The organism is Halomonas sp. YLGW01, assembly GCF_014840935.1.
In the GTDB taxonomy this organism is placed as follows: domain Bacteria; phylum Pseudomonadota; class Gammaproteobacteria; order Pseudomonadales; family Halomonadaceae; genus Onishia.
Window position 1 is genome coordinate 1580075 of the sequence record NZ_CP062005.1, and the last position, 112653, is coordinate 1692727.

Consider the following 112653-nt stretch of genomic DNA (forward strand, 5'->3'; position numbering starts at 1 on the left):
CGAGGCCGGCTACGACGATATCCGCGGCGAGCCGGCCGGGGAGGGTGCCTTCGAGGGGCCGAGCCTGGTGCTGCGCGGCGGGCGCTCGAACTACGTGACCGATGCGCTGGTACCGTCGGTGAAAGAGGTGCTGCCGTCGGCTCAGATCGCGACCCTCGATGCCGGTCACTGGCTGCATGCCGAGCAGCCCACGGCCTTTCAGCGGGCGGTGACCGAGTTCATCGAGACGCTGGATCAGTCCTCTCGGGGCTGAGGCGTCTCGTCGGTGTCCAGTAGCTGAATCGTGCGCGTCGCCGTGCCCTGGTCGTGAGCCTGATCCCGATCCAGGGCGCGGCGCAGGATCTTGTAGGTATCGATATCGAAGCTCACCGGCTGGCCGTCGAGCGTGGCCAGCGAGGCCTGGTCCAGGCGCTCGATGCTTCCCAGATAGCACCACTGATCGACCACATGCCAGGCGAGCACGCTGTCGCCCTCCATGCCCTCGCCGATGGCGACTCGCCCGGGCCAGGGCCACTGCTGCACGCGAAGGCGCGCCAGGGCTTCCCGGGCCCGTGCATCGTGGGCGTCCCTCGATTCCTGGCCGTGGCAGGCGCCGCGACAGCGACCCAGCTGGCTGGAGAAGCAGCGCCCGCGTCCCTTTTCCAGCCCCAATAGCCGGGGGCAGAGCCCGTGGTGCTCGGCAATCTGCTTGAGGGCCTGACGCGCCTCCTTGCCGGCATGAAAGAGGCCGTACAGCGGCTCATCCTTGCGACCCGCGATCTCCTCCGCACGCACCAGCCGGGGCGCCGTCTCACCCGCCGGCCATTGCCAACCCATCAGCCCGCCCTGGCGGCGCAGCCGGCGGTTCATGATCGGTAGCCGGCTCTTGATCAGTCGTGCCTCGAGCAGCTGGGCCCCCAGGTCTCCCGCCGTCTCATGCCACTCGAGATCCTGGATCTGCTGGGTCAGGCGCATCTTGCGATCTTGGCTCAGGTCGTCGTGAAAATGCGTCAGCACCCGGGCTCGCAGGTTGATGCTCTTGCCGATATAGAGCGGCAAGCGATTGTGGCCATAGAAGAGATAGACCCCGGGACGCTCGGGGATCTCCTGCATCAGGCCGGGGTCCAGCTGGCTGGGCAGGCTCGGCATGCGACGCTGCTCGGCCAGCAGGGTGGCGAAGTGATCCTCGTCCACCTGGGTCTGCCAGTGTTGCCAGAGGGCGAGCAGTGCCTCTGCATCGCCCTCGGCCCGGTGACGCGCCTGACGGGGCAGGTCATAGCGCTCGATGAGGGCGTCGAGATTGTGGTGAGGGTGTTCAGGGGCCAGGCGCCGGGACAGCTTCAAGGTGCAGAGGGTGCGGGCACGAAACTGGATATCGGCGCGGGCGAATTCGTTACGCAGGAAACCATAGTCGAAGCGCATGTTATGGGCGACAAGCTCGGCATCGCCGAGAAAGGCGTAGAAAGCGTCGGCCAGATCGGCGAAGCGCGGGGCATCTTCGACCATGGCCTCCGTGATGCCGGTGAGGCGCTGGATCTGGGCAGGAATGGGCTGCCCCGGATTGACCAGCTGCACGAACCGCTCGACGACTTCGCCATCGAACACCTTGAGGGCGGCGATTTCGGTGATACGGTCCCGGGTAGTGCGGGTGCCGGTCGTTTCCAGGTCGAGAAACACCTTGATCATGATCGCTGGCCCGATGCTGGACGCGAGTGCGGGTGCCTCTTTGGGTCAGGTTGAATTGGGGTTCATCGCCAGCTGGGCCACGGGGATATCCTCGTCGATGAAGGCCCGCTCCTGAAGGAAGGCATCGAAGGTGGCATAGCGGTCGGTATTGAGCATGCCGGGGCTCGGCGCCATCCGCCTCAAGGTGGCAGCCCAGGCTCGCCGGTTGGCCTCGCTGTCGATGCCGGGCTCTTCCTCGATCAGCAGCGACCAGGCCGCCTCCGGGTGATTGATCATCCAGTTGGTGGCCTCCTCTAGCGCGGCAAGCAGGTGTCGGATGTCGTCGCGCTTGCTCTCGAGACGCTCGCGGTTGGCGATCAGTACCAGGCCATCATGGCGCGGCAGGCCATGCTCCTCGGCGAGGAAGTGCCGGCTGGTAATGCCTTCCTGCGCGAGCAGCGCCGGCATGACGTTGCGGGGCGCACCTATCACCGCATCGACGCGTTTCTCGACCAGTGCACGCACCATGGCAAAGTCGATCTTTTCGAGTGTGACGTCATTCAGCGTCATGCCGTGATGATTCAGCATGGTGGCGAGGACAGGATTGATGCTGTCCTGGAAGGCGTAGCCGACGGTCTTTCCTGCCAGCTCCGTGAGCTTGGTGATATCACTGTCCTCGCGCACGATCAGTGACGAGAGCGGGGTGTCGATCAGGGTGGCGATGCGCACCAGTGGTAGCCCTTGGGCGATCAGCATGTGAAGCTGCGGTTCACGCCCCAGAGCCAGGTCGGCACGATCCGCCGCTACCAGTTTCGCCGGCACGCTGGGGTCTGCCGGCGTGGTAATGGTCAGAGTTACCCCTTGGCGCTCGAGCTCGCCATGGGCCTGAGCGACGAACAGCGCGGCATGCTGAGGAGAAGGGTACCAGTCGAGCACCAGGTGAAGTTCCCGTGTCGGTGGTGGCTCGATCGGCTCGGGTGACCCTTGGACAATCGAGGGAACCTCGACGGCAGGCTCGGCAGCGCGGCCGGAAGCCTCGTTCTCGGCTGCTGCCGCCTGGGGAGTGTCCTGCCCGGTTGCGTCCGTCCCACTCTCGACCGCCTCGGCAGGTGGCGTGTCTTTCTGGGCCTGCGATGCTGCCTCGGGGGCTTGCGCCCAGGCCGGCAGGCTCGCCACTGCTGCGGCCACCAACAGGCCCGCCATCAACAGTGGTGATCGCCAGACGTAGCGCCTCGACGGCCGCATCGAACGAATAGACATCAACAGAAGACTCCCGAGGCATAGGGGTGTGTGGATTCATCGGTCAATCCGGACCAGTTTATCCCTCCTGAGCATGAATGAGCCAGCCGCGGCCCGCCGGGTTCGTCGCCGCCTTGGAGTGGCTATGCCATAATGGCGCCCTGTTTGGCTCGATCACGGATGACCATGGACAGCATCAATACTCTCTTTCTGCTCAGTGGTTTCCTGATCACTTTGAGCATTCTGGCAAGCCGGCTTTCCACCCTGTTTGGCCTTCCTCTGTTGGTCATTTTTCTTGGCCTTGGCATGCTCGCCGGTGAGGAAGGGGTGCTGGGCATCCAGTTCGATGATTACTCCCTTGCCTTCCTGATCGGCCACCTGGCCCTGGCGATGATCCTGCTTGACGGTGGCCTGCGCACGCGCCTGAAAACCTTTCGGGTGGGCTTCAAGCCCGCGCTGTCGCTGGCGACCTTCGGTGTCTTCATCACCAGCGGGGTGGTGGGGCTGCTCGCCATGTGGGTCTTCGACCTGACCCTGATCCAGGGGTTGCTGGTCGGCGCCATCGTTGGCTCCACCGATGCCGCGGCGGTGTTCTCGATGCTCGGCGGTCAGGGCATCAACCTCAATGAGCGGGTCGGGGCGACCCTCGAGATCGAATCCGGCACCAACGACCCGATGGCGATCTTCCTGACACTGACGCTGGTCGAGCTGCTGGTCGGTGATCTGGGCGGGATGGCCGGCACCCTGATTTTCCTCTTCACCCAGTTTGGCCTGGGGCTGGCGATCGGCCTGGGCGCCGGTTGGTGCATCGCGCGGCTCTTGCGTTGGCTGGATCTGGCGCCGGGGCTCTATTCATTGCTGGCGCTGGCACTCGGCTTTTTCGTGTTCGGTGCCACCAGCTGGCTGGGCGGAAGCGGTTTCCTGGCCATCTATCTGACGGGCTTGATGATCGGCAACCAGCCGGGGCGACATCTCGACTTCATCCTGCCGGTGCACGATGGCCTCGCCTGGCTCAGCCAGATCGGACTCTTCCTGGTGCTCGGCCTGCTGGTTAACCCAAGCGAAGTGCTCGAGTTTGCGCTGCCGTCGCTGTTGGTGGCGCTGGCGCTGATCTTCGTGGCCCGCCCGTTGGCGGTGTTGATCGCGATCAAGCCTTTCTTCAAGTTTCGCTGGCGAGAGGTCGGCTTCATTGCCTGGGTGGGGCTGCGCGGAGCGGTGCCGATCGTGCTGGCGATTTTCCCGGTGATCGGCGGGGTGGAGAATGCCTCGCTGTACTTCAATGTCGCCTTCGCGGTGGTGCTGCTGTCGCTGCTGATCCAGGGCGGCAGCCTGCCGCTGATGGCGCGCTGGATGAAGGTCGAAGTGCCTGCCACGGTGACGCCCAACAAGCGCGGGCCGCTGGGCGTCTTGCCGGAGAACGACTACGAGATGTTCGTGTATCAGGTCGAGGATCAAGCCCTGGAAGGTGTGCCCATTCGCCTGCTGCGCTTTCCCTCGGGGGCCCTGATTTCTGCCATGTTCCGTCAGCATGTGATGCTGCATCCCAAGGGCAGTACCGAATTGCGGTTCGGTGATGTGGTCTGCGTGATCGGCCGCAGCGATGACCTGCCGGCGTTGAACCGTCTCTTCAATGGTGATGCCCGCCTGGAGCGGGCGCGCGCCTTCTTTGGCACCTTCACCCTGGAAGGCGATGCCCTTATGTCGGATGTGGCCGAGGCCTATGGTCTGACCCTCAGCCCCGGGGAGAAGGAGATGACGCTGGGGGAATATGTGTCGCTCAGGGTAGGAGGGCACCCGGTGGTAGGCGATGACGTGGATTGGCATGGCTTCCACTGGGTAGTCAGCGAAATGCGCGGCAATCAGATCACCAAGGTGGGCCTGCGCCTCTACTATTAATTAATGCCATGAAATACCGGAGCAGCGTCGTAACGCATTGATCGCAAACTGCCTCTTGACGAATCGAGCGAAGCTGGTAGTATATGCATCCGTAAGCCGGAGGGATGGCAGAGCGGTTTAATGCACCGGTCTTGAAAACCGGCGTAGGCTAATACCTACCCAGGGTTCGAATCCCTGTCCCTCCGCCATAATTTGAAAAGGGACCAGCAATTGCTGGTCCCTTTTTTTGTTTGGTCGGCGACGAATCCCCTCGTCAGCACGTGGGCCGTAACCTGGTGATGGCGCCATTCTCTCATCAGTGCACCTGCCCAACCCGCCAAAGACATTCGGTGTGCCTCTTTGTCCCAGCGCGGTGACCCGCATTAGGTTGTATCATCACTTGATGATTTACCTGTTGTGACGGGGGTGCTGTGCTCAAGCGATTCATTCCCTTGCTGATCCTGGCCGTGGGTGGGGCGGCGTTTGTCTATCTCAAGATGACGGCGCCGGCACCGGTCGAGGTCACGGCCCAGGAGCGAAGCTGGCGCGTGACGTCCATGCCCGTCGAGCTTTCGTCTCACCGCCCGGTTTTGCCGCTGTATGGCAGCGTGGTGGCGCCGGATCTGATCACCGTGACCGCGCCTCTGGCGGCGCGGGTGGCGATGCGGCCGGTACAGGACGGGCAGCGGGTGGCCGAGGGCGAGCTGCTGGTGGCGCTTGACGACGCCGACGTGCAGCCGCCGCTGACGCAGGCGCGTGCCGAGGTCGCCGATCTGGAGGCACAGGTCGAGAGCGAGCAGATTGGCTATGCCAATGATCAGCAGGCGCTGAAGCGGGAGCAGGCGATTCTCGATAATGCGCAGCGCCGTCTCGAGCGGGCCCGCTCACTGGCATCCCGTAATCTCCTGTCCCAATCCGAGCTGGATGATGCCCGTGACGGTGAAGGTCAGGCGCGCCTGACCGTGACCAACCGTCAGCGCCTTCTCGACGAGCATCCGACCCGTCTCAAGCGCCTCGAGGCCCAGCTCGCGCGTGCGCGTGCGAGTCTTGAGGCAGTCATGCGGGATGCCGCGCGCAGCCGCGTGATGGCGCCCTTCGATGGCGTGGTCACGCGCATCGAGGCGGCTCCCGGGGATCGAGTCGCCAGCGGTGCGGCGTTGTTGAGCATCTATCCCGTGACGGGGCTGGAGCTGCGCGCGCGAGTGCCGAACCGCTACCAGGACGAGATTCTCACGGCGTTGCGCGAGGGCCGACCCCTTCGAGCCAGGGAGCCCGAGCGAGACCTTGTCCTGCGCCTGGAGCGGCTGGCCGGGGAAAGCGATCCTGCCGGCACCGAGGCCATCTTGTCGATCGCAACGGAAAGCGGTCTGGTGCGCCCTGGCAGCATACTGGCCGTGTTGCTCGAGCTGCCTCCGGCGGCCGATACGCTGGCCGTGCCTTATAGCACCCTCTATGGCAACGATACCCTCTACTTGATCAATGACGACGACCGGCTCGAACGGCTGAGCGTGACCGTACTGGGCGAGACTGTGCCGGGTGAGACAGTGATGGGTGAGACAGTGATGGGCGGGACACTGATGCCTGCAGGAGAACGCTGGCTGCTGGTGAGAAGCCCAGCCCTGGCGACGGGGCAGCGAGTCGTGACGACCCATCTGCCCAATGCGGTGGATGGTCTCAGGGTCGATGACGGCTCGGTGGCCACGGTCAGCGGCGAGGAGCCGAGGTCTTGAGTCGGCGCCGCGGCATTATCGGCTTCTTCGTCCACCACAAGGTGGCGGCCAACCTGATCATGTTGATGATGCTGCTGGGCGGATCACTGGCATTGCTGCGCATGAACATCCAGTTCTTCCCGACCTTCGCACTGGATGTGGTCAGCGTGCGGGTGGCCTGGAGCGGGGCCTCGGCGGAGGACGTCGAAGAGGGCATCACCGTGCCGCTGGAGCAGCGCCTGAAGAGCGTGGATGGTCTCAAGCGCATGAGTTCCACCTCGGGCCAGGGCGTGTCGAGTCTGACACTTGAGTTTAACGAGGGTACCGACCCCGTCATTGCACTGGATGATGTCCGCCAGCAGGTCGATGAATTCACCAATCTGCCCGCCGAGGCCGAGGAGCCCCAGGTGATTCGGGTCGCCCGCTACGACCCGATCGCGAGGCTCTTGGTGCATGGCGACCTTGCCCCCGCGGAGCTGCGCCGGCTGGCGCATCGCTTCGAGAATGAACTCCTGCAGGCCGGTATCGACCGGGTCGAGGTCAGTGGCCTGCCGGCGCAGCAGATCAGCATCGAGGTGCCCGCCGAACGGCTGATGGCTCTCGAGCTAAGCCTCGATCAGATCGCCGAGCGGGTGCAGGGCATGTCCCGCGACCTGCCGGCGGGACTGATCGGGCAGCAGGACAGTACCCGGGAGCTGCGGGCGGTGGAGCAACGGCGCGATCCCCAAGCCTTCGCCGAGCTTCCCGTCATCGCCGATCAACGGGCCCAGCTGCGCCTCGGGGATATCGCTACCCTGCGCCAGGAACCCCAGGACGGTCAGGCCAGCCTGTCGCGGGACGGAGCGCCGGCGGTCGAGCTGTTGCTGCAGCGTGCCGAGAACGGCAACTCCCTCGAGGCCGCCCGGGTATTCGAGCAGTGGCTGGCCGAAACCCGCCCGACGCTGCCGCCGTCGGTGACGCTGGAGGCCTATGACGAGAGCTGGCAGCTGATCGACGATCGCATCTCCCTGCTGGTCGGCAACGGACTGGGCGGGCTGGTGCTGGTCATGCTGCTGCTGTATCTCTTCCTGCCCGGGAGAGTGGCCTTCTGGGTGGCGGTGGGCATTCCCACCGCCTTCCTGGCGGCGCTGGCGGTGCTGTGGGGCATCGGTGGGTCGATCAACATGATTTCGCTGTTCGCGCTGATCATGGCGCTGGGGGTCATCGTCGATGATGCCATCGTGGTCGGTGAGGATGCCGATGCCCACTATCGGCTGGGCGAGGCCTCGCATCTCGCCTCGGAGGGGGCGGCCCGGCGCATGGTCTGGCCGGTGCTGGCCTCGTCCCTGACCACCGTGGCCGCCTTCATGCCGCTGCTGGTCGTCGGCGGGGTGATCGGCAACATTCTCGTCGATATTCCCCTGGTGATGATCTGCGTGCTGGCGGCGTCATTGCTTGAGTGCTTCATCGTGCTGCCGGCGCATCTGCGCCATGCCTTCCAGCCGGCGTCGCCGGGCCGACGCTCGCATCCTGTCACGCGGCTGCGCGAGCGCTTCGATGGGGCCTTTGAGCGCTTCCGTGAGGGGCCTTTTCGTGCCTTCTCCGTTTTCACGTTGCGCCATCGTGCCGGCACCATCGCCTCGGGGCTGGCGGTGATGCTCGTCACCGTAGGGCTCTTGGCCGGCGGGCGAATCAGCTTCGAGTTCTTCCCGACGCCGGAATCCAGCATCCTCTATGCCAATGCCAGCTTCGTCTCCGGCACCGACCGTGAACGGGTGGATCGTTTTCTTGACCATCTGGAGGACACCCTGGCCGAGACCGAGCAGGCCTTCGGGACGCCGCTGGTCGAGCACGCCGTGACCCTTCACAGCAGCAGCCTCGAGGATGGCGGCGGCAGTCGCAGCGGCGATCAGGTCGGCGCCATTCGGCTGGAGCTGGTCTCCCCGGATGCCCGTGATGTGCGCAATGCCGACTTCATCGCCGCCTGGCGGGAGCGCATCCGCCTGCCTGCCGGGCTCGAGAACCTGAGCATCAGCGAGCGCCGCGCAGGTCCGCCGGGGGAGGACGTCAACATCCGCCTGACCGGCCCCGACGCGATGGACCTGAAGCAGGCGGCCACGTCGCTTGCCGCCTCGCTCTCCAACCTGCCCGGTGTGCTGGATACCAGCGACGACATGCCCTGGGGTCGCGAGCAGCTGGTATATTCGCTCAGCCCCCGAGGCGAGGCGCTCGGGTTGACTACCGCAACGCTCGGGGCCCAGCTGCGCTCGGCCTTCGACGGCCGCCTGGTGCAGATCTATCAGGACGGTGCCGATGAGATCGAGGTGAGGGTCTCGCTGCCCCGAGCGCAGCGGGAGCGGTTGAGTACCCTCGCGCGCCTGCCGGTGCGCCTGGATGACGGGCGCTTCGTGCCCCTCGATCAGGTGTTGGATATCTCCTACCGTCAGGGCTTCGAGGCGCTGCGGCACGCCGATGGTCAGCTCGCCGTCGAAGTCACCGCGGTGCTCAACCAGGCCGTCACCTCCAGCGACCAGGTGCTGGCCAGCCTGGAGGCCCGAGTGCTGCCACAGTTGGCGCAGGAACATCGCCTGCGTTACAGCTTCGAGGGTCGCTCGGCGGATCAGCGCGACACCCTCGGCGACATGCGTACCGGGTTGATCATGGGGCTCGCGCTGATGTTCGTGGTGTTGGCATGGGTATTCGCCTCCTGGAGCCTGCCGTTGATCGTGATGGCGATCATTCCCTTCGCCCTGGTGGGCGCGCTGCTGGGGCATTGGGCGCTTGGCATCAATCTCACGATTCTCTCGCTGTTCGGGCTGTTTGGCCTTTCCGGCATCGTGGTCAATAACGCCATCATTCTGGTGACCTTCTACCGCCAGCAGCGCGACAAGGGCCTCTCTATCGATGCCGCGCTGGTGGAGGCCGCGGTACAGCGAGTAAGGGCGGTGTTGCTCACCTCATTGACCACCATCGGCGGCCTGTTGCCGCTGCTCTTCGAGACCTCCCTGCAGGCGCAGTTCCTGATTCCCATGGCGGTGTCCATCGCCTTCGGTCTGGGCTTCTCGACGCTGCTGGTGCTGGCGGTGGTGCCGGCACTGCTGTCGTATCTGGAGCAGTGGCGGGCCGCAAGCGCGCCCGCCAGGACGCATGAGGCGCCTCTCGGGCCGTGAGGTGCGAAAGCCCATGGTCACGCTGCCTCCGACCTTGGTCGGGGGCTGCTTGAGATGACTAGACGACTGGTCTAAATTGTTTTCCATGACTGAATCCACGCCCCCCCGTCGTCGCGGCAGGCCACCCAAGGTGCCGCGAGAACACCCGGATACCCGGGAGGCCCTGATCCGCAGTGGATTGGAGGTGCTCACCGAGCAAGGCTTCATGGCAGCCGGCATCGACGGCATTCTCAAGCGGGTCGGGGTGCCCAAGGGCTCCTTCTACCATTACTTCGCGAGCAAGGAAGCGTTCGGGCGGGCCGTGCTGGAGCAGTATGCCGAGTACTTTGCGCGCAAGCTCGACCGTTACTTGTGCGATGACGCTCTGTCGCCACTCTCGCGCATCGAGGCATTTGCCGAGGATGCCAAGGCGGGCATGGCCAGACATGCCTTCCAGCGGGGTTGCCTGGTGGGCAACCTCGGCCAGGAAGTCGGCCTGCTGCCCGATAGCTATCGCGCCGCGCTCGAGAGGGTGCTTGGCGATTGGCAGCAGCGCCTGGCTAAGTGTCTCTTCGAGGCCCGTAAGAGCGGGGAACTGTCGGCTGATGCGGATTGCGACGCCCTGGCGGACTACTTCTGGATTGGTTGGGAAGGGGCCGTGATGCGCGCCAAGTTGAGCGAATCGCCCGGCCCGCTGGAGACCTTTGTGACCGCCTACCTGGCGGGATTACCTCGCCGGCGCGGCTGACGTCGGTGCTCGATCAACGGGTCGAGATTTTTTTATACCCAAAACTAGACGACCAGTCTAAAAGGAGGAGTGATGTTCAAGGCCATCCTGATCGAGAAGGACGAGGCCGGCTATCGCGCCGGATTGACGGAACTGGACGAGGCGCAGCTGCCCGAAGGCGAGGTCACCGTCCGGGTGGAGTACAGCACGCTCAACTACAAGGACGCCCTGGCGATTACCGGCAAGGGCCCGGTGGTGCGCCGCTTCCCCATGGTGCCGGGGATCGACCTGGCAGGGACCGTCGAGACAAGCGACTCCCCCCGCTTTGCGGCCGGTGACCGGGTGTTGCTCAATGGCTGGGGCGTTGGCGAGGGCCACTGGGGCGGCCTTGCGCAGAAGGCGCGTCTCAAGTCGGACTGGCTGATCCCGCTGCCCGAGGCGTTCTCGTCCAAGCAGGCCATGGCCATCGGCACGGCGGGCTATACCGCCATGCTCTCGGTGATGGCTCTAGAGCGCCACGGTCTGACGCCAGCCTCGGGGCCAGTGCTGGTCACCGGCGCTAACGGAGGGGTCGGCAGCTTCTCGATCGCCCTGCTGGCGGCGCTGGGGTATGAGGTCATGGCCTCGACCGGGCGGCCGGAAGAAGCCGACTACCTCAAGCGCCTGGGGGCCTCCGAGATCCTCGATCGGGCCGAGCTCACCGAGAAGGGCAAGCCACTGGCCAAGGAGCGTTGGGCCGGCGCCATCGATTCGGCGGGTAGCTACACCCTGGCCAATGTCTGCGCCGGCACCCGCTACGGTGGCGTAGTCGCCGCCTGTGGCCTGGCCCAGGGCATGGACTTTCCCTCGACCGTTGCGCCCTTCATCCTGCGTGGCGTGACCCTTGCCGGCATCGACAGCGTCATGCGCCCCCGGGAGGATCGCCTGGCGGCCTGGAAGCGACTGGCCGAGACCCTGGATACCGCCATGCTGGAGGAGATCGCCCACGAGATCGGCCTCGAGGAAGCCATCGACACCGCGGGCCAGCTGATCGAAGGCAAGGTGCGCGGGCGCACTGTGGTGGATGTGAATCGCTGAGAAATTTTTGCGAATCTATCTCGCGAATCATGTCTCATGAGCCCTTCGCATGAATGCTTTGCGTGGACTCTTAAACCAACTCTTGAAGCAATCTCGTCAAAAACACAGCGCGCGGCAGATGCCGCGCGTTTTGACGTGCCTTCCTAAAAGGAAAAGCTCACAGGCCTCGCTCAACGGGTAGGCATAAGAGGCGTGCTCGCTCACTCCGAATTGAGCCTGATTGCCTGGTGTTCGGCTTCTTTCTCGGTCTCGAAGCGATCCACCACCAGGCGAGCGGCACGCTGGCTAGGGGCGCGGTTGTCGACGACCCACCATTCAGCCGGCGTATCGGGAGGATCGGATACGCTGATGGCCTTGAAGACCTTGTAGTTCGGCATCTCGGTATCTCCTGCATGATCGATAGGATTTGCTGCCTAGCGTCTGACGTTTAGGGCTGAGTGGCCGGGTCGTGACCGGCGTCCGAGTGCTCTGGGTCAAGGTTTGTGCAGGTAGCGCAGCGGGTCCGGAGGGAAGCGATATATGCTCGGAGGGCTATCGCTTCAGCGTCACCGAGATCGTCTGACCGCGGCGCACGCTGACCTGGTGAATGATCGGCGGGCCGCCCAGGGCGCCGACACGCCCAGCCACGTAGTAATCACCCGCCGGCAGGCCGCTGGCCACGAAATAGCCGTTGGCATCGGTGCGGGCATAATGCGTGTATTCCCGGGCGCGCGGATCGGCCGGGGCGATGGAACGACCTGACAGCACGACCTCCGCGGCTTCCGCCGAGTAGGTGGTGACTGGAGCGATGGATATCGTCTCGCCGGCCCCGGACACCACCTGGCCGGCGGCATCGCGCTGGTAGAGTCTGCCGCGAATGCTGGCATTGCCGGTTTTCTCGAGCACTGCATATTCCCGCTCGGGGAAACTCACCTGGCGCGGCACTCGGCCATCCTGGCGAGGTTGATCGGGGCCCGGAAGATCCTCGACGGTGGGCCCGCCCGGGGGAGTGGTCGGCCATTGCGGGGCAATCTGGCAGCCCGTGAGTGCAAGGGCCAGCATTGCCACCATGCTCCATCGCATCATGTCCCTTCCTCCTGAGTGCCTGGACAGGCAGTATATCCGTCGCCGATGGATGTCACGAGGTGTCGTCGAATGGCGTCAGTGTCGAACTCCGAGGTGTGAGGGCGCCCCTGAACTGAGGTCACGTGAAGTCTAAAGGCGCTTGAAAAATAAACGCTTGGCTATCACAACCTAGCGTTGAAACAAGGTATGTTGCCTGACCATAGGTTCTTGCGTCCTGAACGCCGACGCGGCATCCTTGGTCGAAGGTATGATTATCAACAAAGGGAGCATCGACAGATGGCCTATCAAGACACGCAGGTAACACAACGCCAGGAGAGTGCCGTCAGCGCCAACAAGGTGCTGCGTAACACTTACGCGCTGTTGGCCATGACGCTGCTGTTCTCTGCACTGAGCGCCGGCGCCGCCGTGGCCATGGGCATCCAGCAGATGAATATCCTGGTCTTCTTCATCGGCGCCTATGGGCTGATGTTTCTGGTGCACAAGACCGCCAATTCCGCCATGGGTCTGCTTTCGACCTTCGCCTTTACTGGCTTCATGGGCTTCACGCTGGGGCCGATCCTCAGTGCTTACCTGACGCTGCCTAATGGCGCGGCGCTGATCATGAACGCCCTGGCCATGACCGGGGCGACCTTCATCGGCCTGTCCGCGGTGGCGTTGGTTACCAAGAAGGACTTCGGCTTCCTGGCCAACTTCCTGACGGCCGGTGCCATTGTGCTGATTCTGGCCATGGTGGCGGGGATCTTCTTCGAGATTCCGGCCCTGTCGCTGGCTGTTTCCGCCGGTTTCGTGCTGTTCTCCTCGGCGGCGATCCTCTTCCAGACCAGCGAGATCGTGCATCGTAGTGGCGAGACCAACTACATTCTCGCGACCATTACCCTGTACGTCTCGATCTACAATCTGTTCATCAGCCTGTTGTCGATCCTTGGGATCATGAGCAACGACTGAGCCCAGCAGGCGAGTTGTTCTTGGCCCCGCCTACCCGGTGGGGCCAAGTCGTTTCTGGTGTAGTGGTCACGTTTGTCGTCTGACTACCTGCCAACAACTTTCTACACCCGCCCCTTGCTGCGAGGAAACCATGCGCTATGCATTGCTGGTCCAGGGGGGACCCTACAGCTCACAGGCGGCCCATTCGGCGCTTCGCTTTGCCAGAGCAGTGATCGCCCGGGGGCATCGCCTGGACACGGTGTTCTTCTATCACGACGGTGTCTACAATGCGGCCCGCCTGTCGGCGCCACCTCAGGATGAACCCCATCTGGGCGATGCCTGGCGTTCCCTGCATGACGAGCATGGCACCGAACTGCTGGTGTGCATTGCGGCCGGGCTACGTCGTGGCCTGCTCGACGCGCGAGAGGCGGCTCGCCATGGCAAGGAGGGGCACAGCCTTGAAGCCCCCTTCGAGCTGACCGGGCTTGGCCAATTGGTCGAAGCCGGGCTTAGCCATGACCGCCTGGTGACCTTTTCCCCATGAATGAGGCCTTGTGATGAGCGAGCCCGAGACTGCCTTCGATAAGACCGTGGCCGAGGGTGACCTGCTAGTCATCCTGCGTCATGCGCCACACGGTTCCAGCTGGTTGCGTGAAGGCCTCGACACCGCCCTGGTCGCTGCCGCCTTCGGGCAACGGGTATCGCTGCTGTTTGCAGGCGACGGCGTGCTGGCACTGCTGACTGGCCAGCAGGCGGGGCCGCTGGGGCAGAAGGGCACCCATGGCGTGATCGACATGCTGGCCATGTATGATATCGAGACGCTGTTGGTCGATGAACGTGCCCTGAGCAGCCGAGGCCTAAGCGTGGAGGATCTGATGCTGCCGGTGTCATCGGTGGAGGGCGATTCCTTGGCGGCACTGCTCGACGGCCATCGACTGGTCTTGAATTTCTGAGGCTCTCGCCAGTTCTACAGGGTGATATCTTCCGGCTACAAGGAGAGCCTTACGCATGATTCTTCATCTTCTCAACCGCTCGCCCGCCACCAGCCGGGTCGTCGAGGACACCCTGGCGGCGATGGGGCCCGATGATCGGCTGCTGCTCATCGAGGACGGGGTGATGGGGGGGCTGCCCGTTCACGCGAAGGTCTTCACGGCCCTCGCTGGACGGGTCTTTGCCCTGCGGGAGGACCTGGACGCTCGCGGCCTGCTTGAGCGTTGCGGGGCGCACGTGAATATCGTGGATGTTGAGGGCTTCGTGACCCTGACCGAGGAAACCTACAAGACAGTGAGCTGGTACTGATGGCCTCTACCGAAATATACCGTTATCTCTCTGTGCAAGAGAAGCATGTCGGCCTGGACCCGGAGGGGTTTCTGGTCAACATGGCGGACTGGTCACCGGCGGTGGCCGAGGCGCTGGCAGCGGAAGAATCGCGCACGCTCACCGCGGAGCACTGGGAGGTCATCGAGGTGTTGCGGGACTTCTATGCCCGTTACGAGATGGCGCCGGCCATGCGTCCGCTGGTCAAGGCCGTCGGGCTGGCGCTGGGTGCCGAGAAGGGCAAGTCTCTGCACCTGATGCGCCTCTTCCCGGATAGCCCGGCCAAGGTCGGAGCAAGGCTTGCCGGGCTGCCCAAGCCCGCGAACTGCCTGTGAGCCCTCCCTTGCCATGCTCGTGGCGATCAGGCCTGAGAGCGCCCGCATGAAGGAGCCGGGGTCATGAATTTTCTCGCCCATGCCTGGCTGGCTCATCACGGTAGTGATGATTTCCTGTACGGAAACCTGATTGCCGATGGTGTCAAGGGCAGTGATCTGAGCGCCTGGCCGTTATCGGTGGCGGCAGGCATCCGCCATCATCGCCGCGTCGATGCCTTGGTCGATCATCATCCGCGCACGTTGGCCGCAAGGGGCAGGGCGCCCGAGGGCCTTGGCCGCTATGCGCCGATTGCCCTAGATCTTGTCTGGGATCACTTCCTGTCCCGCCTGCTGGCCGATGACACTGCCCAGCAGGCGTTGATCGTTCGCTGCTACCGATTGCTCGATGCACAGCCGGCACCGGCGCGCCTGGCCGCAATGGTGCCGGTGCTCGTCGAGCAGGACTGGCTGAATCGCTACGCGGACTTCGGTTTTACCTGCCGAGCCATCGCCGGCATTGGTCAACGCCTCAGCGGCCCCAATCGCCTGGCCGAACTGTTGCCCTGGCTTGATGCCGACTACTCATCGCTGGAGGCCGACTTCCGCCTGCTCTGGCCCGACATGGAGCAGTCGCTGGGCGCGCCCGGCGTCAGGCTTCCGTGAGCCATAGGCAATCGATGGCATCACCGGGGGCGATGCTGGTATTAGCCGGCACCACGGCCAGGGCGTTGGCCGTCACGCAGGAGGACAGCACCCCCGAATTCTGGTCGGCAAAGGCGCTGGCCACCGGTCCTTCCGGAAGAAAACGCAGCTCGACGCGCATATAGTGCCGACGTTCCCTGGTATGGGTGGTGAAGTCGGCACGGGCGCGCAGCCGAGGCAGTTCAGCAAGGGCAGGGCTGCCCAGCAGCGCGCCAAGCAGCGGACGCAGGTAGATCCAGGCCCCCACATAGCTTGATACAGGATTGCCGGGCAGGCCGACTAGCCGGGCCTCGCCATTGGTGGTCGGCAGGCGTCCCAGTGCCAGCGGCTTGCCCGGTCGCATGGCCAGTCGCCACAGGTCGAGCTGCCCCAGCTGTTCCAGAGCCGCTTTGACGTGATCCTCTTCGCCGACGCTGACACCACCGGTGGTGATAACCACGTCGGCCTGTGCGGCGGCCTCGCCAAGCAAGTGACAGGTGGTGGCGAAATCATCGGCGACGCGCCGGGCCATCACCACTTCGCCGCCGAAGCGCTCGATCAGGCGTCTCAGCATGGGGCGGTTGGAGTTATAGATCTGCCCGGGGCCCAAAGGCTCGCCGGGATCGACGATCTCGTCGCCGGTCGACAGCAGGGCAATCCGCGGTCGACGACGCACGGTGACCTCGGTGATGCCCTGACCCGCCAGCTGGCCCAGGGCCGCGGCCTCGAGCCGTGTACCGGTGGCCAACAGGCGAGTACCGACGCTGACGTCTCGCCCACGTCGGCGGACGTTATCACCGGCCGGGATATCGGCGGGTATCCATGCCTGGTTGCCGTCGCGCTCGACACGCTCCTGCATGACCACACAATCGGCGCCAGGCGGCAGTTCGCTGCCGGTGAACAGGCGTACGCAAGTGCCGGGCGCGAGTGGTTTGGCCGGCGCGCCAGCGGGAATCCGCTGGCTGACCGGTAGCCATTGGCCGGCGTCTTCGGCCCGCAGGGCATAGCCGTCCATTGCACTGTTATCGAAGGTCGGCACGTCCAGACGCGCCGCGACGTCCTCGGCCAGCACCCGTCCGGCTGCGGCCTCGCAGGTGATCGATTCGCTCGCGACTGGCCTGACGCCTTCGAGCAATGCCGCCAGGGCATCTTCGACGCTCTGTAGCTCGCTCGACGGGTCAGCCATGGGTGCCGCGCTCCGGAATCACGAGGCTGGCCTGGGGTGATAGAACGGTGCAGGGCTCGGGCAGGGCGTGCGTTTTATCCATGGGTGCCACGCTCCGGGATCACGAGATTCGCATAATTGCAGGGCTTGTGACCGCCATCCAGCTGCTCGCTGAGAATGCCATCCCAGGCGGTGCGACAGGCGCCGGTGGAGCCGGGCAGGCAGAACACCACGGTGGCGTTGGCGAGCCCGCCGAGGCAGCGGCTCTGGATGGTCGAGCTGCCGATTTCCTGCCACGACAGGTGGCGGAAGAGTTCGCCGAAGCCTTCGATGCGCTTATCGAGTAACACCTCGACCGCTTCCGGTGTGGAGTCACGGCCGGTAAAGCCGGTCCCACCGGTGGTCAGTATCACCTGGACATCGGGCGCGGCGATCCAGGTGGCGACCTGGGCGCGGATCACGTAGACATCGTCGGGCAGAATGCGCTTCTCGGCCAGCACGTGGCCGGCCGCCGTTAGTCGCTCGACCAGGGCTTGACCACTGCGGTCGGTATCTTCGCTGCGAGTATCGGAAACGGTGAGTACCGCGATACGCAGGGGCTCGAAGCCGGGACGCGTCTCGCTCATGCCTTATCCTTCTTGCCCTGGTTGCGGGCCTCCAGGGCTGCCAGCTGCTCGGGGGTGGCCGGTGTCTGATGGTGCTTCTTCCACTCGCTGTAAGGCATGCCGTAGACATACTCACGAGCTGCTTCGTAATCGAGCTCGGCGCCTCGCTCATCGGCGGCGGTCGCCAGCCATTTCGACAGGCAGTTGCGACAGAAGTCGGCAAGAATCATCAGGTCGATGTTCTGCACGTCCTTGTTGTCATCAAGATGCTTGAGCAGGCGGCGAAAGGCGGCCGCTTCGAGGTCGGTGCGGGTCGCGTCGTCGAGATGCTGCATGGTCGTGGCTCCTGCTGGTGGGGCCCCAGAGGAAGAGAGAGGGCCGCTGGTTCAGATATTCATCAAGCATAACAAAAGACACCGCCGGTGGGCGGTGTCTTGGCGGTTGACGAGTTCGGGTGAGTCTAGCCGGGGGTGCCGGGCGGCTGGCTGGCCTGATGGGGCTCGTCAGTTGATGCCGAAGGCTCCGGGGTGACGGCCTGATCCTTGACCTCCTCATACCACAGGCTGTGGTGTTCCTTGGCCCAGGTCTCATCGACGTAGCCGGTAGCCATGCCCTCCAGGGCGCCTTCGGTACCAATAGTGCCGATGTAGATATGGCCAAGGGCCACGGCGGTCAGTGCCAGGGCACCCAGTGAGTGGATGACGTTGGCCCACTGCATGGTATCTCGGCCTTGGCCATAGTTCGGGAAGTCCATCACCAGGCCGCTGGCGATCACCAGTAGGCCGGCGGTGGCCAGCAACCAGTACCAGGCCTTCTCGCCGCCGTTGGCGAAGTGGGCATCGACGTGCTCCTTGCCGACCAGCCCGCCGCCCTTCTTGAACCACTCCCAGTCCCGCTTGTTCGGTATGTTCAGCTTCAGGAACTTGGCCAGAATGACGATCAGCAGGATGCCGAACAGCGGTCCCAGGTAGTTATGCAGTACCTTGGTGCCCGACATCATGGCCGCCCAGACACCGTCGCCGAAAAGAGGGCGGAACACGAACTTGCCATAGAGCAGGTTGAGCCCAGTCAGCGCCAGGACGATGAACAGGCTCGCCACCGACCAGTGCAAGGCACGCGACAGTGTGGACCAGCGCAGCAACTTGCGCCCGGTGCGTGGCTCCTCAAGGTCTTTGCGGCCAACGATGAGGTAGAACACCAGGATCAGCGCTGCCATGCCGCCGACGGCGATCAGCCCGAAGGGCGAGACCCAACGGCTGCGGATCTGCCGCCAGGTCTCACCGCTCGGGTTGACCAGGTTGTAGGTGGACTCGAAACGGGTGTCGATGAAGTTCTCGCCGCTCTTCACCTGCCGCCAGATCTCGGCGTCGATCGGCGGCACAGCGGTGGCCAGTTCGCCCTTGGGGTCGGCGCCCTGCGCCAGCGCCTGACCGGCGAGAAGCAGGCTCGTCAGCAGCAACAGGAGCAGGGTCAGCCGTCGGCCAAGGGCCAGGCATGCGTTGTGGGTGTGCATAGGGCCTCCTTACTCCTGACGGGTCGCGTCGTAGGCGAGGTTATCCATCGAGGTCTGCGGGCCCGCTCGCTGGACCGATGACCAGGCGGCATCCTTGTGACCGCGCTGGACTACGCGCTGACGGAAGATGTCGGCCACGGTCTGAGCGTCACCTGCAATCAGCGCCTTGGTGGAGCACATCTCGGCGCACAGCGGCAGCTTGCCTTCATCGATGCGGTTGGCACCGTACTTCGCATATTCCTCCTCCTTGCTCTCGGCCGGTCCGCCGGCACAGTAGGTGCACTTGTCCATCTTGCCGCGCTCGCCAAAAGCCTCGGTGCCAGGAAACTGCGGTGCACCGAAGGGGCAGGCATAGAGGCAATAGCCGCAGCCGATGCACAGATCCTTGTCATGCAGCACGATGCCATCGTCGCGCTGGAAGAGGGTCTCGGTCGGGCACACCGCGATGCAGGGGGCATCATCGCAGTGCATGCAAGCCACCGAGATCGATACCTCGGTGGGCTCGCCGTCGTTCAGTGTCACCACGCGCCGGCGCTGGATGCCCCACTCCACTTCGTTGGCGTTCTTGCAGGCGGTCACGCAGCCGTTGCACTCGATGCAGCGCTCCGCGTCACACATGAATTTCATCGTCGCCATGGTCGTCTCCTCACCCCCGGGACCGGTCATGCCCGGGGGGATTGCTTAGGGGGTCGGGGCTCAGCTGGCCCGCTCGATCCGGCACAGGGTGCATTTGGTTTCCTGCATCTGTGTCACGGTGTCGTAGCCATAGGTGGTTGCGGTGTTGGCGGCCTCGCCCAGCACATAGGGCGCCGAGCCTTCCGGATAGCGGTCATGCAGGCTCTCGCCCTGGAACATGCCGCCAAAGTGGAAGGGCATGAAGACCACCTCCCGGGCGACGCGCGGGGTGACCATGGCCTTGACCCTGACGCGTCCTCCTTCGGCGCCTTCGACCCACACCATCTCGCCGTCCTTGATCGACAGGTCATTGGCCAGCGCCGGGTTGATCTCGACGAACATTTCCTGCTGCAGCTCGGCCAGCCAGGACATGGAGCGGGTCTCCTCGCCGCCCCCTTCGTATTCCACCAGGCGTCCCGAGGTGAGGATGATCGGGTAGCGGTCGGTGACATCCTTCTGCTGGATGCTCTTGTAGAGGGTCGGCAGGCGGTAGTGGGAGGCGACGTCATCCCAGGTCGGATAGTCGGCGACCAGGTCGCGACGGCTGGTATAGAGGGGTTCGCGATGCTTGGGGATGGGGTCCGGGAAGGTCCAGACGTTGCAGCGGGCCTTGGCGTTGCCGAATGGCGCGCATTCGTGGGCGATGGCGACGCGCTGGATGCCGCCGGACAGGTCGGTCTTCCAATTGTTGCCCTCGGCGGCTTGCTGTTCGGCGGGCGTCAGGTCATCCCACCATCCCAGGTCCTTGAGCATATCGGCGGTGAACTCCGGGTAGCCGTCATCGAGCTCGGAACCCTGACTGAAGGAGTTGTCGGCCAGCAGCGAGATCCCGTCGCGCTCGATGCCGAAGCGGGCGCGGAACGTAAGCCCGCCCTTTGAGACCGGCTTGGAGGTGTCGTAGAGGATCGGCGTACCGGGGTGGCGCATCTCGGCGGTTCCCCAACAGGGCCAGGGCAGGCCGTAATAGTCGCCGTCAGCGGGGCCGCCCTCGGCCTTCAGGTCGCTGAAACTGAAGGTGTGCCAGTTCTGCTGGTGCTGCTTGAGGCGTTCCGGGCTTTGGCCGGTGTAACCCACCGTCCACATGCCGCGGTTGAACTCGCGCGTGATGTCTTCGATCAGCGGTTCGGTGCCGTTGACGGTGATGTTCTTGAACAGTTCATCGGCAAAGCCCAGCTTGCGGGCCAGTAGGTACATGATCTCGTGGTCGGGCTTGGACTCGAAAGCGGGCTCAATGACCTTGTCCCGCCACTGGATGGAGCGGTTGGTGGCGGTCACGCTGCCGTAGGTCTCGAACTGCGTGCAGGCCGGCAGCAGGTAGACGCCGTCGCTGCGCCCGTGCATGACCGCCGCGACGGTCGGGTAGGGATCGACGATGACCATCATCTCGAGCTGCTGCATGGCCTTCTGCATTTCCGGCCCGCGAGTCTGCGAGTTGACCGCATGGCCCCAGTAGAACATCGCCTTCAGCTTGGAGCGTTGGGAGATCTGGTCCTCCTGCTCAAGCACCCCATCGATCCAGCGCGACACGGTGATGCCACTGGAGTACATCGGCTTGCCATCGGTGTAGTCGGATTGGTCGAAGCGACTCTTCAGCCACTCGTAGTCCAGATCCCATACCCCTGCCCAGTGCTTCCAGGCACCTTCGGCGAGGCCGTAGTAGCCGGGCAGGGAGTGCGACATCAGGCCCAGGTCGGTGGCGCCCTGAACGTTGTCGTGGCCTCGGAAGATATTGGCCCCGCCGCCGGACTTGCCGATGTTGCCGAGCGCCAGTTCGAGGATGCAGTAGGCGCGTGTGTTGTTGTTGCCGGTGGTGTGCTGGGTACCGCCCATGCACCAGACGACGCAGCCGGGACGGTTGTCGGCCAGCGTCTTGGCGGTGTCGTACATCACTGCCTCGGGAATGCCGGTGATGTTCTCCACCACGTCAGGCGAGTAGGACGCGACTTCGGCGCGCACCTCCTCCATGGCGTAGACCCGCTGCTCAATGTACTCGCTATCTTCCCAGCCGTTCTCGAAGATGTGCCACAGAAGGCCCCAGATGAAGGCAACGTCCGAGCCGGGGCGCAGGCGCACATACTTGTTTGCCTTGGCGGCGGTGCGGGTGAAACGAGGATCGACGACGATGATCTGCGCCTGGCTGCGTTCCTTGGCCAGCAGGATGTGCTGCATCGCGACCGGGTGGGCTTCGCTGGGGTTCGAGCCAATGAAGATGATCGACTTGCTGTTCTGAAGGTCATTGAGCGAGTTGGTCATCGCACCGTAACCCCAGGTGTTGGCCACCCCCGCGACGGTGGTCGAATGGCAGATGCGGGCCTGATGGTCGGTGTTGTTGGTGCCTGCCAGGGCCGCGAACTTGCGCATCAGGTAGGACTGTTCGTTGTTGAACTTGGCCGAGCCCAGCCAGTAGATACTGTCGGGGCTGTAGGTCTCGCTGAGCTCGAGCACCTTGTTGCCGATCTCTTCGATGGCGTCTTCCCAGGAGAGCCGCTGCCACTCACCGCCGACCAGCTTCATCGGGTACTTGAGACGCCGGCTGGAGTGGCCGTGCTCGCGCAGGGAGGCACCCTTGGCGCAGTGGGCGCCGCGGTTGATCGGATGGTCGAAGGCCGGTTCCTGGTGGGTCCAGATGCCTTCCTGAACCTCGGCATAGACGCCGCAGCCTACCGAGCAATGCGAGCAGATGGTCCGCTTGGTTTCCACCGGCGAATCGAGGACTGGTGTCTTGTCGGCGGCATCCGCCGATCGCACCATCGAGTGGCCCATGAAACCGGCGCTGGCGATGCCCCCCGTGGCGAGGGCGCCACGCTGCATGAATTGTCGGCGGGAAATGCCCAGGCCGTTACTCGCCTTGGCGGTGTCGGAAGTACGCGTCAATCGCATGGTGTCGATCCTCTTGGCCGAAAGGGCGATCCGGGTCAGTCACGCAGGGTGGCGTAGTAACGGCGGATGTGGTCGGTCTCGCGATAGCCGCGAGGCGTGTCAGGCGTCGCCGCCGGCGAGGTCTCTGCCTGCACCAGGGGCGCCTGGCCGATGGCCACGATGGCGCCCGCCGCCGCGGTGCCGGTGCCAAGAGTTTTCAGGAAGTGGCGTCGTTGTGGGTTGTGTTGTTGTGCCATGGTTCACTCCTCTGCGACCCGGATCCGGTTTCCCGGGATCGTTTTTATCGGTACTGGCTGCCTTGGTTATCGGTCATGTTCAGTTATCGGTCATGTCTGGCGTCGGTCTAATGGTGTCTGCGTCGGGGGAAAGAATGCGTACCGGTTGGTGCGCCGCCTCGGCCGCCTGATGGCGATGTTCTTCGGCCATGAAGGCGCTACCGAGTGCGCCCACATGAGCATAGAAGGGGGTGTCGACGGACGCGAGATCATCGAAGCAGCGCTTTGCCCAGGGCGAGAGATGTGCCATGAAGAAGGCGGCGGCCTCATCGCGATGATCGTCGTCCAGCAGCATCGCCATGACCTCGCAGATGGCAGCGAGATGATCTTCCGGGTCGCGGCAGTCTTCGGCGCGGGCAATGCCGAGACGACGCAAGTCGCGACGCAGGGCCAGCAGTGGCTCATCCATCAGGTTGCCTTGCCGATACCAGGAGGCATAAGGCGTGATCTCTCCCTCGATGACCCCTACCAGGTGACGGAAATGTGCCCGGGACAGCTGGGCTGCGTGCTCATCCGGAACGGTTTCCCCTGCCGACTGGATCAGCGAGGTCCAGCAGGTTGCCAGTACACTGCCATCCGTCTCTGCGTCGAGCTCTGCAAGCCAGGCCAGAAGATCTGGTGTGGGAGGTTCGCGCACCAGTCTGGCCAACAGCCGGTAGATGTCGGCGCGCAGGGCGTCGGTGTCATGCTGTGAGCCGGGCTGATTGGTCGGTGAGGCTTCGGTCATGGCGGTTACCTGGTCGTCAACATCGTCATTGAGGCCGTCATTCAGCGCTTGTTTTAGATCTTCAACTGGGACTCGGGGTCCTTTACCAGGTCCTGCCAGACATCCTTGACGCGGCAGACCTCACACATTTCCAGGCGAGCCAGGGCATCACCGGCAAAATATGGGTGATCCGCGAGCTTGGTCTTGATGCTGGCGATGGCACTCATACTGGCAAAGGGCTTGCCGCAGCGGATGCAGGGAAAAGCGGCTTCCTGCTTGCGTACCTGGCGTGTGTCGCGCTCCGGTGCTGCCAGGAAGCCAGGCACCAGGCGGATGGCATCCTCAGGGCAGGTCGCCACACAGAGGCCACACTGCACGCAGTCGGTCTCCCGGAAGCTGAGCTCGGGGGATGTTCGACCGCCGGCCAGTGCCGGTGTCGGGCACACCGCCACACAGCCCATGCAGAGCGTGCAGGCGGTGTTGTCGATGGCTACATCGCCGAAGGGCGCACCAGTCGGCATGTCATGACGCCGGTGGCTGGGGTGGCCAGTCGTGGCGAGATGGGCGAGGGTGGCATTGAGCCGTTCACGCTTGCCGGCATCCCTTGATAGGTCGGACGCATCCTGCACGGGAAGCGAGGCCAGTGTGGGCAAGGCATCCCGGCTCGCAGTGTCGCCAGGCGTGAGGATGGTCAGCCGGCGGCAGTCATGCCCGAGGGCCTCGAGCAGGCTGGAGGCCTGGCGATACTGGTCATCGATGAGTGTCTTGAGGCTGGGCGGGAGGGTCGCGGTCAGTTGAACGCGCACCTCGGCAGCACCGGCGGTCAGTGCTGACAGCCAGTGATCCATTCCCGCAGCGCCGAGCTCTTCCAGAGGAACGTCCAGGACATGGCCTGGCACACCAGGTGATTGTGTATCGAGTGATTCTGTCTCGAGGAGCTCAGTCTCGAGAAATTTAGCCTCGACGAACCGCACCACCGGGGCTTGCCCACCTGCAAGGCGGTAAGCTTTCAGCAGGCGCTCTACGTAGGTCTGCTGGTCGACGGGCGGCGGCAATCGGTACTGGATGGCTCCTGTCGGGCAGGCGCTGGTACAGCTGCCGGCGCCATGACAGCGCATGGGGTCGATCTCGATCCAGGATTCGATGCGTCCCGACTGGCGCTTCAGCGCGTCGGCCGGACAGACATCGAGGCAGCGGGTACAGCCGGTCTTGCCACGGCCATCATGGGCGCAGATGTCGTGGTCGATGTGAAAATAGCGGGGCTTGGCGAACTCTCCGACCTGTTGAGGGAGGTCGTTGATGGCGTTCTGGGAATCGTCGGTGCCCCAGGTGGTGGCGGTATAGCCCGGTGGCAGCAGCTCGAGAGTGAGTGTCGGCGGTGTGCCGAGATCCAGCACCAGGTCGAAGTGCGCGCGACCGAGGCTCGCCTTGGCGAGGTCGATGTCACCGTCCTGGTGGGGCAGGGTCAGCGTGAACTTCCCGAGGTAGCCGGCGAGGTGCCAGTCACGTGCCTGATGAACCGACAGCGTGGCGGTGTCGGCCATCAATGATGCCAGCCGCGTCTCATCGTCTGTGGCGTTTTCTTTGCCTACTTCGCCCGTGCCTGCCTCAGTCGCGGCCGAGGTGACCAGCAGGGTCATCGAGGCGAGGCCTTGATCCTTGAGCTCTCGTGCGGCCAGGCGCCCCTCAAGCTCATTGGCGATGATCAACAGGTGCCCATCGCTAGTGTAGGCGACACTCTCAGGCGTGAGGTTGACGGGCCAGGAGACTCGGGATTGCGCGGCGTTTCGGGCGGCCAGATTCGGGCCGGCATCCAGCGAGGTTAGGTCGATACGCTGATTCATGTCACCTCAACAGTCAGGGGCCAGAATATTTTTCAATTCAGTCTTGTCGCTTAAGGCTGACGACGCCAATCCTCATTAGTCTATGATCATCACTAATGTAACTATCGTTTTGATAGCCTTCCCCTATTTCCCGAAAGCGGCAGTTCTCTGGTTTTTCTGATGAGCCCTGCCGATGATTCCTGACGACGAGTCCAGCCGATGGGGCCGGCCACCCAGTGGGACTAGACCTTGTCCGAACCGCCTAGGTCGTCTGGTCCCAGCCTGTCCGACGAGCGTTCAGCCACAGGCTCGCTCTTGAGAGCATCATCTGATCCGGGAGCGTCTTCGGGATCGCCGCTCGATGGGGTGGCCGGGGCGTCGGTGTCTGCGTGACTAACCGCGTGACGGTCGTCTTCTTCATCGAGCTGACGCGTCCATTGACGAAGGCGATCGGCGACCTCCTGAGGGAGGTTCTTGAGCTGACGATAATCCTGGTCGTAATCGTTGAGTCCATCTCGCTGATGGTAGTGGTCTGCCGAAAAGAGACGCTTCAGTGCCCGGCGACGCAGTTCGCGGCTGACGCCACTGGCCAGGTAGGCAGTGAGGTCGCTGCCCGGTGGCAGGGTGTCCGGGTCGGGCAAGTCGTCCGCAGGGGCCTGTGGAGGCGCCTCTTCGCCGGGCGTTGGCGGCAAGGGAGTACTGTCAGCAGTGTTGTGATCGGGCTCCGTGCCGGCCTCGCTCAATGAGCTGGGGTCGTCTGGCGCTTTCTCTTTGACCGGTTCCAGGCCACGCTTGCGCTGCGACCAGCGAGTAAGGCGGGTCATGCCTGATCCTCCCGAGCGCGTCCTGCGCCCTTGCGTTTCTTCTTGCGCCCTTCGACGGGAGCCTCGCCATGATGTGCCAGGTAGGCTTCCAGCCACAGCTGGATAGCCGGTGGCATGGCCACGTCGAGGACCTGTTGTTCGCCATCCATCCAGCTGGCCGCCACTTCCTGGCTGGCGGTCAGGGCGGTGGGTTCAGGCGCTTGTCCCGAGAATCCCGCACGCAGGAACAGGCGTGGGGTGGGCGATCCCAGATTGAATCGATAGGCGGCGCGTTCTGTCAGGTAGAGCTGCAACGCGAGGACCTGGGGGCCGGTGTCGCCGGGCATCAGATCATGAATACGCCACTGGGTTGCGGTGAACCCTTTGATGCGCTTGTGTTCGGGCACGAGGGTGAAGCTGAGTTGCTTACGACTGACGGGGGCGATCATGTCAGGGGTTCTCATGGCGGGGCTTCTCACTTCTGAGCTTCTTTCACAGAGACGTCGCGTGATAAGGCGGTTTGGCTAGTTGCAGTGGTGCGGTATATCGCGAGGTGCCATTGGCGATGAGGAGGTAAAGACAGTAAGCGCTGCGAATGCAATGATGGTCAATATGGGGCACTTGAAGTTTGCCTAATGTCTATTCGCGCGGCGGGGCACCGTGATCGCAAGCGCCGCGCTTGCCGCCAAGGAGCGATGCATGTGTGCGTTACGTCTTAGTCATGCCCGTTTGCCGGCCACCCTTGAGATCGATGTCCGTGACGAGTTTGGTGAAACGCGTCGGCAGGCCATCGCCGCTGAACGTGCGCTGACCGTCTATCTCAACAAGCGGGAAATCGTTACGTTGATGACCCTGGGCGCCGATCCCGAGGCGCTGGTGGTGGGATATCTTCGCAATCAGGGGCTGGTGCCGACGCGAGACGACCTGGCAGCCGTCCATGTCGACTGGGACGTGGAAGCGGCGGCGGTCGTCAGCCGTCGAGCGCCTGATGACCTGGAAGCGCGCCTGGGGCAGCGCACCGTGACGACCGGTTGCGGGCAGGGCACTGTCTTCGGGCGGCTACTCGATACCGTGGGGCTGGCCCCGTTGCCGCGGACCGTGCTGGCGCAATCCACGCTCTATGCCTTGCTCGAGAACCTGGGTGCTTACAACGAAACTTACAAGAGTGCTGGTGCGGTACATGGCTGTGCTTTGTGCCATCAGGGCGAGGTGCTGGATTTCGTCGAGGATGTAGGGCGACACAATGCCGTGGATACCCTGGCCGGGCGCCTCTGGCTCAACGAGGATGACGTCGCGACGTCTGCCGATATTTTTTACACCACTGGCCGGCTGACGTCCGAAATGGTCCTGAAGGTCGCCCAGATGGGGATCGGTATTCTGGTATCGCGTTCGGGAGTGACGCAGAAGGGCGTCGAGTTGGCCGAGCGATTTGGCGTCATGCTGATCGCCCGCGCCAAGGGGCGGCATTTTCAGGCCATTCATGCCACCGAGCGCCTAGTCTACGACGCTAGGCCAACACCGCGCGCGGGGGACCGCAAGACATCTAGCATGTAATAAATTATCGATGCCAGAGTGTTAGCTTTTCACCCGCGGAGCACAATCCCCTCGAGTGGGTGATCACCGCCGGGAGGATGCTGATCGGACTGGCGCTTTACGCCTGCAGACGTCTCGCTTTTCTCATGGTGAAAGAAAGCCCCGGCGCATGCTGCGCCAGGGCTTTTTATTGTCGCGTTATCGGTTGCGACCGGATGAGCGCCTGGTTGGCGACATCATATGAGGCAGGTTCAGCTGGGTTTACCGCGGGTACAGACGGACAGGACCACCGCATCGTCGTCGCTGACCGAGACCAGCGCATGCCCCATGTCGCTGTCGAAATAGATGCTGTCGCCGTGCTCGAGGCGCAATGGCTCGTAGAACTCGGTGTAGAGCAGAATCGCGCCCTCGAGCACAATCAGGAATTCCTCGCCGTCGTGGCGTACCCATTCACTGAACTCACTGAAGGCGCGGGCCCGCACGATGGTCTTGAAGGGAATCATGTGCTTCTGGGCCAGCTGACAGGAGAGCAGCTCATGCTCGTAGGTCGGGGTCGGGTGTTGCTGGCCCTCTCCAGTACGGGTCAGGTCGCGTCGTCCGAGGGTACGGCTCTGGGGCTTGGGCTGGCTCAGCAGCTGCGGCAGGTCGATATCGAGCCCGTTGATCAGCTTCTGTACCGCGGTGAAGGTAGGGGAGATGTGATCATTTTCGATCTTGGACAGCGTGGAGCGAGCCAGTCCAGTGCGCTTGCTGACGTCTTCCAGGGTCCAGTGGTTGGAAAGCCTGATTTCCTTGAGGCGTTCCCCGAGCTGCAGGGGCTCGACGAAGGCCTTGCGGCCGGAGGCAATTTGCAGGGCGGCGGTTTGATCGTTGTTCGCGCTCATCGGTTTTTCACTATCGGAAACTTAGTTTCCGCAAGGCTATCACATCACGCCCTGCACGGAGGGCGCTTTTTTGCGCCTTGATGCTGCCCATTGGCGACCATTCCTCGTCGCAGTGCAAGGTGCGCGGTGGGTACCACGGGACGACTTTTCCCTGGGGCTTGAAACATGTACACGAGCCTGTCGGGCTTGGGCGGTCGTTCAGTCCTCGAAGGGCAAGCCGAGCAGGGCACTGACGTGAGCCTCGGCACAGCGCCCGAGCGCCTCCATGTCGTAGCCGCCTTCGAGCACCGAGACCAGCCGGTTGTCGGCATACAGGGCGGCGATGTCCAGGGCCAGTTGCGTCACCCAATGGAAATCGTCGGCCTCGAGGCAGAGATCGGCCATGGGATCGCAGCGGTGGGCATCGAAGCCGGCAGAGACCAGCACCAGGTCGGGCTTGAAGGCATGCAGGGCGGGCAGCCAGTCGTCTTCCACGGCACGCCTGAACGCCGGGCCGTCGGTGCCGGCGGGAAGCGGAGTGTCGATGATGTTATGCCACTGACTGCGCAGATAGCGCCAGGGATAGAAGGGATACTGAAAGCTGGAGCATACCAGCACGTTGGGATGGTCCTTGAAAATGTCCACGGTGCCATTGCACTGGTGTACGTCGAAGTCGAGGATCGCGACCCGCTCGGCGCCATGCTGGGCGATGGCGTGGGCGGCACCCACGGCGATGTTGTTGAGAAAACAGAAGCCCATGGCATCGCTGGCCTCGGCGTGATGACCGGGAGGTCGCACGGCACAGAAGACATTGTCGGCCTGTCCGCGATACACCTGGTCCACCCCGCGTACCACGGCACCCGCAGCCACTCGGGCGGCCTCCATGCTGGCGGGGTTCATCAGGGTATCGCCATCGAGCATCGTGAGCCCTTCCTCGGGCACGCAGCGGTCGAGAGACGCCAAGTGTCGCGCAGGATGAACGCGCTCGATCTGTTCCGCGGTGGCAGGCTTGGCCTCCGATTGCATGGTCTGCTGCAGCACCCCGCTCAGTGAAAGTCGGGCGCGAATGGCGTCCAGGCGCTGCGGGCTCTCGGGATGCTCAGGCCCCATGAAGTGATCATGGCATCGAGGGTGAGTGATATACGAGGTGATCATCGACGGCTCCGCGGTTAATGATGCGACCTTAATCGGCCAGCTTCCTTGCATGACAGTGTCAATAAGTCGTACACAAGGAGACTACACCCACGCGGGAGAAACGGTCTTGGGTACGCGATTTCTGCGCCACTTCTTCGAGCCGCAAAGCCTGGTCGTCATCGGCGCCTCGGAAAAGCCCTACTCCATGGGCGGTCTGGTGATCCAGAACCTCAAGGAGAGCGGCTTTCCGGGCCGGCTCTGGTCGGTCAATACCAAGGGGTACGAGAGTGTCTATGGGGTGCCCTGTGTGACACAGGTCAGCGACCTGCCGGAGCTGCCTGAGCTGGCGGTGATCTGTTCACCGGTGGAGGCGGTGCCGGCCTTGATCGGTGAGCTGGGCGATGCCGGTGTCAGGGCTGCCATGGTCCTGTCCGGAGGCGCCTACCTGGACGATCGGAGCCGTGATGGCGGATCCATCCGCGAGCAGATGCTGCGCGCCGCTCGTCCCTCCGGCATTCGCGTGCTGGGGCCGGAATGCATGGGCGTACTGGTGCCGGGCCGCCGCCTCAATGCGTCCTATGCCGGTCAGCCGGTGAAGGCCGGGCGGGTCGCTTACCTGGGCCAGTCAGGCATGCTGGGCAATGCCATCATCGATTGGGCGGCGGGGCGTGGCATCGGTCTCTCGCACCTGGTGACCCTGGGGGACAGCATCGACGTGCTGTTGCCCGACCTGATGGACTACATCAATCAACATACGGCGGCGCAGGCCATTCTGTTGCACCTGGAGCGGACCCAGGATGCGCAGCACTTGATGACTGCCCTGCGTGAGGCTTCCCGACATCGCCTGGTACTGGCGATCAAGAGTGGCCGAACACCGGCTTCGGCCCTGTCCAGGGTGCCTCCGACCCCGGGGATCGCCAATCGCGACACCGTCTTCGATGCGGCGCTGGCGCGGGCTGGCGTCGTGCGGGTCGATCACTCCGACGAGCTCTTCGATGCCCTGGAGACGCTCTCGCGCATGCGGCCGCTGCGCGGCGAGCGGTTGGCCATCGTTTCCAATGGCCTGGGCCCGGCCATGCTGGCCATCGATCGTCTGATTGGTCAGGGCGGGCGCCTGGCCGACTTCACCGACACCACCCGCGAGGCGCTGGCGCGGGATGATGTGGATATGACTCTGCCGGGTCGCAACCCGGTGGATCTGGGTGGCGGGGCCACCCCCGATCAGATCGTCGAGGCGTTGACGATCGTGGCCGCCGACCCCCAGGTGGATGCTGTCCTGCTGGTGCATGCGCCGACGCGCCTTGCCCCCTCGAAGGCCACCGCGGAGGCGGTGGTCGCCAATCGTCGCCGCTTCAAGCGTAATCTGCTGACCAGTTGGATGGGCCTGGAACAGGCGCTTTCCGCTCGGCACGAGAGCCATCTGGCCGGTATTCCCACCTACATGTCACCGGAAAAGGCGGTCGGCGCCTTCATGCACATGGTCAATTATCGCCGTGTGCAGGCGCTGCTTCAGGAAACGCCGCCTTCGTTACCCTTTGCCACCAGCGCCGCCATCCGCGGGCACTGTCATGAACTGATCGATCAGGCCTTCGAGCAGCAGCGGCGCAGCCTGACCCATGCCGAGACCGCCCAGGTGCTGGGCGCGTACGGCATCGCCACCCCCAAGAGTCGCTATGTTGGCTCACCGGAGGAGGGCGCCGCGGCCGCCCGCGACCTGCTAGGCGCACAGGGTGAGCAAGGGGGCGCTCTGGCACTCAAGGTGGTACATGATCACAACATCGTGCCCTTTCGTTACCGCAGCCACCCCCACAAGCTTTCGGCGGGCCTGTTACAGGACTTGATCACTCCCGGTCAGGTGGGCGAGGGAGTGAACCGGCTTGCGAACAAGGTGCACGAGAAGTTTCCCGACTCGGCCATCCATGAGTATTGCCTGCAGCCGATGCAACGCGGCAAGCATTCCCTGCAACTTTGTGCGGGCATCACCCGAGACGCGGAGTTCGGGCCGGTGGTGGTCTTCGGCGTGGGGGGCTACAAGGTCAACGTGCTGGCCGATCGCCAGGTGGCCTTGCCGCCACTGAACATGACGTTGGCGGCCGATCTGGTGAGTCGCACCCACGCAGCGAAGCTGATCGAGGAACACTCCCGACAGCCCCAGCAGGATGTCGAGACCATCTGTGAACTGCTGGTCAAGCTCTCCCAGATGGCGTCGGACCTGCCACGCCTGAGGGGAATGGAGATCAATCCTCTGCTGCTCAACCGCGATGGCCTGCTGGCCGTGGATTTTGCGTTGGATCTGGGGGCTCCCGCTCGCCACGCCATCATGCCTTATCCTGAGGAGCTTCGTGAGCGAGTCGAGCTGGACGGGATGGACGTCGAGGTGCGTCCGATACGGGCCGAGGATGCGCCTCTGATCACCGGCTTTCACAAGCACCTGTCTGAAGAGAGCATTCGCTTTCGCTACTTCCATCATAAGGCCGACCTCACCAAGCGTGACCTGGCGACCCTTGCCGATATCAATTATGACCGTCAGATGGCATTTATCGCCGTGCGGCTGGATCAGGGGGGGGAGTCGGAGATGCTCGGTGTCGTGAGGGTATGGAACGACCCTGACAATATCCGCACGGAATTCTCGGTGATCATTCGCGATGACCTGCATGGCCAGGGGCTTGGGCGTCTCCTGATGACCAAGATGATCCGCTATTGCCGAGGGGTAGGCACCCTCGAGATGTTCGGCAAGATCATGATCGATAATCAGCCGATGCGCTCGCTGATGAAGCAGCTGGGCTTCCGTCTTCGCTACAACATGGAAGAGCAGGTGGTCGATGCGCTTCTCAGGCTCAACGAACCCGAGACCGACTGGCAGCGCCACCGTCTGGAGTCGCCCCCGGATTGACCCTTGGCCGTGGTGGACGCTTGCTGGCAAATGCCCCTGACCTGATCGTTTGGCGACCGACTTTTATTGAACCGTTGGTTAATCATCAATTGTTCTGATTTGAGGGGCTATCTATAAGTATGTATGATCCGCCGAGTTCAATCACGACAGTCATCCGCCGTGCATAGCCGGAAAGGCCGTTTTGAGCGGCCAGCCAGGGCATGTCGGCATGACATAACAACAGGCAGAGCCGATGAGCGAAACACGACCCGTAAAGATTGAGGTGCGCGGCCTCAGCAAGGTCTTTGGCAATCAGCCGAAGAAGGCGCTCGAGCTGCGTGACCAGGGACTCAAGCGTCCGGAGATCCTCGAGAAGACAGGCCAGACCCTGGGCTTGTCCAATATCGACTTCGATGTCTATGAAGGCGAGTTGCTGGTGATCATGGGGCTTTCCGGGTCAGGCAAGTCGACCCTGATTCGCTGCCTCAATCGCCTGATTGATACCACCGAAGGCAAGATCGTCATCGACGGCGAGAATATTCCGACGCTCAGCACCAAGGAGCTCCTGGAGTGCCGTCGTCGCCACTTCTCAATGGTTTTTCAGAACTTTGCCCTGTTCCCGCATCGCACGGTGCAGCAGAACGCCGAGTATGGCCTGGAAATCCGTGGCATCGACAAGGCCGAGCGTACCGAGACGGCACGCAATGCGCTCAAGCAGGTTGGCCTGGATGGCTGGGAAGATGCCCTGCCCAACCAGCTGTCTGGCGGCATGCAGCAGCGTGTCGGTCTGGCGCGCGCACTAGCCAACGACTCCAGTGTTCTGCTGATGGATGAGGCGTTCTCGGCTCTCGATCCGCTGATCCGCAAGGACATGCAGCAGGAACTGCTCGAGCTGCAGCATCGCATGAAGAAGACCACGGTCTTCATTACCCACGACCTCGATGAAGCCCTCAACATCGGCGATCGCATCATCCTGCTCAAGGACGGTGAGATCGTGCAGATCGGCACGCCAGAAGAGATCCTGACGTCGCCGGCCGACGAATACGTCGAGCGCTTCATCGAGGGCGTGGACATGTCACGCGTCCTCACAGCCCGCAACGCCATGCGACCCGTTCGCGCCACCGCCCGCGAAGACGATGGTCCTCGCACGGTATTGCGCAAGATGAGCGAGAACGGCTTGGACTCGATCTACGTCACCAGCCGCGATCGCAAGCTGATCGGCCTCATCGAAGCCGAGACTGCCGATCAGGCCGTCAAGGACGGCAAGCAGACCATTGAAAGCCTGGTCCACCAGGACTTCCCCAGCGCCTCGCCCGACGAGCCGCTGCATAACCTCTTTGCCATGTTCACTGAACGAAGCTTCCCCATCGCGGTGATCGACGAAGAACGTCGTCTGCTCGGTGTGGTAGTCAAGGGTGCGGTACTGGCCGAACTGGCAGAAGCAGGAGACAACTGAGATGGCGATTGAGATTCCCCGTATCGAACTGGGTGACTGGATCGAATCCGGTCTGAACTACCTGACAAGCAACTATTCTGGCGTCACCCGCGGCATCTCCGCGGTGACCCAGACCGGCATCAACGGCCTCAACGATCTGCTGATGTGGATCCCAGAGTGGGGCCTGATGGGCCTGATCGCGCTGCTGTGCTGGCGCATGGCGGGCATTCGCCTGGGGATCGGCGCGGTGCTGGGTCTTGCCCTGATCTGGAACCTGGATCTGTGGGACCCGATGATCGAGTCGCTGACCCTGGTGGTGATCGCGACCCTGGTCGCGGTGGTGATTGCCATTCCCGTAGGGATTGCCGCAGCACTGTCCGAGCGCCTGTATCGCGTGATCATGCCGGTCCTGGACTTCATGCAGACCATGCCGGCCTTCGTCTACCTGATCCCGGCGATCCCGTTCTTCGGCATCGGCTCGGTATCGGCGATCTTCGCCACGGTGATCTTCTCCATGCCGCCGGCGATCCGCTTCACCACCCTGGGGATTCGTCAGGTGCCCAAGGAGTTGATCGAGGCCGCCGATGCCTTCGGCTCCACGCCTGCGCAGAAGCTTTACAAGGTGCAGCTGCCGTTGTCGCTGCCGACCGTGATGGCTGGCATCAACCAGACCATCATGCTGGCGCTGTCGATGGTCGTGATCGCCGCCATGATCGGGGCCGACGGCCTGGGTAACGAGGTGTGGCGCGCTATCCAGCGCCTGCGTCCGGGTGACGGCTTCGAGGCCGGCATCGCGGTCGTGATCCTGGCCATGCTGCTGGACCGCCTGACCCAGTCTTTCCGCAAGACACGCAAGTCTTGATCATATAAGTCCTGATCATATTGCGTGCGCCCACCATGCCCCGCTTTGCAGGAACCCGGCGTGGTGGGCACTGAGACGCGGTGGAGCCGCGCCTCGCAGGTCCTCGGGCAGATGCTGGCGCCTTCAAGCCAGTCGGTTGTGCGCGGGGTGACCTGCATAACACCAACAAGCAATGGAGAGGTGAAGGATGTTCGATATCAAGACACTGTCACGCGGTGTGCGCCTGGGCGCCATGATGATGGCGGCTGGTTCTGCCGTGGTGGCCGGTCAGGTGCAAGCCGAAGAGAAGGGCACCGTAACCCTCGCCTACGTCGAGTGGGCCTCCGAGGTCGCCTCCACCAATGTGGTGCGCGCCGTGCTGGAAGATCAGGGCTATGACGTCGAGATGTCATCCCTGTCCGCCGCCGCCATGTGGCAGGCCATGTCCTACGGTGACGCTGATGCCATCGTGGCGGCCTGGTTGCCCACTACGCATGCGGACTACTACGACCGCGTCGAAGAGAATGTCGAGGACCTGGGTCCCAACCTGGACGGCACCAAGCTGGGTCTCGTCGTGCCGGCCTACAGCGACATGGAAACGATCGCCGACATCGATGCCAACGCCGAGGCGCTGGATGGACAGATTGTCGGCATCGATCCGGGCGCCGGCCTGATGAGCCTGACCGAAGACGTGATCGATGAGTACGGCCTCGAGGCCGACCTGCGCAGCGGTAGTGGCGCGACCATGACGGCGGCTCTGGCCAGTGCGCTGCAGAACGAGGAAGAGATCGTCGTGACCAGCTGGACGCCGCACTGGATGTTCGCCCGCTGGGATCTCAAGTACCTTGAGGATCCGAAGGGCATCTATGGCGGTGCCGAACAGATCCACACCATCGCCCGCAATGGCCTTCAGGAAGAACTGCCGGGTGCCTATGCGATCCTCGACAACTTCGAGTGGACGCCTGAGCAGATGGGCGAAGTCATGCTCATGAACCAGGAGGACGGCAGCGACCCCTACGAGAATGCTCAGAAGTGGGTTGCCGACAACCAGGACGTGGTGGCGCAGTGGCTGCCTGCCGGTGAGTGATCTCGGCTAGTCCGCATTGGTGAACGCACATCGCCCGGCCACAATGGCCGGGCGATGTCGTTTCAGGCGGGTAGAATGGTGGTCAGGTCGGGGATCAGGGGGCCAGGCGAACCTTGTACCACTCTCCATCGCGAAGCTGATAGCGGATGCGGTCATGTAGCCGGCTAGGCTGCCCCTGCCAGAATTCGATCATCTCCGGCACCAGACGATAGCCACCCCAATGGGCGGGACGGTGAATCTCCTGGCCGTCATAGGCCTGCTCGAAGCGCGCCTGGCGCTCCTCGATCCACTGCCGATCGGGAATCTCGACGCTCTGGGTAGCGACCCAGGCCCCGAGCTGGCTCTCCCGGGGCCGGCTGGCAAAGTACTGATCGGACTCGCTTTCATCGACCTGCTCGACTCGCCCTTCGAGGCGGACCTGACGGCTGAGTGTGGGCCACCAGAACACCAACGCCGCATGGGGAACGGTGGCAAGCTCGCTGCCCTTGTGGCTCTGATAATTGGTGTAGAAGACCATGCCCCGCTCGTCATGTCCCTTGAGCAGCACGATGCGAGCATGGGGGAGCCCCAGGCTATCGACCGTGGCAAGCGTCATGGCATTGCCGTCGACTCCCTCGCTTTCCAGTGCCAGGGTCAGCCACTCCTCGAAGAGTGCATCGGGCGTCTCTGGCGTGCTCTCTTCGCTGAGACTGCCGCCCTCGTAATCGCGCCGGATATCGGCAATGTTCCTTGTCATGGCAATCTCTCCCTCTGGATTTTCTCTATCTTCGCCGTTGCGTGGCGAAGGCTCAACCGTTTGTCGGAGATGTCCCACCAACGTTGTCGGTTAGTCCATCATTTGAATCATGGACATATAGGCGCCGGTCCCGGCCACAATCGACAGCAGGGCGTTATGTCGCCACAGTTGCAGGCCGGCCACGATGAGGCCTGCCAGCAGAATCGGTCCTCCCGTGGCGGTCAGATTGACTGCGCCATTGAGAAAGGGGCGCCAATCACGCATCGCGTAGATGACGAGGATCAGCATCACCGCCGGTGGCAGGTAGCGGCCCAGGTGCAGGATCAGGGGGTGGTCAGCCTGGCGAGACAAGGCAATGAAAGGCAGGACCCGGGTCATGAAGGTGGCCAGGGCGCAAACGGCGATGAAGCACAACAGGGACATGGGCGTCTGGGTCACGATGCCTCCTGATGCCGGCGCAGTGAGGCGTCGAGTCGGTACTGGATCAACAGGATCAGGCTGGCCGCGCCGATGGCCCCGAGTAGCATATGCCGTTCAGGAAGGATGACCAGGGCACCCAGGGCCGTGCACAGAGCGATCAGGAACGGCCGCCATTGCCGTAGTCGCCGTGCCTGCTCGATCGTCAGCACGATGAACAGGGCCGTCAGCACGAATTCGATACCGCGAGTGTCGAACGCCATCTGGCTGCCGATCAGCACACCCGCCAGGCTACCCGACACCCACCACAGCTGGTTCAGCGCACTGAGCCTGAAGGCCTGGGCGTGATCGTGTCCGGTAGTGTTTGCCCGAGCGGTCAGTAGCGAGTAGGTCTCATCGGTCAAGGCGAAGATCAGGTAGGGCTTGCGCCAGCCGGCGCCGGCGAAGGGCCTCAACAGCGAGAGACCGTAGAAGAGATGACGCGAGTTCAGCATCAGCGTCGCTATCGCCACCTCCAGCAGGCCGGCCTGATTGGCCAGCAGGGCCACGGCGAGGAACTGGCCCGCACCCGCATAGATCAGGAGGGACATGGTGAGGGCCCCCCACCAGGGAATCCCTACATCGACTGCCAGGATGCCGAAGGCCGCGCCTAGCGGCAGGTAGCCGAACATGACCGGCAGTGTGGTCACTGCCGCCGAGCGCCAGGGCCCGAGCGAGCCGGCGGATTGGTCCGCTTGGCGAGAGGAGATCATCGCCGCAATTGGCGGCTGCGAAAACGCGCATAGCCCATGCTGGCGACGAACAGCACCAGGGCGGCCATCGCAATCAGCAGCCCCAGCCAGCCGACTCCGGGCAGAATGGCCACGTTCACGCCAATCATGAAGTAAAGCAGGCTGACGAAGCACAGCCAGGCGTGCCCGCGGGGGCGACGTGCGATGAGCGACGGAAGAAAGAGCAGCAAGGGCAGCAAGAACACCAGCGCGGAGCGCAGGTTGCCGTTCTGCTGGTATAGCGTCAGCGCCCAGCTGGCCAGGGCCGCTACCAGAATGCCATAGCTGATCAGCACCAGCCGGCGACTCTTGTGTGTCAATGTATCCAGGCCGTGCTTGTGTTCCCAGCGTTCCATCATCTGTCGCATCAGGACGTCTCGCGCATGGGTTCGAGGGCCAGTGCCAGCCGTCCCAGGCGTCGTCCCTGGGCGACACACAGGCGCCGCTCCTGTTCGTCGAGGGAGCGATTGCTGCGCTGACCGGCCAGGTGAGTGGCCCCGTAGGGGGTGCCGCCGGTGGTGGTGGTGAAGAGGTCGGTCTCGCTGTAGGGCAGACCGGACAGCACCATGCCGTGATGCAGCAGTGGCATTAGCATGGTCATCAGGGTGGTCTCCTGGCCGCCATGCAGGCTCGACGTGGAGGTAAAGGCGCTGGCCGGCTTGTCGATGAGGGCGCCATTCATCCACAGCTCGCTGCTGCTGTCGAGGAAATGCTTGAGCGGGGCCGCCATGTTGCCGAAGCGGGTCGGGCTGCCGATGGCGAGGCCGGCACAGTGCCGAAGGTCATCGAGGCACGCATAGACGGCGCCCTCCGGAGGAATATCCGGATCGACGGCATCACAGGTGGGAGAGACCGCGGGGACAGTGCGCAGCCGCGCATCGAGCCCCGGCAGCGACTCGACGCCAGCGGCGATGGCTTCTGCCATGGCGCGGGTCGCGCCATGGCGAGAATAGAAGAGGATCAGCACATAAGGCGTGGCGGCGCTCATCAAGGCTCCAGGGATCGAGGGGGAAGGGCGGGTCAGGCGGTGGCGATCAAGGACAGCACGGTTTCGGGTGGGCGCCCGATCACGGCTCGATCACCACGGTCGGCGATCGGACGCTGCATCAACTTGGGCGTAGCCACGATGGCGGCAATGACGGCCTGAGGGTCGTCGATATCGATGCTCTGGGATTTCCACTCGGCTTCATTGGTGCGAACCAGGGCCTTGTGGTCGCCCTCGAGGCGGTCGAGCAGGGCCTTGAGCTGGTCGGTATCCAGCGGCGCGTCGAGGTAGCGGTGGACACGGGTCTCGATGCCGGCGTCTTCGAGCAGAGCCAGTGCCTGGCGTGACTTGGAGCAGCGTGGATTGTGGTAGAGAGTGATCACGTCACAAGGGTCCTAGTGATTGGCATTCAAGCAATGGCTAAACATTGTAGGGGGGGCTCGGTTGCCTCACAACCACTCCTGTTAGCCGTCATTGAGCCCATTACTTTATACCGTTATCCTTCTCTCAGTGTATCCGCCAAATCAGAGGAGCTGTCGGAAATCATAGACGTCGATAGACCCAGACCTGTCGCCCATCGCCAAGACGCAAGCGTACCCGTTTGTAGCGATACCCCAGCCGCTCATACCGATCCAGCGCTGCCAGTTCTTCAGCATCGACCTCGAGTACCATACCCTGGACGCTTTGATCCGGTGCGCTCTCCAGGTCGAGCGCCTGTTGGCGAAAGCCGGGCAGACTCGCGGGTTCGGGATCACCAATCCTTCCATAGACGAGCCAGCGAACAGGCGCATGGGTCAAGGTGCCATAGACGAACACCTGATGTTCGCCCGTCTGAATCGGCGGCAGATCAGCCGGTCGTTCATAGGCGAACGGGCTCAGCAGGGTCCACCAGAGATATCCGGCGACGATCGATAGTGTGCCGACGGTGGAGCCGAGGGCAAAGCGGAGAACGCGCATGGTGTATATCTCGGTTGAATTCTTTGTGCCGTGAATGGTTCGCGCCGTCATCCTGTCATGGCATGCTGTTCCTATGCCAACGGGTCGCCAGACCGCACACATCGCCGGATCGGGAGAGGGTCGCCATGCATATGATGGATCGCGAGTTTCGTCGTCAGATGGGCGATGTTCGTCCCCTCGCCAAGGGCAAGGGCCGAGCCGATGTCGGCTCGCGCCCCGCAGGGCCCAACGACGCCCAGGTCGCGCGACGTCAAGCGGCAGAGCAGGACGGTGAGGAGGGCAACTTTCTATCGGATGATTTTGTCGAACTGGTGGGCTCGCATGATCCACTGGATTATCGCCGTGACGGGATTCAGCTCGGGGTGGTCGAGCGTCTGCGCCATGGAGGATATGCACCCGAAGCGCACCTGCACCTGCAGCGTCGGCCTCTGGCCCAGTGTCGTCGCGAGCTGTTCGGCTTTATCCGCGATGCCCATGCACAAGGGCTGCGCTCACTGATGGTGGTGCATGGGCGAGGGCGCGAGGACGACAGTCCCGCCAACATCCTGCGTTCCTATTTGGCCAAGTGGCTCGCCCAGTTCGAGGAAGTGCAGGCCTTTGCCTCGGCGCCGGCATCCCAGGGCGGGCTCGGGGCCACGCTGGTCATGCTGAGAAAGTCTGACCAGGCGAGGGCCAACAACCGGGAGCGTCAGCAGAAGCGTCGTGGCTGAGCGTATCTCATCCCGCCGATTTTTTGGCTTGAAATGCCAGGGCCCGGCATAAGCCGGGCCCTGGGGGTTCCGTCTGTCGAGATGACGGGGCGCTGACCGACGTCGAGAGTCGGGTCAGGGGGAGCTTCCCTCTCGCAGACGGCGCTCGAAGAGGGCCTCCTGAGTGTCCACGCCCGGTTGATAGCTCACGCTGAAGGCGCCCAGGGCACGTAACGCATCGTCGAGCAACTGGTCGTCACGCAGCGCCAGGGCATCGAAGCCACAGCGGCTCATGTAGTAGAGCTGGTCGACCAGCACATCACCGATGGCACGAATTTCGCTCTGGTAGCCGTAGCGCTCACGCAGCAGCCGGGCCAGGGTATAGCCACGCCCGTCGGTGAAGGCGGGAAAGTCGATGGCGATCAGCGGCGCCGCCATCAGCTTCTCGGCAAGCTCGCCATCGAGCTGTGTGTCGCTGGGCAGCCACGGCGCCAGGCCATTGTCTTCTCCGGCATCGAGCCACAGGGCCAGCGGGACGATCACCGGCCGCGACTCCGGCAAGGCTTCGGTATGGCGTGACAGGGACCAGGTGTCGGTTTCCGGCTGGCCCAACTTGAGCAGCGTCTGGGCCGTTGTCAGCTGTTGATCAGGCATAGACCCGCTCCTTGAAAGGTTTGATGCCGATGCGACGGTAGGTGTCGAGGAAGCGTTCGTCTTCATGACGAGATTCGACATAGACGTTAAGCACCTTGTCGATGACGTCAGGGACATCTTCCCGATAGAACGACGGGCCGAGGATCTTGCCAAGAGACGCATCGTCGGTGGAGTTGCCACCCAGCGAGATCTGATAGTACTCCTCGCCTTTCTTGTCGACGCCGAGAATGCCGATATGGCCCACATGGTGGTGACCGCAGGCATTCATGCAGCCAGAAATATTGAGATCCAGTGGCCCCAGGTCATACAGGAAGTCCAGATCCTCGAACCGCTCCTGTAGCGCCTGGGCGATGGGGATCGAGACCGCATTGGCCAGGCCGCAGAAGTCGCCGCCCGGGCAGCAGATGATGTCGTTGAGGGTGCCCACGGTCGGATTGGCCATGCCCAAGTCGTCCAGGGCCTGCCAGAGGGCCTCCAGCTGATCGACGGGCACATCGGAGAGCACCAGGTTCTGCTCGTGGGTGACACGGACCTCGCCGAAACTGAAGCGCTCGGCGAGATCGGCCACGGCATCCATCTGATCGGAGGTCACGTCGCCAGGCGCCAGTTCGCGACGCTTCAGTGACAGGGTGACGGCCTTGTAGCCGGGCACCTTGTGATCGGTCACGTTGTTGGTCACAAAGCGGGCCAGGGCACGATTGTCCTGACGCGTCTGCTCGAAGGCCGCGATGGCCTCGTCACTGACCGGGCGGCGATCGGGCTCCGGGAAGTGTGCCTTGGCGGCCTCCAGGGCGGCGGGTGTCAGGGTCTGAGGGCCATCCTTGAGATGCTCCCACTCGGCGTCGACGCGACGCCGGAATTCCTCGATGCCCAGCGCCTTGACCAGGATCTTGATGCGGGCCTTGAACTTGTTGTCGCGACGGCCGAACTGGTTGTAGACGCGGACACAGGCTTCGAGGTAGGTCAGCAGGTGCTTCCACGGCAGGTCGTCGCGGACCACGTCGCCGATCATCGGCGTGCGGCCCAGGCCACCACCGGCCAGTACTCGCACGCGAACCTCGCCATTGTCGTCGTGCCACAGACGCAGGCCGATGTCGTGTACCTGAATGGCGGCCCGGTCGGCGTCGGCGCCGGTCACCGCGATCTTGAACTTGCGCGGCAGGAAGGCGAATTCGGGATGCAGGGTCGACCACTGACGAATCAGCTCGCACCAGGGACGCGGATCTTCGACCTCGTCGGCGGCGATGCCGGCGAACTGATCGCTGGTGGTATTGCGGATGCAGTTGCCGCTGGTCTGGATGGCATGCATCTGCACCTCGGCCAGCTCGCCGAGGATATCGGGCACGCTCTCGAGGGTCGGCCAGTTGAGCTGCAGGTTCTGCCGCGTACTGAAGTGACCGTATCCCCGGTCATACCGCCGTGCGATGGACGCCAGGCGTCGCAGCTGGTCGCTGGACAGCATCCCGTAGGGGATAGCGATGCGCAGCATCGGCGCGTATTTCTGGATGTAGAGACCGTTCTGCAGGCGCAGCGGGCGGAATTCCTCCTCGCCCAGCCGGCCATCGAGGTGGCGGGTCATCTGGTCACGGAACTGGGTGACCCGCTCGTCGACGAGGGTCTGGTCGTAGTTGTCGTACCGATACATTCAGTCGTGTCCTGCTGGTCAGGGCGTGATGAAGGAGCATGCCGTTAGGGGGCGACGATACTCCTAACCGTATATTCTATGAAAGAATAAATGTTCATAGATTTTAATTAAAGAGTTATTAGCAGCGCACGGCCGGTGATGCGACCAGCGTCTCACTGCTCGATAGGCGTTCCAACAGGGTCTGCGCCGGCATGGGGCGGGCATAGTGAAAGCCTTGCTGATGCTCGGCACCGAGTTGGCGGCAATAGCTGGCCTGGTCGTCGGTCTCCACGCCTTCGATCGTTACCTGAAGCCCGAGGGCATGGCCCATCTCGACCATGGCATTGACCAGCTTTCCCTGTTGTTGATCGGTTGTGGCGTCGACCATGAAGCTGCGGTCGATCTTGATGATGTCGAAGGCGTGGCGCTGCAGATAGCCCAGCGAGGAGAAGCCGGTGCCGAAGTCGTCGATGGCCAGCCGGCAGCCCAGGCGATGAAGGGCCGCGAAGACCTCGAGCACGGTCTCGCTGGGTTCAAGCATCAGGTGCTCGGTCACCTCGATGATGATGCGTTCGGGCGCCAGCCCGTGGCGGTGCAGGGCCTCTTCCAGGTGACAGGGCAGGCGGCCCGTATGAATTTCTTGCACCGAGACATTGAAGGAGATGGTCAGCTGCTCCTGTCCGGCGGCGCTGACCTTAGCCAGCCAGGCGAGCCCCTGTTCGATGACCCATTCGTCGATCGCCACGATCACACCGGACTCTTCCGCGGCAGGAATGAAATCAGCGGGTGACAGCATGCCGCGCTCCGGGTGGTGCAGTCTTACCAGGGCTTCGACGCCGATGATGTGCCTTCCGCCCCTGCCCATGATCGGCTGCAAGGCCAGTTCGAGCCCTTCGTGGCTGAGGGCCTGATGCAGGTCGCGCTCAATTGCCGCCATCTGCTCGACCTGCTGCGACGCCACCGCCGGTTGATAGAGTCGATAGTCTCCCCGGGCGCTTTCCTTGCTGCGATACAGCGCCTGCTCGGCTCGTTTGAGGAGCTCTTGCAGCGTCTCGGCATGCTCAGGGTACAGGGCGCCGCCGATGGTCATGGAAAGATACAGCTCCTGGTCGTCGACAACGAAAGGGGCGCGCAGGCGATCCTGTACCTCGCGCACCAGCGCCTGGAGACGGGTCGGGCAGGCATCGGCCACCGCCAGCGCGAATTCGTCACTGCCCAGTCGGACGGGCGGAATGACCAGGTGCTGGGCACCGATGCCTTGCAGCCGCCTCGCCAGCTCGATCAGGACCCGGTTGCCGGTCTCTCGCCCATACCCCAGATTGGTCCAGCGCAGATGGTTGATGTCCAGGTGCAACAGGCCCAGGGGGCGGTCGGGATGACGGTCGATCCAGCACAGGAGTTCGTCATTCATCCCGTATCGATTGCAAAGCCCGGTCAAGGTATCGCGCCTGGCTTGTTGCTGGATCTCTTGTTGGGCGGATTTCAGTTGCAGGGCCAGGGTGTTGAAGGCCTGCAGCGCCTGGCCGACCTCACCGGGGGCCGAGACAGGCTGAGGGGGGAGGGTCTCGCCCCGCCCGACGGCCGCCAGGCGTCGATGGATGGCGGAGAGCGGGGCGACGACGCGGCGACGCAGAAAATACAGACTCCAGCCGGTCACCAGCATCGCCAGCAGGCCGGTGGCCAGCAACGCCGTGAGGGCGGATGTGAGGATCTGCTGAGTGAGTCGCTGGTCGCTGAAGCTCAGGGAGAGCTGTCCGATAGGTCGCTCGACAAAGGCATTGCGGAAGATGATGGGGGTCTTGCGTGTCTCCGATGCCGTGGCCTGATGCCCATCATAGCGTGCCTGTAGCAAGTCACCGCTGCTGTCATGCAGCCGGACACCCACCACATCGGCATCGGCCAGCAGGGTGTCGAGCATGTCACCGATACGCACCGAGTCGAAGTTCCACAGTGGGGATGCCAGCATGGTGGCACCGAGTTCGAGCAGTTGCGTCTTCTTGTGGCCGAGCTCGGCCTCGAACCGCTGTTGCTGTTGCCAGGCGCTGAGCAGACTGCAGACCAGGGTCACCAGGAGAGCGACCGGTACCAGGCGCTTGAGGAAGGCACCGCTAAGACTGGTCTTGGGGGTCATGGGGGATGTGCCTCCAGTTGCTCCAGCACGCCAAGCGGAGAGAAATCATAGGCGCCGTCCCGACGTCGGAAATCTGCGAATTGCACACGAGACCAGTCGGGGCTTGTCAGATAAGGAGAGAACCGCCGGGCGCGTGAGGCATCCAGCGCATCCATCGGAAAGCGTGCCCAGGCATAACGTGGAGGCAAGCGACCGTCGGCATGATCCCGAAGCATGACCATGGCGAAGCCGCCGGCCAGGAAGTGTCCACCATCGGTCAGAACCATCTGGCCACTGGTGACATGGGCCACTCCCTCAGGTGACCAGTTCAGGCCGGCGATGGCCACCTCGGTCCCCGGCTCGATGCCGGCCGCCTCCAGCGCCTGAATGGCTCCGAGCGCCATCGGATCGTTGGCGGCCCAGATGATGCCGGGGCCTTGATCCCGCGTGGCGAGCCAGTCCAGGTAACCCGCGGTCAGCGCTTCGGCCTCTTCGGCATTCCAGTGCGCTGTCAGCACCCGGTCCAGTCGCACCGCCGCGGACCGCTCAAATACATCCAGCATGCCGTGGTTGCGGGCAATGGACGCGGGTGTCAGGGTATCACCGATCAGGGCCAGTGCCGGCACGGGAGCTTCCCGACTCGAAGCGGCCTCGATGAGTCGCCGTGCCATGCGGGCACCGGCATCGTAGTTGTTGGTCTCGATGACGCCGATCCAGTTCGGATACTCGCCGTTGGGGCCTCCCACCGAGTCGAATTGATCGGGAGTCGGGCCGTTGAGCAGCATCAATACCTTGACATCACGTGACTCGGCGGGTGCCAGCAGCGGAATGGCCTGTTGTTCCTCGTTGACCAGTATCAGGTAGTCAGGGGGCTCCTGGGCTTCAATGGCCTGGTGTGCCAGTGCCACCATTCGGGCGCGATCGCGCTGCGCGTAGTGAATGTCGAGCTCGATCGACAGATCCTCGGCGGCCGCCTGCATGGTGTCACTGACCATGACCCAGAAACGCTCCTGGTCGTGGCCGGGATTGATGAAGGTCACCTTCAGGGCATGCGTTTCTGCCAGGGCAGGCCCACCTGTCCCGATTATCATGAGTGATGCCACCAGATACACCGTGACCCATCGCATGCCGACCGCGCTCCGCCATTGAAGTTGCTGGGATTGTGACCCTACTGGGACTAGATGGCCAGCCGCTGCCAATGCCGACGCTGCCATATCAGCGCAAAGCCGAGCGAATTCAGGCAGCGATAGCCGAGCTGCACCCACCAGATGCCCAGCAACCCGTACTCCAACGATACGCCGACCCACCAGGCCAGGGGCAGGAAGACCAACCACTGAGTGGTCAGGGTGATCGTCATGACGGTGCGATGGGCGCCCGCGCCAAGCAAGGCTTGCCCCAGCACCAGGGCGCAAGCATCCAATACGATCATGATCGCGGTCAGCTGCAACGGCAGATGGCCCAGAGCCACCAGGGCAGGGTCGTGCAGGAAGAGCTCGAGCACCCGATCCGGAAACGCCAGCATCGGCAAGGCGAGCGCCGCCAGGCAGGCCCAGGCAATGCGCACGACGTCCCAGCCCCAGCGATGGGCCTCGCGATTGGACTGCTGCCCCATGGCCTGACCGACCAGGCTCATGGCCGCCAGTCCGAGGCCGACACCGGGCAGGATCAACAGCAGCGAAAGGTTCACCAGTACATGCCCCACCGCCACACTGGCGGTGTTCAGCTGACCGAGGATCCAGAACAGCACGGCATAGCCGCCGGCGAACCACAACTGCTGGAAGGAGTGGGGCGTCGCCAGGCGCAGGGTGGTCACGAGGGTGGTGAGGCTGGGGCGGCCGCCAATCGGATCGGCATGGCGATAGGAGTAGGCGGCCCACAGGATCAGCCCCAGCAGCAGCGAGAGGCTGGTTCCCGCCCCGGCCCCGGCGGCTCCGAGCCTGGGCAGGCCGGCGTGGCCGAAGATCAGGCCGATGCTCACCAGCACGTTCACCAGATGCATGATCAGGATGATGCGCAGGTAGATGCCGGTCTGCTGCACGCCGTTCCAGTAGCCACGGAAGCAGAAGATCATGGCGATCGGTACCAGCGAGACCGCGCGCCAGCGAAAGTACTCGACCGCTTGCGCATGAACGCCTGCGTCCGGGTTGATCAGGCCCAGAATGGCCGGTGCCTGCCACAGACTCAACGCCGTCAGGGGCAGGGCCAGCGCGAGCGCGATGGTCAGGCCGGCGGACAGGGCGTCGGTCCGGCTGCTCCAGGCCTGCTCGCCGTGACGCCTGGCCGTCTGCGCCTGCACACCCGACGAAAGACCGAATACCAGGGCGGTGATCATGAACATCGCATAGCCACCGATGCCGACCCCGGCCAGCGCCGTCTCGCCCAGTGAACCGACCAGGGCGGCATCGATCAGGTTCAGCAGGCTTTGCGAGAGCATGCCGCCGATGATCGGCAGCGCCAGCTTGAGGATGGTGTTTCGTCGCGCGGGTTCAGGCAGCATGCCGTCTTCCAGTCAAATCATGGCGCCCACCGGAGGGTGGGCGCCACGCTAGATCGTGAGGGCCGGGTATCGGCGTGATGTTCGCCGTCTCGCCGTCAGCTCGGGTCGTAGGAGAGCACCGGCGACAGCCAGCGCTCCATCTCGCCAAGCGGCAGGTCCTTGCGGCTGGCCAGGGACTCGACCTGATCACGGGTGATCTTGCCGGTGGAGAAGTACTTCGACTGGGGGTGGGCAAAGTACCAGCCGGAGACCGCCGCCGCCGGCCACATGGCAAAGCTCTCGGTCAGCGTAAGACCGCTGTGCTTCTCGGCCTCCAGCAGCCGGAACAGGGTGGCCTTCTCGGTGTGGTCCGGGCAGGCCGGGTAGCCCGGCGCCGGCCGAATGCCCTGGTACTTCTCGGCAATCAGCGCCTCATTATCGAGCGACTCCTCTGGCACATAGCCCCAGAACTCCTTGCGGACTCGCTCGTGCATGCGCTCGGCGAAGGCCTCGGCGAGACGGTCGGTCAGGGCCTGGACCATGATGGCATTGTAATCGTCGCCGGCGGCCTCATAGCGCTTGCTCAGCTCGTCCACGCCATGCCCGGTGGTGACCGCGAAGCCGCCGATCCAGTCCGGGATGCCGCTTTCCTCTCCGTTCGCGTCATAACGGGGCGCGATGAAGTCGGCAAGGCTATAGCAGATGCCATCGCGATTCTTGGTGGTCTGCTGGCGAATGTGGTGCAGGCGCTCGATGACCTCGCTACGCGACTCATCGGCATAGACCTCGATGACGTCATCCTCGACGCTGTTAGCGGGCCAGATGCCGATCACGCCCCGCGCCGTGATGTGCCCCTCGTCGAGCAGCTTGGCCAGCATCGCCTTGGCATCGGCAAAGAGGTTGCGGGCGGCTTCGCCCACCACCTTGTCGTCGAGGATCTTGGGGTACTTGCCGGCCAGCTGCCAGCTCATGAAGAAGGGCGTCCAATCGATGCGCTCGATCAGCTCCTCGAGGTCATAGTCGTCGAAGACCTTGAGGCCGGTGAAGCTGGGCGCCTTCGGCGGCTGGGCGGCCCAGTTGGTCGTGAAGCGACGCTCACGGGCCTGCTCGTAGCTCAGGTCGGCGGCCTTGGGGCGACGCTTGGCGTTGCGCTCTCGTACCACCTCGTATTCGGCCCGCAGGTCGGCGGTGTAGGCCGGCTTGAGCTCCGGCGAGAGCAGCCGCGAGGCCACGCCGACCGCCCGGGAGGCATCGGTGACATAGACCACCGGATGTTCGTACTGGGGTTCGATCTTGACCGCGGTATGGGCCTTTGAGGTGGTGGCACCGCCGATCAGCAGCGGGAGGTCGAAGCCCTGGCGCTGCATTTCCTTGGCCACGTGGACCATCTCATCCAGTGACGGGGTGATCAGCCCGGACAGGCCGATGATGTCGGCATTCTCCTCGCGGGCGGTCTGCAGGATCTTCTCGGCCGGCACCATCACACCGAGATCGATGACCTCGTAGTTGTTGCATTGCAGGACCACGCCGACGATGTTCTTGCCGATGTCATGGACGTCGCCCTTGACCGTGGCCATCACGATCTTGCCCTTGGCCTGAGTCTCGCCGCTCTTTTCGGCCTCGATGTAGGGGATCAGATAGGCCACCGCCTGCTTCATGACCCGTGCCGACTTGACCACCTGGGGCAGGAACATCTTGCCGGCCCCGAACAGGTCGCCGACCACGTTCATGCCATCCATCAGCGGGCCTTCGATGACCTCGATGGGGCGGGTCGCCCGCTGTCGGGCCAGCTCGGTGTCGTCCTCGATGTAGGCGGTGATGCCCTTGACCAGCGCATGCTCGATGCGCTTCTCGACCTCCCAGGAGCGCCACTCGAGGTCTTCCTTCTTGGCCGCGCCACTGCCGTCGCCCTTGAACTTGTCGGCGATATCCAACAGCCGCTCGGTGGCATCGTCGCGGCGGTTGTTGACCACGTCCTCGACTGCCTCGCGCAGCTCTTCCGGCAGGTCGTCATAGACCGCTAGCTGACCCGCATTGACGATGCCCATGCTCAGGCCGGCGCGAATGGCGTGATAGAGGAACACCGAGTGGATGGCTTCGCGCACCGGGTTGTTGCCACGAAACGAGAAGGAGACATTGGACACGCCGCCGGAGACCAGCGCATGGGGCAGGTGCTCGCGGATCCACTGGGTGGCCTGGATGAAGTCCACCCCGTAGTTGTTGTGTTCTTCGATGCCGGTGGCGATGGCGAAGATGTTGGGGTCGAAGATGATGTCTTCCGGCGGGAAGCCGATCTCGTCGACCAGCAGGCGGTAGGCGCGCTCGCAGATCTCGGTCTTGCGGGCGAAGGTGTCGGCCTGGCCCTGCTCGTCGAAGGCCATTACCACCACGGCGGCGCCGTAGCGCATGCACTTGGTCGCCTGCTCGCGGAAGGCGTCCTCGCCTTCCTTCATGGAGATGGAATTGACCACCGCCTTGCCCTGTACGCACTTGAGGCCGGCCTCGATGATCTCCCACTTGGAGGAGTCGATCATGATCGGCACCCGCGAGATGTCGGGCTCCCCGGCGATCAGGTTGAGGAAACGCACCATGGCTTCCTCGGACTCGAGCATGCCCTCGTCCATGTTGATGTCGATGATCTGGGCGCCGTTTTCGACCTGCTCCAGCGCGACCTCGAGGGCGGTGGTGTAATCCTCTTCCTTGATCAGCCGCTTGAAGCGGGCCGAGCCGGTGACGTTGGTACGCTCGCCGACATTGACGAACAGCGAGTCGGCGCTGATGTTGAAGGGCTCGAGACCGGACAGCCGACAGGCGATCGGCCGTTCCGGCACCTGGCGAGGCGCCATGTCACGAACCGCGTCGGCGATGGCCTTGATATGCTCAGGCGTGCTGCCGCAGCAGCCGCCGATGATGTTGACCAGGCCGCTGCTCGCGAACTCGGCGACGATCGCCGCCATTTCCTCGGGGGTCTGGTCATACTCGCCAAACTCGTTGGGCAGGCCGGCGTTGGGGTGCGCCGAGACGAAGGTATCGGCCTTGTTCGACAACTCCTCCAGATAGGGGCGCAGTTCCTCGGCCCCCAGCGCACAATTGAGGCCTACCGATAGCGGGGCGGCATGGCGAACCGAGTTCCAGAAGGCTTCGGTGGTCTGCCCGGACAGGGTGCGCCCCGAGGCGTCGGTGATGGTGCCGGAGATCATCACCGGCAGGCGCGTGCCCCGTGCCTCGAACAGCTCCTCGAGCGCGTAGATCGCCGCCTTGGCGTTCAAGGTGTCGAAGATGGTCTCGATCAGGATCAGATCCGAGCCACCCTCGATCAGAGCCTCGGCGGCCTCGTAATAGTTCTCGCGCAGCTCGTCGAAGGTGACGTTGCGCTTGGCCGGGTCGTTGACGTCCGGTGACAGCGAGGCGGTGCGGGAGGTCGGGCCGAGGACGCCGGCGACATAGCGGGGAATGCCCGTCTCGGCGCCCACGGCGTCACATATCTCGCGCGCCAGGCGTGCCGATTCCCGGTTGAGTTCGGGAACCAGCGCCTCCATGCCGTAGTCGGCCTGGGACAGGCGGGTGCTGTTGAAGGTGTTGGATTCGATGATCTCGGCGCCGGCTTCCAGGTAATCGCGGTGGATACGCGTCACCAGGTCCGGACAGGTCAGCGCCAGCAGGTCATTGTTGCCCTTCAGGTCCGAGGGCCAGTCGATGAACCGCTCGCCACGAAAATCGGCCTCACTCAGGTCGGCATTCTGCAGCATGGTACCCATGCCGCCGTCGAGAATCAGGATGCGTGAGGCAAGGCGTTCGGCGAGGGTGGCAGTGACGGGGGTCGGGGTAGCGGCCATGATTCGGGGCGGTCTCCAGCGTGGGTCGCATCTTGTACTGTGACGAGCGGGTTTGATGCCAGGGCTCGGTTTTGCGCGATAGCTTATCAGAAAGGCGGTGGCGACGGGCAGCGGTAGGCGGGCCGGGTGCAAGCCTGAGTATTTCACTCGGGATTGTTTCGCTTCTCACTTTTCCTTAACATGAGAAGCAAATTCGACCTCTCGAATCAGGACCATCGCCCCATGAGCCAGAGCATTCAGATCACCGACAGTGCCCAGGACTACCTCGCCGAACTGCTCGAAAAGCAGAACGTCGAGGGCATTGCGGTTCGCATCTTCATCACCCAGCCGGGTACGCCCTACGCAGAGACCTGCCTGGCTTACTCCCGTCCGGGCGAGGAAGAGCCCAGCGACGAGAAGCTCGCCCTCGACAAGATCACGGTCTTTCTCGACAAGAACAGCCTGCCGTTTCTCGATGAGGCCGTTGTCGACTTCAATGCCGACCGCATGGGCGGCCAGCTGACCATCAAGGCGCCCAACGCCAAGATGCCCAAGGTCAACGCCGACAGCCCGCTTGAGGATCGCGTCAACTACGTGCTCTACAGCGAGATCAACCCGGGGCTCGCCGCCCACGGTGGCGAAATCAAGCTGATGCAGCTGACCGAAGATAACGTGGCCGTGCTGGCCTTCGGTGGCGGTTGCCAGGGCTGCGCAGCGGTCGATCTGACCCTCAAGGAAGGCGTCGAAAAGACGCTGTTGGAGCGTATCCCCGAGCTCGCCGGCATTCGCGACATCACCGACCATACCGACACCAGCCAGGCTTACTATCGCTGATGCGATGTCGTCGATAGTGCATCGCTGACCGGGCGACAGCCCCTTCAGCTTTATCCCAAGACGGGCGCCCATGGGCGCCCGTCTTGCGTTGGGTCGTCGGGAGGTGTTCGCCGGTCGCTATGTCGCTGGTTGTTCAGTAGACGAAGGGCGGCAGGGGCGTGTTGGCGAGTCGCGCTTCGGTCTCAAGCAGGCGCTTCTTGAGCGCCGCGACTTCCTCATCTTTTTCCTCGAGCCGTTGCGATAGGCGTTCCTGCATGCGCTGGCGATCCCTGTCTTGCTCCTTGCGCTGTTCGAGTTCCCAGTGCGCTTCGCGATTCTGCTGGCGGTAATCGGCCAGCTGCGTGCGCTGTTCCTGCAACTGCTTGTCGAGGCTTTCGTTTCGGGACTCAAGTTGCGCCTGTCGGGCGCCATGCTGCTTATCAGCGGTATGGCGCTCCTGTCGGGCATCGTCCAGCAGGCTCATCAGGCGGGCCTCGGCGGCTTCATTGCGCTGCTCTTCTTGATGAAGACGCTTCTGGTGCTCGGCATCACGAGTGGCCAGTTCTTCCTGCTGTTGCGTTGCCAGCGCCTCATTGCGCTCCTGCAGTCGCGCGAGCTCCTTCTCGAGTTGCTGAACCCGCTGCAGGGCTTTGGCCTCGCGATTGGACAGGGTGTCGCGCTCGGCCTGACAGCTGGCCAGGGTGGCGCTTTGTTCTTCCAGGCGTGTCTGTGCCTTGGCCAGGTGATCGGCGACCGCAGATTCTCGTTGACCGGCATCTTCCGCACGCCGCTCGCTCTCTTTTGCAGCTTCTAGGGCATCGGCGACCCGCTGTTCGGCCTCCTGGCGATATAGCGCCAGGCTTTCATTGGCGGTTTCCTGGGCCTGGCGCCACAGCTCCAGCGTCAGCGTCTGCAAGGTCTCGGGCAGCTCCTGAGACGGCGGCTGATCTCGATTCTCCTCACGTTCTATACGCCACTGACGCAGATGTTCGCTGATGGTGGTGAAGCTGCCGGTCCCCAGCACCTCGCGGATCCGTTGAACACTAGGCGCATCCCCGCGGCTCATCAGCGTATGCACCGCCCGCTGTACATCCTCGTACTGCACACCGCTTCGCGCCATGTCGCGCCTCTCCTTGATTTGAATCGAGTCTTTGCAAGGGCTTGCCTGCCTGGCCCTGGTCGTCGCCGTGGGCCTCGCGGGCCCTGCCGATAGATTCATCTTAGCGGCATTTGGGGTTCGGATAAAGCATATTACGTAAAACGTATTACGTAATTATATTTATCAAATGGATGATTAATTCATGATTACGCGCCTTATCTTGATTATTAAGCCTTACAGCCGGGATAATCGCCCCGAGGCGCCCGATGGGGGCAACCCACGCACCGGATGGACAAGGACAAGCGAAAGATGCGCCAGTCAGAGGGAGAGTCAGGCGGAGAGGGAGCTGGAGAGAGAGCCGGGCAGATCGGGCCGGCGGAGGAGGCGACCCAGGCGCTGATCGGCGCCCTCGACAGCGGTCTGGCCACGGCGCCGGCCAACCTGATCGATGCTCGGGACGACATTCAGGCGGTAGGCGCCTGGCTCAACGAGTACCGCCAAAGCCCGCAGACCTTTCGCGCCTATCGAAAGGAGGCCGAGCGTCTGTTGCTGTGGCTGTCTGCCGAGGGCGAGCAGGGCAGGGGCGACCGGCTGGACAGTCTGGACCGCGGGCGGCTGGAGGCCTTCGCGCAGTTCCTGGCCGATCCGCGCCCGGCCTCGCGCTGGATCGGCACGGTGCGCAAGCGTCAGCACCCCGGCTGGCGGCCCTTTCGGGGCCCCCTGTCGCCGGCGAGCCGACGCCAGAGCCTGGTCATCCTGCAGGGGCTCTATGGTTATCTGGTCGAGGCGGGTTATTTGACGCGCAATCCGTTTCGGCTGGTGAGGGACAAGCGACGCCTGAGCAACGGCCAGGCACGCATCGAACGCTATCTGGAGCGTCCGGACTGGGACTGGCTATGGCGTCGCCTGGAGCGGCAGTGCGCCGACCTGTATGACGAAGGCGAGGTCGGGAGAGGGAGAGATGCGCGAGCACGGCTCGAGGCCGAGCGGCGTCGTTTCCTGTTCGCCTTCGCCTACCTGCTGGCTCCGCGGATCGCGGAGATGGCGGCGGCGCGGATGGGCGACATCAGGCGCCGCGAGGGGCGCTGGTGGTGGCGGGTGGTCGGCAAGGGTCGCAAGGCCGCCGAGATTCCCGTGCCACCGACGATGATGGAGGCCCTGGCGCGCTGGCGTCTTGTCCGCGGACTGAGTGCACAGCCAAGGCCGGTGGCCGAAGATGAGGCCTTGCCGCTGCTGACGCGCCTGGATGGGCAAACGACGGTCGGTGACAACCTGCTCTATCGCCTGATCACCGGCTACTTTCGAGATGCGGCGGCCGAGATCGAGCAACGCCTGGCGGGAGAGCCTGGCGATGACGCGGGACAGCATGACTGGGCGCGCCTGGCCCGCACGCTCAAGCAAGCGACGCCGCACTGGCTGCGTCATACCGCCATCACCCACCAGGCTCAGGCTGGGGTCGAATTGCGTTTTCTGGCCCGCTCGGCGCGCCATTCGCGCCTCGATACCACCTCGCGCTACCTGCACGCCGAGGACCAGGAGTGGCAGCAACAGATGACGCGGCATGCATTGTCGCTTGCCGAGGAGGAGCCCTAGGCCATCAGGCCGTGGCCGCCTGGGCCAGCTCGCGGCGGGCCTCGCCCACCACCTGCCAGGCACCCTGGAGGGCCAGCAGGGCCATCAGGGTCGCGACCGCCAGGTCTGGCCAGCCGTGACGGGTGCCGAAGACGCCAAGCGCCGCGGCGAGCACCGCGAGGTTGGCGATCACGTCATTGCGCGAGCAGATCCATACCGAGCGCATGTTGGCGTCGCCATGGCGCCACGCATACAAGAGCCCCAGGCAGAGCATATTGACTGCCAGGGCCAACATGCCGATACCGCTCATCGCCGTCCACGACGGCACGGTGCCCGATAGCGCATGCCAGATCACGCTACCCAGCACCCAGATGCCGATCAGGCCCATGCTGAACCCCTTGATCAAGGCGGCTCGAGCCCGCAGGGTCAAGGCCATGCCGAGCACCCAGAGGCTGATGCTGTAGTTGGCAGCATCGGCCAGAAAGTCGAGGGCATCGGCCTGCAGGGCCGACGATCCCGCAATCAGGCCCGCCGACATCTCGACGCCGAACATGGCGGCATTCAGGGCCAGTACGGCCCACAGCACGCGCCGGTAGGCGCCCTGGGGGGGGCGGCTCGTCGCGGACCCGCAGGAATCGCTGGAACAGCAGGGCATCTTCGCACCTCGTCGATATGGGTTGAGTTGCGTTAGCATGAACCCTGTCACCGTGACAGGGTCAAGACATGATGCAGCACCGTTCTTCGTCGGAGCCGGCGCCCCACCGCATCGGCACGCTGGCACGTGCCTCCGGTATCAGTGTGGAAAGCATTCGCCGTTACGAGCGCGATGGCTTGATCCCGGCGGCCAGACGCGGTGCCAACGGCTATCGCTACTTTCCGCCAGAGAGCCTGGATGCCCTGCGCCTGATCCGACATTGCCGCCACCTCGGCTTTTCGCTGGAGCGCATTCGCGAGCTGCTGCGGCTGATGCACCAGGAAGGGGCAGCCTGTGGGGATATCGATCGCCTGGTATCGCGTCAGCGTCAGGAGATCGAGCAGCGTATCGCCGATCTTCAGGCGCTGTCCGATGCCCTGGGAGCGCTGGACGGCGCCTGCCCAGGGGGAGGTAGCGTCGAGGAGTGCCGCACCCTGCGCTCGCTCTTCAATCAGCCGTGAGCGCCTGTGCCCGACCCGGCAGGCACGGTATCATGGGTGACAACACGGGCCAGTGGCCCGACGACACACCGATTGATTCACGGAGCCCCGCATGAGCGAAGCCGCACAGGCTCAAGCCGAACTGGTGGAAGAGTTCGAGATGTTCGATAACTGGATGGATCGCTATCAGTACATTATCGACATGGGCAAGGCACTGCCCGCCTTCCCGGAGGAGTGGAAGACCGAGGAACTCAAGATTCAGGGCTGTCAGTCCAACGTCTGGATGCACTGCCAGCGTGACGGCGATCGCCTGCATTTCGACGCGACCTCCGATGCCGCCATCGTCTCCGGCCTGATCGCCGTGCTGATGCGCATCTTCAATGATCGCCCGCCGGCGGAAATTGCCGACACGCCGCCCAGCTTTCTCGAGGACCTTGGCCTCGACAAGCACCTCTCGCCGACCCGCAGCAATGGCCTGCACGCCATGCTCGAGCGCATCTATCAGGTGGCGAAGGCAGAAGCCTGACGGTCACAGGCAACGCTCTGGTAGTTCACGAGGGGGCTTGAAGGCCTCAATGAGACGGGCCTGAAGGTCAGCGAGGCGATGGCCGGTTATGATCGTCCTGACGGGTGCAGAAGTGCTCGTTCAGGCTGTCGTCCTCTCGGCAGAGTGCCTCGCTGGGGCCGCCGGGAACAGGATCGATGCCGCCTTCGTGCCAGGGGTGGCACTTGCCGATTCGTTTCAGGGCGAGCCAGCCGCCCCTATAGGGGCCTCGGTGGCGGATCGCCTCCAGAGCGTAGTTCGAGCAGCTCGGCCAGAAGCGGCAACGGGGCCCCAGCAACGGGCTGATGCCGTACTGGTAGCCCTTGATCAGGGCGATCAAGGGCAGGCTTGCCAGTCGAGCTAGTCGACTTCGCCTGTCAGGGGCGCTCGCGGCACCGGGGCGTCGGGTCATCGTAATCAGGTGCGGGCGTAGAGCTGGTCGGGGTCGATCAAGGCATCGCTGTCGACTTGTGCGCCATCATCGCCGAGGGCGACATAGAAGCAGCTGCGCCGCCCGGTATGGCAGGCAGGCCCGGTCTGGTCGACGGACAGCAGCAGGGTATCGCCGTCGCAATCCAGGTGGGCCGCCTTGAGCAATTGCATCTGGCCCGAGGATTCCCCCTTGCGCCAGAGCTTTCCCCGGGAACGAGACCAGTAGCAGACCCGCCCGGTAGAGAGGGTCTCCGACAGCGACTCGCGATTCATCCAGGCCATCATCAGCACTTCGCCACTGTCGTGTTGCTGGGCGATGGCCGGCATCAGGCCGGCCTCGTTCCAGCCGGCATGGTCGAGGATGCTGGCCAGTGGCTCGCGGGTGCCGGTGGCGGCGCGCTCGAGGCGCTTGAAGAGGTCGCTCATGTCAGACTTGTCTCAAGAGTGGGCGTGAAGGGCCGGCTCGCGGGTGGCGGCCAGGCAATCGTGACAGCTCCCGAGCAGCTCGATGGTCTGCCGTTCGACGCGAAACCCCTGATCCCGGGCCCGTCGCGCCAGCTGGTCGTTGACGTCGTCCAGGTGAAGTTCCTCGACCCGGCCGCAGTGGCGGCAGATCAGCAGCTGGAAGCCATGAGCGTGCTCAGGACAGGGGCAGGCCACATAGGCATTCAGGGATTCGATTCGGTGGATCAAGCCCTGCTCGATCAGGAATTCCAGCGCCCGATACACCGTAGGCGGACGGGCGGCGGCATGCTCCTGGGTCAGGCGGTCGAGCAGCTCATAGGCCTTGAGGCCGCCTCGGGTGGTGGCGATCATCTCGAGCACCCGGCGACGGATCGGGGTGAAGCGGGCCCCCTGCGACTCGCAGTGGCGTTCGGCTTGCTGGATCAGGGAATGCGTTTCGGGCATGGAGTGCCTGGCGATCTGTCGAAAGCCCTCATTCTACGCGTCACCTGTGCCGCCAGCCAGTCGACTCATCCGTCGTTACGCCTTCATCAGGCCGGCACTGCCTCGCCAGGTGGCGGCAGCTCCCCACGACGCGCGAAATGCTTCTGCGCGAAGGCAACTCGTGCGGCGGCATCGATACCGGGGGCCTGACGCTCGATCAGATCCAGGCGAGGGCGCAACCCCTCGCCGTTGGCCATCTGGATGGCGAGTCCCGGGCGTGCATTCAATTCGAGCAGCATCGGGCCATGCTCGCGATCCAGCACCATGTCGGTACCGAGATATCCCAGTCCCGTCACCTCGTAGCAGCTGGCCGCCAGCTCCAGCAGGGTGTTCCAGCCCGGTATCTTCAGGCTGGCGAGCTCGTGGCCGGTATCCGGGTGATCGTGGCGGGGGCGGTCAAACTGGACCCCACGCAGCGCACAGCCGCTGGCGATGTCCAGCCCGACGCCCACCGCCCCTTGGTGCAGGTTGGCCTTGCCATCAGAAGCGGCGGTGGACAGGCGCATCATGGCCATCACCGGATAGCCCTGGAAGACGATCACACGAATATCCGGCACGCCCTCGTAGGTGTACTGGGTCAGGGTGTCGTCGAAGTTGATCAGGGACTCGATGACCGCCACGTCCGGCGATCCCCCCAGGGAGTAGAGGCCCGAGAGGATATTGGAGACATGACGTTCGATGTCCTCGCGGCCCAGATGCGCGCCGCTTGGCTTGATGTAGGCACTGGCATCGACATGCTCGATGACCAGGATGCCCTTGCCACCAGATCCCTTGGCGGGCTTGATCACGAAGCCTGGGTGCCCCTCCACCATGCGCGTCACCTGCTTGACCTCGAACTGACTGGTCACGGTGCCGATCAGCCCCGGGGTGGTGATGCCGTGTTCATGGCAAAGCAGTTTGGTCTTGAGCTTGTCATCGACCAACGGATAGAGCCGGCGGCTGTTATAGCGCCCGATGTAGCGAATATTGCGCCGGTTCATGCCGATGATGCCCTTGGCGCTTAACTTGCCGGGAGTCGTCCACATGGGCTCAATCCTCAGTGACCGGCTTGAAGCGTTTGAGCTCGAGCAGCCGATAGCCAGTGTAGTTGCCGAGCAGCAGGATCAGGGACAGCAGGATCAGCTGCACGCCCAGGAAGTTGAAGGTGATATGGCGCACCCAGGGGTTGTTCATTGCCAGATAGGCGAGGATCGCCGTCAGCAGGCTGCCGCCGCCCTGGATTAGCACTTCCTTGGGGCCTTCTTCTTCCCACAGGATCGACATGCGCTCTATGGTCCAGGCCAGGATGATCATCGGGAAGAAGGTGATGGTCAGGCCGGCATTGAGGCCGAAACGATAGGAGAGCACCGAGAACACCGAGATGATGGCGATGACCGTGATGATCACCGCCGACACTCGCGCCACCAGCAGCAGGTTGAGGTGCGAGAGATAACTTCGGATCACCAGCCCCACCGAGACCACCAGCAGGAAACCGACCAGGCCGGTGAGCAGAGTGGTCTGGATGAAGGCGAGGGCGATCAGCACCGGCATGAAGGTGCCCGAGGTCTTGATGCCGACCAGGACCCGCAGGAAGACAACCACCAGGGCGCCGATCGGGATCAGCAGGATGGTCTGAAACAGGGCCTGTTCCTCGAGGGGCAGGCTGTGAATCGAGAAGTTGATCAGGGTGTCATCGGCCAGCTGGTTGCGCACCGCGGTCGAGGCGGGCTGATTGTGCTGGATCATCGAGAAGCTGACTCGGGAATTGGTGCCGCCCTGTACCTCGAGCACGGCGTCGCCGCGATCCTCCCACAGCAGCAGGTTTTCGGGCCGGCCCTGGTCGCCACTCACCGGGTTGAAGAGCACGGCTTCGCCATCGTCGCCGAAGACCTGCAGCCAGCTTTGCAGCGACTGACGACGACGTCCGTCATCGAGGGCGAGGCTGCTGACCTCACGGGCGCGCACTCCGGCCTCATTGAGAAGGCGCACCAGCAAGGGGGTGCGCTCGAACTGGGTCAGTAGCAGGCGGGCATTTTCTCCCTGGCGATCACCGGTGAAATCCCGGATCAGCTCGCGGGCAAAGGTGATGGCGTCAGCCGAGCGCTGGCGGGCGCGCTCGATGACCTGACTGGCGGCGGTATCGAAGGGACGTTCCCAGGCAATGTCACGGGGCAGGGCGGGCGGGGTGATCTCTCGATCACCGGCCGCAGGCGTCACTAGCAGTTGCACCGAGTAGTAGAGCTGCTGGGAGCCGGTGGCCTCGCGGATCGACCATTGGGCGCGACGGCTGCCCTGATCTTCGACGAAGGAAAGCCCGAAACCGGATGAGGCGGTATTCTCGGTCAGCACGCGATACCCGCGCTGGGTAGAGGGCAGCGCCAGGTCGACCATGACCGGCTCGCCTAGGGCCGTGAAGTTGACCTGGGCTTCGACTTCCCAGACCTGGCGTTGTTCGCCAGGCATCCAGGGCACCTCGAAGGCCACATGACGATGCACGCTGAGCGCAATGCCAGCGATCATCAGGACGCCGACGAGCAGGTAAAAAGGCAGACGTGACATGTACGGTCCTCAAATGAAACGGCACCCGCCGGGAGTGCGGCGGGTGACGGTAATGATGTCTGGCGGCAGGGGAGGAGCTTAGCCCTGATCGACGGGGTCGCCACCGCTGCGGTCTTGAGCATCATCGTCCGGCGAGGCGCTGTCAGCCTCTCGCTCCGGAAACTCCGGACGCGGATGCAGGTGGCGCTCGGCAACATCAATGACCGCGATATCCATCATGAAGCCACGCCCCAGCAGGACGGGATGGCTGAGGGGACGGCGATCGGTCAGGGTGAACTCGACCTGTTCGCGAATCGGTCCCAGGGTCATCAGCAGGCTGATCACCGGGCGCGACTCTTCTCCATTGGACTGAAGCACTCGCACACGGCGTTCGATGGGGGCCTCGATCCAGTCGTCACGCACGGCAGCGACCGCCGTGTCGTCGTCTTCCAGGGCCAGTTTGAACTTCACCCAGTTGTCACCATCGCGTTCGAAGGGCGTGATCTCGCGGGCCGAGAGAGAGGACGTATCGGCACCGGAGTCAATGCGCGCCTCCAGATGGGTGCCGATGCTGGGCAAGCCGATCCATTCGGAACGCCCCAGCAGCGTCTTGTTGCCAATATCCGAGTCGGTGGAGCACTCCCTGACCACCGCTTCCGGCTGGCGGTCGGCTTGCGCCAGCTGGGCGGTCAGTCCCCGCAGCAGGCTTCCGACCTCACGGACATCGGCATCGACACGATCGAGGCGTTGCTGTTGCTGGGCATGGCGTTCCTGCTGACCACTGCATTGGCGCTCGACCACTGCTTCCAGCTGCATGAAACGTTCATCCAGCTGATCCGCAGTGGCAAGCGACGCATGTGCCTCTTGCTGTGCCTGTGGCGACCAGGCGCATCCCGCGAGTAGCGAGAGCCCCAACAATGCCGCCAGGCATGAGTAGCGATTGCCCATCATTCTCCTACATGTGTTAGCCGCCACTGGTATCCGACCTCAACCGCTGCCGGAATGTTCAGACTTCTTCCCGCGCTCCCTGCGGGGAATCCAGCGATGATAAGGAGTGGTGCCGCGGCTGTCCATGTGAGGCAGGCCCTGACTTGGCGGCCAAGCGCCTCAGGAGGGTGCCTCCACTCTGGCTCCGGCATCGTTGGCCGCATTGTGATCACGGGCCAGCAGCAGGTAGAACGCCGGCAGCACGAACAGGGTGAAGAGGGTGCCGATGCCGAGCCCGGACGCGATGGTCAGCCCGATGTCGAAGCGACTGACCGCGCCGGCACCGGAGGCCAACAGCAGCGGCACCATGGCCACGATCAGCGCAACCGACGTCATCAGGATCGGTCGCAGCCGGATGGCCGAGGCCTCGATGACCGCCTCCCGCTTGCCAAGCCCTTTCTCATGCTGCAGCTGATTGGCGAACTCGACAATCAGGATGCCGTTCTTGGCCACCACCCCGATCAGGGTGATCAGGCCGACCTGAGTATAGATGTTCAGGCTCGAGACCCCGAGGGTAATGAAGGCCATGGCGCCGGCCACCGACATGGGCACCGACACCAGAATGATCAGTGGATCCCGCCAGCTCTCGAATTGGGCCGCCAGTACCAGGTAGATGACAAGCAGCGACAGGAAGAAGGTCAGTACCAGGGCGCTGCCCTGAGTCATCAGCTGGCGGGACTGCCCCTTGTAATCGACCGAGTAGGCCGGTGGGAGGGTGTCGGCGGCGGTCTGATTGAGCCATGCAAGCGAATCGCCCAGGGTCACGCCGGGGCGCGGCACGCCCTCGAGTATCAAAGAGTTCAACTGCTGGAACTGGCTGCGTTCGGATGGCTCCACGCTGTCTTCGAAACGCACCAGATTGCCAAGCGGCACCTGTTCTCCCGAGTCCGCGGTGATGTAGTAGTTGTCGATCATCGAGGCGTCTAGCCGGAACGCCTGCTCGACCTGGGGAATGACCTTGTAGCTGCGGCCGTCCATGCTGAATCGGTTGATATAGCCTTCACCGAGCAGGGTCGACAGCGCCTGCCCCACGTCGGCCATGGTCAGGCCGAGATCTGCCACCCGGTCACGGTCGACCAGCACGCGGGTCGTCGGACGGTCGAAATCGATCGACTTGCGCAGGAAGGCGAAGTTGCCGCTGCCCATGGCCTGGCCGAGCAGGTCATCGGCGATGGCATTCAGCTCCTCGTAGCTGTTGCCGGTGGTCAGCACGAACTGGACCGGCAGGCCGCCACTGGAGCCCGGCAGAGACGGGCGCGGGAAGGCCGCAGTCTGCAGGCCGGTGACCTGGGACAGGGCCCCTTGCAGCGCCGGCAGCGCCGTCATCTGAGAGACCTCGCGCTCGCTCCAAGGCGCCATCTTGAAGCCGCCAAACACGGTGTCGGCACTGGTGCCACCAAGGATCATGAAGGACTCCTTGTAGCCGTCGATGCCTTCCATGCTGGCCTGGATATCACCGGCATAGCGCTCCAGGTACTCGAGGGTGCCGGTCTGCGGCGCGGTGCCCTGGAAGAAGATGATGCCCTGATCCTCGGTGGGGGCCAGTTCATTCTGGCTGGTGATGAACATGAAGTAGATCGAGGCCAGCACCACGGTGGCGAAGACCACCGGTACCGAGACCGCTTCCAGGGTGCGCGACAATAGGCTGCGATAGCCGTTGGACAGGCTATTGAAGCTGGCCTCGACCCCGCGCTCGAATCGGGACGAGCTGCCGTGGGGCTTGAGCACCTTGCCTGACAGCATCGGCGAGAGCGTCAGCGCCACGATCCCCGAGATCACCACGGCGCCTGCCAGGGTGAAGGCAAACTCCGTGAACAGCGAGCCGACCAGGCCGCCCATGAAGCCGATCGGCGCATAGACCGCCACCAGGGTCGTGGTCATGGCGATGATGGGCACTGCCATTTCGCGAGCGCCGTTGATGGCCGCGTCGAACCGCGACTCACCGGCCTCGATGTGGCGATGCACGTTCTCGACCACGATGATGGCGTCGTCCACCACCAGGCCGATCGCCAGCACCATAGACAGCAGGGTCAACAGGTTGAGGGAGAAGCCCAGCAGCAGCATCACGAAGGCCGCGCCGATCAGCGACAGCGGCACCGCCACGGCTGGCACCAGGGCGGCGCGGAACGAGCCGAGTGACAGGAAGATCACCACCAGCACGATGATGATCGCCTCCAGTAGGGTCTTGATCACCTCGTTGATGGAGTCCTCGATGAACTCCGAGGCGTCATAGGGCAGCACTACCTCGAGCCCCACGGGGAGCTGGCGACGAATTTCAGGCAGGGTGTCGCGAACCGCGGTGGCCACGTCCAGAGGGTTGGCGCCCGGCGCCTGTTCGATGGCCATGAAAGTGGCGGGAGTACCACTGTACCAGGCGATGCTGTCGTAGCTTTCGGCGCCTAGCTCGGTCCGTGCCACGTCTCTCAGCCGCACCAGGTCGCCGCCATCGTTACGCACCACCAGATCTTCAAACTGAGCGGGATCGGTGATGTCGGTATCGGTGGTCAGGTTGATGGCCACGAACTCGCTGCGCGTCTTGCCCACGCCGGCCTGGTAGTTGTTGTTCTGCAGTACTTCGATGATCTGGCCAGGGCTGACATTCAGTGCCGCCATGCGTTGCGGGTCCAGCCAGATACGCATGGCCATGCTCTGACCGAAGCTGCGAGCCTTGGCGACGCCGGGCAACGCCTGGAGCTTGGGTTGAACGACCCGGGTCAGGTAATCGGTGATGCGGGGAACAGCCATACGCTCGGAATAGAACGCCAGATACATCAGGGCCGTGCTGTCGCCCGTCGAGGACTCGATGACCGGGCTCTCGGCGGCGCTGGGCAGCACGCTGCGCTGACTGGCCACCTTGGCCTGTACTTCGGCCAGGGCCGCATTGGCATCGTAGTTCAGCTCCATGTTGACCTGGATGGTCGAGGAGCCCTGGGCACTGGTCGACTCGATGAAGTCGATGCCATTGGCTTCGGCAATCGCTTGCTGCAAGGGCGTCGTCACGAAGCCCTGGACCAGTTCGGAGCTGGCTCCCGGGTAGGAGGTGGAGACCGTGATCACGGTGCTTTCCAGTTCGGGGTACTGGCGGACTTCCATGTCCATCGCGGCTCTCAGGCCGACGAGCAGGATCAGCAGGCTGACTACGGTGGCCAGCACCGGGCGACGTATGAAGATATCGGTGAATGTCATCAGCCCCTGGCCTCCTCGTCGGCGGCAGACGCCTGGTTGGCAGAGTCTTCCGGCGAGGTCATCTTGATCGGTTGGCCATCACGCAGGCGCAGCAGCCCTGTAGCCACCACCTGGTCACCGGCCGACAGGCCCTCGATGATCTCGGTGGTATCGCCGCGAGTGCTGCCGGTGGTCACCTGCTGGCGAGACGCGATGGTCTGCCCCTGGTCATTCTCGACCACACGAAACACGAAGACACCGTAGGTGTTGAAGGAGAGCGCCGTGCGGGGGAGGGTGAGCACCTCGCGAGACTCGGCCGACAGCGTGCTGACCTCGGCGAACATCCCCGGGCGCAGGGCGGCATCGGCGTTGTCGAGTTGCGCGCGGACATTGAGTGTGCGGCTCGATTCGTTGATGGAAGGCGCGATGGCCAGGACCTCGCCATGGAAGACCCGTTCGGGGTATGCCGCAACGCTGAGCTCGATGCGGCGTCCGGCGGTCACCCGACCAAGGTCGCGCTCCGGTACGCTGTAATCCACGTGAATGGGGTCCAGCATGTTCAGGTTCACGATCGGTGTGCCCACGGCGATGTACTCGCCTAGGTCGACATGGCGCAGGCCCACGACACCATCGAAGGGCGCCCGGATGGTCTTCTTCTCGAGCTGGGCGCGCTGCTGTTCGGCATCGGCACGCGCCGCTTGGTAGTTGGCGCGCGCCTCGTCGAATTGCGACTGGGAGACCGCATTGCGAGGCAACAGGTTCGAGTAGCGCTGGTAGGTCTCGTTGGCCAGCTGGGCCCGGGCTTCCAGCGCCGCCAGCGCGGCGCGGTCGACACTGTCCTCGAGGCGAATCAATACATCGCCTTGACTGACGCCTTGTCCCGATTCGAAGGCGACCTCGCTGACCACACCGGCCACCTCGTTGGCCACCTCGACGCCATTGATGGCCCGCAGCGATCCTACCGAGCCGAGTGCCGGGCGCCAGGTCTGAGTCTCGAGGGTGACGGCCTCGACGGGCGTTGGCGGCTGAGCCTGGGCATTCTGCGCTCCCATTTCCTGCATTTTCAGGTATTTCCAACCGAAAATGCTGCCCAGAACCGCCGCAAGCACGAGGATGACGATGGCGAGACGTAGTGTGGTTTTCATGGCCGGTTCCCTATGAGCGCCGTCAGTGATCACGGAGGTGACGCCCAGGAGGCGTCGCAAGAAGCACTTGAAGAGTTAAGGGCTCAATGATGTAAGCATGACGCCCAAAAGACCAGCGAGACAGAGAAAATGCAGTCAATGAACGCAGGTACCGGTCCGTGATCCTTGAGGCCGGCGCTTCTTATGCCAAGTTGGGCGCGTCGAGGCCTCACAGCACGGCGATGGAGTATCCAAAGGGCAGGTCAATACCACCGGCAGCCCGGCCCTTAGCCATACTTAATTTAACATAATATATATTATGCGAAGTTTAGGGTGGGTGTGGGAATACGTGACTCCTGGCGGTGTCATCGATGCAGCTACACTAGTGCTTAACGCCTGGGAGATTTCCCATCAGGCGACGGGCGGCGCCTCCAATCGACACTCGCTGCACCAAGTGCTACCGTTCGCGCCTTTCTGAACAGGAGACCCATGATGAGCGCAGAATATTCCCTTTATGATCTGACCCAAGCCAAGGAAGCGCTGGAGCTGGCCGAAAAGCAATGGGAAGAAGATGACGGCAAGAACCGTCAGGCGCATATCAAGAAGATTTCCGCAGCCCGGGCCAACTTTGCCATGATTGAAGGTCAGCTGAAGCGCGATGGCATTATTGCCGAAGAAGACGCGGCCTTCTAATCCCGCATTCATGCCGAGGCTTCCAGGGCCGTTTTCTTTCATGGAAAACGGCCTGACTGGCACCTAAAACCGCCTCACTATCCCAGTTGTGTCATCGTTGCCAGTGCCGCCTGGCACAGTGCCCCACGATCTGATCGCAGTCTCGCGTCTTCCCACCGATAGCGCCATATGGCAACGTCGTCGGTTCGTTCATTCGTCACGAGAATCACATGTCCCAGAAGATCTACTGTATCGCCAGCTTCAAGCCCAAGCCCGGCCGAGAAGATGCCGCCTTCAAGGCACTGCAAGCGCTGGAACCCAATGCGCACCGCGAGGATGCCTGCCTGCAATACACCGTGACCCGCCAGATCGATAACCCCTTCGCTCAGGGTGACAGCTATCCGATCGTGTTCCATGAAGTCTGGGCCAATCGCGAAGCCTTCGAGGCACACTGCCAGCGCCGGGAAATCCAGGCATTCTTCCAGGCGCAGGTGGAGTCGCCGGATGGTGATATCGAAGATGCCAACGTATGCGTTTATACCGACGAGCCCGCTGACTTCGACGCTCCGAACGTCTAGACCGCCCCAATAGAAGCGTTCGTGAAGATGATCTGACGCATAAGACGCCGGTCGCGTGTTCTGGCTCTAAAGGGCCATGACCGCCCTTCTTGTGGGCTCGTCAATGAACTCGCCGACATGATTCGAATCCTACCGCTATGACCTTTCATATCAGGAGGATTGCATGCGTCATCCATCAAAGCGACACCGCCTCTGGGCATTTGCGTTACTCGTCCTGGCCTTGACCGGCTGTGCCGGCGTGGAGGTGGAAGACTACGCCGGCAGTGAGCCGCGTCTGGATATTGCCGAGTACTTCGAAGGCGAGACGCGTGCATGGGGCATGGTGCAGGACTATTCAGGCGAAGTGCAGCGGCGCTTTACCGTCGATATCTCGGGCACGGTCGAGGGCGATACGCTGACGCTGGATGAGCACTTCACCTATGCCAATGGCGACACTGATCGCCGCGTCTGGACGTTCGAGCGGGTCGACGAGCATCGTTGGATCGGCCAGGCCAGTGATGTCGAGGGCAAGGTAGAAGCCAAGCAATACGGCCATGTCTTCCATATGAACTACCCGCTGGAAGTCGCCGTGGGCGGTCGCAACCTGACCTTCACCATGGACGACTGGATGTACCTGCAACCGGATGGCAAGTTGATCAACCGTACCCGTATGTCCAAGCTGGGCGTGACCCTCGGCGAGGTGACCTTGACCTTCGACAAATCACCCTGAGCCAACGCCACAGCACGAAAAAGCCCCGATGACGTCGTCATCGGGGCTTTGTTACGCGGCTCTTATGCCTTGGCGAACGTCAGGCTCAGCTGTCGTCGCCGGGCGCGGCGTAGGAACCGTCTTCGCGATGGACTTCCTTGCCGGTCAGGCCCGGCGTGAAAACGCAGGCGAGATGCATGGTCTTGCTGGCACGCAGCAGGTGCTCGTCGTGCTGGTCGAGGATATAGATGTCGCCCGGCTTGATCGGCCAGATCTTGCCGTCTGCCAGCGTTTCCACTTCGCCCTCGCCTTCGATGCAGTAGACGGCCTCGAAGTGATTCTTGTAGTGGATGTGGGTCTCGGTACCTTCAAAGATACGCGTGATATGGAAGGAGCACTGGCCGCCATCGTCAGCCAGCGAGAGACGGGTGCTGTCCCAGTTGCCATTTTCGGCCTTTACCAGGCGGTCGGTCTTGCGCGCTTCTTCGAGATTGCGAACGATCATTACGAACTTCCTCTGTTGAAAGACTAGACGGGAAACCCGATCTGGTCGGGCTCCCGGGACTGTGCCATCAAGCTATCGGGTGGCTGACGTCGACTTACCCGAATACATGCTTGATGCTGGCTTCGACGATGTCCAGTCCTTCCAGCAAATCTTCGTCGCTGATGGTCAGCGGGCACAGGCACTTGACGGCCTGGCCGTCGTGGCCGCTGGTCTCGATGATCAGGCCGCGCTTGAAGGCCTCTTCGGTGATCTTGTCGGCGGTTTCGCCGTTGCCGACGTCGAGGGCGCGCATCAGACCGCGGCCGCGCTCAGAGGCCGGAATGCCCTTTTCGCTCAGCCACTCGGCCAGCTGCTGGAAGCGCTCTTCGACGATGCGGCCCTTGCGAGCAACGTCGCGCTCGAGCTTATCGTCGCTCCAGAACTCGCGCATGGCGGCGGTAGCGGTGGCGAAGGCCAGGTTGAAGCCGCGGAAGGTGCCGTTGTACTGGCCGGGCTTCCACTTGTCGAGCTCCGGGCGCATCAGCACGTGAGCGAACGGCAGGCCGAAACCGGACAGAGACTTGGAGTTGCAGACGATGTCCGGTTTGAGGCCGGCATGCTCGAAGCTGAAGAACTTGCCGGTACGGCCACAGCCTGCCTGGATGTCGTCGACGATCAGCAGGATGTCATGGTCACGACAGATCTGCTCGAGGCGCTTGAGCCACTCGAGACCCGCCGGGTTGATGCCACCCTCCCCCTGCACGGTCTCGACGATCACGCCGGCAGGAATATCCAGGCCGCTGGAGTTGTCGCCGAGCATCTTCTCGAAGTAATCGAGCGTATCGACGCCTTCGCCGAGATAGCCGTCGAACGGCAGGAAGGCCGCACCTTGCGTGGGAATGCCGCCGGTCGCCTCGCGGAACTTGCGGTTACCGGTAGTGGCCAGCGCACCCATGGTGACGCCATGGAAGCCGTTGGTGAAGGTCACGATGTTGTGACGACCGGTAGCCACACGCGCCAGGCGAATGGCCGCCTCGACGGCGTTGGTACCGGTCGGGCCCGGCAGATGCACCTTGTACTCGAGACCACGCGGCTTGAGGATCAGCTCGTCGAGAGTCTCGAGATATTCGCGCTTGGCCTTGGTCCACATGTCTAGGCCATGCACGATGCCGTCATCGGCCAGATAGTCCAGCATCGCCTGCTTGAGCTTCGGGTGATTGTGCCCGTAGTTGAGCGTGCCGGCGCCGGCCAGGAAGTCGATGTATACCTTGCCGTCTTCATCTGTGAGACGCGATCCCTGTGCCTTGGTCAGTACGACCGGGAAAGAACGCGAATAGGTACGAACCTCTGATTCCATCTGCTCGAGAATCTGGGTCTGCATGTTGACCTCCTTGTGAAAGAAAATGAAAAAATCGGGACGCAAGTAATGGCAATCCGCCGCTTGGGCAGCGGATTGTCACGGAAAATCGAGGGTGAAGCTTAGATGCGCTCGGGCTGGAACGGGCCGATGCGCACGAGGTTCTCCGGGTCATGCTCGCCACCGAGTTGATCGGTGGAGAAGTATTCCCGACTGTTGAGCGGGGCTTGCCAGCGATCGGCGAGGCGGGTGAAGAGCCCCCACGAGGCGGCGTTATCCGGGGTGATGGTTGTCTCGAGATGGCGCACATCGGTGAGTTCGGGACGACTCATCACCGCCTCGACGAGTCGACGCGCCAGGCCGGTGCCGCGTGCCTTCTCGCCCACGGCGACCTGCCAGAGGAAGTAGGTATCCGGCGCATTGCTCTTCACGTACCCGGATACGAAGCCGACGATCTCGCCTTCCTCGTTGGTGGCTACGGCGCAGGTATCGCGAAACTGGGTGGCCAGCAGCAGGTAGGCGTAAGCAGAGTTGACATCCAGCGGCGGGCAGGACTTGACCAGCTCATAGATGCCCCAGCCGTCGTCCGGGTTGGGCTTGCGGATGAACAGTGGTGTCTTGGCATTTCCCACCACGGCATCGGCCACACTTGGGCGGGCCAGCTCGGCTGAGGTCGTGAAGGGCTGCGTCGATACGTTCATAGATATGCTTCGCTATTGGCGAATTTGCGCATGAGCATAACAAAGGGTTATGCAAAGTTCAAAGAAGCCTTTATCACGATGCGCAAAATCCATAAGGGGTAATTATGGGCTTGCCCCGATCCCGGCATTCGGCGGCCTGACCCTATGCAAACCTACCGATTTAGCATAGCGCAGCTCACCCTGCTGCGCGTGATCCCTGTTTATACAAAAAGGCCACCCCGCACGAGGTGGCCTTTGACTCTAGCGAGCAACGAGACATGTCGCTGTCGACATGGTCACGGCTTCAGCGTCGCGTCACGCTGCGCATGGTGACAAACTCTTCGGCACCGGTGGGATGAATACCCACGGTGGCATCGAAGTCGGCCTTGGTCAGGCGGGCGCGCACGGCAATGGCGATACCCTGGATCAGTTCGCCGGCGTCCTCGCCCACCATGTGGGCCCCCAGCACGCGGTCGCTGGCATCGTCGACGATCAGCTTCATCAAGCAGCGCTCGTCACTGCCGGACAGGGTGTGCTTCATCGGCTTGAAGTCGGCGACATAGACGCGGATCGCCTCGTATTCGGCGCGGGCATCCTCTTCCGACAGGCCCACGGTGCCGATATTCGGATGGCAGAACACCGCGGTGGCGATGCTTGAATAGTCCAGGGGCTTGGGTGCGCTGTCACCGTAATGGTGCTGGACGAGCTGCATGGCTTCTTCCAGAGCGACCGGCGTCAGCTCCGGACCGCTCGTCACGTCACCCAATGCCAGGATCGACGGCGTCGAGGTCTCGAAGCGCTCGTTGATGGCGATCTTGCCGTCCCTCTCGAGGGCGATATCGAGCTTGTCGAGACCCAGGCCTGCGAGGTGAGGCTTGCGGCCGGTAGCCGACAGCACGGCGTCGACCTCGAGCGTCTCGCCGCTGGTCAGAGTGACTCGGTAGGCATCGCCCTCGACATCGATGCGTTCGATGTTGGTCTCGAAGTGCAGGTTGACGCCCTTCTTGGCCATCTCGTCACGGGTGAACTCGCGCACTTCGCGGTCGAAACCGCGCAGGAAGAGCTCGCCTCGATAGACCAGATGCGATTCGCTGCCCAGGCCATTGAAGATGCTGGCGAACTCGACAGCGATGTACCCCCCGCCCAGGACCAGGAAGCGCTCGGGGAAACTGTCCAGGTCGAAGACCTGGTTGGAATTCAGCACATGTTCGTTGCCCGGGAAGTCCGGCACCCAGGGCCAGCCGCCTGTGGCGACCAGAATCTTCTCGGCGCTGATGGTGTCGCCGTTGACCTCGACATGGTGAGCATCGACCACCGTGGCACGGCCGTTGATCAGGCGCACGTTGGCGTTGTCGAGCAGGCGACCGTAGATGCCGTTGAGGCGCTTGATCTCCTCGATCTTGTTGTCGCGCAGGGTCGCCCAGTCGAACCGCGGCGCCTGCGGAAGCTGCCAGCCGAAGCCGGCGCTGTCGTGGAAGGCCTCCTGGAAGTGCGCCGCGTAGGAATACAGTTTCTTGGGCACGCAGCCCACGTTGACGCAGGTGCCGCCGAGATAGCGGTCTTCCGCGATGGCGACCCGAGCACCCGTGGCGGCAGCGGTGCGGGCGGCACGAACACCGCCGGACCCTGCGCCAATGACGAAGAGGTCGTAATCGAACTGGGACACATTGATCTCCTGAATACTGGAACCGAAAAAGCGATGCGAGGATGATAACAGTGATGAGTGGCTGCCGGGAGGTACCACCATGACCGCATGGCAGCGACACGAAACGACGCGCCGACGATACAGCGACCGCCGAGACAAGGGTTCGACCACGATGATGGATGACATACAGCAACTGCTGGAACGCAATCGCGATTGGGCCCAGGGAGTACAGGAGCAGGATCCCGAGTTCTTTACCCGTCTCTCGGAGCAGCAGAATCCGGATTATCTCTGGATAGGGTGCTCGGACTCTCGGGTGCCAGCGAACCAGATCATCGACCTGCCGCCCGGCGAGGTCTTTGTCCATCGTAACGTCGCCAACCTCTTGCATCACAACGACATGAATGCCCTGTCGGTGGTGCAGTACGCGGTGGATGTGCTTGAGGTCAAGCACATCATGATTGTGGGTCACTATGGCTGCGGTGGCATCAAGGCCGCCGTCTCCGGAGGCGAATGTGGGATCGTCGACTACTGGTTGCACAGCGTGCGAGAACTTTACAGTCGTCATCGCGGTGCCTTGGAGTCGCTGCCCCTCGAGCAGCAGGTCGATCGCATGTGCGAGCTCAACGTCAAGTCCCAGGTCGATAACCTCTGCCGGACCAAGATTATTCAGCGCGCCTGGCAGCGGGGCCAGCCACTGGCGGTGCACGGCTGGGTCTATGGGCTGAACGACGGGCGCGTGACCGACCTGGCTTGCACCGTGCAAGGCCTCGATCAGGTGCCGCAGCTGTATCGCGTCGATCGCTTGGTGCCTGCCGACCCGGCCGATTAACCTCCTGCTTCACACCTGTCATGCACCGGCTGATTCGTCGGGCGCATGACGCCTCTCGAAATTTCGATTGTCCCCGTTTGTCGCGACTCTCTAAGGTGTTGCAGAGCCCTTGCCCCTGCGGGGCTGCACAACAACCTCATAACGCAGTCGACAACAATCAGAATTGGGGACCTACATGATCTTCCGCAAAACCCTGCTGGCCGCCACGATCGGGGCCACGATGAGTGCCGCTGCCCTGCTGCCGGCCACTGCCGCCGCCGACACAACGCTGCGCATGGCCTACGATGCCGACCCGGTCTCGCTCGATATCCATGAGCAGCTCTCCGGTGGCATCCTGCAGTTGTCCCACATGAGCTTCGATCCGCTGGTGCGCTGGACCCAGGATCTCGAATTCGAGCCCCGCCTTGCCACCGGTTGGGAACAGGTCGATGACACCACCATGCGCATGACGCTGCGGGAAGGCGTCGAATTCCACAGCGGCAATGCCTTCACCGCCGACGACGTGGTGTGGACCATCGAGCGTCTCAAGCAGAGCCCGGACTTCAAGGCGATCTTCGAACCGGTCGCCGAGGTCACCGCGGTCGACAGCCATACCGTGGAGCTCACCACCAAGGCGCCCTACCCGCTGCTGCTGAATCTGGCGACCTATATCTTCCCGATGGATAGCCAGTACTACAGTGGCACCGATGCCGACGGCGACCCGAAGGACGAGATCGTCAAGAACGGCAACTCCTACGCCTCGCGCCACCTGTCCGGCACCGGCCCCTTCGAGGTCACCGAACGCCAGCAGGGCGTGCGCCTCGCTTTCGAGCGCAATGAGAACTACTGGGACGAGGCCTCTCCGGGCAACGTCGACAAGATCGTCATGACCCCCATCAGCGAGAACGCCACCCGCGTGGCCGCCCTGCTTTCCGGGGATGTCGATTTCATCGCCCCGGTGCCGCCCAACGACCTGGACCGTATCCGCGATGACGAGGACGTCCAGCTGGTCACCATGTCCGGGACCCGGATCATTCTGTTCCACATGAACCAGGAACGCGTCGAGGCCTTTCAGGATCCCCGCGTGCGTCAGGCCATCGCCTATGCCATCAACCAGGAAGGCATCGCCGATCGCCTGATGAAGGGCTTCGCCACCCCGGCGGCCCAGATGTCGCCGGCAGGCTATGCCGGACACGTGGAAAGCCTCGCGCCCCGCTATGACCTGGAGAAGGCCAAGCAGCTGATGGCCGAGGCCGGCTATGAGGACGGCTTCTCCATCACCATGATGGCCCCCAACAACCGCTACGTGAACGATGCCAAGATCGCCCAGGCGGTGGCCGCCATGCTGGCCCGTCTCAACATCACGGTCGACCTGAAGACGCTGCCCAAGGCGCAGTACTGGGGCGAGTATGACGACCGCGTGGCCGACATGATGATGATCGGCTGGCATGCCGATACCGAGGACACCGCGAACTTCCACGAGTACCTCACCGCTTGCCCGGATGCCGAAACCGGCGCCGGTCAGTACAACGCCGGCAACTATTGCAACCCGGAGCTCGACAAGCTGGTCGCCGAGGCCAACCTGGAAGTCGACCTGGCCAAGCGCGCCGAGATGCTCCAGCAGCTCGAGCAGACCCTCTATGACGAGGCGGCCTTCATCCCGCTGCACTGGCAGGACCTGGCCTGGGCATCTGCCTCGAATGTCGACATCGAGCCGATCCTCAACGTCATGAACTTCCCCTACCTCGGGGATCTGGTCATCGAGGAGTAATCCTCGCCAGCCGTGCCGGCCCCACCCGGGGCCGGCATCTCACTCGCTAGCGTCGTCTACGTGCGCCCCGCCGGGGCGTGGGTCGGCGATCCCATGTCTACAGGACGCAATCCATGATTGCCTTTCTGATCAAGCGCCTGTATCACGCCCTGTTGGTGATGTTCGTCATCAGCGTGATCAGCTTCGCCATCCAGGACAACCTGGGCGATCCTATCCAGCAGATGGTGGGCCAGTCGGTGCCCGAGAGCGAGCGCGAGGTACTGCGTGAGGAACTCGGGCTTAACGACCCCTTCTATCTCCAGTATCTGCGCTTCGCCAAGAATGCGGCTCAGTTCGACTTCGGCTACTCCTACACCTTCAACGAGCCCACTACTGAGGTGATCATGCGTCACCTGCCGGCGACCTTGGAGCTGGTGGCGGCGACCACCTTCCTGATCATCCTGCTGTCGGTGCCGATCGGAGTCTATAGCGCCATCAAGCCCAGAGCCTGGCTGTCGCGGGCCTTCATGGGCGTCTCGATCGTAGGCATCTCCATTCCGGTGTTCCTGACCGCCATCGTGCTGATCCAGCTCTTCGCCATCGGCGTCAGTGTGTCCCCCTTTCCCGCCGATACGGGCTGGGGCGCCTGGCTCAACGGTCTGCTCTCCACAGAAGGCGGCATGCCGGCCTATGGTCGTGGCGACCCGACCCATGTGGTGGGCACCTGGTACACCAATTTCGCTTCCTTCGAGAGCCTGACCTACCTGGTGCTGCCGTCCATCTCCCTGGCCTCGATCATGCTGCCGCTGTTCATCCGCCTGATTCGCGCCGAGATGCTCGAGGTGTTGCAGTCAGAGTATGTGAAATTCGCCCGAGCCAAGGGCATCTCGCTGCGCCGCATCTACTTCGTGCATGCGCTCAAGAACACCATGCTGCCGGTGATCACCGTGGGAGGCGTACAGATCGGCACCCTGGTGGCCTACACCATCCTGACCGAGACGGTATTCCAGTGGCCGGGCATGGGTCTGATGTTCCTCAACGCCATCGAACGTTCGGACATCCCGCTGATCGTGACCTACCTGATGATCGTCGGCCTGATCTTCGTGATCACCAACACCCTGGTCGATCTGATCTATGGCCTGGTCAACCCCACCGTCAAGCTCACCGGCAAGCCCGCCTGAGCGAAGGACAAGAGAGAACGTCATGAGTGAGACAATCGTTCCCGGCCGGTGGGCACGCTTTCGTGATTCCTACCTGCTGTACAGCTTCAAGCGCGACCTGGTGGCGCAGATCAGCCTCCTGCTGTTCGTGGCCCTGGTGTTCGCCGCCGTCTTCGCCCCCTGGCTGGCGCCGGCCAATCCCTACGATCTGGCCCAGATCGATATCCTGGCCTCCGAGCTGCCGCCCTTCTGGGTCGACGGCAGCGATCCCGCCTACCTGATGGGTACCGATGCCCAGGGGCGGGATCTGCTCTCCACGATCCTCTACGGCGCCCGGGTCTCGTTGATCATCGGCTTCGGGGCCGTGCTGATGCAGGCCGCGCTCGGGGTGAGCTTTGGCCTGATGGCCGGCTACCTGGGCGGTCGCGTGGATGCCTTCCTGATGCGCCTCGCCGATATTCAGCTGTCCTTCTCGACCCTGATGGTGGCGATCATCGTCGGCGCCCTGGTCAAGGCGATCTTCGGCGGCGCGACCTTCAGCGAATATGCGGTGCCGCTGCTGGTGCTGATCATCGGCCTGGCCGAATGGCCGCAGTATGCCCGTACCGTGCGCGCCTCGGTGCTGGCCGAGCGCAGCAAGGAGTATGTCGATGCGGCGCGCGTCATGGGACTCAAGAGTCGGCGCATCATGTTCCGCCATATCCTGCCCAACACCCTGTCGCCGATCTTCGTCATCTCGACGGTGCAGGTGGCCAACGCCATCATCTCCGAGGCCGCGCTGTCCTTCCTCGGTCTCGGCATGCCCGAGACGCACCCGTCGCTTGGCTCCCTGATCAAGTCGGGCTTCGACTACATCCAGTCAGGCTCCTGGTGGATCACCCTGATTCCCGGGGCGGTGCTGGTCATTCTCGTGCTGGTCATCAACCTGCTGGGCGACTGGCTGCGCGATGTCCTCAATCCACGTCTCTACAAGGGCTGAGGAGTCACACATGGCACTCTTGGAAGTCAACAACCTCGATGTTCGCTTCGCCCTGCGTGGCGGCGACGTGCGCGCCCTGCGTGACGTCTGCTTCACCCTGGATCGCGGCGAACGCCTGGGCATCGTCGGCGAGTCCGGCGCCGGCAAGTCGGTGGCCGCCTTCAGCCTATTGAATCTGATCGCCAAGCCCGGCTACATCGCCGGCGGCAGCATCACCTTCGACGGCCAGGACCTGTCGTCCATGAAGGATCGCGGCCTGCGTCGCATCCGCGGCAACCGCATCTCGATGATCTTTCAGGATCCGATGATGACGCTGAACCCGGTGCTGTCGATCGGCGAACAGATGGTCGAATGCCTCAAGGCCCATCGCCGCATTTCGACCCGCGAAGCCCGGGCGATCGCGCTGCACAAGCTCAATCAGGTACAGATCCCCTCCCCGGAGACGCGTCTCGATCAGTACCCCCATGAGCTCTCCGGGGGCATGCGGCAGCGCGTGATCATCGCCATCGCCCTGCTGCTCGACCCGGACATCATCATCGCCGACGAGCCGACCACGGCGCTGGACGTGACCATCCAGGCCGAGATCATGGATCTGCTGCTGGAACTGTGCGAGAAGCACAATGTGGGCCTGGTGCTGATCACTCATGATCTGGGCGTGGTCAGCCAGGTGACCCAGCGCATGCTGGTGATGTATGCCGGTCGAGTGATCGAGCAGGGGCCGACCCGCGAGATCATCAACGATCCTCAGCATCCCTATACCCAGGGGCTGATCAACGCCCTGCCGCAGATGGCCACTCCCGGCTCGCGCCTCAACCAGATCCCCGGCAGCATGCCGTCGCTGTCGAACCTGCCAAGCGGCTGCGCCTTCCATCCGCGTTGCGCCTTCGTCAAGGACGCCGAAGGCACGCCCCGCCGGGCCTGCCTGGAGCAGGTCCCCACCTTCGTCGACTCAGGTAACTGCCGGGTGGCCTGCCACATGGTCGCCGAACTGGTCGAACATCAACGGCAAGACTCCCGGGAGGAGATCCAATGAGCGCTGCCCTCAACGAACGCGATACCGACGGCCACTCCTCGACCGAAGCCGCCGCTCCGCTGCTGGAGATCCGCAACCTTCACAAGCGCTTCTCCCTGTCCGGTGATTTTCTCGAGCAGCTCAAGTTCAAGGGCGGAAAGCTGGTGCGCGAGCAGGAGCACGTTCACGCCATCAATGGCGTCGACCTGGATATCCGCCGGGGAGAGGCCCTGTGCGTGGTGGGCGAGTCCGGCTGCGGCAAGTCCACGGTGGCACGCACCGTGATGGGCCTGCTGTCCCCGAGTCGCGGCGAGATCCATTATGACGGGGCGCGTATCGATCATCTGTCCACCAAGGAACTGCTGCCCTATCGCCAGCGCATGCAGATGATCTTCCAGAACCCCTATGCCTCGCTCAACCCGCGGATGACCATTCAGCAGACGCTCGAGGAGCCGATTCGCCTGCATCACCCGGACTGGACGACGCAGCAGGTGCAGGATCAGGTGCGCGATGTGATGGCCTCGGTGGGGATCGACCCGGACTGGGGCAAGCGCTTCGGACACGAGTTCTCCGGTGGCCAGCGGCAACGCATCGCCATTGCTCGTGCCCTGGCCGTCGACCCCGAGTTCATCGTTGCCGACGAACCGATCTCGGCACTGGACGTGTCGATCCAGGCGCAGGTACTCAACTTGATGATGGAGGCGCAGCAGCAGCGTAACCTGACCTACCTGTTCATCACCCACGATCTTGCCGTGGTGGAACACTTCGGCACCCGCGTCGCCGTCATGTACCTGGGAACCGTGTGCGAGATCGCGCCGACCGGCACCCTCTTTGCCCGGCCGCGCCATCCCTATACCAAGGCTCTGTTGTCCGCGATCCCCCGACTGGAGGATGATCGCCCGCAGCACATCCGCCTCGAGGGGGAGGTGCCGACCCCGGTGAGGCTGCCCTCCGGGTGCGTCTTCCACGGCCGCTGTCCGCATGCCAACGAGCGTTGCCGCAAGGAAGTACCGACACTGATCGACGTCGAGGACGGAGCTCGGGTAGCCTGTCACGGCGTCGAGGAAGGCCGCCTCTGAGGCCGATGGCCCGGGTGGCGGTCAACGCTCCCGGGCGCCACGACTCGAAAGCTCTCGTCAGACGACTGGAACCCTATGGAATTACGTTGGCTGGAAGACTTCATTGCCCTGGCCCGTACACGACACTTCTCGCGGGCCGCGGATGAACAGAACGTCACCCAGCCAACCTTCTCGCGCCGCATCAAGCTGCTCGAGGAGGAGATGGGAACGACGCTGATCAATCGCCAGACTCTCCCGCTGTCACTCACCCCCGCTGGCGAGGAGTTCCTGGCGCTCTGCGAGCAGACCACCGATCGCATCAGGCTCACCCGCGAACGGATCGCGCGTCTGAACGAGGTACAGTCGCGCCGTCTTCTTCTGGCGGCTCCCCAGGGCCTGTTGTCGTATTTCCTGCCCGCCTGGCTTGAACAGCAGGCACCGGACCCGCCGATTCAGCTTAACCTGCGGGCCACCTCCTGGCTGGTGCCCGACTATTTCCAGGCCCTGGAGCGTGGTGAATGCGATCTTGCCGTCAGTTACTGGCCCGTCGGCCGCAGTCCCCTCGAACTCGATACCCAGGCCTTCGAATACAAGGTGATCGGGCACGAGCGGCTGGTGCCGCTCACGGTGCCGGACGGCTTCGGCCGTCCCCGCTTCACACTGCCTAGCGAACGGCGCGCGCCCCAGCCCTTGATCGCCTACCATGCCCAGGGCCTGATGCAGGCGACCATCGACGATCACCTGGCCCGTCTGCCCGAACGCTGTCACTTCAATGTGCTGGCGGAGAGCGTGCAAAGCGGGAATGTCAGGGAGCTGGTGTGCCTGGGGCATGGCCTGGGTTGGGTGCCGGAGGGCATGGTCCGCGAGGACCTGTCCGCCAAGCGCCTCATGCCGGCGGGCGACGCCCCCTGGAGCATTCCCCTGGAAGTGCGGCTCTATCGCCATCGCGAGGCCCGGCAAAGCGGGCTCGAGCAGTTCTGGTCGACCGTTGACACGAGCACGTGCTGAGCCGCCCTTCTTTCCTTTTCCAAACCCAAGTGAGCGACGTCATGCACCCGACACTCGAACAACACCACCTCGATCATCTGGGGGCGCTCCAGCGCGCCTACGGAGACGCCCTGGCGGCCAACGGCTTCGATGGTGTGCTGCTCTACAGCGGCCACCCGCATCGCCACTTCGGCGATGACCAACACGCGAGCTTCGCCACCTATGGTCACTTCCAGCATTGGGTGCCCCTCCAGGGGCTGGCGCACAGCTGGCTGCTGGTGCGTCCGGGACAGAGGCCGCGGCTGCAACTGCACGCCCCCGAGGACTTCTGGCATCTGGGCACCACGCTGCCGGAGGAAGCCTGGGTCGAGACCCTGGCGATCGAGCGAGTCACGACCGACACGCCACCTCGCCTGCCGGCCGGCCGCTTTGCGGTGCTGGGCGAGGTCGATGATGAGACCGCTCGTGCGCTGGGCGCCGAGCTCAATCCCGCCGCACTGACCCAAGCGCTGGATGAGGGCCGCGTGCGCAAGAGCGCCTATGAGATCGCCTGCCTGCGCGAGGCCAACAGGTGCGCGGGGCTTGGCCACCGCGCCGCCCGGGATGCCTTCTTCGACGGCGGGGCCGAACTGGATATCCAGCTCGCCTACCTCGGCGCCAGTCGTCAGCGGGAATCCGACCTGCCCTATCAGAATATCGTGGGCGTCAATCGCCATGCCGCCGTGCTGCACTATCAGCACTATGATGTCGTTCCCGCCGCCGATCATCATGGTTTGCTGGTGGATGCCGGACATCGCTACCGGGGCTACGCCGCCGACATCACCCGCACCTGGGCCGGCGGCGATGCAAGCGATGTCTTCGCCGGTCTGATCGAGGGCGTCACGTCCCTGCAGCGGGGGCTGATCGACGCCATGGCACCGGGTGTCGACTACCCGGATCTTCATGGCCGCATGCACCAGGCATTGGGGACACTGCTCGGCGAGTTGGGGCTGACCCGCTGCAGCGCTGCAGCCGCCGTCGACCAGGGCATCACTCGAGCCTTCTGCCCCCATGGCCTGGGGCACCTGCTGGGTCTGCAGGTTCATGATGTAGGGGGACGAACGAGCGCTGAGGGCGCCCCGCTTCCGCCCCCCGCCGAGCATCCTGCATTACGGCTGACGCGGCCGCTGGAGGCCGGCATGGTCGTGACCATGGAGCCGGGCTGCTATGTGATCCCGATGCTCCTGAACCCATTGCGCCAGTCGCCGGCCGGGCAAGATGTCGACTGGTGCGTGGTGGACGCGTTGGCACCCCATGGAGGGGTGCGCATCGAGGACAATGTCCTCGTCACCGAGCAGGGGGCCGAGAACCTGACGCCCGTCATCTGATCCCGGAACGGTGTTGCACCGTCCTCCAGGCGCGATTAGCTTGTGACTAGGCCCACTGCGCGAGGCAGGCATGTCCCGAACCATCGTTCCCGCCGACTTTCGCCCCGCCCGGGGGTTTGGCAACCGACACCTGCAGACCCTGCTGCCGCGGATGTTGCCGACTCCCCGGCTCGCCTACGAGACGGAGATCATCAACCTGCCCGACGGGGACTTCGTCGAACTGGCCTGGGGACAGCCGGCGCCCAGAACGGAAGATGCCCCGCTGTTTATCCTGTTTCACGGGCTGGAGGGGGCGATCGACTCTCCGTATGCAAAGGGGCTGATGGCGATGGCCGCTCGGCTCGGCTGGCGCAGCGTCCTGATGCACTTTCGAGGCTGTGGCCAGGCCCCCAACCGGCTGCCCCGGGCCTACCACAGTGGCGATACCGCCGATGCCTACTGGGTGCTCGGTCAGCTGGCCAGGCGCTACCCCCATGCCCTCAAGGTGGCGGCTGGCGTGTCGCTCGGGGGCAATATGCTGGCCAAGCTGGTCGCCGAGCAGGGAGGCGACGGCCTCGACCTGGCGGGTGCTATCGTCATCAGTGCACCACTGGATCTGGCCGCCAGTGCCGATGCCCTGAATCGCGGCTTTGCCAGGGTCTACCAGCGCCATCTGCTGAAGGATCTGAAACGCAAGGTGGTGGCCAAGATGCGCCTGGGTCCCCTGCCGATCGCCTTGACCCCACATCAATTACGCGAGCTGGACACCTTCTGGGCCTACGACAACGAGGTCACGGCCCCGCTGCATGGGTTCGCCTCGGCAAGCGACTACTACGCGCGTGCCTCGGCGGGACGACTGCTGAGCGATATCGAGCTGCCGACCCTGGTGCTGCATGCCGCCGACGATCCCTTCATGCCCAGTGACCTCTTCGAGCGGCTGCCCACCCCCGCGGATGCCGTGCGGGTCGAAATCGCCCGGCACGGCGGCCACGTGGGCTTCATCGAGGCGCGTCACGGCAGGCTGGGTTCCTGGCTTCTTCGCCGCGTGGCGAGACAGCTCGACGACTGGGCCTCGTCAGGCTCGTTGCCTCACTGGCCCGCCTCCGTCGCTAGCCGATCGGACAGCTGACGCCGGTGCCCTTCAGCCCGCAATAGCCATTGGGGTTCTTGGCCAGGTACTGCTGGTGATACTCCTCGCCGTAGTAGAAGGCCTCGAGGGGGGCGAGCTCGGTGGTGATCTCCCCGCCTCCCGCGGCCTTGAGTGCCTGCTGGTATTGCGCGCGACTCTGCTCCGCCGCCTGGCGCTGGGCGTCGCTGGTAACGTAGATGGCCGAACGGTACTGGGTGCCGATGTCATTGCCCTGACGCATCCCCTGAGTCGGGTCGTGTGCCTCCCAGAAGGTGGTCAGCAGACGCTCCAGCGAGATCACTGCCGGGTCATAGATCACGCGGACCACCTCGGTATGACCGGTCCAGCCGGTGCAGGTCTCTTCGTAGGTGGGGTTGGGGGTATATCCGCCGGCGTAGCCGACCGCCGTGACCACGACCCCGGGAAGCTCCCAAAACAGACGTTCGGCGCCCCAGAAACACCCGAGCCCCAGCACGATCTCTTCACTGCCGTCGGGAAATGGCGGGCGCATCGCGGCTCCGGTGACATGATGGATGCCGCTGATGGGCAGCGGCACATCGCGGCCCGGCAGCGCCCGCTCGGGGCTGACGGGGTGTTGCTTGTCGGCATGGCGCATAAGGAGCTCCTTGGCCTTGCGAAGAATGTTGAAAAGATTCAGGGCCTGGGGTTCGCCTTGCCCAGGCTGAAGCTATAGACCAGATCGATGGCCTGGGCGGCGCCCGACACGGCCTCGAGGTAGAGGTTGCGCCACAGGGTATAGCGCAGGGTCAGCTCGGCGATGGGTTCGAAGACGCCCACGCCATAACTGACTCGCAGATCGTCGCTGAGTTGCCCGCTGACCACTACCTCGGATTCCTCGCCGCTTCCCGCCGTGTCCAGGGTCAGATCGCCAATGCCAAACACCTCGCCGATCTGGCCGATCGCACCGCCGGTGCGAGACAGGGAGAGCCCGATCAGTGCCGAGGTCAAGGCGCCATCATCGGCTTCCGTATCGTTCGGCGCGCGACCGCGCAGCAGATAGGACAGGGCTCTGGACTCATTCATGGACGGTTCGGAAAAGACCGAGAGGCTCGGTGAGGTTGCCGATCCCGTGACCCTCAGGCCTGCGATCACATTGTCCTCGGTTCTTTCCTGGTTGCGTATCGCCTCGAACTGCAACAGCGGTTGATCGGCAGGACCGCTGAACAACAGTTGCCCCTGGCGAATCGTCAGATCCTGACCGTAGGCCCGGAAACGGCCGCCGACCAGGCTGACCTCGCCAAACAACTGGACCGGTCCGCTGCTCTGGCGCACCTGTAAGCGACCATCCAGGCCGGTTTCCAGGCCATAGGCCTTCAGTTCCATATCCGGGCCCAGCAGCAGGTCGACCCGAATGCGGGTGGCCATCCCGGCCTCGGCCAACGCCTCGGCGGTGTCCTCCCCGGTCCCGGCCTGCTCGGCGCGAGCCGCCTCGCGGCGCGCACGACGTTCATCGCGCCGGGTGATGATGATCTCGTCGGGACTCGGGCTGATCGCCGAAGGCGGAAACTGGCCGATCTCCAGGCGTGCCCAGGGCACCCTGACCTGACCGCCCACACTGAGCAATTCCGGTGTCACGTCGATGGACAGGTCTGGCGCGATGCGCAGTCGCCCGATATCCGGAATATCCAGTTGCAGCGGCTCCTCCTGGCCGTCGATCGAAAGCGCCAATTGCCAATCGTCGGGGCGCGGCCAGCGTGCATCGCCGTCGATATCCAGCCGCCCACGCTCGCTGTGGATCACCCCGTCGATCTGCCCACTGTCTCCGGCCAGGCGCAGTGTCACCCGACCGTCGCGAACGGCGATGGGAAGACCACTTCCCTTTGCCTGGAGGCCAGCGAGTTCGATCTCGCCATCCAGGGTGGGACGGGACAGGGCGCCGCCCAGGGCGACATCGCCGTTCAGGCGACCTTCGAGAGTATCCATGTCGGGCAAGAGAGGCTGGTAGGCGGCCAGTTGGAGCCCTTGCAGACGCAGGCGGCCTTCCAGCGCCCCCTGTCCTTGAGGATCATCGATGCGCATCGTCAGGCTGGCGGTGCCGGCATCGCCCAGATCCAGGTCGAGGGCAGCATTCACCGCCTCCTGGGTCGCATCCGCATTCAGCGCAAGCTGTGCCGTGGGCAGCGTGACGGCCTGACCATAGGCATCCCGAGCCTCGATGGCGAGGCGACTGTCGAGATCTGCCTCGAGTGTCCAATCGCGGCCCTGATCGCGCCAGGAAAGAGCGACACCGGCGCGACTCTCGCCGGTCGCGCGCCAATCAACGGGCAGATAGGGCTCGAGTAGGGCCATGGGAAACTCCGAGAGCTCCAGCACCGCGCGCCCCTGCTGCGCCGAGGCCTCGATGCGATCGGTGCTGCACAGGCGACCGCCTTCTTCTCGGCGCAGGCAGAACGGCGACAGGCTGGCCGCAGCCTCGGGGATGTCCAGCTCGAACGCCAGGGCTTCCTCCAGGCGCAGCGTGCCCAGATCGGCATCCACCTCCAAGGGCATCAGTTGCCCCTGGTAGCGGTCTCGGGCCGCATTCAGCTCGCCCTCGAGCGTCAGACCGGCCCGCGATAGGGGCATGCCACGCCCGGCGGTGGCCTCGACCGTCAGGCGGTGGGCGGAGAGTCTCCCCTCGAGACCTGCTTCGAGACGGGACAGTCGCTGCCCAGCCGCGATGAGGCGGTCCACCGTGAGCTGGATATCGAGCTCCGGGTCATCCAGGCCAAGGGTACGAGCACGCAGCGACAAGGCTTCTATGCGGTTGTCGGCGACGACCAGGCGTTCGCCACGCAGGTCCAGCACAAGGGCGGGAGACTTCAGGCTGCCATCGAGGCTGAAGTCGCCGTTCAGGGTGCCGTCGAGCTCGGGTGACAGCGTGGCCAGCTCCGACGCCTCCAGCGAACCGGAGAGCGCCATCTGCTCGCCGACCCGCCCTTGTGCGACGAGGCGATTCTCCCCCTGACGCAGATCGAGACGATCGATCTGCCAGCGCATGTCGCTGTTGCCACTCAGGCTGGCCGACAGGGAGACCGGTAATTCATTGAGGCTTCCGTCGATGGCGAGTTCGGGGACCGCGAGTCGCCAGCCTTCGCCGGCCTGAGTGAAACTGAGCGTCGCATCACCGTCCAAGCGGCCTGCCACGGCGCTGGTATAGGCGCCGGGATCGAGGCCATCGAGGTTGATGGTGGCATCCAGCTCGACTCCCTCGGCCCAGTTGACTCGCCCGCGACTGATCAGCGCGCCTTCACCGCTCTTCAGCGAGAGCGGCAGCCAGGCGAAGTGCTCGGCATCGCCGGTGCCGGTGGCCGCCAAGCGCGTGGGAGCCACCTCGGGGCCTTCGGCCACGGCCGACAGGGCCAGTCGATACTCGAGCAGGTTGCCTTCCAGGCGCGCCTTGAGATCTTGCAGTCGATAGGGTTCCGGCGTGGTGGTGTTCTTCTCACCCGATGAGGCGGCGGCCAGCGGCCACTGCAGTGCCTCGGATTCAAGCGTCAGCACGAAGGGTAGCGTCGGCGCCAGAGCATCCAGGCTGGCCTCGATCCGTGCGGCCGCAGGCCCCGCCGCCTCGAGGGAGACCTCTAGCGCGGCGAGGCTGCCCCCCAGCCGCAGGTCGAGGCGCTCGCCGGCAAGTTCCGGCAAGGCACCCAGCGCCTTGATCTCGGTCACGAGGCTTGCCTCCAGGGGGTAGTCCCCGCGCAGCGAGACCCTGGCCTCGAGGCGCGCCTCGGCCTCGGGCATGGCGAGCAGCAGCGGCGAGACCTGGATCTCGCTGCCCTCCCCCGACAGGGAGAGCGACAGGCGATCGATCCGATAGGGCGTCGGCCCGGTGAGCGCAGCGTCGTCGATCACCAGGCTTGGCACCTCGATGGCCACCGGCAGGCTGATCGCCGGAAGCGTGAGGCGTTCACGCTTGGCTAGCGGGACGCTGGACTCGTCGGGGGCATCCGGGCTGACGGCGACCGTTGGCGCCTGGCGCGCCACGTCGCCGGCGCTGTCGATAGCGGACGCTGACAGCGAGCGAGGTGGAGCGTCGGCGCCCTCCAGGGCCAACGCCTGCCCCTCGGAGCTCGGCAGGGTCAGGCGCAGGCCCGACAGGGTGGTCGGCGACAGCGTAAAGGTGCTTGCCTCTAGCGACGCCCCCGTTCGGAAGCGGGACCAGGTCAGCAGGGTGCCGTCGGCAAGACGCACCTCGACATCATCGAGAAAGACCTCTCGCAGCTCCACGGGAAATGGCAGGTGGATCGTCGGCGCGCCTGCTTCCTCGACCGGCGCCTCGTCCGGCGTACCGGGTTCCCCGGCCGCCAGGCGAATGCGCGCTCCTTCCACGCCCAGGCGATCGAGACATAGCTTGCTGTCGAGCAGGCAGTCATCGGCCCAGGCGAGCTCCAGGCGCTCGATCGCGACACTGGCCTGCCCGGCCTCGAGGCGTAGCCCCTCGATCACCAGCCGATCCAGCGGTGCGCCGGACGCCTCGCGATAACTGAAAGAGCCTCTCTCCTGCCCCTGTTCCAGCAGCAGGCCGGTGCCCCAGGGAGACAGTGCAAGCCCCAGGATCAGGGTGAGCAGGCCGATCAGCCAGATGGGTATCCAAAGCAGCAGGCGCATCAGTCCCTTGCTCCAGGCCTTGAGTCGCGTCATGCCAGTATTGTCCCTCTCGATTTAGAACTCCGGGCCGATGGAGAAGTGAATGCGATAGTCGTTGTCCTCGTCGTCATAGGGGTGGGCCACATCGAAGCGAATCGGGCCCACCGGCGAAACCCAGCGGATCCCGAGGCCTGCGCCGGTCTTCACCTCGAGGGCCGACCAGGCGTTGAAGGCGTTACCCGTGTCGACGAAGGCCGCGCCCCACCAGTCGCCGGTGATCCGGCGCTGCGCCTCGAGCCCGGCCGTCAACAGATGCCGGCCGCCGACCAGTTCCCCGTCATCGTTCTCGGGAGACAGGCTTTCATAGGAATAGCCGCGCACGCTGCGATCACCACCTGCGAAGAAGCGCAGGGAAGGCGGTATCTTGTCGAAGTCGTTGGTCTGGATAGCGCCCAGGCCTGTCCGCGCGATAAAGCGATTGTCGTTGCCGATCATGCGCAGCCACTGGGTATCGAGGGTCGCCCTCAGGAAGGTGGCATCCGATCCCCAGACGGTGTCCGAATACGCCAGGGCCAGCCGCTGACGATCCCCCCAGGTCGGGAAAATGGGATTACGGCTACGGGTGCGTGACCAGCTGATGCCTGGGTAATACAGCAGGACCTGATCTTCCTCGTCGGCCTGGGTGTAATCCTCGTAGGTGGTCCGCACGAACAGATCCTGGGTCCAGCCGTTGTCGAACTTCCAGCGTCGCGACACTTCCGCCGATATCTCCAGGCTATTGGTGTCTTCGTTGTCGACCTGCTGGAAGCCGTAGTTGATGGCATAGCTGTCACGCAGCGGGTTCTCGAGCGGGATCAGATACTCGCCGGAGAACTCTTGTTCCGGTGCGGAGAGGAACAGCTCATTGCTCAGGCTATGACCCGCGCTGTTCATCCAGGGCTGCGTCCATGAAAACCGGGTACGCGGCCCCACGTCGGTGGCATAGCCGATACCGACCTCGAACTGATGGCGGTCGGCTGGCACCAGGGTGACATCCACCGGGACTTCGTGACGCTGATCCGGATAGAGGCGGCTCGCGGCGAGTAGCGCCTGCTGGGCGATGCGATCGGCCTCTTCTCTTTCGGCCTGTCGTGCGGCGCTCTCGCCATCCAGCTCGACCTCTTGCCACCAGGGGGCCAGAGCCCGCCCCGAGGGCGGTTCCAGTGCCAGATCGGAGGCATTGTCCAGCCGCGGGTGCACACTGATCGAGGAGAACCAGTTGCTCTGGGACAGCCGCTGGTTGTATAGCGCCAGTTGCCCCGCCAGATATGGATCGCCGGACTCGAAGGGCAGCATCATGCGCAGGCGATCCTCGTCGATCTGGCTGCCCTGGATATCGATGTCACCGAAACGGTAGCGAGGACCGCTGGCCAGGTGCAGGTAGATGCGTGCGCTCTGCTCCCAGGGGCGCACCTCCATGCGTCGGGTCGGAAAGTCGGCATCGAAATAGCCCCGCTGCAGGGCAAGCGATGACAGCTTGCCGCGCAGGCTGTCGTATGGGGCATGTTCCAGCGGGTCACCGACCTCGAGTCCCGGGTCGGCCAGTACGTCGTCGAAGGCCTCGTCCTGCTGTGCATCGCCTGTGATCGACAGATCCAGGACGGTGATCGTGACCCTCGGCCCTGGCGTGATAGCAAGCGTGGCTTCCTCGATGGGGTCGCCCGTGAAGCGAATCGCGACGCTTGGGTCGTAGTAGCCAAAGACGCGCATGGCCTCGAGAGCCTGATTGCGGACCTGGGCACGCAACCGTTCTTCGCGATACTGGGACGGCTCGATGCCCTCCAGATAGAGCACCACATTGTCCGCGGCCGGCCCCTCGAGCCCCTCGATCTCCACGTCCAGCGCCTGGGCCGCCGTGGCCGCGCTCAGACAAAGGCCCGCAAGGCTCCATCGCCATGGACGGTGCCAGGCCCTTTGCCATGTTCGCGGCAGGCGCATCTAGCGGCTCTCCAGCGATTCCAGCTGGGCACTGATGGCCAGCTGCGACTGGCGCAGTTCGGTGAGCTGAGCACGGTGCTCGTCGAGGCGCCGCGCGAGCGTCTCTCGAGTCGAGGCGGCCTCGTCCTGAGTCGATGCCAGCGCATCGAGGCGGGATGCCAGCGCATCCTGGTCGGTTTCGAGGGAACGGGTCGAGCTCATCAGTGAGGCGGATATCACCTCCTGAGCGGACTGGCGCTGTTCGGTCTGGGCGAGTTTCTCCGCCAGGCCGTCGAGGCGCTCGGGTAGCGCGTTGGCGTTGCCCTCCATCCTGTCCAGGCGGGCCGTCAGGGCCGCTCGAGCATCATCGCCGTTGCGCTCCAGGGCATCCAGCGAGCTGCGCGTCGCATCGAGGACGGCCTGAAGGGTGTCCTGGCGATCGGACTGCGACGCGAGACGCTCGACAAGCGCCTGAGTGTCTCCGACACCGCTGAGGCTATCACCCAACCTGGCCAGCTGGGTCGCCTGCTCGTTGAGACGCTGGACCAGTTCGCCCTGCTCCTCGCCGAGCACATCCAGGGCATTCTCGAAACGTTCGAGGTTGCCACCGCGATTGTCTTGGAGGCCGTCGAAGCGAGCATGCACGTTGGATAGCTGGCCCTGGAGCTGACGGATTTCCGCGTTGAGGGTCAGACGCTCCTGCCAGGCCAGGTAGCCAAGCCACGCCAAGGCGCCCATGAGCAGCAGCACCAGGCACCAGAGGGGCCATAACCGAGGCGCCGCTGGTGCATAGCGCGCCTGGCCGCCCAAGCTGGCATTCACGTCCGGCACGATGCGGGTCAGGCGCTCTTCCTCCGGGCGCTCGGCCATAGGAAACTCCTTGCCAGGTAATAAAATGGGGCCGGGGTGACCGCTATTGGGGCCAAGCCCTCCGTCATTGGCGAGCATACCCCAGAGTGCTATGATGAGGCGACACTACATAAGCGCAGATGCTTGGTATTGTAAGGTTTTTTGTTCGCACGAGCATGCTTCCGGGCCCTGTTTCCTAACGGAATGATCTGAGATCCATCCTGGCGAATTGGATCCGAGACCCTTGAATTATGTTCGTGGGTCACCAGTACTTGAGTTGGTGTACCTTCCCTTGACCGACGAGGAGTAAATCATGGCATTCGAACTACCCGCCCTGCCGTACGAAATGAACGCGCTTGAACCGCACATTTCTGCCGAGACTCTGGAATACCATTACGGCAAGCACCACCAGACCTACGTGACCAAGCTCAACCAGATGACCGATGGCACCGACGATGCCAACAAGTCTCTGGAAGAAATCATCAAGTCTTCCTCCGGCGGTCTCTTCAACCAGGCGGCTCAGGTCTGGAACCACACCTTCTACTGGCACTGCCTGTCGCCGAACGGCGGTGGCGAGCCGACCGGCGCGCTGGCCGAGGCCATCAACGCCAAGTTTGGTTCTTTCGCCGAGTTCAAGGAAGCCTTCAATGCCAAGGCCGCGGGCAACTTCGGTTCCGGCTGGACCTGGCTGATCAAGACCGACGACGGCGGCGTGGACATCGTCAACACCGATGATGCCGACACTCCGGTCGCGCATGGCCAGACACCGCTGCTGACGATCGATGTGTGGGAGCACGCCTACTACATCGACTACCGCAACGCGCGTCCGAAGTACCTCGAGAACGTGTGGAAGATCCTCAACTGGGACTTCGTTGCGCAGAACTTCGCGTAACCAGTAGTAGAGTGAAGCCATCTCCTCGAGATGGCCTCTGATCAAGGCCCCCATCATCGGTGGGGGCCTTTTTTTGTTTTGTCTTTCGCATGCAGTTATTCCATAGACCCAAGGGGTGACATGATGAGCGAGCACATGAAGGCTGTGGTCACCACCGGTACCGGTGATTACGACAAGCTGGACTATCGAGACGTTCCCATTCCCACGCCGGGACAAGGTGAAGTGTTGATCAAGGTGCTGGCGGCGGGCATCAACAATACCGAGATCAATACTCGCCTCGGGTGGTACTCGTCGTCCGTGACGGATGCCACCGATGCCGTGGCCTGCAGCGAGGTCGATGCGCCTATCGAGGATGGCGGCTGGAATGCGCAGACCCCCTTCCCCTTCATTCAGGGTACTGACTGCTGCGGTGTCGTGGTTCAGGCGGGCCCCGGTGTCGCTCCCGGCCTGGTCGATCAACGGGTGCTGGTCCGCTCCTGCATGCGCACCCGGGGGTTCGAGCACTGGGACAATCAGTGGATGGGGTCCGATTTCGATGGCGCCTTTGCCCAATACGTCAAGGTGCCGGCAGGCGAAGTGTTTGCCGTCGAGTGCGACTGGTCCGATGCGGAGCTAGGCAGCCTTCCCTGCGCCTATGGCACTTCGGAAAACATGCTGGTTCGCGCCGAGCTGTCGCCAGGCGAGACGGTCCTGATTACCGGTGCGTCGGGAGGCGTGGGGTCGGCTACCGTTCAACTGGCCAAGCGCCGTGGGGCCAGGGTCATTGCCGTGGCGGACGCGAGCAAGCATGAACGGCTCCGGGAGGTCGGCGCCGATCAACTGTTTGACCGTGGTGCCGACCTGCTCGCGGAGCTGGGCGCCGAATCCGTCGACCTGGTGGTGGACAACGTGGCCGGCGCGCACTTCCCCGTCATGCTGAAGCTGCTCAGGCGCGGCGCTCGCCTGGTGTCTTCGGGGGCGATTGCCGGCCCGATGGTGTCACTGGACATGCGCGAGCTCTATCTCAAGGACGTGCGCCTGATCGGCACCACGGCCTGGGACGCCGAGGTATTCCCGAACCTGGTGAGCTATATCGAGCGCAATGAGATTCGCCCGCTGGTCGCCAGGACCTATGCCCTATGCGATATCGTGGCGGCCCAGCAGGAGTTCCTGACCAAGCGACATGTCGGAAAGTTCGTGCTGCTCCCCTGGCAGGATTAAGGAGGGACGCCTCGTTCGGCGTTGAAACAACACGACGAGGCCCTGCCAATGGCAGGGCCTCGTCATGCGTGCGCCCCCGGGAGTCGAGCCCAAGGCGACCGGCATTGTGTCCTGTCTGCTGTCAGGGATCGGCACGCCGCCCGATCCCCCGGTAGACGAGGCCGCGCCCCGCCACGTAATCGGGGTCGAAGATATTGCGGCCATCGAGGATGAGCCGTTCCTTCAGCAGTTGCCCCAGCAGACGCCAATCGGGATTCCAGTAGCATTTCCACTCGGTGACCAGCATCAGCGCATCGGCGTCCGTACAGGCCTCGTAAGGATCACCTTCACAGAGCGTGAGCTGCGGATGATCCCCCACCGCCTCTCGCAGGGCGGGCAGGGCGGCCGGATCATGCAGGCGCACATGGATGCCCTGTGCCCACAGAGCCTCGAGCAGGGGGATCACCGGCGCATGATCGATGCGCGCCGTGCCGGGTTTGAAGGCCGCGCCCCAGATGGCGACGACCCGCCCCTCCAGCTGGCCCTGGAAGTAGGCCCACAGCTTGCGGAAGAGGGTCTCCTTCTTGTGCTCGTTGATGTCGAGCACCTGGCCAAGCAGTGCCGATCCGCGACCGCTGGCCGATTGGACATCCGCCAGTCGCATCAGGTCACGGGAGAAATTCGGTCCACCGAAGCCACAGCCCGGGTACAGATACTCGTAACCGATGCGGGGATCGGCCCCCATGCCCTGGCGGACATGTTCGACGTCGACCCCGAGGGTATCGGCCAAGCCGGCGATATCGTTCATGTAGCTGATGCGGGTCGCGAGCATGCCGTTGATGGCCAGCTTGCTCAGCTCGGCGGCGCGTCGAGGCATGCATTGGAAGACTTCGCTGCGCCGGTTGAAGGCGCGCAGCAGTTCGCGCACCTGCTCGGTGGCCTGGGCATCCTCGCTGCCCAGCAGCCAGCGCACCGGACGGGTGAAGACCTGCCAGGCACGCCCTTCCTCGAGCATATCCGGCAGAGCCACGGCGACCTGGCCGGCATGGCCCAGCAGCGATTCCAGCAGCTCGGTCTCCCCCACCGGAAAGGTCGAGTTGTTGATCACCACCAGCGGCGCCGCCTGGCTGGCCGCTAGCTCCTCGACGGCCTTCAGGGCCGACTGGCGCTGATCCGGCGCCAGGGCAAGCCACAGCACATCGACGTCGGCCGCCTCTGCGGGTACGTTCGCCCCTTGCTCTTCCTCCAGAACCGTCAGGGCTCCCTCGCGGCAGGCGGCCTCCAGCTGCGCGAGCAGCTCCGGCTCACGGGTCAGCCAGTCGGCCCGCTGGAGTATCGCCCAGGGCTGATCGGGATGGGGCCGCCAGCTCACGCGATGTCCGACGCTGGCCAAGGCTGCCGCCGCCGTTGCGGCCGCAAGCTCACTTCCCTGTACGACAACGCGCATGGCTTATTCCTCGGCGGCGTAGCGCTGCATCAGATCCTGGAAGCCGGCCCCGAACTTGGGGTGGCGCTTGGCGAAGGCCAGGATGGCCTCGAGATAGCCGAGCTGGTGGCCACAATCATAGGTAGCGCCCTGCATGCGATACGCCTGCACCCCCTCTCGAGCGATCAGGGTGTCGATGGCATCGGTCAGCTGGATCTCGCCGCCCGCACCGGGACGTGTCTCGGCCAGTAGCGGGAAGATGGCGCCCGGCAGCAGGTAGCGACCGATCACGGCAAGCGTCGAGGGCGCCTCCTCCACGGCAGGCTTTTCGACGACGCTTGCCATCGGGGCCGCCTTGCCCGCTTCGGGCGTCTCGCCGTCGAGATCCACGATGCCGTACTTGTGGGTCATGTCCCTGGGCACGTTTTCGACCATGATCTGTGCTTGGCCGTTTTTCTCATACGCCTCGATCATGCCGGCCAGGTCGTTGCGCTCAAGGCCCTGGCCATCGACCAGCACATCGGGCAGCAGCACGGTGAAGGGCTCGTCATCGCCGATGATGGGGCGGGCGCAGAGCACCGCATGGCCCAGGCCCAGCGGCTCGGGCTGGCGCACGCTGATGATCTTGACGTCATCGGGAATGATATTGCGCAGCTCCTCGAGCAGCTCGTGCTTGCCTTTGGCCTCCAGGGTGGTCTCCAGCTCGAAATGCTTGTCGAAGTGGTTCTCGATGGCGCCCTTGCTCGAGTGGGTGACCAGCACGATTTCCTTGATGCCGGCGGCCACGGCTTCCTCGACTACATACTGGATCACCGGCTTATCGACGATGGTGATCATTTCCTTGGGAATGGCCTTGGAGGCCGGCAGGCAACGGGTTCCTAGTCCGGCGACGGGCAACACAGCCTTGCGAATCATGGCAGTCCTTTTGGTGTTTAGCGTTTGTCGAGGGTGAATTCAGCCATTATGACATAGCCAGGCGTCACGGGGTGGGCCGGGGAGATGCCGTCGCCAGCAGGTCGGCGAGACGCAGGCGATCCGGTGCTTCGATGACGCCCTTCTCGCAGACGATGGCGTCGATCAGCCCGGCCGGGGTGACATCGAACACCGGGTTGTAGACATCGATGCCGACGGGTGCCACGGCTCTCTCGCCCTGGTGAGTCAGCTCCCGGGCGTCACGGGTCTCGATGGGGATGTCGGCGCCGCTCTCGAGGCTCAAATCGAAGGTGCTGGTCGGGGCCACCACCATCACCCTGACGCCGAAATGTCGTGCCTGTACCGCCAGGGCAAGGGTGCCGATCTTGTTGGCGACATCACCATTGGCGGTGATGCGATCGGCGCCGACGATCAGCCAGCCGATCTCGCCACGAGCCATCAACTGGGAAGCCGCGGAGTCCACGGCCAGGGTCACGGGAATCTGCTCCTGTGCCAGCTCCCAGGCGGTCAGGCGAGCACCCTGCAGCCAGGGACGCGTCTCGTTGGCATGCACCCGGCTGATCAAGCCCCGGTCCCAGGCCGTGCGAATGACCCCGAGCGCCGTGCCATGGCCCCCGGTCGCCAGCGCCCCGGTATTGCAGTGGGTCATCACCGCCCCGGGGGCTTCGCGGGCCAGCAGGTCGGCGCCATGCTCGCCCATGGCCAGGCAGTCGGCGAGATCCTGACGCTGGATGTCCCGAGCGGCCTCCAGCAGTGCTTCGACCGGTGCCGCCGCGGCATGGCGGTGTGTCTCGACGATGGCCTTCATGCGCTTAAGGGCCCAGAACAGGTTGATGGCCGTGGGCCGCGATGCCGCCAGCCGCTGGATGGCCGCGGCCATTGCCTCGGGCCAGTTCGGTCCCGTGGCCTGTTGCGCCGCCAGCACTACACCGTAGGCGGCGGTGATGCCGATCGCCGGAGCGCCGCGCACGACCATGGCGGTAATCGCCTCGGCGGCCGCGTCGGCGCTGTCGATCCTCAGCGTCTCCTGACGACTCGGCAGCCAGCGTTGGTCCAATAGCTCGAGAGTATCATCATCGCACCAGCGAATCGGGGTCAGGGGGGCCATCGGGGTCTCTCCGGGGCAGGCAAGCATCAGTGTGAGCGGGTAGAATGGGGCCATCATACCGAAGGAGTGATGCGATGCCATTTCAAGCACCGCGTGACGTCGAGCTCGTGATCGAGGCGCGCTGGATCCTGCCGATGAGTGATGGCCTGCCGACCCTCGAGCATCACGCCATCGCCATCGATGCCGGCCGCCTGCTGGGCCCCTGGCCGATCGACGAGGCGTCGAACCATGTTCGCGCGTCGCGCACCCTGCGTCTGCCGCATCATGCCCTGCTCCCAGGGCTGATCAATGCCCACAACCATGCCGGCATGAGTCTGATGCGCGGCTTTGCCGACGACCTGCCGCTGATGACCTGGCTCAACGAGCACATCTGGCCGGCGGAAGCCGCGCATGTGAATCCGGACTTCGTGGCCGCCGGCACGCGGCTGGCCTGTGCCGAGATGATCGCCTCCGGCACCACTACCTTTGCCGACATGTACCTGGCACCAGAAGCGGTGGTCCCCGTGGTCGAGGAGGCCGGCATGCGCGCCCAGCTCTGCACACCGCTGATCGACTTCCCGACCCCCTGGTCCCGGGACTTCGAGAGCGGCGTTCGCCAGACCGAGGCGCTCAAGGCGCGGCTGGGAGATCATGCGCTGATCTCGCTGGCCTTCGGTCCCCATGCGCCCTATACGGTGGGCGATTCCAGCCTCGCCCGGCTGCGGGAGGCCCACGAGCAGCTTGGCCTGCCGATCCAGATGCACGTCCATGAAACCCGCGACGAGGTCGAGCAGGGGCTCGCCAATGACGGCAAGCGTCCGCTGCGCCGGCTGTCCGACGCGGGCCTGCTCGGCCCGCATTTTCAGGCGGTCCACATGACCCAGGTCGATGACGAGGACCTGGCGCTGCTGAGGGAGAGCAACACCGCCGTCGTTCACTGCCCGCAGTCGAACCTAAAGCTCGCCAGCGGCTTCTGCCCGGTGGCGAGGCTTCAGGCCGCCGGCATCAACGTGGCACTCGGCACCGACGGTGCGGCGAGCAACAACGACCTGGACATGTTCGATGAAATGAAGACCGCGGCTCTGCTGGCCAAGGGCGTCAGCGGTGATGCCGCCGCCCTGCCGGCCATGGCGGCACTGGCCATGGCGACCCGCGACGGCGCCCGTGCACTGGGCATGCAAGAACGGCGAGGACAGCTCGCGGAAGGCTTCGATGCCGACCTGATCGCCGTCGACCTCGAGGCCCTGACCAGTGTGCCGGTGCACCATCCGGCATCGGCGGTCGTCTATGCCGTCCAGAGCCGCCAGGTCAGCCACGCCTGGGTCGCCGGCAAGGCTCGCCTGACCGATGGTGAATTGGTCGGGCTCGACCGCGACGCCTTGATCCACGAGGCGCGCCACTATGAGAAGACCATGCGTGACGCCTAGCACGCCAGGGGCCGCTCTGGTTTTCGTCGACCCGGCCTCACGACTTCCTCGATCACGCTCGAGCGTGATCCGCGAACCATTCTTCCAGGAGAATCATGACATGAGCAGCGAACCCCAGGCATCGATACAGGATGATGACGTCCGTCCAGGCAAGGGTTACCGCGATAACGTCGATGCCGCCGAAGTGGCCAAGTTCGAGGCATTGGCCAGTCGCTGGTGGGACAAGGAAAGCGAGTTCAAGCCGCTGCATGAGATCAACCCCTTGCGTCTGGACTTCATCGACGCGCGGGCCGGCCTTGCGGGCAAGCATGTCATCGATGTCGGTTGTGGCGGCGGCATCCTCGCCGAGGCCATGGCCCATCGTGGCGCCCACGTGACCGGCATCGACATGGGCGAGGCGCCGCTGGCGGTGGCCCGCCTGCATCGAGAGGAAAGCGGCGTCGAGGTGGACTATCGCCAGGCCAGCGCCGAGGAGATGGCCGCGGAGCAGCCCGGTGCCTACGACGTCGTGACCTGCCTGGAGATGCTCGAGCACGTCCCCGACCCCGCCGCCGTGGTCCGTGCCTGCGCGACCCTGGTCAAGCCGGGAGGTCAGGTGTTCTTCTCGACCATCAATCGCAATCCCAAGGCCTATGCCTTTGCGATCCTCGGCGCCGAATATGTGCTGCGCCTGCTGCCTCGCGGCACCCACGACTACAAGAAGTTCATCCGACCCGCGGAACTGGCCAGCTGGGCACGCGCGGCTGACCTGAACCTTGGCGAACAGACCGGCCTGACCTATAACCCCCTGACCCGGCGCTATCGCCTGAACGCCGAGGATGTCTCGGTGAATTACATGGTCCAGACCCGGCGGGACAGCGAATGAGCGTCGACACGACTCCTCTTCCTCGGGCTCTGCTCTTCGATCTGGATGGCACCCTGGTGGATACCGCGCCGGATCTGGCGCGTGCCACCAATGCCCTGCGAGCTCACCACGGCCTGGCCGCCCTGCCCTATGAGACCATCCGTGCCCAGGTCTCCAATGGCGGCAGCGCACTGGTCACCCTGGCCCTGGGGCTCGAGCGTGACCATGCCCGGCATGATCCGGCGCGGCGCTTCCTGCTCGATTCATACGGTCAGGACGTCGCGGCCGAGAGTCGACTGTTCGAGGGGCTGGCGCCGCTCATCGAGGCCTGGGCCATCGCCCCTCGCGCCTGGGGAATCGTCACCAACAAACCACGTGCCTATGCCGAGCCTCTAATCGAGGCCCTGGGCCTGGCACCCGGAGCCTTCCTCTGTGCCGATGACCTGCCGGTCAAGAAACCCGATCCGGCCCCGCTCTGGGAAGCGGTACGCCGTATTGGCGTCGCCGCCGAGGAATGCTGGTATATCGGCGACCACCGCCGGGATATCGAGGCCGCTCGTGCCGCCGGCATGACGGCAGTGGCGGTCGGGTATGGCTATCTGGACGGGACCGAAGATGTACGCGCCTGGGACGCGGACCATGTCTTTGATACGCCGGGCGCGCTCGCGATGGCACTGGGGCATTGATCGCCATTCAACACCGCACCTGATCGGCACGATCTCCCGATAGCTAAGTTTAGCGGGCGCCTACGACGACGGGCCTGGCTCATGGAGCCAGGCCCGTCGTCGTAGGCAGATACCGAGGCGCGCGCCCGGCGCCAGGTACTAGAGCTCGCCTCCCCTAGAGCTTGGGTGGCTGGGCGTCGAAGCGCTCGCCACTGTGGCCCTGGCTATCGGGCCCCATCAGCCAGAGGTAGGTCGGCATGATCTCGTCGGGGGTTCGCAATCGCTGAGGATCCTCGGCAGGATAGGCCGTCTTGCGCATCTGGGTACGAGTGGCGCCCGGGTTCAGGGTATTGATGCGAATGCTGGAGACATTCTCCATCTCATCGGCCAGGATCTCGCTGAAGTTCTCGGTCGCGGCCTTGGAAACCGCATAGGCGCCCCAGAAGGCCCGCCCCTTGCGCCCCACACTCGATGAGGTAAGGATTACCGAAGCATCGTCGGATGCCTTGAGCAACGGCAGCAATGCCTGCGTCATCCAGATCGGACCATTGATGTTGACCTGCATCACCTGCTCCCACAGCTCCGGATTGTACTGCTCGAAAGGCGTGAGCCGCCCGAGCAGGCTGGCATTGTGAAGGATGCCATCGAGCCGGCCGAACTCCTTGTCCAGGGTCTCGGCCATGTCGTGGTAATCCTTGAGCGTGGCTCCCTCGATGTTCATCGGGAAGATGGCCGGCTGAGGGCCACCTGCTGCCTCGATGGCATCGTAAACGGCCTCCAGCTTGGCGGTCGTGCGTCCCAGCAGGATCACGGTAGCGCCGTGCCGAGCGTAGCTCAGCGCCGCCGCACGGCCGATGCCATCGCCGGCCCCGGTGACCAGGATCACCCGCTCCGCCAGAAGGTCGGCACGGGCCTGATAATCGATCATGCAGCTCATCGGTGCTCCTTGGATGCCCGCCTGCGTCAGCTGTCGGAACGGTTGAGGAAGTCGTTGGCCAGCCCCGCCGCACTGCTCTCGGGGAATCTCTCACGGACCTGCTCGAGCAGTGCCCGGCTCTCTTCGGGTTTGCCCTGACGCGCCCGCAGCAGCCCCAGCTTGTAGAGGGCATCCGGCACCTTGCTGCTCTGTGGGAAGTCCTGAATCACCCGATCGAAGGCCGCCGACGCCGGTTCGAGCTCGGTCTGGGCGGAATACAACTCGCCCAGCCAGTAATGGCCATTGGCGGTCAGGCCGCTGTTCGGGTAGTCCGCAACGAAGGTCTCGAAGGCACTGATGGCCGCCGGGAAGTCACGCGCCTGCACCTTGGCGAAGGCCGCCTGGTAGGACGCGCGGGCCTCGTCGCTGGTGCCAGGTTCCGTACCGCCGTTGGCGGCGGTGTTGCCCGACGGTCCTTCGCCCGTGGCCTCGTCCGCCGCCGCGACACCGGCTCCCGCTTCCAGCCGCTTCTCGAGATCCAGGTAGCGCTCCTGAGCGAGCTGGCGCTGCTGGTCCAGCTGGTAGCGAAGCTCTTCGATCTGTCCTCGAAGCCGCTTGATTTCATTCTGGTTGTCCTGGACCTGATTGAACAGCACCAGGCTGCCACTGGACTCCTCGCGCACTTCGGCACGCTGGTAGAAGTTGCCGGAGCCTTGCGAGAGGTCCTCTACCACCGGCGCGGCGCTCGTCAGCGGCGGCAGCGCCAGGCAGAGCCCGGCGCCCAGGGTCGTCAATGTGATTCTCGACAGACCGTCTTTCATGTATCACTCCATCGGCTGCGGATCATCCGCACGGGCTCAGTAGTCGAAGACCACGCGGCGGTTCTGGGCATAGCTGTCTTCGCTGCTGCCGCGCACGGCCGGACGCTCTTCGCCGTAGCTGACCACCTCGAGCTGCGAGGGTGACACGCCCTGCACCGTCAGGAAACGTTCGACGGAATTGGCCCGGCGCTCGCCAAGTGCCAGGTTGTATTCACGGGTGCCGCGCTCGTCCGTGTGTCCCTGCAGCACCACGGACGCGCTGGGATTGGCTCGCAGGTACTGGGCATGTGCGGCCATGACCGGCTCGAACTCATTGCGAATGGTATCGCGATCATAGTCGAAATAGATGGTGCGGACCTGCGGAATGCCGGCCTGCTCGCCGTCGCGCATGCCCATGCTACTGGAGCCGACCTGGCTCGAGCTCATGCCCTGAGTCGAGCCGCCGCCGCTGGTAGCGGAATCGCCACCCGTCATGGCCCCGTCCTGGGTACCACCGGTGCTGGAACAGCCGGCCATCACGACCAGTGACAGGGCGGCAGCGAGGTGCTTGGCGTAGGGGGTAACTTGCATGTTCGACTCCTTGAAAGATGCCAATCTCTGGCGGATATAAAGTGGATAGCGTTCAGTTCAGAAACGGTGACCAGGCGGGTTCACGCACATCACCCTGGGCCGACGGCAGCCGGAAGGAGGCCTTGCCATCCGCCGAGACTGCCGAGAGCACCCCATTACCGCCCTGCTGGGTGGCGAAGATGACCATGGTGCCATTGGGGGCCACACTGGGGGATTCGTCGGCGCGAGAGTCGGTGAGCGTCACCAGTCGACCGCGCTCCAGATCCTGCTTGGCGACCTGAAAGCCCTGACTACCGCGATGGATCATGAACAGGGTCTCGCCATCCGGGGCGAAGCGGCCACGGGAGTTGTAGTTGCCGGTGAAGGTCAGGCGCTTGGCGTCGCCACTGGCCAGGTCGTAGCGATACAGCTGCGGACCGCCGCTGCGGTCCGACGTGAAGACCAGGCTCTTGCCGTCCGGCGACCAGCTGGGCTCGGTGTCGATGGCATCGCTGCGGGTCAGGCGCTGGAAGCTGCGGGCGCCGATGTCCATCACGTAGATCTCCGGCTGGCCGTCCTTGGACAGGGACATGGCCAGCTTGCGCCCGTCCGGCGACCAGGCCGGAGCCCCGTTGATGCCCTTGAAGGAGCTGGCGCGAACCCGCTGGCTGGTCGCCAGGTTCTGGATGTAGATGGCCGGACGCCCGGTCTCGAACGACACATAGGCCAGCTTCTGGCCATCCGGCGACCAGGCCGGCGACAGGATGGGCTCGTCGGACGACAGGATCTGCTGGCTGTTGTAGCCGTCGGCGTCGGCCACCTGCAGGCCATACTGCACATTGTCGCCCACCCCCTGGGAGGTGACGTAGGCGATCTGGGTGGAGAAGGCGCCGCGGATGCCCGTGATGGCCTCGAAGATCTCGTCGCTGATGCGATGCGCCGCGGCCCGGGCCTGATCGGGGCTCGAAAGGTTGATGACCTTGCCGAGCATGCGCTCCTGGCCGTAGACATCCATCAGTTCATACTGGATGCTGCCGTCCGCGGCGACCTTGCCTACCACCAGGTAATCGGCATCCACCGCTCGCCAGTCCCGGTAGTTGATCTCGCTGCTGCTGCTCGGAGTGGCGATCAGGTTGTCGCGGGCGAGAGGTTCGAACTGACCGCTGCGCTCCAGGTCATTGGCGATGATCCGGGCGATATCGGCGGGCAACTGTGCCCCCTGCTCGGCGAAAGGCACCACGGCAATGGGCATGGCCCGATCACTGCCCTGGGTGATCTCGATGGTCAGGTCGGCGTGGGCGAGGCTTGCCATCATCAACAGCAGCATGCCGCACCATAGGCTCATAAAGCGTTTCATCAGCGCACATCTCCCGGTCGGAATCTCAGGTTAAAGTCTCGAAAGCGACGCTGGGCCGCCGGAGGCAAATCTTGCATTTCACGGAAGGGGGCGGCGCGCTCCACCGCCTGAAGCACCGAGCGGTCGAAGGTCGCGTCACCGCTGCTCTTCGCGAGCTGTGCCTTGACCAGTTCACCCGTGGGCAACAGCGTCAGGCGCACCAGCGCCTCGACACCTGAGCTCAGGTTAGACGGAACGATCCAGGCCTGCTCGACGGCGCTGCGCACCAGGTTCTGGAAGCTGTTGCTGGCCTGATCCGCCTGGCGCGCATTGGCGATCGCCTTCTCTTCTCCGGCGATGGCGCTATCGAGGCTGCTGCTGGCCGCTTCTGCGGCGCGCTTGGCGGCCTCTTCCTGGCGCTTGCGCTCGGCCTCCGCTTCCGCCTGACGACGGGCCTCTTCCTGGCGCTTGCGCTCGGCTTCCGCTTCCGCCTGGCGACGGGCCTCTTCCTGACGCTTGCGCTCGGCCTCCGCTTCCGCCTGACGACGGGCCTCTTCCTGGCGCTTGCGCTCGGCTTCCGCTTCCGCCTGACGACGGGCCTCTTCCTGGCGCTTGCGTTCTGCCTCGGCCTGTTGCCGCGCCTGCTCTTCCTGCTGTCGCTGCGCCTCAGCCGCGGCGGCTTCCTCGGCACGACGCTTGGCGTCGGCTTCGGCTTCGCGACGCGCCTGCTCGGCCGCCTCGCGCGCCGCTTTCTGTTCGGCGGCTTCCTGAGCCTGGCGTTCGGCTTCTGCCTCTTGTGCCGCTTGCTGTCGCTGCTGTTCCTCGGCCGCGGACTTGGCGGCCGCCTCTTCCTCTGCCTGACGCTCGGCGGCACGTGCTCTCGCAGCCTCGGCACGCTGCGCCTGATCGGTCGCGGTCTCGGTGCTCACCAGGGTGGCCTTGACCACCGACGCAGAGCTGGCCTCGTCTTCAGAGGCCGGAAATTCCAGCACATTGATCACGACGACCCCGACATGCAGGGCAAGCGCCAGGGCCACCGGCAGGCCGTAGCCCACGCGGGAGTCATGTCTGGCCATGCGTGCTCCTTAGTTGTCGGCGGGCGGCGGTTCGGAAATCAGGCCGACATCGCCGACGCCGGCCACCTGCAGCGTGCTCATCAGGCTGATGACCTGACCATAGGGCACACTGCGATCGCCGCGCACCAGCACCGGGGTATCGGGGCGGCGATCGAGAATGGCGATCACTTTGTCGGAGATGTCCTCGAGGCTCGATGGCGTCTCCTCATCGCCGACCGAGATGTAATAGCTCCCTTCGCTATCGACGGAAACGATGACCGGCTCCCGGTCCTCGATGTCCTTGATCGGCTCGGAAACTGTCTGGGGAAGTTCGACCTGAACGCCCTGGGTCAGCATGGGGGCGGTGATCATGAAGATCACCAGCAGCACCAGCATGACATCGATGAAGGGCACCACATTGATCTCGCCCATGGGCTTGCTGCGGCCACCGCGGTGGAAAGGACCATGCATCATGGCAATGCTCCCTCAGGCCGCGTCCTGATCACCGCGACCCTGGAGGTTGCGATGCAGGATGGAATGGAACTCTTCGGCAAAGTCTTCGTACTTGCCGAGCAGCTTGCTGGACGAGGCAGACAGGCGGTTGTAGAAGATGACCGCCGGAATGGCGGCGAAGAGCCCCATGGCCGTTGCGATCAAGGCCTCGGCGATCCAGGGCGCCACCGTGGCAAGCGTAGCCTGCTGCGCCATCGACAGGCTCTGGAAGGAGCCCATGATGCCCCACACCGTGCCAAACAGGCCGATGTACGGGCTGGCGGATGCGACCGTGGCCAGAAAGATCAGGTGCAGGTTCAGGCGCTCTTCTTCCCGCGACCAGGCCACTCGCATCGAGCGCTGCACGCCCTCGAGGATGGCCTGGGGGTTGCGGGTCTTGGGCAGGAGACGATTGAACTCGCGAAAGCCGGAGCGGAACACATGCTCGGCCCCCTGGGTGTCCTGCTCGGCCGGGGTCTCGCGGTAGAGTTCGTTGAGGTCGATACCGGACCAGAAGCGCTCTTCGAAGGCCCGATGAGCGCGTTTGGCACGGCGCAGTACGAAGCTGCGCTGGAAGATCACCACCCAGGACAGCACCGAGGCAAGGATCAGCAGCAGCATCACGAACTGCACCACGCCGCTGGCGTTCAGGATCAGGTGGGGAATGGACATGGAGTCGTTCACGGAAGTCCTCATTTATCGAACGGGTTCGTCACACGAATGCCTCGGGTCGAGTCGCCGCGGGCTGACGGATGATGCCTTCAGGCCGACAGGGCCTCGCCCAGGCGCGCGGGCCAACGCCTTGGCCTGAGCGTGTTTGCATCCAGACAGGCGATGTCGACCGTGGCATGGCAAAGGGGTTCCCCACGGTGCCGGACGACCTGGTGAAAACTCAGGCGACAGGCACTGTATTTCTCGATCTCGGCACTGACACTAAGCTCGTCGTCGAGTCGGGCGGGCTTGGCATAGCGGCACTCCAGGCGGTGTACCACCAGCTGGATGCCGTCGTCGAGCAAGGCACGCTGGGTGATCCCCAGACGCTTGAGCCACTCGCTGCGGGCCCGCTCCATGTATTTGAGATAGTTGACATAGTAGACGATACCGCCGGCATCGGTATCCTCGATGTAGACGGTGACCGGGTGCTGGAAACCGCTCATTTTCCGCCCTCTTCTGTGCCGGGCGACAGAGCCTCGTCACGGCTCAGGCCGAAGTGCAGATAGGCCTGACGAGTCACCACCCGGCCCCGTGCCGTGCGCATCATGAAGCCCTGCTGGATCAGGTAGGGTTCGATGACATCCTCGATGGTGTCTCGCTCCTCGCTGATCGCGGCCGCCAGGCTATCGACGCCCACCGGGCCGCCGTCGAATTTCTCGATCATGGCCAGCAACAGGCGCCGATCCATGTGATCGAGGCCGTGGGAGTCGACGTTCAACATGTTGAGCGCCTGGTCGGCGATCTCCGCCTCCAGCACGCCGTTGCCGCGAACCTCGCTGAAATCGCGTACCCGCCGCAGCAGACGGTTGGCGATACGGGGGGTGCCCCGTGCACGGCGCGCGACCTCGGCCGCGCCGGCCTGATCCGCCTCGATGCCGAGCAGCCGCGAGGAACGCGAGACGATCTCGGTGAGCTCGGACAGACTATAGAACTCCAGGCGCTGCACGATGCCGAAGCGATCCCGCAGCGGTGATGTCAGCAGTCCCGCCCGCGTAGTGGCGCCCACCAGGGTGAAGCGTGGCAGGTCCAACTTGATCGAGCGCGCCGCCGGCCCTTCCCCGATCACGATATCGAGCTGGAAGTCCTCCATCGCCGGATAGAGCACCTCTTCTACCGCGGGAGGCAGGCGATGAATCTCATCGATGAAGAGCACGTCGCCCGGCTGAAGGTTGGTGAGCATGGCGGCCAGGTCTCCCGCCCGCTCGAGTACCGGCCCCGAGGTGGACTTGATATCGACATCCATCTCATGGGCGATGATATTGGCCAGCGTCGTCTTGCCAAGCCCGGGCGGGCCGAAGACCAGGGTGTGGTCGAGGCTTTCCCCGCGTCCGCGAGCGGCGCTGATGAAGATGTCCAGCTGCTCGCGCACCGCGGGCTGACCGATATAATCGGCCAGCCGCTGGGGACGAATGGCATGATCGATCGGCACCTCGCCCTCCCGGGGCTGAGCGGCGATCAGTCGATCACTATCGATCATGGGGCCCCCGGGGACGTGGCGGAGGTCTGGAGGACGGCATTGGGGCGCATGAACTCACTCTTGCCTTGGGTCATGAATCATCAACCCGTCAACTTGCGGGCCAGGGCACCCTTGATCAGGGCTTCGGTCGACAGGCCGTCGTTCTGGGCGGCGATCATCTTGGCGGCCTCGGTGGGCTTGTAGCCCAGAGCGACCAGGGCGGCCTCGGCATCGGCTCGTGGGTCCTTGGCCGGGGAGACGCGGCCGGCGGCCTGTTCGAGACCCGACAGCGCTTCCTCGGGCGCCTGCGTCCAGTGAGGAAAGCGGTCGCGCATCTCGATGACCAGTCGCTCGGCGGTCTTCTTGCCGACACCCGGCAGCCGTGTCAAAGCCTTGATGTCGTCATCCATCACGCAGCGGATGAACTGATCTTCATCCATGCCCGACAGTATGGCGAGAGCCAGCTTGGGGCCCACCCCGTTGACCTTGATCAGGGCACGAAACAGCGCACGTTCCTGCTCACGGGCGAAGCCGAACAGCAGGTGCGCATCCTCGCGCACGGTCAGGTGAGTGTGCAACTGTATCGTTTCACCGACACCGGGCAGTGCCAGGAGGGTCGTCATGGAGGCTTCGACTTCATAGCCGACGCCGCCCACGTCCACCACCAACCAGGGCGGCTGCTTCTCCAGCAGGGTGCCTCGCAGGCGTCCAATCATGCGATCAGGTTCCTTGAGAATACTTGAGAGACTGCCGAATCACTATACTGATCGTCCGATGAGCTGACCAGCACATGAAACAGCGTTTGATAATGTGGAAGCTGGATGTCGGCAGCCGCCGACCCGGCCGGAAATGAACGCCATCACGGCGGCGTGTCTCGGGAAAGAGTCAGACGAGACCGCCCTTCATTCGGGGCGGTAGTCCCGCCAGCCTCTGCCCCGACCTGGATGCCCTCCGCGTCCACCGAAGGCGCCCTGCTGCACCAGACCGAGCCGCGCATGGGCATGGGTCAGAGCGATGGCCAGGGCATCGGCGGCATCCGCCTGTGGGGTCGCGGACAGCCCCAACACCGCGGTCACCATGTGCTGCACCTGACTCTTGTCCGCGGCACCGGTACCGGTCACCGCCTGCTTGATCTGGCGAGGCCCATACTCGCTGACCGGCAAGCCGTGGTTGGCGGCACAGACGATGGCGGCCCCGCGCGCCTGACCGAGCTTGAGCGCCGAGGCGGCATTGTTCGACATGAACACCTGCTCGATGGCGAATTCCCCCGGCCGATGCACCGCGATCAACTCACTGATGCCCGCATAACACTGGGCCAGGCGCTGAGCCAGATCGGCGTCCTTGAGCCGGATACAGCCGCTGGCGACATAGACCGGCCTTGGTCGGCTGACATCGAGCACGCCATAGCCGGTGATCCGCGAACCGGGATCGATGCCCAGAATCAGCATGAATCCCCCGGGCGCCGCGCGAGGGATTCACTCGAGCTCGGCAAGGACAGCCTCGTCGAAGTCGACGTTGGAATAGACGTTCTGTACATCATCGAGATCCTCGAGCATGTCCACCAGCTTGATGACCTTCTGAGCCACCTCGATGTCCGAAATCGGCGAATAGTTGTCCGGATACTTGCCGATCTCGCTGTACGACGGCGTCAGGTCGGCGTTCTGCAGGGCCTCCTTGACCGTCCAGAAGTCGCCCGGCTGGGTGACCACCTCGAGGCTGCCATCGTCATGGCTGACCACGTCTTCGGCGCCGGCCTCCAGGGTGGCCTCCATCAGCGCTTCCTCGCTGGTGCCATCGGTGAACTGCAAGCGCCCCTGATGATGGAACATGAAGGATACCGAGCCTGTGGTACCGAGGTTGCCGCCATGCTTGGAGAAGGCATGGCGCACCTCGGAGACGGTCCGGTTGCGGTTATCGGTCATGCATTCGACCATCACGGCCACCCCTTCCGGGCCGTAGCCCTCGTAGACGGTTTCCTCCATGGCGTCGCCGTCGGTGTTGCCGGCCCCACGGTCGACGGCACGCTGGATGGTGTCCTTGGTCATGTTGTTGGCAAGGGCCTTGTCGATGGCTGCCCGCAGGCGCGGGTTGTCATTCGGCTCGCTGCCGCCGAGCCGGGCCGCCACCGTCAGTTCACGAATCAGCTTGGAGAAGATCTTGCCGCGCTTGGCGTCCTGTGCCGCCTTGCGGTGCTTGATGTTGGCCCATTTGCTATGTCCGGCCATGAAAAAAACCTCCTTTCATGCGACACCGGCGCCCTTGGGCGCCGGTGATCGGAATTGCGGGTCGTGAGCGGGTCATGACTTCTTCATCGAGCCCGGAAAGGCGCCTCTAGCGAGGCGCCTTGAGCAGCGGCCCTCAGGCGCTCGTCTCCCCCTCGGGCTTCGCCTTCTGGCGCAGACGAATGTTCAGCTCTTTGAGCTGTGCCTGAGAGACCACGCCCGGGGCATCGGTCATCAGGCAGGCGGCACTCTGGGTCTTCGGGAAGGCGATGACCTCGCGGATGGTCTTGGCGCCGGTCATCAGCATCACCAGGCGATCGAGACCGAAGGCCAGGCCGCCATGGGGCGGTGCGCCATACTGCAGGGCGTCGAGCAGGAAGCCGAACTTCTCGTCGGCTTCTTCCTCGCCGATGCCCAGCACCTCGAGTACCGCACGCTGCATGCCGTGGTCGTGGATACGGATCGAGCCGCCGCCCAGCTCGGTGCCGTTGAGCACCATGTCGTAGGCCTTGGAAAGCGCCTCGGCCGGGCGGTCGCGCAGGGTCGCGACATCGCAGGACGGAGCGGTGAACGGATGGTGCAGCGCCTGCATGCGGCCGTTGCCATCGGCCTCGAACATCGGGAAGTCGACCACCCACAGCGGCGCCCATTCGCGGGTATAGAGCTCGAGGTCTTCACCCAGCTTGACGCGCAGCGCGCCGATCGCCTCATTGACGATGCGTGCGTTATCGGCGCCGAAGAAGATGATGTCGCCGTCCTGCGCGTCGACGCGATCGAGCAGCTCTTCGATGATGCCGTCCATGAACTTGACGATCGGCGACTGCAGACCCTCGATGCCCTTGGCGCGTTCGTTGACCTTGATCCAGGCCAGACCGCGAGCCCCGTAGATGCCGACGAACTTGGTGTATTCGTCGATTTCCTTACGCGACAGCTTGGCGCCGCCGGGCACCTTGAGCGCCGCCACGCGGCCATCCTCGGCCTGAGCCGGGCCGGAGAACACCTTGAAGTCGACGTCCTTCATCAGGTCGTCGACATCGGTCAGCTCCAGCGGGATGCGCAGGTCCGGCTTGTCGGAACCGAAGCGGCTCATGGCCTCGGCGTAGGGCATGCGGGGGAACAGCGGCAGTTCGACGTCCAGCACGTCCTTGAACAGCTGACGGATCATGGTCTCGGTGATCGCCATGATATCGTCCTCGTCGACGAAGGACGCCTCGAGATCGATCTGGGTGAACTCCGGCTGACGATCGGCGCGCAGGTCCTCGTCGCGGAAGCACTTGGCGATCTGGTAGTAGCGATCGACGCCGGACACCATCAGCAGCTGCTTGAACAGCTGCGGCGACTGCGGCAAGGCGAAGAAGCTGCCGGCGTGGGTGCGGCTCGGCACCAGGTAGTCGCGGGCGCCTTCCGGGGTGGCGCGGGTCAGGATCGGCGTCTCGATGTCGAGGAAGCCCTGCCCTTCGAGGAAGGCCCGTACGCTGTGGGAAATGCGCGAACGCAGGCGCAGCTTGTCGGCCATCTCCGGGCGACGCAGATCGATATAGCGATGCTTGAGACGCGTTTCCTCGCCGACCTTGCCATGCTCGTCGAGCTGGAACGGCGGCGTCGCGGCGGTGTTGAGCACCTCGACATCCTTGGCCAGCACTTCGATCATGCCGGTGGGCATGTTCGGATTCTGCGTGCCCTCTGGGCGCAGACGAACCCGGCCGGTGATACGCAGCACGAACTCGTTGCGTGCCCGGTCTGCTGTCGCGAAGGCTTCGGCGGTATCGGGATCGACCACTACCTGAGCCAGGCCATCACGGTCGCGCAGGTCGAGGAAGATTACCCCACCATGGTCACGGCGGCGGTGCACCCACCCGCACAAGGTGACCTGCTGGTCCACCAGAGTCTCGTTCAGCTGGCCGCAATAATGGCTGCGCATGTCAATTCCTGTTCTGTTGCGTGTTCGAAAAATGAAGGACGAGGCGCTTAGGCCGCCGCTCCGTCCTTGGCAGATGTCTTGGTCGAGGCCCCCTTGTTGGCCCCACCCTCGCCGGCAAGGTTCTTCTTGTTGCCGGACTTGAAATCGGTCTCGTACCAGCCGTTGCCGGCCAGCCGGAAGCCCGCCGCACTGACTAAGCGATTCAGCTCGTCCTGCTCGCAGGCCGGGCAGGCGGTCAGCGGCTCGGCGCTGATCTTCTGCAGTTTTTCCAGGCGATGGCCACAGGCCTTGCACTCATATTCATAGATGGGCATCGTTCGACTCTCCTGAGCACGATTACTGGCTAACCGACACGGCGCGGCCTGTGGCCATGCCGCATCGCAAGACAATGGGGCCGGTGGCCACCTGGGCGATTCCGTCCCGAGGGGGATATCGGGGCAGCCATCGCACTTTCCAAGCCTGCTGCGAAAGCGTGCCATTATAGCGTGTTGCGCCCCCTGACGGGCAAGGCGAGCGCGCACGCAATCCCCTATACATCACCGTAAAACCTCCATGAGACCCACCAACCGATCGGGATGCCTCAATGAAAGCCGTGATCCTTGATGCCGCCAGCCTCGGCGATGATATTGACCTGAGTCCGATTCGCGCCGAGGTCGATACCTTGATGGTCCATGCCACTACCGAACCGAAGGACTGCCTTGCGCGCCTGGAGGGGGCCAGCGTGGCCATCGTCAACAAGGTGGTGCTGGATGCCGAGACCCTCGAGGCACTGCCAAGCCTGGAACTGATCTGCGTGCTGGCGACCGGCACCAACAACATCGACATGCAGGCCGCCAGGCGACTGGGCATAGAGGTGCGCAATGTCACCGCCTATGGCACCGCCAGCGTCGCTCAACATACCCTGATGATGATGTTGGCCCTGGCCAACCGACTTCCCCTCTATCAGCGGGACGTCGCCGACGGCGCCTGGCAGCGAAGCGCGTTCTTCTGCCTGATGAACCATCGCACCCTGCAGCTGGCCGGCAAGCATCTGGTGATCGCCGGACAGGGCGAGCTGGGATCGCGGGTCGCGACCCTCGCCGAGGCGTTCGACATGCGCGTCACTTTCGCCGCGCGCCCCGGCAAGACCGATGACTCACGCCCGACCCTGCACGGCCTGGCACCCCAGGCGGATGTGGTGAGCCTGCACTGCCCACTGACCGAAGAGAGCCACCATCTGGTGGATGCGGCGCTGATCGATCGCCTCAAGGACGACGCGCTGCTGATCAACTGCGCACGAGGCGGTATCATAGAGGAACAGGCGGCTCTCGAGGCGTTACGTGATGGATGTCTGGGCGGCCTCGGCGTCGATTCCCTGCCGGCAGAACCGCCCAGGGACGGCCATGCGCTGATCGCGGCCCTCGACGAGCCATTGAACCTGATCGTCACCCCGCATAATGCCTGGATCACGCCCGAGGCGCGCGCCAATGTGGTCCGGCTGACCGTGGACAACCTCCGCGCATGGCAAGGAAATACTGATGCCTGACACCCCACGCCCACTCTATAACCTGGGCTCCATCAACATCGATTACGTCTATCGCGTGCCCCACCTGGTACGCCCCGGCGAGACCCTGGCCAGTACCGGCTACCAGCAGGTACTCGGTGGCAAGGGGGCCAATCAGTCGATCGCCATGGCCCTGGCGGGTGGCCGGGTCGCGCACTGGGGCCGCCTGGGCCGCGGCGATGACTGGGCACTGAGGCTGCTCGAAGATGCTGGCGTCGGCACCGCCGGCGTCGACCTCGTCGACGATCCCAGCGGCCACGCCCTGATCCAGGTGGATGATCAGGCTGAAAACGCCATCATCCTTTACCCGGGGGCTAACCACGGCTTTCTCGAGGCCGATATCGACGCCCACATCGATGACGCCGAGCCGGGTGGATGGCTGCTGCTGCAGAACGAGACCAACGGCCTCTGTCACGCCATGGAACGCGCCCAGGATCGCGGCCTGTCGATTGCTTTCAATCCGGCGCCCATGCACGCCGACGTGAATGCGCTGCCGCTGTCGGCGTGTCAGTTACTGTTCGTCAATCGCGGCGAGGCGGCGGCCCTCGTGGGCCTGGAAGAGGATAGCGAGGCCAATGTCTTGCTGGCAGCCCTCGGCGAGCGCCTGCCGAGCGTTGAGCTGGTACTGACCCTCGGAAAGGACGGTGCCTGCTACCAGCATGGCGACACCCGCCTGCGCCTGCCGGCCTACCACGTCGAGGCCAAGGACACCACCGCTGCCGGGGATACGTTCATCGGCCACTTCATGGCCGCGCGGCTCGAGGGTAGGGACGTCGAGACTTGTCTGCGTCGAGCCAGCGCCGCCTCGGCGTTATGTGTACAGCGTGAAGGTGCCGCCCCGAGTATTCCCGATGCTCGTGCGGTGGACGCCGCCCTCGCCGAATGGCCGGCCCTGATGCTCGAGCGGGACTAACCTGCCGCTTTATACGCCCTCTACCTCTAATTGATGCGCGGGTGACAACCCGCGTCGCCAAGGAAGCCTCATGAGTCAACCGATCATCTTCGATACCGATCCGGGCGTCGACGACGCCCAGGCCATTGCCATTGCCCTGGCCCATCCCGAGATCGAGTTACTGGGCATGACCACCACCTATGGCAATGTCGATATCGGCACGGCCACCCACAACGCCCTGCTGCTCGCCGAACTGGCGGGACAGGAGATCCCGGTAGCCCAGGGTGCGGCCGCGCCGATGGTCAAGCCCAAGCATCCGGCCCCGGCCCATATCCATGGTGCCAACGGCCTGGGCAATATCGAGCTACCCGACATCGACGGCCAGGCGCTCTCGATCAGCGCTCCCCAGTTCATCGTCGATACCGTCAATGCACGTCCCGGCGAAGTCAGCCTGGTCGCCGTGGGCCCTCTGGGCAATCTGGCCGCGGCACTTCAGCTCGATCCCGGCATCACCGAGAAGGTGAAACAGGTCATCGTCATGGGAGGCTCGATCAAGGAAGGCGGTAACGTCTCCCCGGTGGCCGAAGCCAATATCTTCAACGATCCGCATGCCGCCGCACGAGTGCTGACCGCCGGCTGGCCGTTGACCCTGGTGGGACTGGATGCCACCCATCGCTGTGTGCTGGCGCCCAAGGACATGGACACCATCGCCGCAGGCCAGGGCAAGCTGGGCCAAGTGCTGGCCGATAGCTATGCGTTCTATCGGGCCTTCTATCAGCAGGCGCTGGGCATCGATGGCTGCTGCCCACATGATAGCTGCGCGCTGGCCTACCTGATTCACCCCGAGCTGTTCACGATCGCCAAAGGGCACCTCAACGTGATCACCGAAGGCACCGGCGAAGGCCAGACGGTATTCGCCCCCGAGGGTCGCGAGTTCCTGGCGCCCCGCTGGTCTCAGACGCCGCTGGTCAACGCCTGCCTGAGTGCCGATGGCCCCGCGGTGATCGACTGGATCGTCGACACCCTGAAGTAATCGTTCGCCTTTGAGGCTCTTGAACCGCTCCCCTGGACCGTCGC

107 protein-coding genes and 1 tRNA gene (1 of these 108 running past the window's edge) are annotated in these 112653 nt (G+C 63.9%); 43 read left to right on the forward strand and 65 right to left on the reverse strand.

The features are described 5' to 3' along the window. Nucleotides 1-253, forward strand: the 3' portion of a protein-coding gene (locus IEJ03_RS07305) for an alpha/beta fold hydrolase (protein WP_192036979.1). The gene continues 539 nt to the left of window position 1, outside the view; 253 of the gene's 792 nt are visible here — the last part of the coding sequence; its start codon lies beyond the left edge, outside the window; it ends in the stop codon at nt 251-253. On the opposite strand, the gene IEJ03_RS07310 is transcribed toward IEJ03_RS07305, so the two are convergent. Together IEJ03_RS07310 and IEJ03_RS07315 are read right to left on the reverse strand one after the other, a co-directional pair. Continuing rightward, entirely contained in the window at nt 235-1665 is a 1431-nt protein-coding gene (locus IEJ03_RS07310; protein ID WP_192036980.1) for a 3'-5' exonuclease family protein, read from the reverse strand. The genes IEJ03_RS07305 and IEJ03_RS07310 overlap by 19 nt on opposite strands. Before the next feature lie 45 nt (nt 1666-1710). Beyond that, nucleotides 1711-2904 carry an ABC transporter substrate-binding protein gene (locus tag IEJ03_RS07315; protein WP_192036981.1) on the reverse strand — a complete coding sequence of 398 codons (1194 nt, stop codon included), beginning with the start codon at nt 2902-2904 and terminating at the stop codon, nt 1711-1713. Nucleotides 2905-3069: 165 nt separating this feature from the next. Between IEJ03_RS07315 and IEJ03_RS07320 the strand changes: the two genes are divergently transcribed. From IEJ03_RS07320 to IEJ03_RS07345, 6 genes are all read left to right on the forward strand, one after another. Beyond that, nucleotides 3070-4779 carry a potassium/proton antiporter gene (locus IEJ03_RS07320; RefSeq protein WP_192036982.1) on the forward strand — a complete coding sequence of 570 codons (1710 nt, stop codon included), beginning with the start codon at nt 3070-3072 and terminating at the stop codon, nt 4777-4779. Between the two features lie 98 nt (nt 4780-4877). Further along, nucleotides 4878-4967: transfer RNA gene (locus IEJ03_RS07325), tRNA-Ser, on the forward strand. Between the two features lie 222 nt (nt 4968-5189). Continuing rightward, nucleotides 5190-6488 (forward strand): HlyD family efflux transporter periplasmic adaptor subunit, encoded by a 1299-nt coding sequence (locus IEJ03_RS07330; RefSeq protein WP_192036983.1) that lies wholly within the window; start codon nt 5190-5192, stop codon nt 6486-6488. Further along, complete coding sequence (locus IEJ03_RS07335) at nt 6485-9616, forward strand: efflux RND transporter permease subunit (RefSeq protein ID WP_192036984.1); 3132 nt, start codon at nt 6485-6487, stop codon at nt 9614-9616. Before IEJ03_RS07330 ends, IEJ03_RS07335 begins: the two co-directional genes overlap by 4 nt. 130 nt (nt 9617-9746) lie before the next feature. Beyond that, nucleotides 9747-10343 carry a TetR/AcrR family transcriptional regulator gene (locus tag IEJ03_RS07340; RefSeq protein WP_242458084.1) on the forward strand — a complete coding sequence of 199 codons (597 nt, stop codon included), beginning with the start codon at nt 9747-9749 and terminating at the stop codon, nt 10341-10343. Between the two features lie 72 nt (nt 10344-10415). Beyond that, nucleotides 10416-11399 carry an MDR family oxidoreductase gene (locus IEJ03_RS07345; protein ID WP_192036986.1) on the forward strand — a complete coding sequence of 328 codons (984 nt, stop codon included), beginning with the start codon at nt 10416-10418 and terminating at the stop codon, nt 11397-11399. 200 nt (nt 11400-11599) lie between these two features. On the opposite strand, the gene IEJ03_RS07350 is transcribed toward IEJ03_RS07345, so the two are convergent. Further along, a complete protein-coding gene (locus IEJ03_RS07350; RefSeq protein ID WP_192036987.1) occupies nt 11600-11776 on the reverse strand; it encodes a hypothetical protein in 177 nt (58 codons plus the stop codon). Nucleotides 11777-11930: 154 nt separating this feature from the next. Beyond that, a complete protein-coding gene (locus IEJ03_RS07355; protein WP_192036988.1) occupies nt 11931-12464 on the reverse strand; it encodes a carboxypeptidase-like regulatory domain-containing protein in 534 nt (177 codons plus the stop codon). Between the two features lie 276 nt (nt 12465-12740). Here IEJ03_RS07355 and IEJ03_RS07360 point away from each other — a divergent pair, with 276 nt between their 5' ends. The 6 genes from IEJ03_RS07360 (at nt 12741) to IEJ03_RS07385 (ending at nt 15682) form a co-directional block, all read left to right on the forward strand. Beyond that, nucleotides 12741-13409, forward strand: a complete 669-nt coding sequence (locus IEJ03_RS07360; RefSeq protein ID WP_192036989.1) for a Bax inhibitor-1/YccA family protein — start codon at nt 12741-12743, stop codon at nt 13407-13409. Nucleotides 13410-13539: 130 nt separating this feature from the next. After that, the gene (gene tusD / locus IEJ03_RS07365; protein ID WP_192036990.1) at nt 13540-13932 is read left to right on the forward strand and encodes a sulfurtransferase complex subunit TusD; all 393 of its coding nucleotides are present in this window, start codon (nt 13540-13542) and stop codon (nt 13930-13932) included. 13 nt (nt 13933-13945) lie between these two features. Next, complete coding sequence (gene tusC, locus IEJ03_RS07370) at nt 13946-14341, forward strand: sulfurtransferase complex subunit TusC (RefSeq protein ID WP_192036991.1); 396 nt, start codon at nt 13946-13948, stop codon at nt 14339-14341. A gap of 55 nt (nt 14342-14396) precedes the next feature. Continuing rightward, nucleotides 14397-14687 (forward strand): sulfurtransferase complex subunit TusB, encoded by a 291-nt coding sequence (gene tusB / locus IEJ03_RS07375; protein WP_192036992.1) that lies wholly within the window; start codon nt 14397-14399, stop codon nt 14685-14687. Next, on the forward strand, nt 14687-15040 hold the full coding sequence (locus tag IEJ03_RS07380) for a TusE/DsrC/DsvC family sulfur relay protein (protein WP_192036993.1): 354 nt from the start codon (nt 14687-14689) through the stop codon (nt 15038-15040). Before tusB ends, IEJ03_RS07380 begins: the two co-directional genes overlap by 1 nt. A gap of 63 nt (nt 15041-15103) precedes the next feature. Further along, nucleotides 15104-15682 (forward strand): ACP phosphodiesterase, encoded by a 579-nt coding sequence (locus tag IEJ03_RS07385; RefSeq protein WP_192036994.1) that lies wholly within the window; start codon nt 15104-15106, stop codon nt 15680-15682. Here the strand turns inward: IEJ03_RS07385 and glp are convergent. The 11 genes from glp to IEJ03_RS07440 form a co-directional block, all read right to left on the reverse strand. After that, nucleotides 15669-16886, reverse strand: a complete 1218-nt coding sequence (gene glp / locus IEJ03_RS07390; RefSeq protein ID WP_192036995.1) for a gephyrin-like molybdotransferase Glp — start codon at nt 16884-16886, stop codon at nt 15669-15671. The two genes, IEJ03_RS07385 and glp, sit on opposite strands and share 14 nt — an antisense overlap. Nucleotides 16887-16960: 74 nt before the next feature. Further along, on the reverse strand, nt 16961-17491 hold the full coding sequence (gene moaB, locus IEJ03_RS07395; RefSeq protein WP_192036996.1) for a molybdenum cofactor biosynthesis protein B: 531 nt from the start codon (nt 17489-17491) through the stop codon (nt 16961-16963). Then, a complete protein-coding gene (locus tag IEJ03_RS07400; RefSeq protein WP_192036997.1) occupies nt 17488-17805 on the reverse strand; it encodes a DUF1244 domain-containing protein in 318 nt (105 codons plus the stop codon). The genes moaB and IEJ03_RS07400 overlap by 4 nt, the downstream gene beginning before the upstream one ends. Before the next feature lie 125 nt (nt 17806-17930). After that, nucleotides 17931-18983 (reverse strand): formate dehydrogenase subunit gamma, encoded by a 1053-nt coding sequence (locus IEJ03_RS07405; protein WP_192036998.1) that lies wholly within the window; start codon nt 18981-18983, stop codon nt 17931-17933. 9 nt (nt 18984-18992) lie between these two features. After that, nucleotides 18993-19619 carry a formate dehydrogenase FDH3 subunit beta gene (fdh3B, locus tag IEJ03_RS07410; RefSeq protein ID WP_192036999.1) on the reverse strand — a complete coding sequence of 209 codons (627 nt, stop codon included), beginning with the start codon at nt 19617-19619 and terminating at the stop codon, nt 18993-18995. A 60-nt stretch (nt 19620-19679) separates the two neighbouring features. After that, nucleotides 19680-22538, reverse strand: coding sequence for a formate dehydrogenase subunit alpha (locus IEJ03_RS07415; RefSeq protein WP_192037000.1), 2859 nt, complete (start codon nt 22536-22538; stop codon nt 19680-19682). Nucleotides 22539-22573: 35 nt separating this feature from the next. After that, nucleotides 22574-22774 carry a twin-arginine translocation signal domain-containing protein gene (locus IEJ03_RS07420; protein ID WP_192037001.1) on the reverse strand — a complete coding sequence of 67 codons (201 nt, stop codon included), beginning with the start codon at nt 22772-22774 and terminating at the stop codon, nt 22574-22576. 79 nt (nt 22775-22853) lie between these two features. Next, the gene (locus IEJ03_RS07425) at nt 22854-23540 is read right to left on the reverse strand and encodes a molecular chaperone TorD family protein (RefSeq protein WP_192037002.1); all 687 of its coding nucleotides are present in this window, start codon (nt 23538-23540) and stop codon (nt 22854-22856) included. Nucleotides 23541-23593: 53 nt separating this feature from the next. Beyond that, the gene (locus IEJ03_RS07430; protein ID WP_192037003.1) at nt 23594-25363 is read right to left on the reverse strand and encodes a 4Fe-4S dicluster domain-containing protein; all 1770 of its coding nucleotides are present in this window, start codon (nt 25361-25363) and stop codon (nt 23594-23596) included. 221 nt (nt 25364-25584) lie between these two features. Next, nucleotides 25585-26166, reverse strand: coding sequence for a DUF3306 domain-containing protein (locus IEJ03_RS07435; RefSeq protein WP_192037004.1), 582 nt, complete (start codon nt 26164-26166; stop codon nt 25585-25587). Next, nucleotides 26163-26594, reverse strand: coding sequence for a DUF3305 domain-containing protein (locus IEJ03_RS07440; protein WP_192037005.1), 432 nt, complete (start codon nt 26592-26594; stop codon nt 26163-26165). Before IEJ03_RS07440 ends, IEJ03_RS07435 begins: the two co-directional genes overlap by 4 nt. 250 nt (nt 26595-26844) lie before the next feature. On the opposite strand from IEJ03_RS07440, the gene IEJ03_RS07445 reads away from it, so the two are divergent. Next, complete coding sequence (locus IEJ03_RS07445; RefSeq protein ID WP_192037006.1) at nt 26845-27699, forward strand: formate dehydrogenase accessory sulfurtransferase FdhD; 855 nt, start codon at nt 26845-26847, stop codon at nt 27697-27699. A gap of 230 nt (nt 27700-27929) precedes the next feature. Here the strand turns inward: IEJ03_RS07445 and IEJ03_RS07450 are convergent, their stop codons facing one another. After that, a complete protein-coding gene (locus IEJ03_RS07450) occupies nt 27930-28562 on the reverse strand; it encodes an XRE family transcriptional regulator (RefSeq protein WP_192037007.1) in 633 nt (210 codons plus the stop codon). Between the two features lie 198 nt (nt 28563-28760). After that, nucleotides 28761-29696: a histone deacetylase family protein gene (locus IEJ03_RS07455; RefSeq protein ID WP_192037008.1), complete on the reverse strand. Its 936-nt coding sequence runs from the start codon at nt 29694-29696 to the stop codon at nt 28761-28763. A gap of 106 nt (nt 29697-29802) precedes the next feature. On the opposite strand from IEJ03_RS07455, the gene IEJ03_RS07460 reads away from it, so the two are divergent. The 4 genes from IEJ03_RS07460 to IEJ03_RS07475 all read left to right on the forward strand — a co-directional run bounded on the left by IEJ03_RS07460 (nt 29803) and on the right by IEJ03_RS07475 (nt 35910). Next, nucleotides 29803-32568, forward strand: coding sequence for a GNAT family N-acetyltransferase (locus IEJ03_RS07460; protein ID WP_192037009.1), 2766 nt, complete (start codon nt 29803-29805; stop codon nt 32566-32568). Between the two features lie 232 nt (nt 32569-32800). Continuing rightward, entirely contained in the window at nt 32801-34003 is a 1203-nt protein-coding gene (locus tag IEJ03_RS07465; RefSeq protein ID WP_192037010.1) for a glycine betaine/L-proline ABC transporter ATP-binding protein, read from the forward strand. A gap of 1 nt (nt 34004) precedes the next feature. Further along, entirely contained in the window at nt 34005-34844 is an 840-nt protein-coding gene (locus IEJ03_RS07470; RefSeq protein ID WP_192037011.1) for a proline/glycine betaine ABC transporter permease, read from the forward strand. A 187-nt stretch (nt 34845-35031) separates the two neighbouring features. Continuing rightward, the gene (locus IEJ03_RS07475) at nt 35032-35910 is read left to right on the forward strand and encodes a glycine betaine ABC transporter substrate-binding protein (protein WP_192037012.1); all 879 of its coding nucleotides are present in this window, start codon (nt 35032-35034) and stop codon (nt 35908-35910) included. A gap of 94 nt (nt 35911-36004) precedes the next feature. Here the strand turns inward: IEJ03_RS07475 and pdxH are convergent, their stop codons facing one another. From pdxH to IEJ03_RS07510, 7 genes are all read right to left on the reverse strand, one after another. Further along, complete coding sequence (pdxH, locus tag IEJ03_RS07480; RefSeq protein ID WP_192037013.1) at nt 36005-36646, reverse strand: pyridoxamine 5'-phosphate oxidase; 642 nt, start codon at nt 36644-36646, stop codon at nt 36005-36007. A gap of 90 nt (nt 36647-36736) precedes the next feature. Next, nucleotides 36737-37084 (reverse strand): AzlD domain-containing protein, encoded by a 348-nt coding sequence (locus tag IEJ03_RS07485; RefSeq protein WP_242458085.1) that lies wholly within the window; start codon nt 37082-37084, stop codon nt 36737-36739. Next, nucleotides 37081-37752 (reverse strand): AzlC family ABC transporter permease, encoded by a 672-nt coding sequence (locus IEJ03_RS07490; protein ID WP_242458086.1) that lies wholly within the window; start codon nt 37750-37752, stop codon nt 37081-37083. The genes IEJ03_RS07485 and IEJ03_RS07490 overlap by 4 nt, the downstream gene beginning before the upstream one ends. Before the next feature lie 59 nt (nt 37753-37811). Beyond that, nucleotides 37812-38201 carry a DUF2069 domain-containing protein gene (locus tag IEJ03_RS07495; protein WP_192037015.1) on the reverse strand — a complete coding sequence of 130 codons (390 nt, stop codon included), beginning with the start codon at nt 38199-38201 and terminating at the stop codon, nt 37812-37814. Then, complete coding sequence (gene wrbA / locus IEJ03_RS07500; protein WP_192037016.1) at nt 38201-38821, reverse strand: NAD(P)H:quinone oxidoreductase; 621 nt, start codon at nt 38819-38821, stop codon at nt 38201-38203. Before wrbA ends, IEJ03_RS07495 begins: the two co-directional genes overlap by 1 nt. A gap of 32 nt (nt 38822-38853) precedes the next feature. Continuing rightward, nucleotides 38854-39201: an arsenate reductase (glutaredoxin) gene (gene arsC / locus IEJ03_RS07505; RefSeq protein ID WP_192037017.1), complete on the reverse strand. Its 348-nt coding sequence runs from the start codon at nt 39199-39201 to the stop codon at nt 38854-38856. Nucleotides 39202-39361: 160 nt separating this feature from the next. Next, complete coding sequence (locus tag IEJ03_RS07510) at nt 39362-39775, reverse strand: gamma-glutamylcyclotransferase family protein (protein ID WP_192037018.1); 414 nt, start codon at nt 39773-39775, stop codon at nt 39362-39364. 125 nt (nt 39776-39900) lie between these two features. Here IEJ03_RS07510 and smrA point away from each other — a divergent pair, with 125 nt between their 5' ends. Further along, nucleotides 39901-40485, forward strand: coding sequence for a DNA endonuclease SmrA (gene smrA, locus IEJ03_RS07515; RefSeq protein WP_202884397.1), 585 nt, complete (start codon nt 39901-39903; stop codon nt 40483-40485). A 114-nt stretch (nt 40486-40599) separates the two neighbouring features. On the opposite strand, the gene IEJ03_RS07520 is transcribed toward smrA, so the two are convergent. From IEJ03_RS07520 to metH, 6 genes are all read right to left on the reverse strand, one after another. Further along, nucleotides 40600-41118, reverse strand: coding sequence for a DUF934 domain-containing protein (locus tag IEJ03_RS07520; protein WP_192037019.1), 519 nt, complete (start codon nt 41116-41118; stop codon nt 40600-40602). Further along, a complete protein-coding gene (locus tag IEJ03_RS07525) occupies nt 41111-42763 on the reverse strand; it encodes a nitrite/sulfite reductase (protein WP_192037020.1) in 1653 nt (550 codons plus the stop codon). The genes IEJ03_RS07520 and IEJ03_RS07525 overlap by 8 nt, the downstream gene beginning before the upstream one ends. 118 nt (nt 42764-42881) lie before the next feature. Then, nucleotides 42882-44873: a bifunctional diguanylate cyclase/phosphodiesterase gene (locus IEJ03_RS07530; RefSeq protein ID WP_192037021.1), complete on the reverse strand. Its 1992-nt coding sequence runs from the start codon at nt 44871-44873 to the stop codon at nt 42882-42884. Then, nucleotides 44870-45943, reverse strand: a complete 1074-nt coding sequence (locus IEJ03_RS07535) for an ABC transporter substrate-binding protein (RefSeq protein WP_192037022.1) — start codon at nt 45941-45943, stop codon at nt 44870-44872. Before IEJ03_RS07535 ends, IEJ03_RS07530 begins: the two co-directional genes overlap by 4 nt. An 86-nt stretch (nt 45944-46029) precedes the next feature. Continuing rightward, nucleotides 46030-47349 carry an MATE family efflux transporter gene (locus IEJ03_RS07540; protein ID WP_192037023.1) on the reverse strand — a complete coding sequence of 440 codons (1320 nt, stop codon included), beginning with the start codon at nt 47347-47349 and terminating at the stop codon, nt 46030-46032. Between the two features lie 95 nt (nt 47350-47444). After that, nucleotides 47445-51164: a methionine synthase gene (gene metH, locus IEJ03_RS07545; RefSeq protein ID WP_192037024.1), complete on the reverse strand. Its 3720-nt coding sequence runs from the start codon at nt 51162-51164 to the stop codon at nt 47445-47447. 222 nt (nt 51165-51386) lie between these two features. On the opposite strand from metH, the gene nfuA reads away from it, so the two are divergent. Further along, entirely contained in the window at nt 51387-51977 is a 591-nt protein-coding gene (gene nfuA, locus IEJ03_RS07550; protein ID WP_192037025.1) for a Fe-S biogenesis protein NfuA, read from the forward strand. A 133-nt stretch (nt 51978-52110) separates the two neighbouring features. Here the strand turns inward: nfuA and IEJ03_RS07555 are convergent, their stop codons facing one another. Beyond that, the gene (locus IEJ03_RS07555) at nt 52111-53076 is read right to left on the reverse strand and encodes a DNA-binding protein (protein WP_192037026.1); all 966 of its coding nucleotides are present in this window, start codon (nt 53074-53076) and stop codon (nt 52111-52113) included. A gap of 288 nt (nt 53077-53364) precedes the next feature. On the opposite strand from IEJ03_RS07555, the gene IEJ03_RS07560 reads away from it, so the two are divergent. Beyond that, nucleotides 53365-54648: a site-specific integrase gene (locus IEJ03_RS07560; RefSeq protein WP_192037027.1), complete on the forward strand. Its 1284-nt coding sequence runs from the start codon at nt 53365-53367 to the stop codon at nt 54646-54648. 4 nt (nt 54649-54652) lie between these two features. Here the strand turns inward: IEJ03_RS07560 and IEJ03_RS07565 are convergent, their stop codons facing one another. Continuing rightward, the gene (locus IEJ03_RS07565; RefSeq protein ID WP_192037028.1) at nt 54653-55282 is read right to left on the reverse strand and encodes a cation transporter; all 630 of its coding nucleotides are present in this window, start codon (nt 55280-55282) and stop codon (nt 54653-54655) included. 68 nt (nt 55283-55350) lie between these two features. Here IEJ03_RS07565 and IEJ03_RS07570 point away from each other — a divergent pair, with 68 nt between their 5' ends. Beyond that, nucleotides 55351-55782 carry a MerR family DNA-binding protein gene (locus IEJ03_RS07570; protein ID WP_192037029.1) on the forward strand — a complete coding sequence of 144 codons (432 nt, stop codon included), beginning with the start codon at nt 55351-55353 and terminating at the stop codon, nt 55780-55782. A 91-nt stretch (nt 55783-55873) separates the two neighbouring features. Continuing rightward, a complete protein-coding gene (locus IEJ03_RS07575) occupies nt 55874-56287 on the forward strand; it encodes a SufE family protein (RefSeq protein ID WP_192037030.1) in 414 nt (137 codons plus the stop codon). Nucleotides 56288-56354: 67 nt separating this feature from the next. Here the strand turns inward: IEJ03_RS07575 and yidD are convergent, their stop codons facing one another. From yidD to IEJ03_RS07615, 8 genes are all read right to left on the reverse strand, one after another. Further along, on the reverse strand, nt 56355-56645 hold the full coding sequence (gene yidD, locus IEJ03_RS07580; RefSeq protein WP_242458087.1) for a membrane protein insertion efficiency factor YidD: 291 nt from the start codon (nt 56643-56645) through the stop codon (nt 56355-56357). A 77-nt stretch (nt 56646-56722) separates the two neighbouring features. Then, a complete protein-coding gene (hisI, locus tag IEJ03_RS07585; protein ID WP_192037032.1) occupies nt 56723-57163 on the reverse strand; it encodes a phosphoribosyl-AMP cyclohydrolase in 441 nt (146 codons plus the stop codon). A 12-nt stretch (nt 57164-57175) separates the two neighbouring features. After that, the gene (locus IEJ03_RS07590; RefSeq protein WP_192037033.1) at nt 57176-57646 is read right to left on the reverse strand and encodes a transcriptional repressor; all 471 of its coding nucleotides are present in this window, start codon (nt 57644-57646) and stop codon (nt 57176-57178) included. A gap of 86 nt (nt 57647-57732) precedes the next feature. After that, nucleotides 57733-58710: an alpha-L-glutamate ligase-like protein gene (locus tag IEJ03_RS07595; RefSeq protein ID WP_192037034.1), complete on the reverse strand. Its 978-nt coding sequence runs from the start codon at nt 58708-58710 to the stop codon at nt 57733-57735. Between the two features lie 4 nt (nt 58711-58714). Then, on the reverse strand, nt 58715-60223 hold the full coding sequence (locus tag IEJ03_RS07600) for an inactive transglutaminase family protein (protein ID WP_192037035.1): 1509 nt from the start codon (nt 60221-60223) through the stop codon (nt 58715-58717). Nucleotides 60224-60301: 78 nt separating this feature from the next. Continuing rightward, a complete protein-coding gene (locus IEJ03_RS07605) occupies nt 60302-61150 on the reverse strand; it encodes an ATP-dependent zinc protease (protein WP_192037036.1) in 849 nt (282 codons plus the stop codon). 159 nt (nt 61151-61309) lie between these two features. Continuing rightward, nucleotides 61310-64375 carry an efflux RND transporter permease subunit gene (locus IEJ03_RS07610; RefSeq protein WP_192037037.1) on the reverse strand — a complete coding sequence of 1022 codons (3066 nt, stop codon included), beginning with the start codon at nt 64373-64375 and terminating at the stop codon, nt 61310-61312. Further along, a complete protein-coding gene (locus tag IEJ03_RS07615) occupies nt 64375-65499 on the reverse strand; it encodes an efflux RND transporter periplasmic adaptor subunit (RefSeq protein WP_192037038.1) in 1125 nt (374 codons plus the stop codon). Before IEJ03_RS07615 ends, IEJ03_RS07610 begins: the two co-directional genes overlap by 1 nt. Before the next feature lie 471 nt (nt 65500-65970). On the opposite strand from IEJ03_RS07615, the gene IEJ03_RS07620 reads away from it, so the two are divergent. The 3 genes from IEJ03_RS07620 (at nt 65971) to IEJ03_RS07630 (ending at nt 67437) form a co-directional block, all read left to right on the forward strand. Further along, entirely contained in the window at nt 65971-66171 is a 201-nt protein-coding gene (locus tag IEJ03_RS07620; RefSeq protein WP_192037039.1) for a hypothetical protein, read from the forward strand. Between the two features lie 209 nt (nt 66172-66380). Continuing rightward, the gene (locus IEJ03_RS07625; RefSeq protein ID WP_192037040.1) at nt 66381-66728 is read left to right on the forward strand and encodes a putative quinol monooxygenase; all 348 of its coding nucleotides are present in this window, start codon (nt 66381-66383) and stop codon (nt 66726-66728) included. Between the two features lie 163 nt (nt 66729-66891). Then, nucleotides 66892-67437 carry a DUF3833 domain-containing protein gene (locus IEJ03_RS07630; protein WP_192037041.1) on the forward strand — a complete coding sequence of 182 codons (546 nt, stop codon included), beginning with the start codon at nt 66892-66894 and terminating at the stop codon, nt 67435-67437. An 85-nt stretch (nt 67438-67522) separates the two neighbouring features. Here IEJ03_RS07630 and IEJ03_RS07635 read toward each other — a convergent pair whose 3' ends face one another. The 4 genes from IEJ03_RS07635 to gorA all read right to left on the reverse strand — a co-directional run bounded on the left by IEJ03_RS07635 (nt 67523) and on the right by gorA (nt 71603). Next, entirely contained in the window at nt 67523-67921 is a 399-nt protein-coding gene (locus IEJ03_RS07635; RefSeq protein WP_192037042.1) for an ectoine synthase, read from the reverse strand. Nucleotides 67922-68015: 94 nt separating this feature from the next. Further along, a complete protein-coding gene (gene ectB / locus IEJ03_RS07640; protein WP_192037043.1) occupies nt 68016-69281 on the reverse strand; it encodes a diaminobutyrate--2-oxoglutarate transaminase in 1266 nt (421 codons plus the stop codon). Between the two features lie 98 nt (nt 69282-69379). Next, complete coding sequence (ectA, locus tag IEJ03_RS07645) at nt 69380-69958, reverse strand: diaminobutyrate acetyltransferase (protein ID WP_192037044.1); 579 nt, start codon at nt 69956-69958, stop codon at nt 69380-69382. A gap of 283 nt (nt 69959-70241) precedes the next feature. Beyond that, the gene (gene gorA / locus IEJ03_RS07650; RefSeq protein WP_242458088.1) at nt 70242-71603 is read right to left on the reverse strand and encodes a glutathione-disulfide reductase; all 1362 of its coding nucleotides are present in this window, start codon (nt 71601-71603) and stop codon (nt 70242-70244) included. Nucleotides 71604-71754: 151 nt separating this feature from the next. Between gorA and can the strand changes: the two genes are divergently transcribed. From can to IEJ03_RS07695, 9 genes are all read left to right on the forward strand, one after another. After that, a complete protein-coding gene (can, locus tag IEJ03_RS07655) occupies nt 71755-72411 on the forward strand; it encodes a carbonate dehydratase (RefSeq protein ID WP_192037045.1) in 657 nt (218 codons plus the stop codon). A 175-nt stretch (nt 72412-72586) separates the two neighbouring features. After that, nucleotides 72587-74161, forward strand: coding sequence for an ABC transporter substrate-binding protein (locus tag IEJ03_RS07660; protein ID WP_192037046.1), 1575 nt, complete (start codon nt 72587-72589; stop codon nt 74159-74161). A gap of 113 nt (nt 74162-74274) precedes the next feature. Beyond that, nucleotides 74275-75321, forward strand: a complete 1047-nt coding sequence (locus IEJ03_RS07665; protein ID WP_192037047.1) for an ABC transporter permease — start codon at nt 74275-74277, stop codon at nt 75319-75321. A gap of 22 nt (nt 75322-75343) precedes the next feature. Continuing rightward, nucleotides 75344-76279 carry an ABC transporter permease gene (locus IEJ03_RS07670; protein WP_192037048.1) on the forward strand — a complete coding sequence of 312 codons (936 nt, stop codon included), beginning with the start codon at nt 75344-75346 and terminating at the stop codon, nt 76277-76279. Nucleotides 76280-76289: 10 nt separating this feature from the next. Continuing rightward, nucleotides 76290-77312 (forward strand): ABC transporter ATP-binding protein, encoded by a 1023-nt coding sequence (locus tag IEJ03_RS07675; protein WP_192037049.1) that lies wholly within the window; start codon nt 76290-76292, stop codon nt 77310-77312. After that, nucleotides 77309-78370 carry an oligopeptide/dipeptide ABC transporter ATP-binding protein gene (locus tag IEJ03_RS07680; RefSeq protein WP_192037050.1) on the forward strand — a complete coding sequence of 354 codons (1062 nt, stop codon included), beginning with the start codon at nt 77309-77311 and terminating at the stop codon, nt 78368-78370. Before IEJ03_RS07675 ends, IEJ03_RS07680 begins: the two co-directional genes overlap by 4 nt. A 75-nt stretch (nt 78371-78445) precedes the next feature. Beyond that, complete coding sequence (locus tag IEJ03_RS07685; protein WP_192037051.1) at nt 78446-79357, forward strand: LysR family transcriptional regulator; 912 nt, start codon at nt 78446-78448, stop codon at nt 79355-79357. A 41-nt stretch (nt 79358-79398) separates the two neighbouring features. Continuing rightward, entirely contained in the window at nt 79399-80703 is a 1305-nt protein-coding gene (pepQ, locus tag IEJ03_RS07690) for a Xaa-Pro dipeptidase (protein ID WP_192037052.1), read from the forward strand. A gap of 70 nt (nt 80704-80773) precedes the next feature. Beyond that, nucleotides 80774-81811 carry a hydrolase gene (locus IEJ03_RS07695; protein WP_192037053.1) on the forward strand — a complete coding sequence of 346 codons (1038 nt, stop codon included), beginning with the start codon at nt 80774-80776 and terminating at the stop codon, nt 81809-81811. Here IEJ03_RS07695 and msrA read toward each other — a convergent pair. From msrA to IEJ03_RS07715, 4 genes are read right to left on the reverse strand one after another with little or no spacing between them, the layout of a single operon-like run. Then, entirely contained in the window at nt 81792-82427 is a 636-nt protein-coding gene (gene msrA, locus IEJ03_RS07700; RefSeq protein WP_192037054.1) for a peptide-methionine (S)-S-oxide reductase MsrA, read from the reverse strand. The two genes, IEJ03_RS07695 and msrA, sit on opposite strands and share 20 nt — an antisense overlap. Nucleotides 82428-82465: 38 nt before the next feature. After that, a complete protein-coding gene (locus IEJ03_RS07705) occupies nt 82466-86455 on the reverse strand; it encodes a translocation/assembly module TamB domain-containing protein (protein ID WP_192037055.1) in 3990 nt (1329 codons plus the stop codon). Nucleotides 86456-86476: 21 nt separating this feature from the next. Further along, on the reverse strand, nt 86477-88378 hold the full coding sequence (locus IEJ03_RS07710) for an autotransporter assembly complex family protein (RefSeq protein WP_192037056.1): 1902 nt from the start codon (nt 88376-88378) through the stop codon (nt 86477-86479). Further along, on the reverse strand, nt 88379-89227 hold the full coding sequence (locus IEJ03_RS07715; protein WP_192037057.1) for a hypothetical protein: 849 nt from the start codon (nt 89225-89227) through the stop codon (nt 88379-88381). A gap of 292 nt (nt 89228-89519) precedes the next feature. On the opposite strand from IEJ03_RS07715, the gene IEJ03_RS07720 reads away from it, so the two are divergent. Together IEJ03_RS07720 and IEJ03_RS07725 are read left to right on the forward strand one after the other, a co-directional pair. Continuing rightward, complete coding sequence (locus IEJ03_RS07720; protein WP_192037058.1) at nt 89520-90098, forward strand: Fe-Mn family superoxide dismutase; 579 nt, start codon at nt 89520-89522, stop codon at nt 90096-90098. A gap of 135 nt (nt 90099-90233) precedes the next feature. Continuing rightward, entirely contained in the window at nt 90234-91298 is a 1065-nt protein-coding gene (locus tag IEJ03_RS07725) for an alcohol dehydrogenase family protein (RefSeq protein ID WP_192037059.1), read from the forward strand. 121 nt (nt 91299-91419) lie between these two features. On the opposite strand, the gene IEJ03_RS07730 is transcribed toward IEJ03_RS07725, so the two are convergent. From IEJ03_RS07730 to mtnA, 3 genes are all read right to left on the reverse strand, one after another. Then, complete coding sequence (locus IEJ03_RS07730; protein ID WP_192037060.1) at nt 91420-92724, reverse strand: nucleotide sugar dehydrogenase; 1305 nt, start codon at nt 92722-92724, stop codon at nt 91420-91422. A gap of 3 nt (nt 92725-92727) precedes the next feature. Then, nucleotides 92728-93618 carry a UTP--glucose-1-phosphate uridylyltransferase GalU gene (gene galU, locus IEJ03_RS07735; RefSeq protein ID WP_192037061.1) on the reverse strand — a complete coding sequence of 297 codons (891 nt, stop codon included), beginning with the start codon at nt 93616-93618 and terminating at the stop codon, nt 92728-92730. Between the two features lie 64 nt (nt 93619-93682). Continuing rightward, nucleotides 93683-94744, reverse strand: coding sequence for an S-methyl-5-thioribose-1-phosphate isomerase (gene mtnA / locus IEJ03_RS07740; RefSeq protein WP_192037062.1), 1062 nt, complete (start codon nt 94742-94744; stop codon nt 93683-93685). 74 nt (nt 94745-94818) lie between these two features. Here mtnA and IEJ03_RS07745 point away from each other — a divergent pair, with 74 nt between their 5' ends. The 3 genes from IEJ03_RS07745 (at nt 94819) to IEJ03_RS07755 (ending at nt 97680) form a co-directional block, all read left to right on the forward strand. Continuing rightward, a complete protein-coding gene (locus IEJ03_RS07745) occupies nt 94819-96150 on the forward strand; it encodes a TRZ/ATZ family hydrolase (RefSeq protein ID WP_192037063.1) in 1332 nt (443 codons plus the stop codon). A gap of 100 nt (nt 96151-96250) precedes the next feature. Next, nucleotides 96251-97015 (forward strand): bifunctional 2-polyprenyl-6-hydroxyphenol methylase/3-demethylubiquinol 3-O-methyltransferase UbiG, encoded by a 765-nt coding sequence (gene ubiG / locus IEJ03_RS07750; protein WP_192037064.1) that lies wholly within the window; start codon nt 96251-96253, stop codon nt 97013-97015. Next, entirely contained in the window at nt 97012-97680 is a 669-nt protein-coding gene (locus tag IEJ03_RS07755; protein WP_192037065.1) for an HAD-IA family hydrolase, read from the forward strand. The genes ubiG and IEJ03_RS07755 overlap by 4 nt, the downstream gene beginning before the upstream one ends. Before the next feature lie 154 nt (nt 97681-97834). Here the strand turns inward: IEJ03_RS07755 and IEJ03_RS07760 are convergent, their stop codons facing one another. The 14 genes from IEJ03_RS07760 to IEJ03_RS07825 all read right to left on the reverse strand — a co-directional run bounded on the left by IEJ03_RS07760 (nt 97835) and on the right by IEJ03_RS07825 (nt 109455). Beyond that, nucleotides 97835-98596, reverse strand: a complete 762-nt coding sequence (locus IEJ03_RS07760) for a YciK family oxidoreductase (RefSeq protein WP_192037066.1) — start codon at nt 98594-98596, stop codon at nt 97835-97837. Between the two features lie 26 nt (nt 98597-98622). Then, on the reverse strand, nt 98623-99396 hold the full coding sequence (gene ybgF, locus IEJ03_RS07765; RefSeq protein ID WP_192037067.1) for a tol-pal system protein YbgF: 774 nt from the start codon (nt 99394-99396) through the stop codon (nt 98623-98625). A gap of 36 nt (nt 99397-99432) precedes the next feature. Further along, a complete protein-coding gene (pal, locus tag IEJ03_RS07770) occupies nt 99433-99966 on the reverse strand; it encodes a peptidoglycan-associated lipoprotein Pal (RefSeq protein WP_192037068.1) in 534 nt (177 codons plus the stop codon). Between the two features lie 52 nt (nt 99967-100018). Further along, nucleotides 100019-101302 (reverse strand): Tol-Pal system beta propeller repeat protein TolB, encoded by a 1284-nt coding sequence (gene tolB, locus IEJ03_RS07775; RefSeq protein ID WP_192037069.1) that lies wholly within the window; start codon nt 101300-101302, stop codon nt 100019-100021. Next, nucleotides 101302-102357, reverse strand: coding sequence for a cell envelope integrity protein TolA (gene tolA, locus IEJ03_RS07780; RefSeq protein ID WP_192037070.1), 1056 nt, complete (start codon nt 102355-102357; stop codon nt 101302-101304). The genes tolB and tolA overlap by 1 nt, the downstream gene beginning before the upstream one ends. A gap of 9 nt (nt 102358-102366) precedes the next feature. After that, nucleotides 102367-102807 carry a protein TolR gene (tolR, locus tag IEJ03_RS07785; RefSeq protein ID WP_192037240.1) on the reverse strand — a complete coding sequence of 147 codons (441 nt, stop codon included), beginning with the start codon at nt 102805-102807 and terminating at the stop codon, nt 102367-102369. 15 nt (nt 102808-102822) lie between these two features. Next, entirely contained in the window at nt 102823-103512 is a 690-nt protein-coding gene (tolQ, locus tag IEJ03_RS07790) for a protein TolQ (protein ID WP_242458089.1), read from the reverse strand. Between the two features lie 77 nt (nt 103513-103589). Beyond that, nucleotides 103590-103985, reverse strand: coding sequence for a tol-pal system-associated acyl-CoA thioesterase (gene ybgC / locus IEJ03_RS07795; RefSeq protein WP_192037071.1), 396 nt, complete (start codon nt 103983-103985; stop codon nt 103590-103592). Continuing rightward, entirely contained in the window at nt 103982-105019 is a 1038-nt protein-coding gene (ruvB, locus tag IEJ03_RS07800; protein WP_192037072.1) for a Holliday junction branch migration DNA helicase RuvB, read from the reverse strand. Before ruvB ends, ybgC begins: the two co-directional genes overlap by 4 nt. Before the next feature lie 80 nt (nt 105020-105099). Continuing rightward, nucleotides 105100-105714: a Holliday junction branch migration protein RuvA gene (gene ruvA, locus IEJ03_RS07805; RefSeq protein WP_192037073.1), complete on the reverse strand. Its 615-nt coding sequence runs from the start codon at nt 105712-105714 to the stop codon at nt 105100-105102. A gap of 186 nt (nt 105715-105900) precedes the next feature. After that, the gene (gene ruvC, locus IEJ03_RS07810) at nt 105901-106446 is read right to left on the reverse strand and encodes a crossover junction endodeoxyribonuclease RuvC (protein ID WP_192037074.1); all 546 of its coding nucleotides are present in this window, start codon (nt 106444-106446) and stop codon (nt 105901-105903) included. Between the two features lie 27 nt (nt 106447-106473). After that, nucleotides 106474-107223 (reverse strand): YebC/PmpR family DNA-binding transcriptional regulator, encoded by a 750-nt coding sequence (locus IEJ03_RS07815; protein WP_192037075.1) that lies wholly within the window; start codon nt 107221-107223, stop codon nt 106474-106476. A 133-nt stretch (nt 107224-107356) separates the two neighbouring features. Beyond that, the gene (gene aspS, locus IEJ03_RS07820; RefSeq protein WP_192037076.1) at nt 107357-109141 is read right to left on the reverse strand and encodes an aspartate--tRNA ligase; all 1785 of its coding nucleotides are present in this window, start codon (nt 109139-109141) and stop codon (nt 107357-107359) included. A 47-nt stretch (nt 109142-109188) separates the two neighbouring features. Continuing rightward, nucleotides 109189-109455, reverse strand: a complete 267-nt coding sequence (locus tag IEJ03_RS07825; RefSeq protein ID WP_192037077.1) for a zinc ribbon domain-containing protein — start codon at nt 109453-109455, stop codon at nt 109189-109191. Nucleotides 109456-109724: 269 nt separating this feature from the next. Here IEJ03_RS07825 and IEJ03_RS07830 point away from each other — a divergent pair, with 269 nt between their 5' ends. The 3 genes from IEJ03_RS07830 (at nt 109725) to IEJ03_RS07840 (ending at nt 112609) form a co-directional block, all read left to right on the forward strand. Beyond that, nucleotides 109725-110666, forward strand: a complete 942-nt coding sequence (locus IEJ03_RS07830) for a D-2-hydroxyacid dehydrogenase (RefSeq protein WP_192037078.1) — start codon at nt 109725-109727, stop codon at nt 110664-110666. Further along, nucleotides 110659-111597 carry a ribokinase gene (locus IEJ03_RS07835; protein ID WP_192037079.1) on the forward strand — a complete coding sequence of 313 codons (939 nt, stop codon included), beginning with the start codon at nt 110659-110661 and terminating at the stop codon, nt 111595-111597. The genes IEJ03_RS07830 and IEJ03_RS07835 overlap by 8 nt, the downstream gene beginning before the upstream one ends. Nucleotides 111598-111667: 70 nt before the next feature. After that, on the forward strand, nt 111668-112609 hold the full coding sequence (locus IEJ03_RS07840; RefSeq protein ID WP_192037080.1) for a nucleoside hydrolase: 942 nt from the start codon (nt 111668-111670) through the stop codon (nt 112607-112609). The last annotated feature ends 44 nt before the right edge of the window (nt 112610-112653 follow it).

Excerpts from the sequence above, each read along its gene's own strand:
- IEJ03_RS07385 (WP_192036994.1), top strand. The coding sequence starts at position 15,104 with ATGAATTTTCTCGCCCATGCCTGGCTGGCTCATCACGGTAGTGATGAT.
- IEJ03_RS07815 (WP_192037075.1), bottom strand. The coding sequence starts at position 107,223 with ATGGCCGGACATAGCAAATGGGCCAACATCAAGCACCGCAAGGCGGCA.
- pepQ (WP_192037052.1), top strand. The coding sequence starts at position 79,399 with ATGCACCCGACACTCGAACAACACCACCTCGATCATCTGGGGGCGCTC.
- smrA (WP_202884397.1), top strand. The coding sequence starts at position 39,901 with ATGCATATGATGGATCGCGAGTTTCGTCGTCAGATGGGCGATGTTCGT.
- IEJ03_RS07620 (WP_192037039.1), top strand. The coding sequence starts at position 65,971 with ATGAGCGCAGAATATTCCCTTTATGATCTGACCCAAGCCAAGGAAGCG.
- IEJ03_RS07835 (WP_192037079.1), top strand. The coding sequence starts at position 110,659 with ATGCCTGACACCCCACGCCCACTCTATAACCTGGGCTCCATCAACATC.
- IEJ03_RS07455 (WP_192037008.1), bottom strand. The coding sequence starts at position 29,696 with ATGATCACCTCGTATATCACTCACCCTCGATGCCATGATCACTTCATG.
- wrbA (WP_192037016.1), bottom strand. The coding sequence starts at position 38,821 with ATGAGCGCCGCCACGCCTTATGTGCTGATCCTCTTCTATTCTCGCCAT.
- IEJ03_RS07555 (WP_192037026.1), bottom strand. The coding sequence starts at position 53,076 with ATGGCGCGAAGCGGTGTGCAGTACGAGGATGTACAGCGGGCGGTGCAT.
- ybgC (WP_192037071.1), bottom strand. The coding sequence starts at position 103,985 with ATGAGCGGTTTCCAGCACCCGGTCACCGTCTACATCGAGGATACCGAT.
- IEJ03_RS07830 (WP_192037078.1), top strand. The coding sequence starts at position 109,725 with ATGAAAGCCGTGATCCTTGATGCCGCCAGCCTCGGCGATGATATTGAC.
- IEJ03_RS07405 (WP_192036998.1), bottom strand. The coding sequence starts at position 18,983 with ATGCACACCCACAACGCATGCCTGGCCCTTGGCCGACGGCTGACCCTG.
- IEJ03_RS07730 (WP_192037060.1), bottom strand. The coding sequence starts at position 92,724 with ATGCGCGTTGTCGTACAGGGAAGTGAGCTTGCGGCCGCAACGGCGGCG.
- IEJ03_RS07595 (WP_192037034.1), bottom strand. The coding sequence starts at position 58,710 with ATGTGGACGACTCCCGGCAAGTTAAGCGCCAAGGGCATCATCGGCATG.
- IEJ03_RS07685 (WP_192037051.1), top strand. The coding sequence starts at position 78,446 with ATGGAATTACGTTGGCTGGAAGACTTCATTGCCCTGGCCCGTACACGA.
- IEJ03_RS07445 (WP_192037006.1), top strand. The coding sequence starts at position 26,845 with ATGTGTGCGTTACGTCTTAGTCATGCCCGTTTGCCGGCCACCCTTGAG.
- ectB (WP_192037043.1), bottom strand. The coding sequence starts at position 69,281 with ATGCAGACCCAGATTCTCGAGCAGATGGAATCAGAGGTTCGTACCTAT.
- IEJ03_RS07670 (WP_192037048.1), top strand. The coding sequence starts at position 75,344 with ATGAGTGAGACAATCGTTCCCGGCCGGTGGGCACGCTTTCGTGATTCC.
- msrA (WP_192037054.1), bottom strand. The coding sequence starts at position 82,427 with ATGCGCCATGCCGACAAGCAACACCCCGTCAGCCCCGAGCGGGCGCTG.
- IEJ03_RS07520 (WP_192037019.1), bottom strand. The coding sequence starts at position 41,118 with ATGCCTGATCAACAGCTGACAACGGCCCAGACGCTGCTCAAGTTGGGC.
- IEJ03_RS07310 (WP_192036980.1), bottom strand. The coding sequence starts at position 1,665 with ATGATCAAGGTGTTTCTCGACCTGGAAACGACCGGCACCCGCACTACC.
- IEJ03_RS07495 (WP_192037015.1), bottom strand. The coding sequence starts at position 38,201 with ATGCGACAGATGATGGAACGCTGGGAACACAAGCACGGCCTGGATACA.
- metH (WP_192037024.1), bottom strand. The coding sequence starts at position 51,164 with ATGGCCGCTACCCCGACCCCCGTCACTGCCACCCTCGCCGAACGCCTT.
- tusD (WP_192036990.1), top strand. The coding sequence starts at position 13,540 with ATGCGCTATGCATTGCTGGTCCAGGGGGGACCCTACAGCTCACAGGCG.
- IEJ03_RS07680 (WP_192037050.1), top strand. The coding sequence starts at position 77,309 with ATGAGCGCTGCCCTCAACGAACGCGATACCGACGGCCACTCCTCGACC.
- IEJ03_RS07705 (WP_192037055.1), bottom strand. The coding sequence starts at position 86,455 with ATGACGCGACTCAAGGCCTGGAGCAAGGGACTGATGCGCCTGCTGCTT.
- IEJ03_RS07610 (WP_192037037.1), bottom strand. The coding sequence starts at position 64,375 with ATGACATTCACCGATATCTTCATACGTCGCCCGGTGCTGGCCACCGTA.
- IEJ03_RS07400 (WP_192036997.1), bottom strand. The coding sequence starts at position 17,805 with ATGCAGCATCTCGACGACGCGACCCGCACCGACCTCGAAGCGGCCGCC.
- IEJ03_RS07360 (WP_192036989.1), top strand. The coding sequence starts at position 12,741 with ATGGCCTATCAAGACACGCAGGTAACACAACGCCAGGAGAGTGCCGTC.
- can (WP_192037045.1), top strand. The coding sequence starts at position 71,755 with ATGATGGATGACATACAGCAACTGCTGGAACGCAATCGCGATTGGGCC.
- IEJ03_RS07615 (WP_192037038.1), bottom strand. The coding sequence starts at position 65,499 with ATGAAAACCACACTACGTCTCGCCATCGTCATCCTCGTGCTTGCGGCG.
- mtnA (WP_192037062.1), bottom strand. The coding sequence starts at position 94,744 with ATGGCCCCCCTGACCCCGATTCGCTGGTGCGATGATGATACTCTCGAG.
- IEJ03_RS07745 (WP_192037063.1), top strand. The coding sequence starts at position 94,819 with ATGCCATTTCAAGCACCGCGTGACGTCGAGCTCGTGATCGAGGCGCGC.
- IEJ03_RS07355 (WP_192036988.1), bottom strand. The coding sequence starts at position 12,464 with ATGATGCGATGGAGCATGGTGGCAATGCTGGCCCTTGCACTCACGGGC.
- IEJ03_RS07525 (WP_192037020.1), bottom strand. The coding sequence starts at position 42,763 with ATGTATCGGTACGACAACTACGACCAGACCCTCGTCGACGAGCGGGTC.
- pdxH (WP_192037013.1), bottom strand. The coding sequence starts at position 36,646 with ATGACAAGGAACATTGCCGATATCCGGCGCGATTACGAGGGCGGCAGT.
- tusB (WP_192036992.1), top strand. The coding sequence starts at position 14,397 with ATGATTCTTCATCTTCTCAACCGCTCGCCCGCCACCAGCCGGGTCGTC.
- ybgF (WP_192037067.1), bottom strand. The coding sequence starts at position 99,396 with ATGAAAGACGGTCTGTCGAGAATCACATTGACGACCCTGGGCGCCGGG.
- IEJ03_RS07465 (WP_192037010.1), top strand. The coding sequence starts at position 32,801 with ATGAGCGAAACACGACCCGTAAAGATTGAGGTGCGCGGCCTCAGCAAG.
- ubiG (WP_192037064.1), top strand. The coding sequence starts at position 96,251 with ATGAGCAGCGAACCCCAGGCATCGATACAGGATGATGACGTCCGTCCA.
- IEJ03_RS07565 (WP_192037028.1), bottom strand. The coding sequence starts at position 55,282 with ATGCCCTGCTGTTCCAGCGATTCCTGCGGGTCCGCGACGAGCCGCCCC.
- IEJ03_RS07840 (WP_192037080.1), top strand. The coding sequence starts at position 111,668 with ATGAGTCAACCGATCATCTTCGATACCGATCCGGGCGTCGACGACGCC.
- IEJ03_RS07665 (WP_192037047.1), top strand. The coding sequence starts at position 74,275 with ATGATTGCCTTTCTGATCAAGCGCCTGTATCACGCCCTGTTGGTGATG.
- IEJ03_RS07530 (WP_192037021.1), bottom strand. The coding sequence starts at position 44,873 with ATGACCCCCAAGACCAGTCTTAGCGGTGCCTTCCTCAAGCGCCTGGTA.
- IEJ03_RS07710 (WP_192037056.1), bottom strand. The coding sequence starts at position 88,378 with ATGCGCCTGCCGCGAACATGGCAAAGGGCCTGGCACCGTCCATGGCGA.
- IEJ03_RS07320 (WP_192036982.1), top strand. The coding sequence starts at position 3,070 with ATGGACAGCATCAATACTCTCTTTCTGCTCAGTGGTTTCCTGATCACT.
- nfuA (WP_192037025.1), top strand. The coding sequence starts at position 51,387 with ATGAGCCAGAGCATTCAGATCACCGACAGTGCCCAGGACTACCTCGCC.
- IEJ03_RS07635 (WP_192037042.1), bottom strand. The coding sequence starts at position 67,921 with ATGATCGTTCGCAATCTCGAAGAAGCGCGCAAGACCGACCGCCTGGTA.
- IEJ03_RS07430 (WP_192037003.1), bottom strand. The coding sequence starts at position 25,363 with ATGAATCAGCGTATCGACCTAACCTCGCTGGATGCCGGCCCGAATCTG.
- IEJ03_RS07575 (WP_192037030.1), top strand. The coding sequence starts at position 55,874 with ATGAGCGAAGCCGCACAGGCTCAAGCCGAACTGGTGGAAGAGTTCGAG.
- IEJ03_RS07415 (WP_192037000.1), bottom strand. The coding sequence starts at position 22,538 with ATGCGATTGACGCGTACTTCCGACACCGCCAAGGCGAGTAACGGCCTG.
- IEJ03_RS07420 (WP_192037001.1), bottom strand. The coding sequence starts at position 22,774 with ATGGCACAACAACACAACCCACAACGACGCCACTTCCTGAAAACTCTT.
- IEJ03_RS07345 (WP_192036986.1), top strand. The coding sequence starts at position 10,416 with ATGTTCAAGGCCATCCTGATCGAGAAGGACGAGGCCGGCTATCGCGCC.
- IEJ03_RS07540 (WP_192037023.1), bottom strand. The coding sequence starts at position 47,349 with ATGCTGCCTGAACCCGCGCGACGAAACACCATCCTCAAGCTGGCGCTG.
- IEJ03_RS07450 (WP_192037007.1), bottom strand. The coding sequence starts at position 28,562 with ATGAGCGCGAACAACGATCAAACCGCCGCCCTGCAAATTGCCTCCGGC.
- IEJ03_RS07660 (WP_192037046.1), top strand. The coding sequence starts at position 72,587 with ATGATCTTCCGCAAAACCCTGCTGGCCGCCACGATCGGGGCCACGATG.
- ectA (WP_192037044.1), bottom strand. The coding sequence starts at position 69,958 with ATGAACGTATCGACGCAGCCCTTCACGACCTCAGCCGAGCTGGCCCGC.
- IEJ03_RS07425 (WP_192037002.1), bottom strand. The coding sequence starts at position 23,540 with ATGACCGAAGCCTCACCGACCAATCAGCCCGGCTCACAGCATGACACC.
- tolA (WP_192037070.1), bottom strand. The coding sequence starts at position 102,357 with ATGGCCAGACATGACTCCCGCGTGGGCTACGGCCTGCCGGTGGCCCTG.
- IEJ03_RS07315 (WP_192036981.1), bottom strand. The coding sequence starts at position 2,904 with ATGTCTATTCGTTCGATGCGGCCGTCGAGGCGCTACGTCTGGCGATCA.
- tolB (WP_192037069.1), bottom strand. The coding sequence starts at position 101,302 with ATGAAACGCTTTATGAGCCTATGGTGCGGCATGCTGCTGTTGATGATG.
- tolR (WP_192037240.1), bottom strand. The coding sequence starts at position 102,807 with ATGCATGGTCCTTTCCACCGCGGTGGCCGCAGCAAGCCCATGGGCGAG.
- IEJ03_RS07510 (WP_192037018.1), bottom strand. The coding sequence starts at position 39,775 with ATGCGCGTTCTCCGCTTTGCCCTCGGCTCCACCGTCGGCACACTATCG.
- IEJ03_RS07560 (WP_192037027.1), top strand. The coding sequence starts at position 53,365 with ATGCGCCAGTCAGAGGGAGAGTCAGGCGGAGAGGGAGCTGGAGAGAGA.
- ruvB (WP_192037072.1), bottom strand. The coding sequence starts at position 105,019 with ATGATCGATAGTGATCGACTGATCGCCGCTCAGCCCCGGGAGGGCGAG.
- glp (WP_192036995.1), bottom strand. The coding sequence starts at position 16,886 with ATGGCTGACCCGTCGAGCGAGCTACAGAGCGTCGAAGATGCCCTGGCG.
- moaB (WP_192036996.1), bottom strand. The coding sequence starts at position 17,491 with ATGAGCGAGACGCGTCCCGGCTTCGAGCCCCTGCGTATCGCGGTACTC.
- IEJ03_RS07725 (WP_192037059.1), top strand. The coding sequence starts at position 90,234 with ATGAAGGCTGTGGTCACCACCGGTACCGGTGATTACGACAAGCTGGAC.
- IEJ03_RS07380 (WP_192036993.1), top strand. The coding sequence starts at position 14,687 with ATGGCCTCTACCGAAATATACCGTTATCTCTCTGTGCAAGAGAAGCAT.
- IEJ03_RS07570 (WP_192037029.1), top strand. The coding sequence starts at position 55,351 with ATGATGCAGCACCGTTCTTCGTCGGAGCCGGCGCCCCACCGCATCGGC.
- IEJ03_RS07695 (WP_192037053.1), top strand. The coding sequence starts at position 80,774 with ATGTCCCGAACCATCGTTCCCGCCGACTTTCGCCCCGCCCGGGGGTTT.
- IEJ03_RS07625 (WP_192037040.1), top strand. The coding sequence starts at position 66,381 with ATGTCCCAGAAGATCTACTGTATCGCCAGCTTCAAGCCCAAGCCCGGC.
- IEJ03_RS07475 (WP_192037012.1), top strand. The coding sequence starts at position 35,032 with ATGTTCGATATCAAGACACTGTCACGCGGTGTGCGCCTGGGCGCCATG.
- IEJ03_RS07630 (WP_192037041.1), top strand. The coding sequence starts at position 66,892 with ATGCGTCATCCATCAAAGCGACACCGCCTCTGGGCATTTGCGTTACTC.
- IEJ03_RS07715 (WP_192037057.1), bottom strand. The coding sequence starts at position 89,227 with ATGGCCGAGCGCCCGGAGGAAGAGCGCCTGACCCGCATCGTGCCGGAC.
- galU (WP_192037061.1), bottom strand. The coding sequence starts at position 93,618 with ATGATTCGCAAGGCTGTGTTGCCCGTCGCCGGACTAGGAACCCGTTGC.
- ruvC (WP_192037074.1), bottom strand. The coding sequence starts at position 106,446 with ATGCTGATTCTGGGCATCGATCCCGGTTCGCGGATCACCGGCTATGGC.
- IEJ03_RS07760 (WP_192037066.1), bottom strand. The coding sequence starts at position 98,596 with ATGAGCTGCATGATCGATTATCAGGCCCGTGCCGACCTTCTGGCGGAG.
- IEJ03_RS07755 (WP_192037065.1), top strand. The coding sequence starts at position 97,012 with ATGAGCGTCGACACGACTCCTCTTCCTCGGGCTCTGCTCTTCGATCTG.
- IEJ03_RS07470 (WP_192037011.1), top strand. The coding sequence starts at position 34,005 with ATGGCGATTGAGATTCCCCGTATCGAACTGGGTGACTGGATCGAATCC.
- IEJ03_RS07825 (WP_192037077.1), bottom strand. The coding sequence starts at position 109,455 with ATGCCCATCTATGAATATGAGTGCAAGGCCTGTGGCCATCGCCTGGAA.
- hisI (WP_192037032.1), bottom strand. The coding sequence starts at position 57,163 with ATGAGCGACCTCTTCAAGCGCCTCGAGCGCGCCGCCACCGGCACCCGC.
- IEJ03_RS07535 (WP_192037022.1), bottom strand. The coding sequence starts at position 45,943 with ATGATAATCGGGACAGGTGGGCCTGCCCTGGCAGAAACGCATGCCCTG.
- IEJ03_RS07440 (WP_192037005.1), bottom strand. The coding sequence starts at position 26,594 with ATGATCGCCCCCGTCAGTCGTAAGCAACTCAGCTTCACCCTCGTGCCC.
- IEJ03_RS07605 (WP_192037036.1), bottom strand. The coding sequence starts at position 61,150 with ATGGGCAATCGCTACTCATGCCTGGCGGCATTGTTGGGGCTCTCGCTA.
- IEJ03_RS07350 (WP_192036987.1), bottom strand. The coding sequence starts at position 11,776 with ATGCCGAACTACAAGGTCTTCAAGGCCATCAGCGTATCCGATCCTCCC.
- fdh3B (WP_192036999.1), bottom strand. The coding sequence starts at position 19,619 with ATGGCGACGATGAAATTCATGTGTGACGCGGAGCGCTGCATCGAGTGC.
- IEJ03_RS07600 (WP_192037035.1), bottom strand. The coding sequence starts at position 60,223 with ATGTCACGTCTGCCTTTTTACCTGCTCGTCGGCGTCCTGATGATCGCT.
- pal (WP_192037068.1), bottom strand. The coding sequence starts at position 99,966 with ATGCAAGTTACCCCCTACGCCAAGCACCTCGCTGCCGCCCTGTCACTG.
- IEJ03_RS07720 (WP_192037058.1), top strand. The coding sequence starts at position 89,520 with ATGGCATTCGAACTACCCGCCCTGCCGTACGAAATGAACGCGCTTGAA.
- IEJ03_RS07590 (WP_192037033.1), bottom strand. The coding sequence starts at position 57,646 with ATGCCCGAAACGCATTCCCTGATCCAGCAAGCCGAACGCCACTGCGAG.
- aspS (WP_192037076.1), bottom strand. The coding sequence starts at position 109,141 with ATGCGCAGCCATTATTGCGGCCAGCTGAACGAGACTCTGGTGGACCAG.
- IEJ03_RS07675 (WP_192037049.1), top strand. The coding sequence starts at position 76,290 with ATGGCACTCTTGGAAGTCAACAACCTCGATGTTCGCTTCGCCCTGCGT.
- tusC (WP_192036991.1), top strand. The coding sequence starts at position 13,946 with ATGAGCGAGCCCGAGACTGCCTTCGATAAGACCGTGGCCGAGGGTGAC.
- IEJ03_RS07435 (WP_192037004.1), bottom strand. The coding sequence starts at position 26,166 with ATGACCCGCCTTACTCGCTGGTCGCAGCGCAAGCGTGGCCTGGAACCG.
- ruvA (WP_192037073.1), bottom strand. The coding sequence starts at position 105,714 with ATGATTGGACGCCTGCGAGGCACCCTGCTGGAGAAGCAGCCGCCCTGG.